The following is a 114984-nucleotide window of genomic DNA, read 5'->3' on the forward strand; positions in this document are numbered from 1 at the left end:
GTCGTGTAGGGGTAGGGCGGTGAGAAAGACAATCTGGTTCTTCCATGGGGGGAGTTCCAAGAAGAAGTATCGGCTGCAGTGCGCTTTGCTTGAATGTTCGATCTTCGCAGGCAGCCGCATCGTTCGCTGCGGCCAGAACCAAGCGCAGCTTGGATGTTGATTTGCACTGGCACTGATGTAACTGCGCCAATGCAAGCTACAGGCGTGGCAATGATGACTTCCTGGAACTGATGCGAGTCAGTCAGGGCAGTTCTGCCCTTGGAGTTGCGGCCAGCGGCCGGCACCACCGTTCAATCCGCCATCACGCGTCCAATTGCATCGGCCAGCAGGGCGCGTACCCGTTCCGGTGGCAGGTCGGGATCGCGCACGGCGCGCATGGCCAGGCCTTCTACCAGCAACCGCAGCAGCAGGGTGCGGCCGGCAATCTGCTCTTCGTCCAGAACCCGGCCAAGGCTCGCATCGCGCTGGCGCAGCCAGGCCTGGATGGCGGCGCTGGTCTGCTTGTCATGGGTACGCAGCACACCGGCCAGCTCCGGATCGCGATGGGCTTCGGCATTGATTTCCGCGTACAGCGCAACGCTTGCAATCGCATTGCCGTGAATAGGCAGCACTTCACCGCGCGCCCATTGCTGATAGCACGCGAGCAGGCCATCGACCAGGTCCGAGGCCGCCGGCATCTCGCTGATCGAGGCCTGGTCGTGACGCAGCTGGCGCTCGATCAGCGCCAGGATCAGGGCGCGCTTGTTGGCGAAATAGCGGTACATCAAGCCTTGGCTGATCTCGGCCTCGGCGGCGATATCGCCGATGGAACCGGCATGGAAACCGCGGGTGATGAAGCACTTCTGGGCGGCGTCGAGGATGCGCCGGCGCTGGGCCTCGGCATGGGCTGCAGCAGGATCTTCGGCGGTCGGGGCTACGGCGGATTTCGGCGTCATTGCGTGAGGTCAGGGCGTCCAGAGGGGGATAGTACGTCACAAAAGGTGTGAATGAACGGTCATTCATTTGTAATTCCCGCCTCCCAGACTGCGCCGGCCTTCTCCTTCCGCGAATGAGTCCGATGCGCCACGCTATGCTGCACCGCCCGCTGCTCACCCTCGCCATCGCCGCCGCTCTGCCGGCGCTGGCCCATGCCGAAGACAGCCCCAGCGCCGACGCCAGCGCGTCCGCCGATGCCGCACTTACTGTGGTCGCCCTCGACCAGGTAATGGTGACCGCCCAGAAGCGCGCCACCAACCTGCAGGAGACGCCGATCTCGGTGTCGGTGGTCGATGCCGAAGCGCTGAAGGATCGCAGCGCGATCTCGCTCGGCAGCCTGTCCGATGGCTCCATCCCGTCGTTGCGGGTCACGCCGTTCGCCACCCGCAGCTCCGCACTGAATATCGGCATCCGTGGCATCGGCGCCTCCGGCGACGCCAACCAGCCGGCGCGCGATGCCGGCGTCGGCATCTACGTCGATGGCGTGTTCATGGGCCGCGCGCAGGGCCTGGGCAGCATGCTCTACGACGTGGAGCGCATCGAAGTGCTGAAGGGCCCGCAGGGCACGCTGTTCGGCCGCAATACCGAAGGCGGCGCGGTGAGCATCGTGACCAAGGCGCCGACCGGCGAGTTTGGCGGCAGCGTCAGCGCCGGGGTGTCCAACTTCAGTGGGTACAACAGTGCGCTGCACCTGGACCTGCCCAAGGTGGGCGATGTCAGCTTCAAGATCGACGCCGTGCAGGCCAAGCGAGACGGCACCACCGACAACCCGATGCGCGGCGAGCGTGACTTCAACAGCTACGACAAGCGCGGCGCACGCCTGAGCGCGCTGTGGCAGCCGCGCGATGACTTCTCGCTGCTGTACGCCTTCGACCGCTCCTACGATGCCACCACGCCGTATCACACCCAGGTCCTGGTACCGGGCGCCTACCTCAGCCCGCTGCAGAAGGCAGGTGCCAGCCAGGACCGCCGCGACAGCGCCATCCTGGGCGGGCCGCAGGAAGACAACATCGGCCGAACCAGCGGCCATCTGTTGAATGTGTCGTGGGCATTGAATGACAACCTTGAGCTGAAGTCGATCAGTTCCTACCGCGAGCTGACCCAGGGCCAGTTCGACATGGGCCTGGTCGATGCGATCTCGGCCTATGGTGGCGCCGGCACGCCGTTCGGCCGCTACAGCCTGGCCCAGGTCTACCAGCACCAGTACAGCCAGGAATTCCAGCTGATCGGTAACACCTCGCAGGTGCAGTTCCTTGGCGGTGCGTTCTACTACCACGAGACCGCTGGCGACAATGCACAGACCCCGAACATGCTGGTGTGGGGGCCGGGTGGCAACAGCTACACGGTGAACCCCGCGACCAATCCGCTGGATCTTTCCCGGGTGCGTATCGACCGTGCCAGCAAGGCGTGGACCGACAGCCTGGGCGTGTTCGGCCAGGCCACGTGGACACCGGAAGCACTGCAGCGCCTGCACCTGACCGCCGGCGGTCGCTACACACGTGATGACAAGAAGGGCAACCTGTACATCGTCAACGGTGCCGCCACCAACCTTGCGTTCAAGGACCGCTGGAGCCGCTTCGACCCGATGGTCAACATTGCCTACGACCTTGGCGAGCACGCCATGGTCTATGCCAAGTACAGCACCGGCTTCAAGGCGGGTGGCGCCAACTCACGTTCGACCAATTACGCGGCCTTCGGTCCGGAGGAAGTGACGGCCTATGAGCTGGGCTTCAAATCGCAGTTCTGGGACAACCGTGCACGCCTGAACCTGGCCGTGTTCGATTCGACCATCGCGCACAAGCAGATGGACTTCTCGCTGCCGTTCGACCCGAACAGCGGTGAAACACGCACCACCATGGTCACCACCAACGCACTGAGCGATGGCAAGTCCCGGGGTGCGGAGCTGGAATTCAACGTGATGCCGGTAGACAACCTCACCCTCGGCCTCAACTACGCCTACACGAAGATCGATGCGCAGACAGCAACCGACCCGTTCGGCGCTGGCGTGCAGGTGACCGTGCAGCCGCTGCTGGCACCGAAGAATGCGGGCAGCCTGTCGGCCGACTATCTGGTGCCGTTCGCCAACTTCTCGGCACTGAAGTTCCATGTGGACGGCAACTGGTCCGACGGCTACTACACCAGCGAGTACGACCAGATGCTCACCGACAGCTCGTTCGTGGTGAATGCACGGGTGGCATTGGTGGATGTGCCAGTCAACGGCACCGGCACCACGATGTCGTTCTCGCTGTGGGCACGCAACCTGCTGGATGAGCAGCACCTGTTCTACAAGATCAACAGCGCGGCGCTGGGCCAGAGCGGCATCTTCAACGACCCGCGCACCTTCGGCCTGGATGTGGCCGTCAACTTCTGATTCGACCGGAGAACCCCATGAAGACCCGCCATACCGAACTCGCCCTGGCCCTGATGCTGAGCCTGCCGCTGGCCGCGACGGCTGTTGCCGCTGATGCGCCGCAGGCCGTCGCCGCGAAGGCGCCCGCCGCTGCCAACGTGAAGCCGGTCGCTGCCGATGCGCAGCGGGTGATTCCGCTGCAGGGCGCCTGGAACGTGCGTACGTTCGCCGGCCTGCAAGGTCGCCACGGCCCGATTCCAGCCGATGCGTTCGTGCGTACCGCTGATCTTGGGCGCCTGACCGAAGCCGACCGTGACGCTTTGGCTGCCGCTGGCGTGAAGCTGGACATCGATCTGCGCACCGCCGATGAGGAAGCACAGTCGCCGGACCTGCTGGCCAGGGACGACCGCTTCGACTACCAGCGCATCTCGCTGATGGGTACCGAGAAGATGGACCTGCAGAAGATGATGACCAGCTTCCCGGATTCGCTGGGCGAAGCCTACGTGCAGTGGCTGGGCCACAGTCAGCCGCAGTTCAAGCAGGTGTTCCAGCGCATTGCCGCGCAGCAGGACGGTGCGGTGCTGTTCCATTGCACGGCCGGCAAGGACCGCACCGGCATCATCGCCGGGCTTCTGCTGGACCTGGCCGGCGTGCCCAAGGCCGAGATCGTGCACAACTACGCGATCTCCGCGCATTACCTGGAAGGGCAGCCGAAGGACAGCGCGATGAACGCGCAGATCATGGCGCTGGTCAAGCAGAACCCGGAGATCGGTCGCAAGATGGCGGGCATGGCCGGTACCGCGCCGGACAACATGGAGCAGTTCCTGGCAGCGCTGCACAACCAGTACGGTGGTGCGGAGGGCTACCTGAAGTCGATCGGGGTCAGCGAACAGGAGATCCAGCAGCTGAAGGTGCGGCTGGGGCAGGCCGGCTGAGGCGGGCCGTGGCCAGAAGGGCTCCCACGCAGCGATCCGCAGGTGGGTCCACGGCTTCCACATCGGTCTCGACCGGTCGTGGACCGAGGCCCACACCAGCTACATCATTTCGAACGCCGCCAGTTTGCAGGTGGCCAAATAGCGGAACGCGATCGAGGCATTTCCCGGCGAGCTGGCTCCCTGGCCATCCTGGAAGGTCGCCTGCACCAGGCTGCCATTCAATTTTGCTGCAAGAACCGCCGCGTACATGGCTTTTCCACCTTCTGTAGCGGTATCAATCCAGATCATGGCGTGATCGCAGGAGCAGCCGGTCAGCGGCACTGTCATGCCGAAGCCGGCGACGCCCTGCGACGGAATCAGGCCCGCGATTTTTCCGATGACGTTGCACACCTTCTGGGCATGGGCGGGGCCCGTCGTGGAGGCTGCCGCCATGGCGACCAGAAGTCCCGCAACTGCTCTCCTAATGCGCTGCATGAACCTGCTTCCTTGTTGGGTTGTGCAACAGCGTAGCGCAGGGCGGAACCGCTGTCCGAGGTTTTTCAATCCCCGTCCGGCTTCACCCTCACCACCCGTTTCCGGTACTCATACACGTTGTCACCGCGGATGCGCTTTTCCTCGGTGCCGGTGACCCGGCCCACCTGCTGGTCCGAACCGGTCACGGGCTGCGCCTCGATTTCGGTCTCGTGCTCGAAGGAATGTGATTTGTCGGTGTTGCGGTAATAGCGGTACAGCGCCCAGTACAGCGCGGTTGCGCCGGCTGGACCTGCCGCCAACAGCCAGAGGCCACTGTCGTCGCTCATGTCGATGCCACCAGGAAGGCAATTGCGAGGGCTTCAATGACGGTGCCGGTGGCCAGTGCCGCCAGCAGCATCTTCCATTGCTGCACGGGCACGCTGCCCATGGTTTCGCCGGTACGGCCGTTCACCGCGATGTAGTGCAGCATGCCGCCGTTCTTTCCGGGCTGGTGGTACGAGTACAACCACACCGGCAGGTACATCGACACCCAGCGGGTGCCATGCACCTCCAGCTGTTCCTGCTCCCAGCGCACGCCACGGTTGTAGCGCTTCACCGAACCTTCCACCTGTGCGCGGGCAATCGACAGCAGCTGGTCTTCCAGCCGCGGCCGCAGCTTTTCCACATCCAGGTTACGCTTCTCCGAAGTAAAGCCGGCCAGGTACGAGGCGTTCCACTTCACCGCGTTCTTGGTATCGAACGGCAGGATGGTGTTGATGATGTTGTTGGTGTTGGCGCGGATATCAAGATTCCCGCGCTCGGCCGAGGATTCCAGCGGCAGGTCATCAACGGTGAAATCCACCTGGCGCTCCACCTGGTAGACATCTGCATCGTAGAGGGTGCGCTTGTTCTTCTCGCTGCCCACCGTGTACTCGCGCGTCTTGATCTCGCCCTTGCCGGCCACGGCCGCGCTGACATTGCTGTCGACGATCATGTAGGGGAGGAACACGCCCACCACGTTTTCCGGGGTGAACTGGTCCTTGAAGGCCTTCAGCGCGAACATGCGGCGCTTGTCGACGAACTGGCGGATGCGCGCGACCGCGTCGTCCTTCTTGATATGGAAGGGCAGCACCGCATCAGGCACCGCGCCATTGCTGATCTGTTCGTTGACGCCGAACACGTGGCGGCACCAGTGGCAGCGCGCCGTCATCGTGCTTTCGGTATTGACCGTGACTTCGGCGCCGCAGCCGGTGCACTTGAACGTCATCAACGCCGAGGTGTCGGCATCGATGTCGCGTGCGCCGGACGCGATGACGGTGCCGCGCAGCTGGTCGATGGCCTCGCCCAGCCCGAATTCCTCCTCGACCCGCGCGCCATGCCATTCGTGACGGCAGTACAGGCAGACGAGGATGTCGGTGCCGGCCTTGGGCCGGATGTCGGTGGCGCCGCACTTCGGGCAGCGGTTGAGGCCGTCCTTCAGCTCGCTGGCCGAGGTATCGATGGCCACGGGATCGGGCGCTTCCACTTCATCGCGGATGGCCTGCGGCAGCTTCGAGGTGTCCAGCGGGAAGCTGCCGGGCAGGGGAGGGACGTCCTGCGGCGAACCGGGCCCATCCAACGACGCCGCCGGCAAGGGCGGCGGCGTCGCGGGCGCGGATCCGGGCAGCGGCGGTGGGCCGTTTCGGGGATCGGACATGTCGGTTGTGCGTCCTGCTGTTACAGGCCCAGTGCCTTGGCCTTGAGCGCGTCGTAATCGCTCTGGGTGATCAAGCCCAGGTCCAGCATTTCCTTGGCCTTCTTCAGCTTGGCGACCGGATCGTCGGCAGCCGGGGTGGCCGGCTGCTGCATGCCGCCGACACCGAACATGCCCGAGGCCATGCCGACACCGACCAGGCCCGCCGCACCGCCGTTCTCGCCGGCCGACTGGATGCCCTGGGCGACGCTGGCCTGCAGGTTGGAATTGCCGCGCGAACCGGACAGCGCATCGGCGCGCTGCACGGTCTTCAGCAGTTCGCGGGTGTTGGCGTCGTACTCGATCGAGACGATGGCGGTCTTGACGATGGCCAGGCCGCGGTCGGACTTCCACTGGTAACCCTGCTCGACGGCGGCCGACAGGCTCTGCGCGAAGCCCAGCGAGTCCTGCTGCAGCTTGGTGATGCGGTTGCCCTTGCCCGGATCGTTGGTATACAGGCTGAAGGCCGGAGCCAGCGAACCGACCACTTCATTGAACAGCTGGCTGGCAGCGGCGTTGTCCAGATCGGTGAAGTCGAACACCTGGCCCGGCCGCAGGTAGCTGGCCGGTACGAAGTTCTTCACGAACAGGATCGGGTCGACGATCTTCAGCGTGTACGAGCCGCGGGTGATCGCACCGACCTGGGTATTGAGGAAACCGTCGTCCCAGTAGATTTCCGACTGGGTGCCGAAGCGGTTGTCCGGCAGTTCCTTCAGCGAGACGAAGTAGGCCGCCTGCTGCGAACCCGGCTGGCCGCCGAACTTGAAGCGCTCCCAGCTCTGCTTGATGAAGGTGCTGACCAGACCGTCGCCGGCGAAGATCGACTGCGAGTTCAGATCGTCGGAGCGCCACTCGTAGCCACCCGGTTCGGCGACGAATGCGGTGATCGCGCCGTCCTGGAACAGCAGCAGGCCGTAGCCCTCCGGCACGATGATCTTCGAGCCGTTGGTGATGATGTTGGACGAGCCGCTGGTGTTGGAGCCGCGGCCGGCATTGGTGCCCTGCGGCACCGCCGCGAACAGGGCGGCCGTGGACGGCAGGCCCGCCGGCACGGTGTAGAAGTCCTTCCACTGGTCGGCCAGCACACCGCCAACCGCACCCTTCACCGCCTGTACCAGACCCATGTCCAACTCCCTGTGATTCGAGGGCAGGCACCATGCCTGCCGAGCTGGACTGAATATAGCAGCGGGCAGGGACCGCTGTGGTGCCGGAAGATGAATCCGGGCCATGCCGATGCACGGCGCAGCGCCGTGCCTGGCGCTGTTGCTACAACATGTACGGAATCTTGAACGCCAGCGTGAAGTCCGGCGCATCCGGGGTCAGCCCGATGCCCAGCAGCGTCACCAGCGTGGTGTGCTGGTTCAACGCATATGTCACGCCCAGGTTCAGGGATGCCGCATTGGCATCACTGCCGATCACCTTCATCCACTTGCCGCCCTGGAAGCGGGTGGAGGCGCGGGCGCTGATGCGGTCACTGAAGGACAGGCTCAGGCTGGTCCGCTCGTTGAACGCAAAGGCCACGCCTGCGCCGAAGTACACCGAGCCACCCAGCTTCACGTCGCCCGGATTGACCGTGTCCGGATTGCTGTCGATGTCGTTGAATCCGCGCGGGATGGAGTGCACATAGCCGATATTGGCGAACAGGATGGCCGGGTCGGCGGTCTTCACCATCGACAGGCCGAGGTTGGCCTGCCATACGCCGTTGCCGGTGGGCTGCTCGCGCGGCACGGCGAAGCGGATGTAGTCATCGTCATCGCGCTCGATCACCTTCCAGTCCAGGCCGTAGGGTGCGCGCCCGGTGGGGGCGGTGACGCCGGCCGTGAGCACGGTCTCCGGGCGCCAGCCGCGTTCGCCGAACAGCCGGTAGTTCGCGCTCAGGCCAATGTCGCCCAGGCCGTTGCCGTTGGTCTGCTCCTGCGCGATGGCGGCTGCTGCACCGCCGGCGCCGCCTTTCTGGTACACGGTGCGCCGCGCCAGGTAGGGCACATCCAGGTTGAGCGTCAGGTTCGGGCTGACGCCCCAGCGGGCCGCCACGTTGTAGGTCAGCGAGTCGGACTCCACGTTCTCGATGGCGATATTGCCGAGGAAGATGGCGTCCAACGCGAGGAAGCCGTTGAGGGTGAGCTGCTTGCGGTCGTAGCGTGCGTAGGTGAGGCTGTTCTCGATGGTGAAGCGGCGCGAGAACAGGGCCGATTGCTGCTGCTTCACATCGTCCACGCTGCGGCGCGACTCCTGCCTGGCCTGTTGTGCTTCTGCGGCGGTACTGGCGTAACCCTCGCTGCTCGGTGGAGCCGCGGCGGCCGCTGCCTGCGACAATGGCGCGGCCGGTGGGGTCGAGGCTGGGCCAACCCGCCCGCCCAGGCGCGCCTGCATGGCCTGCACCTGCATGTCCAGTTCGCGCAACCGCCGCACTTCCTGTGCGTAGTTGGCCTTCAGCTGTTCCAGCTGGTTGGCCAGGGCCTGCACGTCAGCGCCATCGTCCGGCGTCGTCGGTGCGGCAAGGGCGGTGCCCGCCAGCGCCGCCAGCGCCAACGGGGTGATCCTCATCAGGGTGTGCATGTCCGTGTCCTGCGTTGTGGAGCGTTTCCCCCAATGCCAGGCCCTGCTACTGGCCCGGCCCCATGCCGCGGTTCAACGCAATCGCCTGGGCCACGTTCTGGCTCAACGGCAGATTGCCGCCCACGGCGTTGCGCACCAGCTCCAGCCGCAACTGGTTGCTGGCGATCTGGCCGTCACCGGCGAGGGCGATGCCCTGGCCGACGCTGCCATTGCGGATCCACTGCTGTACCAATCCCTGGCCGTCCACCTGCAGCAGCAGGCGTGCCTGGTTGCCTTCCAGCACCGCCGTCGCGCTGGCGCCGCCCTGCTGCGCGCTGACATTACCTGCGCCATCAGAAAGAGCTGCCGGCACGCCACCCTCGCGAACCGTCAGCGTGGTGACGTTGCGCGCGAGATTGCCATCGCCGGCCACCTGCACGCTCTGCACCAGACCGCTGGCGTTGGCCAGGCCGCTGCTGTCGATCCTGCGTCCGTGGGTATCGGGCAGCGGCGCATCGGCTGCCGTGACATGCACGCTGGGCTGGAAGCTGAGTTTCGGCGCGCCACCGCCACGGAAGTCCATGCCCAGGGTCAGGCTGCCCTGCAGGGTCGTGCCGTTGCTGGCCTGCCACTGCGACACCATGGTGACCCCGAACCAGGCGACGTTGTTACCGCCCACGGTGTAGCGCCCCCGCATCAGGCTCAGCTCCGGATCGGGGATTTCCGTGAGGCCACGCCCGGTCCTGCCGTCGGCGGCCTGCAGGGGCAGGACAGGGGCCATCAGCAGCAGAGCCATCCATACGTGTCGGCGGAACATGGTCGTACCTCCTCAGAACAGGTCGGCGTGGCTGAAGCCGAAGTCGACCAGTTCGGCATCGGTGATCGGCCCTTGCCGCGCGAAGAGCGCGCGGGCACTGGGCCGTTCGCTGGGTTGCAGAAGAGCGGTGTTGCGATCGAAGTCGCTGCCGATCACCACGAAGACCGCGCGCGATGGCCAGGCGGCCAGGAACTCCGGCAGCGCCAGGCTGCGGTTGCCGAGGATCGGGTCAGCCACTTCCACGATGCCGTTGCGCACCTGCTTGAGCACGACGAAATGGCGGAAACCACGCACGTCCATCAGCACCAGTCCCGGCACGCGAAGGGTGCGCAGTCGTGTTTCGTCGATGCGGTAACCCCGGCCACGCATGCCCAGCGACTCCACGTAGCGCTTGATGTCGAGCAGGGAGAAGCCGCGTTCGGCTACCAGCGCTGGATCGGACACCCCCATCATCCCTTCAATCACCGTCGCCTCGTCGGTCTGCAGGTGGTAGGCGTGGCGCAGGATGGTCGCCAGCGCCGCAGCCCCGCAGCTGTAGTCGGTGTGCTGGCGTACCACGTTGCGGTAGCGCCGCTCCTGCATGCTCTCCACCTTCTGCTGCAGCAGCGCTCCATTGGGCAGTACGCCACTGAAGCGCACGTCGCCCGCCCACGCAGGAACAGTGGCCAGCAGCAACAGGCAGGCCAGCAGGCACATCGAAAGACGGCAACGGATCATCACAGTCTCCGGCAGCAGGGGGGAGCCCCTGCCCCAAGGGGGAGGAGGGACAGGGGCTCCCGGGAACCCGGCCATTGGCGGACGGCCGGGGTGGTGCGCTTACTCGCCGTTGCCACCGCCGCCGCCGGTGCTGGGCTGGGCGACTGCCAGGGCCAGGCTGTTGGCCTGCAGGTTGCCGGTGCCTGCAGCCACGTTCACGCCGATGTTGCCGGAGGCGCCGGAGAAGGCGCTGCCGGACAATGCCGAGGTGTTGGTGGCGTTGACGTTCACCCAGCGCGTGGTGCTGACCGTGCCGCTGAGGCTGGCATACAGGTCGGCCACGCCCAGTTCGACGAACTGGCTGGTGCCACTCTCACGCGTATCGAAGCCCAGGCCGCCCACCCCCGGCCGGTTGGGGTTCATCGTGGCGTTCTGGATCTGGTTGTCCAGGTCGATGTGGCCGGTGCTGTTGCCACCCGGGTGTGGCAGCTCGCCACTCCACGTATCCAGGTAGTAGTTGGCCATCTGGTAGGCGTTGCCGGTACCGCGGTAGGTGCCCGCGCCATAGGCCAGGGTCAGGCCACTGACGCCGCCACGCATGCCGACCTGCACGGTATCGGTGTAGGACTGCACGAAGCCGGCGTTGCTGACCGTGTTGCCGGTGGAGACCTGGTTGGAGCTGATGCTCGACTGGGCCACCGCGGTGGTCGCGACCGAGGCCGCGAGCGCGTTCTTCTGCTCGTTGTTGTTGCCCGAGGCGATGTTCACGCCGATGTTGCCGGACGCGCCGCCGAAAGCGTTGCCACCAAGACCTGCGGCGTTGGTGACGCCGGAGTTCATGGTCGCGTTGCCGAAGCCGGCCTGGTTGACGAACACCTCGGCGTCAGCCATGCCGAAGCTGAAGGACGCATCGGCAGCGGACAACGACGCGGCATTGTCCTGGGCATTGTTGTCGCCGGAGACCACGTTGAAGCCGAGATTGCCCGATGCGCCGGCACCCACGCTGTCACCGATGGACGCACTGTTGGTGACCAGGCTGTTGCTGGTGGCGTTGTTGCTGATCGACTGGCGGTTGTCGATCACGGCAATGGCCGCCGAGTCGAGGTCGATGTCGCCGGTGATGTTCGGATCGCCGGAGAAATTGATGTCGGTGCTCAGCCGCAGGTCCTTCTCCAGGTTCACGTCGACGCCGTGGTTGTTCTTCTCCTTGCGTTCGTCGGCCTGGATGTTGCTGTGCTTCTGCACATTGACGTTGACGGTGCGGTTGCGCACGTCGTTGTCGGTGTGGTTGTGCGTATCGTTGCGGGTTTCGCTGACGGTGTGGTTGTGGTTGATGTTCGCGTTGGCGTTCTGGTTGTCCCAGCCATTGGCCGCAGCGGCGGTCGAGGCAGTGGCAATCGCCATGGCGAGCATGGTCTGTTTGACGGTCGCTTTCATGGTGCCCTCTCTCTCATCAGGTGGTGCATCGGTTGGGTGGTTGTCACGGGCGGTCCTGCACGACCAGGCCCAGCACGTTGGCCGTATCGTTGCCGTTGCCCGCGATCTGATTGAGTTGCAGGACCCCGTCGAATCCCCGCAGCGCGGTGCTGGCTACACCGGCGCTGCGGGTGCCCGTCGCGACGCCGCGACCGGTGTCGTCCCGCCCCCCTGCCAACGCGGAACCCTCGGCGGCCAAGGCCGTATCGTCGGTTTCGCGTATGCCCTGTCGGGCCAGCGTCGCCCTGACGACGTTGAGCGTCGTGTTGGCGATGCCGCTGGCCTGGTTGATGGATGCGATGCCACTGGCACCGGCCAGTGCGTCACCGCCAATGAATGCAGTGGCCTGCAGCGACCCGGACAGCACGCGGCTGCCCTGCTGCAGTTGCCGCGTATTGATCGCTACGTCGGCGCGATCGCCCTTGGCGATACCCCGCAGGTTGGCCTGCACATTGAGGTCGCCGGCGGCCTGGTTCACGGCGATGGCGCCATTCGCCCCGGCCAGCGCGCGGCCGTCGATCCGGGCCACGTCGAGATAGGCGAGCATGCCGCTGTAGTCATCGGCCCGCGTCGCCCAGGGTGCAGCAGCGAGCAGCAGAAGTACGCCGTGCAGAGGCTTCATTTTCCACCTGCCGGGGCCGTGCCCTGCAGCGGGAACTGGGCCAGTGCGCCGCGCACGGTATCGGCGATACCGCGGGTGCTGCTGCCGACCGCACCGAGCGGCCCACTCATGGCGCCCCCCAGGCTGCTGCCGACCATGCCGTCGCCACTGCGGCCCAGCGTGCCGCCCAAGGCCTGCTGAGTGACCCGTTCAACGGTGGTTCCGCCCGGCGCCGCGATGGACGCGGCCTGGCCGGCGCCCATGCCGGCATAGTCCTCATCGCTCAACTCGTCCATGCCGGTCGTCGTGCCGCCGCCCCCCAATGCGGCGGCGATCTCGCGCTGCGGCTTCGGGTCGGCTATCAGCGCCATGCCCGGTGGTGCCATGCGATAGGCCGGCCGCGCGGAGACGTCCCGCAACAAGACGATTTCGCCCGGTTGTGCCTTCAAGCCCTGGCGGGCGCCCGACGCGGACGCGTCGGCGCCAACCGACAGCAGAGCTATTGCCAGCGCTGCGGCCAAGCCGCGAATCAGGGTGGTGCCGTCCATGCCGATCTCCCGCGATGGGTGCGGCGGAACCACGCATCAACCGTGCCAACTTCGAAGTGCCCACGCGCCAACAGGGTGACCGTGCAGCACCTGACCGGGCTGCTGCCATGCTGTTACACGCACGTCGCGGAATTGTTGGGGTTTCGAAGCCCCAGGCACCGCAGGGCAAGGGCGGCGGGCGACTGTCGCATCGGTGTTACAGGTGGCGTCGCCGTCTGCAACGGTGCCGCTTCAGCCTCGAATTTCTTGACGCACTGCTCATTGCGCCGCCGTTTAGGGAAGCGCTAGGATCCGCCCAACAAAGGCCACCCCGGTGGCCGTAGAGGTCCCGGCGGGGGGCGGCACGCCGGTGATTGCCTGACAGTCCGCCGACGGTGTCCGGATGCTGGGGGAAGCATGGCAGCGGTCCCGGAGGCTTCTACGTCACGTTGCGTGCTCTGGTTTGGCGAGCCGCTGGCAAACGAGCGCAGTGCGCTGGCGGCAGCGGGCTGGTATGTGCGCAGCATCCATCCCGATCCCGCCATGGCGATTGGCCTGCGCGGGCGCGATCGTTTGCTCGCCGTGCTCGATCTGCGCCATCTCGATGCGGTCGCGCTGCAGCTGCTTGCGCCGTGGATCGAGCAGCACCAGCATCTACCCTGGCTCGCGGTACTGCCACCGGGTGCCGGACCCACATCACCGGCTTGGCTGCCGTTGCTGCAGCGATGCTGCGCGCGCTTCACGCTGCCGTTCGGCCTGCAGGACCTGGTGTGCGCAATGCGCCAGCAGTTCGACGCGGATGATCCGCCTGTCGACGCAACCTGCGGTGGGCACGGACCGCACGCGCTGATTGGCGAAAGTGCCGCGTTGCATGCGGTGCGCACGGTGCTGCACAAGTTTGCGCCGGTGGAGCTGCCGGTGCTGGTCACAGGTGAAACCGGTACCGGCAAGGAACTGGCCGCACACGCGCTGCATGCGCTGTCGGGGCGTGCCGGCAAGCCTTTCATTGCAGTGAACTGCGGTGCGATTCCGGCCAACCTGGTGCAGTCGGAGCTGTTCGGCCACGAGCGTGGCTCGTTCACCGGTGCCGACAAGCGGCAGATCGGCGTTTTCGAATCGGCCCATGGCGGAACGGTGTTTCTTGATGAGGTGGGCGATCTGCCGGCAGAGGCACAGACCAGTCTGCTGCGTGTGTTGCAGGAGGGAACCTTCGAGCGCGTGGGCAGCAGCCAGCCGCTGCGCGCAGACGTGCGTGTGCTTGCCGCGACCCACGTCGAACTGGAACACGCGGTAGCGCAGGGGCGGTTCCGCAGCGATCTCTACTACCGCCTGAATGTGCTGCGCCTGTTGATGCCACCGCTGCGCGAGCGCGGCGCCGACGTGCAGCTGCTGGCCGAGCACTTCCTGCGCTGCTTCCGGTTGCGCCACAGCGTGCGTGCACGCGGCTTCGCACCGGCCGCAGTACAGGCCATGCGGCGCTTCGACTGGCCCGGAAACGTGCGCGAACTTCTCAACCGTGTGCAGCGTGCAGCGATCATGGCCGAAGGCGAGCTGATCAGTGAGCGTGACCTGGAGCTGGGCGCATCGGCGGCGGTCCTGCCGGCGGCGATGCTGCACGATGCACGGGGGCAGGCCGAGCGCGATGTGCTGCTGCAGACCCTGCGCCAGACCGGCTACAACGTATCCGAGTGTGCGCGGCAGATGCAGATATCGCGGGTGACGGTGTATCGCCTGTGCCGCAAGCACCGGCTGGAGCTGCCTGCGCAGCGCTGATCAGCCGGCCGCGAGGTGCTTGAACAGGCGCAACGGCTTGCCCGCGACACGCTCGATCACGCCCTTGGCTTCCAGGTCCAGCTGCACGGCCTTCAACCACCAGCCAGCGGTGGCACCTGCCGGGAACAGGGTGGCGGGCAGATGTGGCAGCAGTGCCTGTTTTGCCTGCGCAACGGTCAGGCCGGGCGGTTGCGCAGGCAGGACCCACAGCAAGGCGTGGCGCATGGCGAGATACTTGGCCCGATCCACGCGCTGGATGTGCCCGGGCGTGGTGATGCTCTCGATCTCGATCCGCTCGGGCTCAGACATGGGTATCTCCCGCGACTTCGATGCGCGGGCTGCGGAAGCCCATGGCGATCCACGCCTTCATCAGGCGGGCGTAGAACCGCAGCGAGTGGGTCTTCAGGTTCGGCACATCGTCTGGAAGGACAGACGGGTCAGGAAGATCACGGACCATGGTCCGCATCTCCACGGCGGGTCTTGCCGACGCCGGCCACAACAGGCCATACAGGCTCAGCCAATGGCCACCGCTGAACTCCAGGAACAGCGGTGTATTGCAGCAGCCCGCCACGACGCGGCGGCTGCCGCCCCTGCTGGACAACCGCAACACGCGCAGCATGGAATGTCCGGCATCGATGCTGACGCGATCCTTGCGGTGCATTAGGAAGAGCGTCTGGCCGTGCGGGCCCAGTACGTCCGGTGCTCGGGGCATCGACTGCAGCATGGCGCCGGCCTTGCGGCAGCTGTCGCAGCAGCATTCGACGGTGGCGATGGGTTGGCCCGTGGCGGTCAGGCGCACCTGGCCGCAGGCGCAGGCAAGGGACTGGTGTGAGGCCATCTGCGTTTTCTCCTGGGGTAGTCATCCTCTCGACGAACCGGGGCGCCGAAAATCTACAACATCTGCCTTCAAGGGCGCATCATCCGATAGCGGATGCGGTACAGATCCAACCCTGCGCCGTCCGCGCGCCGCGCCGAATAGGTCAAGGTGTCGGGTTGCGAGCCATCCAGCATCGCGCCGTAGCTGTCGCCGGAGGCCTCGTTCAAGGGGGAGGGCAATGCAAGGCCCGCGTCATAACGGTCTCCACGCGCGTAGGCAATGAACTGGCGTACCGGTGCACTGCCGAAGTCCAGGGCGCGGGCAAACACCAGCGTCCGGCCGTCGCCCAGGAAGGTGGCATCGAACTCCTGCGCTGCGGTATTGAGGTCTCCCGGCAGCGGCCGTGCCGGCTGCGCCATGCCACGGACCATCGCTGCGACGTAGAGGTCATGGCCACCCGCACCGCCTGCGCGATCGCTGGAGAACAGCAGCGTGGCTGCGTCGGGCGAGAGCATCGGCGCGAATTCATCGGCCGCGCTGTTCACTGATGGGCCAAGATTGACCGGCTCCCCGAATCGACCGTCGCTCCCCATGCTGACCCGGTACAGATCGTCGCCGCCCTGGCCGCCTGCGCGATCCGAACAGAAATACACCACGCGGCCATCGGCGGAAAAGGCGGGATCGAAGTCGCGCCCCGGCGTGTTGAACGGCACCGGCGTCGCCCGCCGCCAGCGCTGCCCATCGTTGCGGGAGACCCAGATGTCATACCCGCCCGGACCGCCGGGCCGGTTGCGGCTGAACCACAGTGCGGTTTTTCCGTCCGGGCTCAAGGTCAGTCGAATCTCGTCGTACTGCGTGGATGCAACGCCCGGGGCAAAGCGCTCGGCCGGGCCGACGATCTGCAGCACCCTGGATGGAGGCGCGGGAGCCGACGCAGCAACCAGCAGCATCACGGCCAGCAGCGCCTTCATGCTTGTCGCTCGAAGTCGCTGACCCAGTTGGTTTCCCAACTGCGTCCACCATCGGTCGAGGCCGCCTGTTCCCAGCGCGCCGAACGCGGGGTGACGCGTGACCAGATCACCCGTGTCTGGATTGTTCGACCGTCGTGCTGGTCTTCGCCGAAGAAGCGGCCGACACCGGCCTGGAAACCTCCGCGCAGTGGCGCGCCGATCCGGGTTGGCTCCCGGCCATCCAGCCACCAGCTCAGCCAGTGCCGCTCCGCCGCATTCCAGGCGCGGATGCCCATGCCGCGCAGCGGCGCTCCAGGCATGTGCATCAGGTTGTCACCCACGTTGCCGAATCCCCCCAGGACCGGCCAGTTGTGCAGGGTGCCGTTGAACGCGTCCCATGCATCGCTGCCTGCCAGCCGAGCGCGCAGGCGGCGATGGCGCACGTTCCAATGGCCCACCAGGAAATCAAAATCGCCCGGTGCATCCGGCAGCTTCGGAAGCGGAGAGGGGACCGCAGCAGTGCGGCGGAACCAGTTGCGCCAGTTCACTTCCCAGTGCGCACCGGCATCGTCGGAGAACGCCTGTTCCCACCACGGCTCCTCGCCGTGGATGTCGTGCCAACGGAACCAGACCTCGATGGGGCGCCCGTCGATCCGGTCGGTGCCGCGGAAGCTGCCGGCATCGCCCTTGAAAGCGCCGCGCACAGGGGCTTCGATATGGGCAGGGTTGCGGCCATCGATCCACCAGATCGACCACGTGGAAGACACCGGATCGAATGCACGCACGCCCAGGCCCCTGTAGGGGCCCGAAGGCAGCGCCATGACGTTGTCATCGATGGTGCCGAGTCCGCCCAGGGTGAGCCAGACCGCGCTGGAACCGGTGAAGGACTCCCAACGGGTATCGCCGACCAGGCGGTCCTTCAGGCGTCGGTGCCGGACCTGCCAGTTGCCCTGCAACCATTGCCAGTCTTCGCTGTGGCTGGGCAGGGCCCACCCGGGGGGCAGCGCCGTAGATGCCGCCGTGGCGGCCAGGGTGGCCAGGAACTGCCGTCGATCCATGTGCGTGATCCCCTGTCGAAGGTGCCTCCATCGTTGCGCGTACCAGGGGGATTGACCACGCAGATATCGGGGCTCAGGCTAAGTCACACTTATGGTCACCCAACGTCAGCTGCCATCGCTTGCCGCCATCCGTGCCTTCGAGGCGGCGGCGCGGCTGGGCAGCTTCGCGCGTGCCGCCGAGGAGCTCGACACCAGTGCGGCGTCGGTGAGCTACCACGTGCGGCGGCTGGAGGCCCAGACCGGGATCTGCCTGTTCCTGCGCCACGCACAGCACGTGGAACTGACGGTGGCGGGTGCCAGCGTCGCCCAGGAGGCGACCCGGGCATTCGATGCACTGCGCGCGAGCTTCATGCGCGCCGCTGACAGGGATGCGGCGCGACTGCGCCTGTCCGTGCTGCCGACCCTGGGCACCAGTTGGCTGACGCCGCGGCTGGGCACGTTCCGCGCCCGCCACCGGCAGTTCGTGCTGGAACTGGACCTGTCGGCAGCGCCGCAGGATCTGGCCGCCGGTCACTTCGATGCCGCCATCCGCAATGGCCAGGGCGAATGGCCGGGTCTTCAGGCAACTCCCTTGTTTCCCAGCGTGTTCACACCGTTGTGTGCGCCGGCGCTGCTGCACGAGGCGCGTGGGATGGGCAGCAGCGCGCTGGAGATTCCTCTGCTCGGGCGGCCGGACTGGTGGGCCCTGTGGTTTGCCGCGCACGGGCACATTCCACCGCCGGCACCGGAGAGTGTCGTCGCGCCCTTTGCTGTCGAACATCTGGATATCGGCGCCGCGATCGCCGGGCAAGGCATCGCCATTGGTTCGCCGATCCTGTTCCAGGCCGAGCTGGACAGCGGGCGGCTGGTGCAGGCGCATCCGGGTGTCGCCAGCGACGGTCGCAGCTTCTGGTTCGTGGCACCCACGGCGCGAAATGGCAGTGCCAAGGTCATTGCATTGCGTGACTGGCTGGTCGAGCAGGCCGCTGAGGCGCGGCACGCGGCACGCCACTACCTGGCCCAGGCGGTGGTGCCATGAACCAGAGCCCCGAACTGCTGCGGCGCCTGCTGCGTGCCAAGGACCGGATGGACCGCGCCAGCCATGAGGAATGGCCGGTCGCGCGCCTGGCCGTGGTCAGTGCGGTGTCGCCGGCGCACTTCGCCCGCTCGTTCAAGCAGGCCTTCGGGCTGCCACCGCACCGCTATCTCCTCAGCCGGCGCATCGAACGGGCCGTGGCGATGTTGCGTGACACCGAGTTGCCGGTCACCGAAATCGCCGCGCAGACCGGGTGGAGCAGCCTGGGTACCTTCGGCCGCATCTTCCGTGACATCACCGGTGACAGCCCGGGCAATGTGCGTGAGCGTGAGCGTGAGCGTGAGCGTGCGGGCCGGGCGGCGTCGGCCAGCGTGCCGGAATGCCATGCACGCGCCGCGCAGCGCCCGGACCTGAAGATCGCAGTTTTGGAGAAGCGCCGCCGCGAGGCGGTTGCTAACGTGGACCCTACCTGAGGGAGGTCCCATGACGAACACTGTGAACACGGTCGGCCTGTATGTGCGCGACCAGGATGAGGCGCTGGCGTTCTACGTCGGCAAGCTCGGCTTCGAAGTGCATACCGACGTACGCAATGGCAGCTACCGATGGCTGACGGTACGCAGTCCGGGCCAGGACGGTTTCCAGCTGGGCCTGTTCGTGCCAGGCCCGCCCACCCACGACGCCGCTACCGCGCTTTCGCTGCAGCAGCTGGTGGCCAAGGGCGCAATGCCGCCGCTGGTGCTGGCCGTGGATGACTGCCAGGCGCGCTACACGCAATGGCTGGCACAGGGCGTGGAGTTCACCCAGGAGCCGATCGAGCGCTATGGCGCCGTCGACGCCGGATTCCGTGACCCATCAGGCAATGGCTGGAAGATGATCGAAGCCCGTTCCGAAGCGAGGCGCCGGCAATGAGCCGCGGTGGCTGGGCACGGCCCGTGCATCGTTGGACCTCGATCGTGTTCACCCTGGCGGTGATCGCCAACTTCGCCGTTCGCGGGCTGGGGCAGGGCGAACCTGCAGCGTGGATCACCTATTCGCCGCTGCCGCCGCTGTTCCTGCAACTGTTCACCGGCCTGTACCTGTTCGCGCTGCACTACGCCGGAAAGCGCCGCAGCGCCGCACTGGGCACTGCGGGCTGAGGCCGCCTCAGGCGGCTGCGTCGGCGGCGTAGGCCGCAAGCAATGCAGGCAGCTGGTCCATGCGCTGGAAGATCACCTTCGCACCCGCAGCACGCAGGGCTTCCGGCGTGCTGTGGTGCGGGCCGCCCTCGCTGAAACCAAACACGGTCGCACCCGCCGCGACGCCGGCGGTGGCGCCGGTGACGGTGTCCTCGATGACTGCACAGCGCGTCGGGTCCACGCCCAGTGCTGCGGCAGCAGCCAGATACACGTCCGGGTGCGGCTTGGTGCGTGGCATGTCCTGGCCGCTGAAGACGTGGTCGCCGAAGGCATCGAGGATGCCGACCTTGCCCAGCTGCAGCTTCACCTTGAACAGGTCCGCACCGGAAGCGCAGGCAATCCGCCCGCCGGTGGCCGCAGCGATCGCACGCACGGCCTCGGGTGCCCCCTGGATCGCTTCAAGGTCACGTTCCAGTGCCCGGTTGCGCTGCTGGCGGAACTCCTCCAGCCATTCCTCGGTGAACGGCTTGCCGGTGCGCTCCTCGATCAGGCCTGCCAGCTGGGCCACGGACTGGCCGAGGAAGACTTCACCCGCCTGCGCCGGGGTCAGCGGCCAGCCGCGTGCGGTCAGCATTTCCGAGAGAACGCGGGCGACCAGCGGCTCTGAATCGACGAGTACGCCGTCGCAGTCGAACAGCACGGCATCAAACGGGAAACGGGACATCTACAGCTCCAGGGGGCAATGCGGTGGTGCAATTGCCCGCCATTTTCCCACAGCCAACCTTGCGTGGCACCCGGAGCGGGTGCCACCCATTCCCGGCAGGCCGGTCAGCCCAGATCACAACCCGCCGGCTGCGGCCAGGTGCTGGCCGGCAGCATGTTCTTCAGCGAGGCCGGTGCGTTGATCGCCACGTAGCTGGCACCCAGCAGCTCTTCCAGATCGGCGATGGTCAACAGGTAGCTGTCGAGGCTGCCGAGATTGGCTTCGTTGGGAATGATCCAGCTGATCGCCTTGGCCGTGCCGGTGTTCGGGTCACGGGTGATGATGGTCTTCCAGAAGAACTCCGGCGTCGGGATGCCGTGACTGGAGAGGAAGTAGTCGTTGGAGGCGTCGCCGTAGACCACGCCACCATAGACATCCACCGGCGCGATGTCGCGGTAGCACTCGGCCACGTTCTCGGCCTTCACCCAGATGCCCTGGTTGAAGCTGGATACCTGCGGAACGATGTTGGTCATGTAGTTGGCGCGGCGGATGTAGGTCGCGTTGTAGTCCATGTGGTTGGAGGTCACCAGATGACCGCGGTCATAGCCGGATCTGATGCTGGCGTAGGAAGCGGTGCTGGTCTGGCCGAGGCAGCCGACCGGCAGGTCGGGGTCCTTGTAGAAGCTGGACGGCCGCGCGGCCGAACCGGTGTCTGCGGTCAGGGTGTACTCGTAGCGGGTGGCGCTGTGGATGCTGCAGTCGTAGGTGAGCACGAAGCCGCCCTTGTTGAGGGTGACGACCTGGGCCTGGGCAGCGCCGGCGACGGCACTGAGGACGAACGCGAGGAAGAAGCTTGCAAGGCGCATTGCGGTTCTCCAGCAGAAGTTCAGGGCGCAGTCGTCCGCCACGACCGTGCCGGGGCGGGGTCATGTGGAGACGTTGCGGAGTCGGGTGCTGCGGATTGCGGTAGGACGTGACCGCACGGGTGGGGCCATGCAGGCCCTGCGGTGTCGTAAGCGTCACAAGCTGTCGCCTTTCGGTCAATGACGAAAAGGCGAAGCTGTGACAGCGCGCAAGCACTGGTGATGTGTCAGATCACGCGGCGCGTGGGTGACACGCGCGCGTGCTAGGGCGTGGCGGTGCCTGTCGCCGCCAGGCTCAGGGCTGTGCCCGCAACACGTAGTCGCCGCGGCGCGCTCCTGGTACCAGCGACCATCCGGGGGCCAGGCTCAGCGCCCATCCGTGACCCTGCAGGGGCAGTTCGCCCGAGGCAGGCGCCTGCACGAACACGGCCTTCCAGTCGTTCTGCAGCAACGCTCCATCGGTGACCGTCAATGTTCCCCATACGTCGCTCAGCTGCATCGTGGGATACACCGTGCCGATGCCAGGTAGCGGCTGCATGTTGCTGGGGTCGAACTGGATGCGCATGCTGCGAAGATCCAGCCGCAGTACCGGCCCGGTCACGAAGCGGGCCTGGTTGCGTTCAAGCTGTGCAAGGCGCTGCTGTTCGCGCTGCACTTCCGTTTCGCGCAGCGCAGGCCCGTCATAGCGTGCTGCCGTGGTCAACAGTGCAGCTTCGCCGGTGAGTGGAGTGCTGTGCATGCGCTCTGCCAGAAGTGAACCGAGATCGCGGGCGGGATGGCCAAGATTGCGATGCCAACCGGGCGCAACCTGGTCCAGCAGCAGGCCATAGGCCGGGCCGGTCGCGTAGGCGAACGAACGGACGAAGCTGCGATCATCCACATGGGCGCGAAGGTCATGAAGTGCGGCCTCGATGCGCACAGAGGGCGTTGCGTTGCCGACGAGAACGCCGGTGTACTCGGCCAGGCCTTCGTTTAACTCCAACGCGGCTTCTTCCTGGGCGGCAGCAGGGAAGCGACGGTAGCGCTCAGCACGGAATGCGAGCGCATCGTTCATCGCGTTGCGCTGTGCGCCGGGGTCGGGTGCGGACAGTGCGGCGGCAAGTGCGCGCCATTCCAGCTGCAGCCAATAGCGTCCTTCAAGCGTGTCGAGGTGCTCATTGCCGCCCTCTGCCGGCGCTTCGATCGACAACGCGGGTTGCAGGCGGTGGAACATCTCGTGGGCCAGCAACGTGCGTCGCCGGCCTTCGTCCTGCGGCAGCGGCCAGAGCAGCTGCGTCCAGCGGGTGCCGGACCATTCGACAGCGGTGTTGGCGATGATCGCGTCCGGCGGAAGCTGGCCGATGAAAACCTCTCCACGTGCCTGCAGGTTGCCCTGTGCATCTGCACGGGAAGCCGTGACCCGGCGACTGGTCCTGTCCACCAGCATCATTGGCCCACACAGCGACGCTCCCCAAAGTCGGCCGTTGTCGGCCTGACACAGCGTTTGCGCCTCTTCGAAGACTGCGCCAGCGGTCACGTCGGACAGCGCAGGATCCTCCGCGGACACGGGGCCAACGGCAACCAGCAACAGGGCGACAAGTAAAAGCGGCCGGGGTCTCATTATCCATCCGTCCTTGGGAAGGTCCCGTCATAGCATCGATTCAAAGGTTGCGACAGTGCAGCAACGGTCATGCTGCGTCGCAAGGTGCCACCCACCATTCGCACTGGTACGGTCCGATCCGTTGCACCACCACCGACGGGGAGAGACCACGATGCGCAAGGTAGTGCTGCTGTTGATCCTGCTGACCGGGCTGGCGCCCACCGCCTGGGCGGCCACGGTCAAGACCACCCATCGCACCATTCCCAGCTGGGATGGAACGCCTCTCGGGGCCTTCGTCATCGAACCGCAGGACGCGGGCAGCGGACGGTATCCGCTGCTGGTGATGCCCAGCAGCTGGGCCGTGCCCAGCGTGGAGTACGTGGGCGTGGCGCAGTCGTTGGCCCGGCGCGGCTATGTGGTCATCAGCTACAGCTCGCGTGGCTTCTGGGAGTCCGGCGGCAGCATCGACATCGCCGGGCCGGCCACGGTGGAGGACGTCAGTGCACTGATTGACTGGGCGCTGGACAACACCCGCACCGACCCGTCACGAATCGGCGTATCGGGCATCTCCTATGGGGCCGGCACCAGCCTGCTGGCGGCCGCACGCGATCCGCGCATCAAGGCAGTGGCTGCACTGAGTGGATGGGCCGACCTGCAGGCCTCGCTGTACAGCAACGACACCCCCAGCGCACAGGGCATCGCGCTGTTGGTTGCCGCAGGCCTGGCCACCGGTCGCCCGGGACCGGAGCTGTCCACCATCAATCGCAATGTGCTGGTCGGCAACTACCAGGGCGCGGTGGACTCGCTGTTGCCGGTGGCGGCGCAGCGCAGCCCCGGGGCCAGCATCGATGAGATCAACGCCAACCAGCCAGCGGTGTTCCTGGCCAACGCCTTCAACGACAGCCTGTTCCCGCCGGGCCAGCTGGTCGATTTCTTCAACCGCCTGAAGGGCCCCAAGCAGCTGCAGTTGCGCCATGGCGATCACGCGCTCAACGAAGCCTTTGGCGCACTGGGTGTTCCCAACGAGGTCTACGATTCGGTGGGCGACTGGTTCGACCATTACCTGAAGGGGGTGGCCAATGGCATCGACCGGCAGCCTGCGGTGCAGCTGAAGTCACAGAAGGGCAGCTGGAGCACGTATGCGAACTGGCAGGCGACCAATGCCGGCGCCATCAGCTACGCGCTGACCGCACCCAAAGGGCTGCTGCTGCCCACCGGAGGCCTGGCCGAAAGTGGAAGCAGCACCGGCTGGAACTACCGTATCGGCAGCGGCCTGCTGACGGCCGCCAACTCGGGCGTGGTGATGGCGTCCGGCGCGCTGCAGATGATCAACCTGCCACCGGGCGCCTATGTGCCGTTCGTCGGGCGCAACGCCGCGGGCGTCTGGCAAGGGCCGATCTACTGGAGTGCACGCCGTCTGGATGGCGCGCCGGAAGTGCGGATGACGGTCACGCCCAGCCGCGCCAACACCACGCTGTATGCCTACCTGTATGCCGAGGACGTGCTGGGCAATGGCCAGCTGATCAGCCACAAGCCTTACACGCTGCGCGGTGTCACGCCGGGGCAGGCGAAGACCATCGACCTGCGGCTGGAAGCCAGCAGCTGGAACATTCCGGCTGGCAGCCGCCTGACCCTGGTGGTTGATACGGTGGATCTGCGCTACTCGGGTATCAGCCAGTTGGGAGGTACGGTGACCTTCAGTTCGCCTGCCAACGCGCCTTCGGTGCTGAAGGTGCCGCTGCATTGATGGAAGGCCGCGCCCGTTGCGGTGGGCGCGGTACGCCAGGCTGGAAAACTGCGAGACTGGCGTTTGGTCCGGGAAAGGGATGAATCCATGGTCATTTCAGGGCTGCTGCTCGGTGCAGTGCTTGCGGCGCCCACCGCACAGGGTGCGCCGATCGCCTGGTCGGACACGCTGTCGAAGGATCTGGACGCTGCCAACGCGGCCATGCGCGGTAGCCATCCGGGCGCCGTGGATTCGCGGAATCCCGGTTTCCTTCCGCAGCTGGAGGCTGCCTCGGCGCTTGCGCGCTCGCGCGCGGCCAATGTCGACAGCTTCGCGGGCTACTGGTGGGCCATGAAGGGTTACGCGGCCTCCTTCAATGACGGCCACGTCAGCCTCAACGCGCTTGCCGACGCTCCCGATCTTCCAACGCAGTGGCCGGGGTTCCTGACCGGTTTCGACGGCGATGCGCAGGTGGTCATGACCGTGGACGGTGGTCCGGGCCATCCGCCGCTGGGGGCTCGATTGCTGTCCTGTGATGGCATCGATGCGCAGACGCTGGCTGCACGCCGGGTGGGTGACTTCAGCGGGCGCTGGAACCTGCAGGCCAGCCGCATCCAGGGTGGCGGCGAAGTGCTACTGGAGCAGGGCAATCCGTTCGTGCCCACGCTGCGCAGCTGCGTTTTTCAGTTGGATGGACGCGAGAAGCCCTACGCGCTGCAGTGGCAGCCACTGCAGGCGGCACAGCGCAAGGATCGCCTGGCCGATACTCGGCGCAGCTTCCGCCCGGCCAATGGTTGGCACACGGTGCCAGGCGGTGGCTACTGGATCACCACCAGCAGCTTCAATGCCGACCCTACGGAGCAGAACTTCAAGGAACTGACCGCGCTGCTCGAGCAGCTTGCTCCAAAAGCCGAAGCACTGCAGCAGGCACGGTCGGTCGTGCTGGATGTGCGTGGCAACAGTGGCGGTGCTTCGCAGTGGAGCATCGAACTGGCGCGATTGATCTGGGGCCGTGCCGCCGTGGACGCGCTGTCCGATCCCAGCTGGGTGGAGTGGCGGACCTCCGAGGCCAACATCGCCCAGTTGCGCGGCTTCCTGCAGAAGCTGGTGCAGGCGCCCGACGCGTCGCCAGAGCTGCGTCGCATGCTGGAATCGGTGACGGCGGGCATGGCACAGGCGCGCGACCGGGGTGAGGCAGTGTGGCGCGAGCCATCCGAGGCCAGGGCAGATACAGCTGCAACCGCAGGCCCGGCCGCTCCGCTGCGCAGGGGCAGGGTGGTGATCGTGGCCGATGCCTCCTGCGGCTCGGCCTGCCTCGATGCACTGGATCTGTGGAAACGGCTGGGCGCGGTGCAGGTGGGCGTCGAGACTTCGGCCGACAGCCTCTACATGGATGTCAGGCCGGAGCGGCTGCCAAGCGGGCTGGCCAGGATTTCGGTGCCGATGAAGGTTTTCCGGGGGCGGGTGCGTGGTTCGAATGAACCGCATGTGCCGGATCGTCGCTATGACGGCGACATGCGGGACACACGCGCACTGGAAGCGTGGCTGCTGGCGCTGTGAGGACGCACCTGCCCATGACGCGGGATTCCCACGTGCCGTTGCCGGACGCAACGCTGGGTCAGCGCAGGTCCGGTGGATTCATCGAAGCGTCGCGGACACAGGGATCACCGGCGTCCGGTGTCAGGCGCGCCTCGATGTCCGGTGGAAACTGCGGAATCCTGCTGGTCTGCATCACCACCCAGCGCATGATCGTGTGCAGGTAGTTGAGTGGCAGCATCGTGAGCCACATGAAACCCGGGAGCTGCGCGTCTTCGGCGAAGATGCGCTCCTTGCCGGACGCGAAGCTCTCGCGCTTGCCGTCCAGCGGCATGCAGCAGTGCACCGCGTCCACGACGGCTGCCGGTCCTTCTTCCATGTAGCGCCGCAGGAACTCCCAGTGGGCATGTGCGTTCTTGATGCGAGAGGTCGCGATGCAGAACGCGAACGTCTCCCGTACTGTGACGCCATCCGCGTCCAGGATCAGTCCGCGGACATCCCAGTTGTACCATCCGAAGGTTCCCGTTCCGCGGCCAAGCGTGAAATAGACCTGGTCCCAGGGCACGCTGAGGATGGTGCCATCCAGCCGGAACACGTGTATCTGCCGGTGCTTGCGATCGAGCGCGATCGGATAGTAGGTCCAGCGGAACAGCTCGAGGCAAGCCACCCAGATGCTCGCTGCAGTGAAGGCGGCCAGCATCGCCATGCCGATGAATATCGCCTCCCACAGGCCGTTTTCGTTGGGTAGCCTGTTCACGATCAGCAACCAGAGCAGCATCAGCACGCCGCCCAGCCCGAAGGCAATGCCGATCGCGCCCAGCAGGGCTGCAAAGCCACGCGCGGCGAACCAGCGATCCACCGAAACCAGGCCGTTCGAATTCATCTTCACCACGCACAGCTGTGCCAGCGGCACGACATCCAGCCGCTTCTTCTGCAGCAGGCGGTGCTCGCGATCAAACGCATTCAGTGGGCGGTTGTTGGAAAACTTGCGCGTGTATCCGGTGTAATCCATGGGCGATCCCTGCGCGATTCCTGCGCCCGTTGGATTCTAGCGGGATTCTCCCGGGGGGAGATCAGCGACGAACGTCGAACGGATGGCTCTCCATCAGTGCCCGGACTTCAGCTTCGCGGGCAGGGCTGAAGTCGCCGGGAATGGCGTGCTTCAACGCGCCCGCGGCCAGTCCGAAGCGCACGGTGTGTTCTGCGTCGAGCCCGGACAGCAATCCGTGCAGGATGCCGGCGGCAAAGGCATCGCCACCGCCGATGCGATCAACGATGCCGGGCAGCGGCCTCGGAGCAGCCTGCGCGCGGGTTCCATCGCGTCCCAGCAGCAGCGCACCGAGCACGTGATGGTCGGCGCTGATCACCTCGCGCTGGGTGCAGGCCAGCCACCGCAGGTGCGGGAACGCGGCAAAGGCAGTGGCCGCAGCGGCCTCGGTTCGGGCGATCGCATCGTCCTGCGCGAAGTGCAGCCCCAGCACCAGTTCGATGTCCCGATGATCGGCAAAGACAATGTCGGCCTCGGCGAACAGCTCACGCAGGATCGCCGCTGCGTCGCCATCCCAGCGTCGCCACAGTGAGGGACGGTAATTGCCGTCGAAAGACACCTGCACACCGGCCGCGCGAGCCGCACGCACGGCACCCAGCACCGACTCGGCCACGTTGGCGCCCAGCGCCGGGCTGACGCCCGAGACATGCAGCAGGTACGCGCCGGACAGCACGGCGGGCCACGCATGATCCTCGGCGCTGCTGTTTGCGAATGCAGAACCGGCCCGGTCATACACCACTTCACTGGCGCGCTGCACCGCACCGGTCGCCAGGAAGTACAGGCCCATGCGGTCACCCTCCACTTCACGCACGGCGGCCACGCCCACGCCATGCCGCCGCAGCTCGGCCACGGCATGCCGGCCCAGCGCGTTACCGGGTACCGTGCTGACCATCTGCACATCGTGGCCCAGGCTGGCCAGCGAGACCGCCACATTGGCCTCGGCACCTCCCACATGGACCTGCAGCTGCGGCGTCTGCAGCAGCAGTTCACGACCGGGCGCGCCCAGGCGCAGCAGCAACTCACCGAAACAAACGACGCGGCTCATCGGTTCTCTCTCACTCGGGGGTAGTGCAGCCCAGCATGCGCAGATCGATGGCATCGGCCATGCGCCGGTAGCCTTCGTCGTTGGGATGCAGATGGTCGCGGGTGATCTCGTTGGGCAGCGATTCGGCTGCCTTCGGGTCACGCAGCGCGGCATCGAAATCGATGATGCCGTCGAAGCCGCTGTTGCCGCCACGTGCCCACTGGTTGATCGTGGTGCGGGTGGCGGCGGACACGGGCTCGTAGCGCTCGGAACCGCCGAACGGGGTCAGCGTACCCAGCCAGGCGCGGATGCCGTGCGCATGCAGCCGCGCCGCAACCTGTTGATAGCCCAGCAGCATGTCCGCCGCATTGCGTCCAGGCAGCGGCTGCGCGCCACCGCCGTGGCGGATGTCATTGATGCCTTCGAACAGGATCACCTGATCGGCGTCGGCCACTGCGATCACGTCGCGATCCAATCGTGACAGCGCACTGTGGCTGCGGCCATGATCAAGCAGCTTGTTGCCGCTGATGCCCTGGTTGAGTACCACGAACCGGTTCGGGCAGGCCTGCTGCAGGCGCTGCGCCAACCGCTCCGGCCACTGGTTGAAGGTGCCGCGGCGTGCGGTGGCGCCTTCCGTGATGGAATCGCCCAGCGCCACGATTACCTGGGGACGATCATCACGCTGCACCATCACTGCCGAGAACACGTTCTGCTGGTAGCTCAGCCGCACGCTGTCGGCGACGGCTGTCTGCCTGCCATCTGCGACCCGCAGCTCGGTGCGGCGCACGGCGGGGCGGGTGGGCTGCGGGAAATAGGCACTCACGCTGATCTCCTGCAGCGCCGCCACCGGCATCCGCACCGGGTCGCTCAGCAGCGCGGCTCCGACCGGCACCTCGATGACCGCGCGGCCATCCACCGTTACCGGCTGCGGTGCGGCCTTGCCGTTCTTCACTCCCACACGCAGGTCCTCGACCCGCAAGGGCGCCGTGCCGAGCTCGTTGCTGATGCGCAGCCGCAGCGCATCGCCACGGCTGCCGATACGCATGTCCTGGCGCACGGTCTGTGCGGCGAACTGTACCGGCGCATCGGACGTTCCGTCCTTGCGGTCGGGCGCGGGCGCGGCCGTCCAGGCAGTGACCCACACGGGTGCGGCCCACACGGCGGGCGCCGTCATGGCGGAGCAGAGCGTCAATGAAAACAGAAGTGTCCAGCGCTGCATGGGCAGGAGTCCGGTCAGGTGTCAGGAGAAGTAGGTGCCGCCGTTGACGTCCAGATTCGCGCCGGTGATGAACGCCGCCGCATCCGAGGCCAGGAACACCGCAGCGTCGGCGGCTTCGTCCGGCGCGCCCTGGCGGCGCAACGGGGTGGCGCCGGCAACGGCTGTGCGTACTTCCGGCTTGGTGAATTCGTCGTGGAAGCGGGTGGCGATCATGCCGCAGCACAGCGCGTTCACGCGGATTCCCTTCGGTCCCAGCTCCTTGGCCATGGCACGGGTGAAGGTCATCACTGCCGCCTTGGCGGTGGCGTAGATCGATGCGCCCGGGCCGCCGCCATCACGGCCTGCCTGCGAGGCGAAGTTGACGATGGCCGCGCCTTCGCGCATGTGCGGCACCACCGCGTGGGTGGTGAGGTAGGTCGAGGTCAGGTTCAGGTCCATCACGGTGTGGAAGAACACCGGGTCGATGTCGGCCAGCGGCCGGCGCTGCACCATGCCACCGGCCACGTTCACCAGCAGGTCGATGCGCTCGCCGAACGCGGCCTGTGCCGCAGCGACCAGGCCGGCGACGGCCGTGGCATCGGTGACGTCGGCGCGATGCACGATGGCCTGGCCACCGGCCGCCTGGATCCGTGCCAGCGTTTCCTGGGCACTGGCCTCATCATTGGCGTAGTTGATGCAGACGCGTGCACCGGCGGCAGCCAGCTTGATCGAAACGGCGCGGCCGATATCGCGGCCACCGCCGGTGACAATGGCCACCTTGTCCTGGAACGACATGCGGAAAACTCCTTGATTTGCGGGGGAATGAAAAGCGTGGGCTCAACCGCCGCGGCGGTCGAGCTTGTGGATAGGTCCGGTCCACCACCACAGCGCGGCCAGCGACAGCGGCACCAGGGCGGCAACGAGGATGAAGATCGGGGCATAGGAGTGGCGGGTCAGCACCGGCACCAGCCAGGTGGTGATCAAGGTGCCGGCCACGGCGGCCAGGCCACCCAGGCCCGCCAGCGTGCCCACCGAGCGGCCGTCGAACAGATCGCCGGGAAGGGTCTGGATGTTGCCGATGGCCACCTGGAAGCCGAACAGCACCGCAGCGATCGCCAGCACCGCCAGCAGCGGATGGTTGGCCAGCACGGCACCCAGCAGGGCAGGAGCCATGACCACGCAGCCCAGCGTTATGGACAGCTTGCGGGCGCGGTCCACGCTGTGCCCGGCGCGGATCAGGCGCCCGGAGAGCCAGCCGCCGCTGAGGCTGCCCAGCATCGCGCCGACAAACGGCACCCAGGCGAACAGGCCGATCTGCTTGATGTCGAAGCCGAAGGTTTCAGCCAGGTAGATCGGCAGCCAGGACACGAACAGCCACCAGATCGGGTCCAGCAGGAAGCGGCAGGCGAGCATGCCCCAGCTCTGCCGGTGGGCCAGCAGCTCACGAACGCTGGCCTTCGGCGCCACCACCGCCTGTTGCCCGGCCTGGTCTTCCTGAATCAGCCGGCGCTCGGCATCGCTCACCCACGGATGCTTGTCCGGCCCGGCGCGGTAGACAAACAGCCACGGCAGCAGCCACAGGAAACCTATGGCACCGACCAGCACGAAGGTACCGCGCCAGCCCAGCCACAGGTACAGGCCGGCGATGGCCGGCGCGGAAACGATCGCGCCGATCGACGCGCCGGCGTTGAACACGCCTTGCGCCAGTGCGCGCTCGCGCGCCGGGAACCACTCGGCATTGGCCTTCACCGCGCCCGGCCACGCGCCTGCTTCGCTGATGCCCAGCATCGCCCGCACCAGGCTGAAGGACAGCATCGAATGGGTGATCGAGTGCAGGGCGATGGAGATCGACCACACGCTGATCGACAGGGCGAAACCCAGGCGCGTGCCGATCATGTCGAACAGGCGGCCGAACAGGAACTGGCCGGCGGCGTAGAACAGCATGAACACCGTCACCAGCAGGGCGTAGTCATCCTTGGTCGCGCCCACTTCCCTGGCGATTTCCGGCCACATCACCGCCAGTGCGTTGCGGTCGATGTAGTTGATGACCGTGGCCACGGCAATCAGGCCCACGATCAGCCAGCGCACGGCTGAACGCACCGGCACCTTGCTCAGCTTGGCCACCACCGCAGGGCCGTTCATTTGCCGTCACCCTTGCTGCGGTCCAGGCGCGCATGGCTGCCGTTCCAGCGGTAGACGTGGCCGTCGACGGTCACGCTGTGCTCGCCCTTGGCGCTGCTGTCGTCGGCCACGCCCAGGGCGATGCGTGCACCGCTGGCCAGGCGCAGCTCGATCACCTCGGCATCGCTGCCGCGGGTACGCACGATCTCCCTGATGCGGCTGTCGGCGCCGTGCACGTACTCGGCGGTGCCGTTGTACTCGCCATGCGGCTCCAGCACGCTGAAGAAGGTGACGTCCTTGTGGCCGTCCACGCGCTGCAGCAGGGCAGGCTCACGGCGCAGGTTGAATTCCGGATCGTTCGCGCCGCTTTCCACCAGCAGCGCCTGCGCCGGCGCACTGCTGCCGAAGCGGTAGGTGTAGAAGCGCCCGTCCAGCAGCCACGCCAGCGACCGCGGCTCGCTGCCGGGTTTGCTGCGTGCATCCAGCCACAGGTGCTGGTAGCCGTTGTCCTTGCCCAGCACCGGGCGCTGGCTGGGGAAGTGCTCGGCCTCGAAGCCGGTGGTGACGATGTGGCCGTTGAAGTGCAGCGGCAGGTCGTAGCGCGCGGCCTTGTCGCCGTGCACCTGCAGCAGGTCCAGCACCACCGGCAGGCCCAGGTCGGGGTGGCGCAGCAGCGCCTGGGTGCGGGTGAACGCCACGCCGGGATAGGCATCGCGCATCGTTGCCGAGGCAATCTGGGTATCGGCATCGGCCTGGAAGAAGCGCACCTGCGGGGCATGCGCCTCGCCACGCTTCCAGTCGCCGTTGAAGTGGCTCTGCTCGTCCACCACCAGGGTGTTGTGGGCCACGGTCTGCTTGGCCCAACTGCGGTTCTCGGCCAGGTAGATGCCACCGCGCTTGGCTTCCACGTTGAGGAAGCGGGCGGCGCCGTAATCGGTCACCACCGGGTTGCCGTTGTCGTAGAACAGCCAGTTGAGCTTGTCGAAGTGGCCGTGGCCCATGCCCTGCATCGTGTCCTTCTGCACCAGTGCCTGGCCGCGTTCGCCGTTCATGCGCAGAATCGCCAGGCCGCCGCGGTCGCCGTCGGGGCCATCGCGCAGCAGCATCGGGCGGTAGTCGAAGGGCTTGGCCTTGTTGGCGGCCAGTGCCTGCGCCACCTGCAGGCCTTCGGGTGACAACAGCAGGCGCTTCTGCTGCTGGGCCACCGACAACAGGCGGTCATCACCGGTGCGCGCATAGGCGATGCCGATGCCGGCCACCAGCTCTTCGGTGTCGATGCCCTTGTCCAGAATCGCATCGTTGATCGGGAAGAACAGGCCGCCATAGCTGGACTGCACCAGCACATCCACCGCCTTCAGCAACACGCCATCGCGACGCGCGAAGATCTTCCGCTGCGGCTCATTGCGTTCGATGGCGCTGGCGAACAGCAGGAACGGCGCCAGTGCATAGCGCTGGTAGTAGGGGCCTTCCTCGTAGTAGCCATCGGGCGAGAACAGCAGGTCGATCTGCCGCAGGAAGCCGAACTTGTCGTCCTTCTGGCTGCCGCGCAGGGACTTCTCCACCAGTTCCTGGTCGCGCAGCACGTAGCCGGTCATGCCGGTGGCGGCCACCGCCCACGTGGCGTGGTTATGGATCTGGTCGTAGTTCTTCGGTTCGCTGACGAGGAACTCGGCCATCGGCCGGAACACCTTCGATTCGATGGTGTCGCGGTCCTCGGCGGACAGCGCGTCACGGATCGCGTCATAGCCCTGAATGGCGTTGACCAGCCATACCGAATCGTTGAGCACCTGCCAGAACACGCGGCCGGGAATCTGGCCCCTGCCTTCCGGGTGCGGGCCGAGCGTCGGGTACAGCTCGGCATACTGCAGCAGCATGTCGCGCGCGTAATCCACGTAGGTCCTGTCGCCGGTCAACCGGTACAGCGTGCCCGCCGCCAACAGTGCCTGGTAGTTGCGCTTGTGCTGTTCATGGGTGCGCCCGCCGCCCTTGTCCCTGGGCACCGGCACGTCGATGCCGGCCTTCATCATCTTCTTCAGTGTTGCCTCGGTGCGCGCCTGCTCCTTGGCGAACCACGGGTAGCGGCGGCCTTCGCTGGCCATCTGCTGCCAGTGCGCAGCGGTGACCAGCACCGGCGCGGTGTCGGCCTGCCGCGCAGCGGCAGCGGGCGCTGCGAGCAGCGACGCGGTCGGCAGCAGGGCGAAGGGGGCGGCCAGGGCCAGGGAAACGAACAGCGGCTGCAACCTCATCGATCAACTCCATTGCGGGTGCGTGACAGGGCAACTTCGCCCACCTTGGGATACCAGGCGACGCCGGTCGCCTCGCGCGCGGTCATCGCTAGGGCAGGATCGGCGCCCACGGCGGGCAGGGCAGGCGTGGCCACCCACAATCCGCTGGCAGCCTGCTGCAGGCTGACGCCACGGCCTTCTACGCCACCCGGGAACACGGTGCTGGCTGCCGGCGACTGCACGTTGCCGCTGAAGTCGATGCCGGTCAGCGAACTGGCGGCAGTTGGCGGGTTGCTGCTGTTGCGGTTGACGATCAGGTTGCCGGTGAAGCGGCTGCTGCTGGCGGCGACCACGATGCCTTTGGCTTCATCGTGGCCGACGCCGAAACTGATCTTCGCCACGTCCACGAAGGTGTTGCGATTGATCGTGGCATTCACCACCGGCGCATAGCCGGACAGCGGAGGACTGGCCTGCGCATCCATCACCGCCAACGCCGAACGGTTGCTGGACCCGGCCAGCCGCTCGAAGTAGTTGTTGCTGACGGTCTGGTCGGCGTTGATGATGCGTACGCCGCCGGTGCCGGCCTTGTCATCGCCGAGGAAGACGTTGTCGATCACCCGGTTGCCGTTGCCATGGCGCAGGGTCAACGCGCCGGCCGAACGGTAGAACACGTTGCCGCGGTAGGTGTTGCCGCCGGACTTGTTGCTGATGATCTCGGTCTCGCCGTCGCAGCCTTCGAACCAGTTGTTCTCCACCGTGCTGTTGGAATCGCTCAGTGAGCTGTCGCTGGTGCCGACGCGGATCGTTTCGCCCCCGTTGACGCCCAGCGCCGGGCGCGGCCCGAACCAGTTGTGGTCGATACGGTGCTGGTTGTCCAGGCCCTGGGTGGCATCGCGCACCACCACCACGGTCGGCCCGGCGTTGGTCTTGCCGCGCAGCTGGCTGTGATCCAACCGGTTGTTGCTGCCATACAGCGATACCCAGTAGTCCTGGTCGCTGGCATCCGGGTTGGCGTAGTCATCGATCACCAGGCCGGTGACGCGGCTGTTGCTGGCGACGGCCTTGCTCGACTCGCGGAACGCCACCACCGCATCACCCGGCGCATAGCCGTTGCGGAACACCAGGTTGGACACCTGCAGGTAGCTCCCGGCCAGGCGCAGGTCCGAGCGCCCGCTGAGGACGACCTTGCCGGCGGTCTGCGCGCGCAGCACGATCGGTGCGGCTGCCGTGCCCTGACCCTTAAGCAGCAGCCGGGCATCGGTCCAGGTGCCGTCAGCCAGCACGATCTCATCGCCAGGCTGCAGCGCCGAGGCGGCGGTAGTGAACTCCGCGACATCGTGGACGAGCCAGCTGGCTGCACTCGCTGCTGAAGTGGTCAGGCACATTGCCAGGCCAGTGGTCAGGCAAAACAGCCATGAATCATTGGATCGGTGACGCGCCAGCGAGTGAATGCGCATGAAATCCTTCCAGGGACGGCCGGGCCGTCGTTTCAGGGTGGGCCTGCATACCACTTTCGGGTCTGTTGTAAGCCAGCTTTCGCGCAAAGTCATGCTGCATGAGCACATTAAATTGCGATCAAGTGGTATGGATCAAAGGCATTTGAACAATCGCATACCAATTGGTTGACATTTTCATGTCGCCGTGCCGAAGCTGCGTCCCACGCCTGGCATGCAGGCGATCCTTTGGGAGGAGGAAACCATGCGGCGACCCGCCGGAGCAGTGCACAGCATCTCGTTGTCCCCCACACCCCTGATCGTGGCGCTGCTCGCCGTGCTGGCGGGGCTGCCCACGGCCCAGGCGCAATCCGGCAAGGACGCGGCAGGGCAGGATCCCACCACGCTGGACCAGGTGCAGGTCACCGGCATCCGCGAATCGATGCAGAGTTCGATCAACAGGAAGCGCGATGACACGGTCATTGCCGACGTGCTCTCGGCCGATGACATCGGCGACCTGCCGGCGCCCTCGCTGGCCGATGCGATCGAGACCCTGACCGGCGCCGCTTCGACCCGCGACAAGACCGGCGCCTCGGAAATCTCCATCCGTGGCCTGGGCGCCTTCCTCAGCAGCACCAACTTCAATGGCCGCGAGATCACCAACGGCAGCGGCGACCGCTCGGTGAACTTCAACATGTTCCCCGCCGAGCTGATCAATACGGTGGCCATCTACAAGACCCAGCGCGCCGACATCATCGAAGGCGGCGTGGCTGGCACTATCGGCCTGGAAACAGTGCGCCCACTGGAGTACGGCAAGCGTGCGGCGCAGCTGGACCTGCGCGGCAGCTGGGCCGAGTATGACAAGAAGTACCGCGACGACGACGGCATCGGCCATCGCGGCACCGCCAGCTACATCGACCAGTTCGAGTTCGGCAACGGGCAGAAGCTGGGCATCTCGCTGGGCTTCCAGCGCCTGGACGGCACCGACCCGGAAGAGAGCATCACCAGCGGTTCCACCTGGTATGCCTGCGATGGCACGCAGAACGTGGGCAATGCCAACTGCAATGAAGTGTCCGCGAAGGCCATCGCCAACGGCGCGCCGTACTACCTTGTGCCAAGCAGCCGCATCTACCGGCTCAAGCAGGAGCGTAACGACCGGCAGAGCGAGTTCGCCGCATTGCAGTGGCGGCCCAATGACGTGGTTGAAGTGAACCTCGACTTCGAACACACCGAGCGCAACTGGTACGAGAACCGCAGCGACCTGAGCCTGTCCAACGCCCGCCGTGGCATCACCCGGCGCGAGGTGGACGAGGACGGCATCGTGCGCCACCTGCATGGCAGCACCTCGATTGATTCCACCTCAAACCGCTACTGGCGTGGCGAGGAGTACACCGGGGGTGGCCTGAACCTGATCCTGCGACCGACCCCGGCCTGGGAACTGTCCACCGATCTTTCGTACTCGCACACCAATCGCCTCGACAGCGAGCGCATGACCCGCCTTCGTGCCAACCAGCGCGACGTCAACAATGCCATCGTGCCGGGCATCAGCAGTGGTGCCACCGGCTACGTGGACTATGACTGGGACTGGCACGGCGAAGTGCCCAGTGTCGCGCTGGCGCCGAACTTCGACCCCAACAACTGGGACGCCTACACCGGCGCGGCGCGCGTCACCTCCAGCGCAACGGAGAACGACCACAGGATCAAGGCCGGCCGCTTCGACGCCAGCTTCATGCCCGAGTCCGGTTTCTTCACCCGTATCAAGGGTGGCGTGCGTGCCAGCCAGGCGGACTACCGCCTGCGCGACAACACCCTGGTAAGCGATTACGACCAGCGCGTGGCGGCCGACAAGGCGAAGATCATCGCCGCCAACCAGGCCTGCCGCGCGCCGTTCCCACAGGATGACTTCATGGATGCCGCCAGCGGCAACACGATCTCCTCGTGGGCGTACTTCGATCCGAACTGCCTGTACCAGTCGTTCCGTGGCAGCCTCGACAGTGGGTTGGATCCGGGTTTCCAGGATCCGAACAATGTCGATATCACCGAGAAGACACGCGCGCTCTATCTGATGGGGGAGTTCAGCAGCAGCCTGTTCGGCTTGCCGGTGACCGGCAACCTCGGCCTGCGCTGGGTCAAGACCGATGTTCGCTCCGAAGGCGTGCGTACCGGGCTGCGTATCGAGGACAATGGTGACGGCACGATCCGCCTGCAACCCACCGGTGCGTACAGCACGCAGGTGTTCAAGGCGGGCAACGACAAGCTGCTGCCTAGCCTCAACGCGGTCTTCGCACTGCGCCCGGACGTGTTGCTGCGGGTCGGTGCATACCGCGCGATGTCGCGACCGGACATCGCCGCGCTGGGTGCCGGGCGCACCATCAACGTGAGCAGTGATGCCACCTACGGCAATCTGGCCGACGCGCTGGATGACATCAGCGCCAGCGGCAACCCCGCCGCGCAGCCGCTGATGTCCTGGAACGGCGACCTGTCACTGGAGTGGTACCCGAACCCGGACACGATGCTGGCCGGCGCGGTGTACTGGAAGCAGTTCAACGGCGGCACCGCCACTGCGCTGGTGCCGGAGACCTACACCATCGACGGCCAGAGCGTGACCGTGCCGGTACGCCAGCAGGTAACCACCGACGAGGACAGCACGCTGACCGGCTTCGAGCTGACCGCCACCCATCGACTGTCGTACCTGCCCAAGCCGTTCGACGGACTGGGCTTCAAGGTCAGTTACAACTACGCCGATGCCGACTACCGGACCCAGGACTCGCGACTGGGCGAGCAGCTGGCCAGTGACGGCACGATCCTTCCGGCGATCGTGCCGCCGGCGGGTCTCAGTGGCTTCTCGCGGCACGTCCTGTCAGGTTCGATCTACTGGGACGTCGGACGTTTCAACATCCAGGCCATCGGCAAGTTCCGCTCGCACTACTACCAGGACTTCACCGGCAATACCGCGCAGCAGAACCGCTACTACGATGACAACACCAGCGTGGACCTGCGCCTGCGCTACCGGGTGAACAAGCAGTTGTCGCTGTCGCTGGAGATGATGAACCTGACCAACGAGCCGCGCGTGGCCTACCAGCCGCTTTATGGGAACTTCCGCGAAGTGGTGACCTACGGGCGGCGTGCGTATTTCGGTGTACGATACAAGTTCTGAACAGGGCGGCGTGGCCAGCGGTCGCGCCGTCGCTCCAACCGGACCCTTGCCGGCCGCGGTGGCAGGGCAGGGACCGGGAAGGAATCGCCAAGGGTCAGCCGCATGTCCGCCAACCGCCTTTACCAGACCATCGCTGCCAAGCTCCGCAAGCTGATCGAGGACGGCGAATTTCCGCCAGGCTCGCGGCTGCCGGGCGAGCGTGAACTGGCCGAACGGTTCGGTGTCAGCCGGGTCACCATCCGCGAAGCCGAGATTGCACTGGAAGCACAGGGCTGGATTGCGATCCGCATCGGATCGGGCGTGCATGTGAAGCCGCGCCCGACGCAGGCGTCCGGCGGGCTGCCGGATGTCAGCGCCTTCGACCTCACCGCTGCCCGCGCGGTATTCGAGGCCGAGGCCGCCGCTCTGGCGGCAAGCAATCTGGACGATGCCGGCATCGCCGAACTGCGGGTGCTGGCCGAAGCGCTGTGCCGTCGCGACCTGAGCGACGCGGAAGCCGGCGAGTACGATCGCCGTTTCCATCTGACCATTGCCCGCCTCTCAGGCAATCCGGTGGTGGAGTACTTCGTGCAGCAGATCTGGCGCATGCGCAGCGAACTGCCGCGGGTGACCGAGGTCTATTCGCGGGTCTGCCATGATGATGGCGCCAGCCGTGCCGACGAACACATGGCCATCTTCGAAGCACTGCGCGCACGCGATCCGGTGGCCGCGCGCAATGCCATGCGCCATCATTTCCAGCGTCTGTTCGAAGCCATGCTGCAGGCGACCGAAAGCCAGGCGCTGGAGGAGATCCGCCGCCGCACGCAGCAGGACCGCGAACGGTTCATGGCCACGACGCGTATCTGAGTAACGGCGTTTCCAGGGCCGCCGGGGCGGGTCAGGACGCTGTGACGTGCGGGGAATCATCCTTGCCGGTGCCGACGAGCGCGAAGTAAGCTCTGCTTCGTCGACGAGGGGGACACCATGTACGCAAGGATCGCGGCAGCTGCGCTGCTGTGTATGACGGCCCTGCCTGCGTCGAGCGCCAACCGCGGCTCGACGGTGATGGAGGATTACGCGGCGGCGCTGAATGCCCGCGGGCAGATTCTGCAGTTGGATACCGGTGACATGTTCGGGGAAAGGATCGGGCTGTTTACCGGCTCGGTGGAATTCCTGCAGACCGACGTCGACCTGCCGGGCAACAGTGCGCTGGAGGTGGGCATCAAGCGGCGCTTGGTGGCAGGTGCGCAGGGCCGGCAGGGATTGGGCATGTTCGGGGTGTGGGACCTGGCCCTGCCCAGGGTGCATGGGACGTTCAGCACCCAGGGTGGATGGAAGAATTACGTGGTGGCCGAGCCGCTCAACCGCTGTTCGAAGTTCACCCCGCCTCCAACCGAGATCGTCACGGTGAAGGCACAGACGCCGACCGGGCCAGGGACATTCACCGAGTACTTCAACTCCGACGAGTTCTGGCATGGAACGCAGCTCTACCTGCCAGAGACCGGTGACGAGGATCTGCTCGCGCAAAGCAACGAATGGCCGGTGCCGAGTACAGGGCATGCGTACCCGATGCGAACCAAGAGCGGCAATGTCATCCGCTGCGTCGCCATGGACGATGGGGCAGGTGAGGGCTTCGAAGTCACGACGCCTGCCGGCATCACCTACACGCTCAATCATATGGCCAGCCTTGGCAGCGGACCGCCATTGATCAAGAAGGGATACTCGCGGGGAAACTTCGGCTCGGTTACGGAGTTCGAGTTCGTTCTTTTCCGGCAGGAGTTCCATATTCTTCCGACCAGTGCCCGAGACCGGTTTGGAAATTCGGTGACCTACACGTGGGATCCGGCAAATCCACGGCAGTTGCTGCGCATCGCAGCCAACGATGGCCGCACCGTCGATCTCGAGTGGACGGCTGGATCGCCCAGCACGCTGCCAAGCGAAGTGAGCGCGGTCCGTGCGGGTGGGAGGACGTGGACCTACGGTACGGTGGTGGGTGGCTACAAGGTCACCTTCCCGGACCAGTCCTACTGGCAGACTACGGGGTTCAACGTAGGCACCATGGGTGCCGGTGCCGTTCCCGCAGAGCGGGGTTTCTGCCGGAATCCGGGTGTGGTGACCTACGGCCATTCCGGTTCGATCCGCCATCCCAGTGGTGCAGTGGCGAAGTATCGCTTCGAGCCGACGCTGCATGGCCGCTCGTGGGCGCGTTATGGCTGCAATATGGCCGACAGCACCGGTAGCGGGTTCCTCGACTCGATCGAATACACGCCCGCCAGGTACTACACGTGGTCGCTGGTTTCCAGGACAGTCACCGGGCCGGGCATCGACCAGCCTTATACGTGGGCCTACAGTTACGGCCCGGCCAACGGGTGCTATGCCGACGGCAGCAAGGAACTGTGCCAGGCCAATTCGCCGGCCACGAAGTGGGTGGACGTCAAGGATGCAGAGGGCGTCACCACCCGGCACACCTTTGGCAATCGATTCAATGTGGACGAAGGCTATCTGCTTTCCTCGGTCCAGCCGGGCCGCGCCACCACCCTCAGCTATCAGCTTGACGCTTCCGGCAGCTATCCGGCATTGGCCGGGCGACCGGCATATCAGCGTGCCAGCGGAATCATCGCAGCCAAGCAGATACCGTTGCTGCAGAAGGTCATCGAGCAGGATGGCGTACGCTACATCTGGAAGGTCAATACGTTCGACAGCATGGCACGACCTGTGTCCATCACTGAAGCCAGCCAGCCCGTGCAGTAGGCGTACGATGTGGCAGGACAGGGGCCGCAACGCGGGCAGTGGCACGTGCTGGATTGCCCCGCCGCGCCCTGTTCGCCCTGGAAAAGGGAGCAGCAAGGACGAAGGCACTACACCGCCGGAACCGTGATCCTCTGCAGATCCAGTCTGGCCCTGGCCCACCCGTGCTGTCGGTGTCTGTCCCGTGACCCCGCACCGACGCATCCGAGGAATCCCGCATGTCCGACACCCCTCCACCGCTGAACATCCTGGCGTTTGCCGGCAGCCTGCGCAGCAACAGTTACAACCGGCGCCTGGTCAGGGCAGCAGCAGGCGCCGCGCCTGCGGGCCTGCTGCTGACCGTGCATGACACCATCGCCGATATTCCGCTGTTCGACGAAGACCTGGAAGCCGCCGACCCGGCCGGCCCTGCCGGGGTCAAGCGCCTGCGCGCGGCGATTGCGGCCGCTGACGGCGTGCTGATCGCCACGCCGGAGTACAGCCAGTCACTGCCCGGCGTACTCAAGAACACGCTCGATTGGCTGTCCCGCGACGATGCCGAGTACCGCACGGTACTTTCGGCCAAGCCGGTGGCGATCATCGGCGCTACGCCGGGCCGCTGGGGCACCAAACTGGCACAGTCGCAGCTGCGCCATACACTGACCGCCATGGGCGCATTGACCATGGCCTCGCCACAGCTCTATGTGGCCGAAGCAGCGGCCGCCTACGACGATGACGCGGAAGATTTCGACGCGGCGACGCGCAAGCGCCTGCAGCGCTTCCTGGAGGGATTCCAGAGCTGGGTCCAGCTGCTGCAGGGTGGGTCGTCGCGCGGTTGAGCGGTGCCGGCAGAGGCCGTCATCGCCCGCCGGTGCCAAGGACCGGATCATGCAGCCCGCGCAGCTTCTTCTTGTTGATCTTGCCCACGCTGGTCCGCTCGATTGCATCCACGAAGCTCACGCGCTCCGGGATCGCATAGCGTGAGATGTCTCCGGAACGGCTGCGCGCCGCGACCAGTTCGATGATCTCCGCTTCGGCCACATGGCTTCCCGGCTTCCTGACCACCAGTGGCAATGGCCGCTCGCCCCATTTCGTGTCGGCGATACCGATCACCGCGACCTCGCTGACCGCCGGGTGCAGTGCGATGATGTCTTCCAGCGCGAGCGAGGAGATCCATTCGCCCCCGGTCTTGATCACGTCCTTGATGCGGTCGGTGACACGCAGGTAGCCAGCTTCGTCGATGTTGCCGATGTCGCCGGTGTGCAGGTAGCCGCCCGCCCACAGCGTTGCCGAAGCCTCGGGATCGTGCAGGTAGCCCTGGGTCAGCCAGGGGGCGCGCGCCACCACCTCACCGGTGGCGACGCCATCGTGGACGACATCGCCCATGTCCGGGTCGACGATGCGCAGGTCCACCAGCGGCACCGGAATGCCGGCCTTGGTGCGCAGTGACAGCACCTCGTCGGCATCGGTCACGCTGTCCACGTCGATCTGGGCGATGGTGAGCAGAGGGCAGGTCTCGGACATGCCATAGCCGCCGAAGATGTCGATGCCCCGCGCCAGTGCGCGCTGCGCCAGGGCACGGGGCAGCGCGGCACCGCCGATGATCACCTTCCAGCCCTCCAGGTCGGTCTGCGCGGCGTCCGGGTGCTCCAGCAGCATGTGCAGGATGGTTGGCACGCAGTGCGAGAAGGTCACCTTTTCGCGGGCGATCAACGCCAGCAGTTTCGCAGGCAGGTAGCGCCCCGGATAGACCTGCCTGATGCCCATCGCGGTAGCCACGTAGGGCAGGCCCCACGCGTGCACATGGAACATCGGGGTGATGGGCATGTAGACATCGTCACGATGCAGGCGGCCCTGGCGAGGTGCGCCGCCGAGCGCGGCCATCGCCGCCAGCGAATGCAGCACCAGCTGCCGGTGGCTGAAATAGACCCCCTTGGGCAATCCGGTGGTTCCGGTGGTGTAGAACACCGTGGCACGGGCATTCTCGTCGAAGTCCGGGAAGCGGCCGACCGGCGTGGCACCGCGCAACCCCGCTTCGTACTCGGTGGCGAAGCCTGGCGGCAGCGGGCCACCGGCATCGTCCAGCAGGATGCGCGTGCGCAGGTCCGGCAGCTGCTCGTCGATGGCGTCCAGCAGCGGCAGGAACTCGCGGTTGGCCAGGATCACCCGCGCGCCGCTGTGGTTCAGCGTGTACGCGATCTGCTCGGGGGCCAGGCGCACATTCACCATCATCAGCACCGCACCGATCATCGGAACCGCGAAGTAGGCCTCCAGGTAGCGGTTGCTGTCCCAGTCCATCACCGCCACCGTGTCGCCGTGGCCGACGCCCAACGAGGTCAACAGGCCGGCCAGCTGGCCGATGCGCGCCTGCAGGGTGCGGTAATCGAATCGGACCCTATCGCCATAGACGACTTCCTGTTCAGGACTCACCGCCAGCGGCATCAGCAGCAGCTGCTTGATCAGCAGTGGATAGGCATGGGCATCGGGAGTGGGGGCGGATGACATGGCATTTCCTCGTGGGCGGCGTTGCGGTCGCCGGCCTTCTCCGCACCACACTATCAAGCCCTTCCTGCTGTACCAGCGTACCTAGGTACCTGTTCCCGCGCGCAGCCGATTTGATAATCTCGCCAGGACATGCCAACCCTGCTCATCGCCGACGATCACCCCTTGTTCCGTGCGGCACTGCATCGCGCGGCGGAAGAGGCGGTCGCCGATCTGCAGATCAGCGAGGCGGATTCACTGGACAGCGTGCTGGAGGCGATCGAGAACCAGTCGATCGACCTGATGCTGCTGGACCTGCACATGCCGGGCAACCATGGGCTGGCCGGGCTGGCGACCATTCGTGCGCTGCAGCCGGGCCTGGCGATCATCATCGTCTCCGCCAACGAGGAGCCGCAGGTGATCCGGCGCGCCATCGACCTCGGCGCCGCGGGCTACCTGCCCAAGAGCTCGGGTTTGAACGAGCTGCAGTCCGCGCTGCAGTCCGTGCTGGAGGGCGAACGCTGGATCCCGGCGCTGCTGCGCGAGCCGGTGGCGCGGGTAGCGCCGTTCAGCAGGGATGCCGACCTGGCCGCACGCCTGGCCAGCCTGTCCGCACATCAATACAAAGTGCTGGGGCTGGTGGCCGAGGGCCTGCTCAACAAGCAGATTGCCGACCGGCTGGGCGTACAGCTGCGCACGGTCAAGGCGCACATGACACGCATCATGGAGCGGCTGGGCGTGCGCAACCGTGCGCAGGCCATCCGCGTGCTGCACGAAATGGGGTTGGCCGATCCGTCGCGGCAGATCGAAGAGCTGCCCGAGCCCTGAACGGTCAGCGCGTGGCAGTGGCCGCCAGCAGGTGGTTGATCGCCCAGCGCAGCGCCAACGGCTTGAACGGCTTGTTGAGCAGGGACAGCCCAGCGCCGCGCACCGCCTCGCGTGTATCGCTGCCGGTATCCGCACTGAGGATCACCGTCGGTCGCGGTCCATGCATGTCCGCCAGCCGCTGCCACAGCGCAACACCGGTATCGCCGTCATCCAGGTGATAGTCGAACAGCCACAGCGCCGCCTCGTGCGCTGAGGGCCCGATGGCATCGGCGCTGCCTGCCGCGATGACGTCGCAGCCCCAGGAACGCAGCAGTTGCCGCATCGCCTCCAGCGCGTCCGGGTCATTGTCCACTGCCAGTACGCGGAAACCCTTGAGGGCGTTGCTGCCACCCGTCGGTGCCGAACTGCGCGGGGCCACAGGCGGTGCTGCGCGTTGCACGCTGATCGAGAAGGCCGAGCCGTGCCCGGGCACGCTGCGCAGGTGCAAGGGTGCATGCAGCAGATCGGCGATGCGGTGGGCGATGGTCAAGCCCAGTCCCAGCCCCTGGCCGTTGCTGCGATCGACCCGGTGGAACTCCTCGAACACCACCGCCTGCTGCTCCGGAGCAATGCCGGGGCCTGTGTCATGCACGACGATCATCAGTGCCTGCCCCTGGCGGCGCACACCCAGCAACACACCGCCGTGGCGGGTGTAGCGAATGGCATTGGCCAGGAAGTTCTGCAGCACCCGGCGCAGCAGCAGGGGATCGCTATGCACCCAGGCCTGGCTCCGCACGTGGCGGAACTGCAGCCCGCGCGCCGCCGCCAGCACCGCGAACTCCTGCGCAAGCGGATCCAAGACCGTCGACAGCGCGAACGGGCGCGGATCGGCCACCAGCCCACCGGCTTCCAGTCGCGATATATCGAGCAGGCCGGACAACAGGTCATCGGTGGAATCCAGTGCGCCGCGGATCTGCCGCAGGAAACTGTCGAGGAACTCGGATTCGATGTGCTGCGACATCGCCTCGGTCAGCAGCTGCGCCGCATGCAGTGGCTGGATCAGATCGTGGCCGACGGCGGTCAGGAAGCGGGTCTTGGCCACGTTCGCACGCTCGGCTTCGTGCACTGCTTGTTCCAGACGGGCAGTGCGGTCCTGCACTCGGCGTTCCAGGGTTTCATTGCTGCGCTTGAGCGCATCTTCCGTGCGGCGGAATGCAGTGACATCGGTGAAGGTGGCGACATAGCCACCGCCCGGCATCGGGTTGCCGCGTATCTCAACGATGGTGTCATCGGGGAAGATCCGTTCGGAAAGGTGGGGCGTGCCACGGCGCATATGCGCGACGCGGCGCTGCAATGCCTTGGTGGGCGTGTCGCCGGGGGCGTCGCCGATCTTCAGTTCCCCCAGGGCCCAAGCGGTGAGATTGACCACCGGCTGCCCCACCTGCAGCAGCTCCGGCGGAAACTTGAACAGCGCGGCGTAGCGACTGTTCCAGGCCACCAGCTGCAGCTGCGCGTCGACCACGCTGATGCCCTGGCTCATGTTCTCCAGCGCCGCCTCCAGCAGGCGCTGATTGAAGCGCAGCACCTGGGTCGCTTCGCCGACCGCGCGGGTCACTGCATCCAATGGCGCAGTGCCGCCCTCACGGGCGGCCTCCACCAGCAGCCGTGCCATGCCTGCGCCGACCACGGCCGTCAGCTCGCGCTCGACGGCGGTGACCCGGTCGTCATCCAGCATCTGCCCGGCGTGGCCTTCCAGCAGCTGGCGCGCACGCTCTTGGCCAAGGAAGCGTCCGGCGGTCCTGCGCAGGGACGCCGCAGCCACCGCATCCCGCCGCCGTGGCAATGACGGACGCACGGCCCGCGACACCAGGGCCACGGTCAGCAGGTTGACTGCCAGGCTGGCCCCCATGCTGATGGCGATATGGCCCGGCTGCACGCGCAGCGAGACCACCGACAACCAATGCAGCCCGTCGGCGCCGACCGACGGCGTCGCGGCCGGGATCACCATCGGCAGCAGTACCAGCCACAGCCAGGCCAATGAGCCCAGCACGATGCCGGCGATGATGGCCGGGGAGGGCGTACGTGGGCGATACACCGCCAGCAGCACCGCCGGTGCCAGCTGCGAGAGGGCGGTGAAGGACATCAGGCCGAAATCACTGAGTGCCTCGGTGTCGCTCATCGCCCTGCTGTACAGCCACGCCATCAGGAACACGGCGAGGATGCCGGCACGGCGGAACGCCAGCACGCGCGGTCGCAGGTCAGCGTTGGCCACGCCGCCCTCGATGCCGCCGAGCAGGCGCGAACCGAAGCCATGGTTGCCCAGCATGATCGACAGCGTCAGCCCGGACAGGATCATCATGCCGGTGGCCGCACTCAGGCTGCCCAGATAGGCCAGCAGCGCCAGCAGATGATGGCCAGCGGCCTGCGGCAGCGCCAGCACGTACAGGTCGGGCGATACCGAGGCCGGCAGCTGCGCAGCGCCGGCCAATGCCATCGGCACCGACGGCAGGCCGATCAGCAGCAGGTAGACCGGGAACATCCAGCGTGCCGTCTTCAGGTCCGATGTCTGGCGAAGCTCGACCACGCCGACATGGAACTGGTGCGGCAGGGTGAACGCGGAGATCGCCCCCAGCGCGACCATGGTGAGATAGTCCGGCACGATGGCCGGTGGTGGCAGCTGCGCCATCTTCTCCAGCAGCGGTGTGCCGGCTTTGTGCACGGACAACGCCGCATACAGGCCAATGGCCAGCAGCGCCACCAGCTTCAGTACGGACTCCAGGCCCAGCGCGACCACGATGCCTCGGTTGGGCTCGGTGGCCGAGGCCTTGCGTGCACCGAACAGCAGGGTGAACGCGGCCATCGTCAGCGCGAACCAGAACGACATGTCCAGCTTCGCACCGGCAGGCGCGAACCCATCACCCAGCAGGGTGCCCAGCCCCTGGCTGACGGCTTTCAGCTGCAGTGCGATGTACGGGATGATGCCGAACAGCGCCACCAGGGTGATGGTGAAGCCGAGGCCGCGATCGGCACGCAGTCGTGCAACGACCAGATCGGCGATGGTGGCACTGTTGTGCTGCTTGGCCAGCCGCCCGAGACGGAGCAGGAACGGCAGGCCGAACGCGAAGATCAGCGCCATGCCGGCCAGGGTTGGTGGAATGGGGAAACCCCATTGCCGCCCCTGCGAGGCCGCACCGTAGTAGGTCCACGCGGTGCAGTGCACGGCCAGCGACAGTGCATAGATGAGCGGCCATGCCTTCGAAAGCCGGTGCCCCCGGCGCTCGCCCCACAGCGCCACGCCAAACAGCAGTGCGGTCCATGCAATGCAGGCGAAGAGGACGATGGAGGGCGTCAACATCGCTCCAGTGTAGGGAGAGAATCGGGCGGGGTGGTGCTAGGGCGTGATCACGATCAGTGACAGCTGCTCAGCGACCAGTGCCAGCTCGCCATCGGCGACCCGCTCGACGGCCTTGCGCTGGATCAGCAGCCACTGGCCGGGCTGGCGCGCATCCAGTGACACCAGCTGCGAGCGTACCCGCACCTCGGACCCGCTCGGCACCGGCGCCAGGAAGCGGACCTTGTTCAAGCCGTAGTTGAGCACATGGGCGATGCCGGGGAAGCCGGCCAGGGCGGCCACATCGTCCTCCACCGTCAGCGAGAGCAGCAGGAAGCCGTGTGCGATGGTACGCCCGCCCGGCATCTGCGCCTGCGCCCGCGCTGGATCGACATGGATCCAGTTGTGGTCGCCGGTGGCGTCGGCAAAGGCATCGATGCGCGCCTGGTCCAGGCAGGTCAGGCCACTCAGCCGCTCACTGGCGGCCCACTGCTGCACCGCCTGCAGGGCGGGAGGCAGGTCGCTGTCCGCACTCACACCACACGCTCCAGCAAGGCAAGGATCGCGTCACGTGCCTCTGGCTCGGACAGCATCGGCGCGTGGCCGACATCGGGCACTTCCACCAGACGGGCACTTTCCGAGGTGGCCGCCATCTGCCGCGCCACATCGGCCGGCAGAATATCGGACAGCGCGCCGCGCACCACCAGCACCGGCACCCGTGCGGTCAGCCCACGAACCGCACGCCACAGCAGCGGACGCAACAGCCACAGCAGCCATGGCCGGGTGGTGCGGATCACTGCTGGGTCGTAGTCCAGTTCCAGCAGGCCATCGCTGCGCGGGCGGAAGGTGCGCACGGCCATCTGCCGCCAGTCGTCGGTGCTGAAGCGCGGGAACGCGGCCTTGCCGATGGATTCCACGTAGGCCGTGGCCTGCACCAGGTCCATCGGCGGTACCGGCTTGCCGGCGTACTTGCCGATCCGTGCCAGCGCCTCACGCGGCACCCTGGGGCCGGCATCGTTGAGCACCGCGCCCGCGACCCGCTCGGGCGCGCGCGAAGCGAGGGTGATGGTCACCAGCACGCCCAGTGAGGTGCCGACGAACACCGCCTTGTCGATGTTCTGCGCGCGCAGCAGCGCGACCATGTCATCTGCGTAGGTGCGCGGGTTGTAGCTGGACGGATCATGCGCACGTTCTGAACCGGCGCGGCCACGCAGGTCGACGGCGATCACGCGCCATCCCTCGGCGGTGAGTGTTTCGGCCAGTGCGTCGAAATCGGCACCATTGCGGGTCAGGCCGGGAATGCAGACCACGGTGCCGCGGGGCGCCTGCCGGGCATCCGCTGCATGGTCGCGCGCGTGCAGGCGCAGGCCATCGTCGCTGTTCCAGTACAGGTCGTCGTAAGACTGCGTCATGCAGAAGCTTCCTGAAGATCGTAACGGATGCGCTAGAAATCGTAACGGACGCTGAGGGCATATTGGCGCGGCGGGCCATAGAAGCCAATCAGCGTGCCGACTGCAGGAATGTTGTAGCCAGTAGTGCGGTATTCCTTGTCGGCCAGGTTGGTGCCCTGCAACGAGAAGGTCCACGCATCATCCAGGCGCCAGATGACGCCGGCATTGACCAGCCCGTAATCCTGCTGGCGGATCACCGGGCTGAGGTCGGTGGTCGGCCACACTTCGCTCTGGTAGCTGTAGCTCACCCGTGCCGACAGGTTGCTGCCGTTGGCCAGGTCGGTGCGGTATTCCACGTTGAACGCACCGGAGAATTCCGGCGCATTGGTGAACTTCATCTGCCTGGCCACGTTGATGCCGCGGTCGATGTACTCGTCGTATCTGGTATCCAGCCACGCCAGGTTGCCGGAAATCAGCCAGTGCTGGCTGGGCAGGTACTGATACTCGACCTCCAGGCCTTTGACGGTACCGGCGCCGGCATTGGTGAAATCGCCGAAGAAGGAATCATCGATGCCATCGCCATTGGTATCCAGGCCGGTGAACACCGACAGCTGGATGTCCTTGTACTTGTTGTAGAACGCTGACAGGTTCAGGAACAGGCGCTGGTCGAGAAAGGCCATCTTGCTGCCGACCTCATAGCTGTCCACGGTCTCGTCATCGAACGGCTCCGCCGAGCGCGGTACCGCCACCGCGTTGGCGCGGATGTTGTAGCCGCCGGACTTGAAGCCACGCGTCGCCAGGCCATAGACCATGATGTCCGGAGTGATCTGGTAGTCCAGCGAGACCTTGGGCGAGACGTTCCTGAAATTGGTCTTCTTGTCGAAATCGGCGGTCACCGCCACCGGCCGGCTGAAGCCCGGGTCGGCGTAGAGGCGGTTGAGCACGATCGCGCGCTTGTCCTCGTCGGTGTAGCGGGCGCCGACATCGAGCTTCAGTCTGCGGGTCAGGTCGAAGGTCCAGTCCGCATACAGCGCGATGCTGTCGGTCAGCACCTTGCCCTGGTTGTCGGCGAACTGGGCACTGAAGTAGTTGTTCTGGATCTGCCCGCCAGCCTCGCCACTGAACTGGTACAGGCCGACCACACCGCGCACCCGGCCGCCGGCATCGTAGTTCAACTGCACTTCGTTGCTGACCTGGTCGTCGTGGTAGGTGCCACCCACGTCGGCGAGCTTGACCGGGGCGGTATCGAAGTCGATGTTGGCCTCGCTGTCCGATTCACGCTTGGCGACCACGTATTTCAGCGCGATGTCTTCGTTCGGCCGCCAGTTCACCGTGGCCGAGGCGCCCTTGCTCTCCACGTTGTTGAGGTTGCGCATGCCCGAGCGGATGTCATAGCGGCTGTCCATCGGCGGGTAGGCGCGCAGGAACGGATTGGGTGCCAGCATCTTCGAGCCGCGCATGCCGGACTGATCGTCGATCCAGTCCAGTGCGAACTGCACGTCGAAGTCGTCGCCCGCATACGCGCCCAGGTTCAGGCGTGCCGCGTTGATCTGCTTGTCACTGACCGGCTGGCCGTTGAAAGTGTTCTCGCCAAACCCGTCGTGGTTCATGCTGGCCACCGCCACGCGGGCGCGCAGGCCGCTGTCAGCACCGCCGATCGGACCGCCGATGGCTGCCTTGGCATCCAACTGGCTGTAGTTGCCCACGGTGACCTGGGCGAAGCCCTCGGTCTGGGTCGGCAGGCCGCGCGAGATGTACTTGATCGCGCCGCCGATGGTGTTCTTGCCGTAGAGCGTGCCCTGCGGGCCGCGCAGCACCTCGATGCGCGAGACATCGAACACATCCAGCAGCGCACCCTGCGGGCGCGCGATGTAGACGTCATCCAGGTAGATGCCCACGCCCGGATCGGCGCCCCAGGTGGGGTCGGACTGGCCGATGCCACGGATGTAGGCGGTGACCGTGCTGCTGGCACCGCGGGCGGCGTAGATGGTCAGGTTGGGCACCTGCGCATCCAGGTCGCTGATGTCCTGGACATTCATCTTGCCCAGCGCTTCGGAGGTAAATGCGGTAACCGCTACCGGGACCTCCTGCAGGGTTTCCTCGCGCTTGCGCGCGGTGACCTTGATGCTGTCCAGGTTGGTGGGTGATGCAGTCCTGGCCGCCGTCGGCGTGGCCTGGGGCGTTTCCTGTGCCAGTACCGGCCCGGAGGCCAGCAATGCGCCGATCATGAGACTCAGGCAATTCCGTTTCATTCGGTCCTCCCCCAGGCAGCTGCTTGCAGATGGCCCATTGCCATCCTGCAGCCAAGGCTAGCGGTGTCATCACGCAGCGGCGAGTGGACCTAGGTCCAGTCGGCAGCGGCCGCTGGATGCGGATACTGGGCGCGCCCCCAGCCGGAAGCGCGTCCCGGTACCCCTTCATCCACGACTCACGCATGAGGATCTGGCCATGAAATCCGGAATCGATTCGATCAAGGTTGTACTGCTGGTGCTGTGCAGTTGGCTGGCGATGGCGGGCAGTGCCCTTGCCGCAGGCCCGGCCGGGCATTGGGACATTGGCCTGTACGGCAATCTGTTCGGCGCCCGCGAGTACCAGGTGTGGGTGCCGGCGGGCTACGACGACCAGCAGCCGCTACCGTTGCTGCTGGTGCTGCACGGCTGCGTCAACGGGCCCAACCTGATGGGGGAGGCGTCAGGCTTCAATGATGTGGCCGACACCGAAGGGTTCATCGTGGTCTACCCCCGGCAGAACGTCACCTCCAATCCGGCCCGCTGCTGGAACTGGCAGCTGCCGATCAACCAGGCCCGCGACAGCGGCGAAGCCTCGATCCTGGCCGGCATCGTGGACAAGGTGAAAGCGGACTACAGCGTGGATCCGCGCCGAGTCTATGTCACCGGCATTTCGGCAGGTGGTGCGATGACCTCGATCATGCTGGCCTGCTATTCGGATGTGTTCGCTGCCGGCGCCATCCACTCCGGTGGCATGTTCAAGGGCGCGACCACGATTTCCGGCAGCGCCTACGCACTGCTGGCCGGCAGCATCTATTCGCCGGACAGCAATGGCCGCCTGGCGTGGCAGTGCTCGGTTCGCCGTCGCCGCGACCGCTGCCGGTGCTGGTGTTCCATGGCAGCGCCGATCTCACCGTCAATCCGGTGAACGGCCAGCAGGCCGTGCGCCAGTTCCTGCAGACCAATGACCTGGCCGACGACGGCCTGGACAACGACTCGGTGAAGTACGTGCCGACCAGCACCTATCACGGACAGGTGCCGGGCGGCCGCGGGTATACCGTCGACACCTACGCCTACGGTGGCAGGACGCTGGTCCAGCACTACGTGGTGCAGGGCATGGGGCATGCCTGGAGCGGCAGCCAGTCGGGCCTGCCATTCACCGACCCGAAGGGGCCGGACGCCACGCTGATCACCTGGTTGTTCCTGAAGGACTACCAGTGCTGACGGGGGGCAGGGGGCCTTCCAGGGAGGGGCGCGACTGGAGGTGCCGGATGGCACCTTCAGCCGCTCATGGCAATCGATTATCGTGAGCGCCCGTTCCCACGACCTTCAAGCGCCGGCGCATGGAATCCATGTCAACGACTGCCCGAAACCGGCAATGGCTCAATGCCGTCGTGCTATCCGCAGTGCTCCTTGCCGTCGGCTGCGAGGGCAGGAAGGCACCGCCGAACGATGTGGGGGCGGCGGTCGACGAGGCGGCCCATGCCCTGATTGAACAGCCTTTGCTGCACTCGGCCTCCATCGGCGTGGTGTACCGGGGCAAGACCTTCATCCGTCACCGCGGCGAGATGGTAGCCGGCAAGCCCGATGTTCCGACCGACGCAACGCTGTATGAGATCGGCTCGCTGAGCAAGACCCTGGCGGGCACGTTGATGGCCCGTGCGGTGCTTGAGGGCAGGGTGGGCCTGGAGGATGACGTTCGCAGCTACCTGCAGGGCGACTATCCGAACCTGCAGTACCAGGGCCAGCCCATACGGGTCCGTCACCTGCTGTCACACACCAGTGGCCTGCCGAACATGCTGCCGGAGCGGGCGAACACCGTGTTGGAGGACTTCACCGATCACCGCGTGCCCGGTGAACTCAGTGCCCTCTATGCGCATTACGGCAAGCCGGATTTCCTGCGGGATCTGCACGCCGTGCGGATCCCACGGATGCCCGGGAAAGAGTACGCCTACTCCAGTGCTGGGACGGAGCTGACGGCCCACATTCTGGAAGGCGTCTACAAGACCGACTACACGTCATTGCTGCGTGGCTTCTTCAGCGACGCCGCAGCAATGACCAGCATCGGGATCAAGCTGGGGAATGCGGAAAAAGACCGTCTTGCCATCGGCTACCACAGCGACAATCCGGTGCCGACCTCGCCGATGCCACAGTTGCCATGGGGCGCTTCCGGCAACGTCAAGGCAACAGTGCCCGACATGGTGAAATACCTTCAGTTCCAGCTGGCCAACGGCCCGGTGGTGCAGGAATCGCATCGCACTCTGGCCAGATTCGACGACGAGTTCAGCATCGGCTATTTCTGGAACATCGTCGCTGGCGATCGCCAGAAGGGTGTCTATTACGCCCACCACGGTGGCGTTCCACGCTCGCAGTGCTACATCTACATCATGCCTGAGCACGATCTGGGCATCTTCGTGATCACCAACCAGAGCGGCGACCGGACCGCGCGTGCCATGGAGGCGGCGATCGATACCCTGGTCGGGAGAATCGCGGCGCGTTGAACCGCCCGCTGAGGCTCGGGCCCACGCGGCCCGGTCCGTGCACCAATGTGGCTTCGCAGGACGACGTGTCGGACAAGCCTGGAACCGATCTGGACAGACTGCTCGGCCCCGGCGGCTGTCGGCCGCAGGGCTTTGCGCTCGCATTCCTGGCGTTCGTCGCTGGATATCATCGTTGGTCGCATGGTCTGCGCCGCGGCAATGCCCTCGGCTAGGCTATAGCGATCGACCGCAGGGATGACGACCCCATGAACCGCTGGCTTTTCCTGGCGCTTGCTGCGCTCCCGTTCACTGCCGGTGCCGTGGTCATCCGTGATGACGTTGACGACGCCCGGTATCAGATCGATGCCTCTGTCTTCCCGGCGCTGGCTGACATGCCGGGTGAAGGACATGGCGTTCTCATCGCCCCGCGCTGGGTACTGACCGCAGCGCATGCGGCACCCATGGAAGGGATGGAAGAATCCATCTCCATCAATGGACGCGCCTATGCGGTCGAGCGCGTCTTCGTGCATCCCGGTTTCAGAAGAATGCCGGAGGCCCTGGGCAAGGAGGCGCTGGCGACAGGAAATCCCTCCAGGATCCACGCGTTCCTGGCAGCATCGGATGACATCGCACTGATCAGGCTTGCGACTGCTGTAAAGGATGTACAGCCCGTAGCGCTCTATCGCGGTGCTGCCGAAGTCGCGCAGATCGCGGCCCTGATAGGAAAGGGGGCTACCGGCAATGGCGTCGTAGGGCTGGTGCCGGGCGGCCCGCATCGCACGACCCTGCGGCGGGCATTCAACGCGATTACCGGCGGCAACGAACGGTATCTCTGGTACCGGTTCGATCCGCCACCGCAGGCCCTGCCGCTGGAGGGGGTTCTCGGCAACGGTGACAGCGGCGGTCCGCTGGTGATTGATGATCACGGAACGCCGCAGCTGGTGGGGCTTGGTTCGTGGATCACTGCGGTTCCAGAGCATGCGTTCGAGGCGGGGTTCTATGGCCAGGTGGTCTACAACGTTCGCGTATCGCGCTACATCGACTGGATCGAAAGCATCAGCCGTGACGCGTCACATTGATTGCTTTTCGTGGAGGCGTAGCAGTGCAGGGGGGGCGTTGCCCTGATCTCAGCCGGTGCGACGGGCGTTCGTATGCTTCCCATCATGGGCTCATCATTTCACCGTCCAGATTTCATGATCGTCACCCGGCCGTCCGGCTGGGTGCAGAGCGGTGAGCGCTGGGATCTGTGGTGGAACGGCCGTTCGGTGGCCAGTATCGTGCCGCATGCCGTGCTCGGGTTCCGCCTGAAACTGGACGCACGCAGGATGTCACAGAGCAAGGTCGTGTCCGTCGCCAGCGCCCGCCAGGCGAAGCGCTACGCCGAGCGCTGGTGCGCGGCGCGGCTCTGCCCACAACTGCCACTGCGTGACGCCGTCGCCCGACTGGTGCAGAGCGCGCCCGAATCGGGCGCCGTGTCCGCGCCGCCACTGACGCGGAAGCAGCGGCAGCAGGCCCGGCGCCTGGCCGAGGCCGGCGCAAGCGAGATGGGGCGGATCAAGGAAGCGCTGGCGCCACGGCCGCGCGTGATGGCCGCCAGACCCGAGGTGCAGGGACGAGGTGGAACCTGGTCTGTACCCGGCCAGAATCCATCCTGGCCGCACCGAAACGGGAACACCTCCCCAGCCAGGATTACGCCGAAAGCTCCTCACGCACGATCCTGGCCCCTTCGCTGAGCGCGCGCAGCTTGCCGCGTGCCACTTCCCGCGCAAGCGGCGCCATGCCGCAGTTGGTGCTCGGGTAGAGCTTGTCGGCATCCACGAACTGCAGCGCCCTGCGCAGGGTGTTGGCCACGTCTTCCGGCGTTTCCACCGTATTGGAGGCTACGTCGATGGCGCCCACCATCACCGTCTTGCCGCGCACCAGTTCGATCAGGTCGATCGGTACGTGCGAGTTCTGGCATTCCAGCGAGATGATGTCGATGCTTGAGGTCTGCAGCTTGGGGAACGATTCTTCATACTGCCGCCATTCCGAGCCCAGTGTCTGCTTCCAGTCGGTGTTGGCCTTGATGCCATAGCCGTAGCAGATGTGCACCGCCGTCTGGCACTTCAGGCCCTCAACCGCACGCTCCAGCGCGGCCACGCCCCAGTCGTTCACTTCGTCGAAGAACACGTTGAAGGCCGGCTCATCGAACTGGATGATGTCGACGCCAGCGGCTTCCAGCTCCTTCGCTTCCTCGTTGAGGATCTTCGCGAACTCCCAGGCCAGCTTTTCGCGGCTCTTGTAGTGCGCGTCGTACAGCGTATCGATCATGGTCATCGGGCCGGGCAGGGCCCACTTGATCGGCTGCGTGGTCTGGCGGCGCAGGAACTTCGCATCCTCGACGAACACCGGCTTCGGACGGCTCACGGCGCCGACCACGGTCGGCACGCTGGCATCGTAGCGGTTGCGGATGCGGACCGTTTCGCGCTTCTCGAAATCGACACCGCTGAGGTGCTCGATGAAAGTGGTGACGAAGTGCTGCCGGGTCTGTTCGCCGTCGCTGACGATGTCGATGCCGGCGTGCTGCTGCTCCTGCAGGGACAGGCGCAGTGCATCCTGCTTGCCTTCAGTCAGGCCGTCGTCCTGCAGCTTCCAGGGTGACCAGAGCTTCTCGGGCTCGGCCAGCCAGGAGGGCTTGGGCAGGCTGCCTGCGGTGGAGGTGGGAAGCAGTTTCTTCGTCGACATTGCGTCTGGTTTCCTGGGGGCGAATGGGGAATCAATGGATCAGCGGGCAGCCCACTGCTCAAGCACGGCGCGGTACGGCTTGATGAAGTGTTCTTCGGTGAACCGGCCCTGCTTGACCGCCAGCTGGCTGCGCTCTTCGCGGTCGTAGACGATGCGGGTGGAGGAGTAATCCTGGTGCTTCAGGCTGGGCTGGTAGACCTTGCCGGCCACGGAATTGGCGTTGTAGATCTCCGGGCGGTAGATCTTCTGGAAGGCCTCCATCGTGCTGATGGTGCCGATCAGCTCCAGGTTCGAGTAGTCGCCCAGCAGGTCGCCCTGGAAGTAGAACGCCAGCGGTGCGACGCTGCCCGGCGGCATGAAGTAGCGCACCTGCAGGCCCATCTTGTCGAAGTACTGGTCAGTGGGAGAGAACTCGCCCTGGCGATACTCCACACCCAGGATCGGATGGTGGTTCTCGGTGCGGTGGTAGGTCTTGCTGCTGGATACGCTGATGCAGATTACCGGCCCCTTGCTGAAGTTGGCGCGGTAGGCCTCGGACTCCAGGAAATGCTTGAACAGCTTGCCATGCAGGTCGCCAAAGCCCTCCGGAATGCCAAAGGTGGCCTTCCCTTCGTTGCTGGCCGGCAGCACCACGCTGAAGTCGTAGTCGCGCACGTAGGACGAGAAATTGTTGCCGACGATGCCTTCGGTACGCGCGCCGGTGCGGGTGTCGACGATGGTCGGGCGCAGCACTTCGATCAGCGGGAACGGATCGCCGCCATCGCTGTTGCCGATGTGCATCTCCACCGAGATGATGTCCAGCTCGACCGCGTAGCGATCCGCGCTGGGGTTGTCCCAGTGCGCCAGATCGTTGAAGCGGTTGTTGATCATGCTGATCGTGTTGCGCAGGTTTTCCTGGCGGGACGCGCCGCGGGCCAGGTTGGCGAAATTGGTGGTGATGCGCGTCCCGTCGGCAGGCTGGTAATCCTCGTTGAAGGGGATCTGCGTGATGCTGAAGGTGAAGGTGTCGGTCGTCATGGGTGGCGTTCCGTAGTGCGGGGTGACATCCGGATGCGGGCGAGGGCATCCGGCATTCAAAGTGCTGCGGCCGCTTCCAGGTCGGCGGCGCGCTGGCGAGGCAGGTCCAGCAGCGGCATGGCCCGCCGCACCGCCAGCCGTGCGCGCTCGACCAGGGCGTCGTTGTGCACGCGACCGTCGGCGAAATCGCGGTCGGTGGCGTAGACGCCCAGCGGCAGGGTGCGCGCCTGGAAGAAGCTGAAGAGCGGGCGCAGCTGATGGTCGATCACCAGCGAATGGCGCTCGCTGCCGCCGGTCGCGGCCAGCAGGATGGGGGTGTCGACCAGTGCGTCCTGGTGGACGAAGTCGAAGAAATGCTTGAACAGCCCTGTGTACGAGCCGCGATAGACCGGCGTGCTCACCACCAGCACATCGGCCTGCTCGACGGTGGTCAACTGGCGTTCCACGGTGTCGGGCAACTGCGAACGCCAGAGCGCACCGGCCAGCTGCGGGGCCAGTGCGCCCAGTTCGACCAGGTGCTGCTCGCTGTGGATGTCCTCGCCGATCAGGCCCATCAGATGCTCGGCCAGGGTGGCGGCCTTGGAGGGGCGCTGCAATCCGCCGGACACGGCGACGATTCGAAGGGGGCGGGCAGGTGAAAGCATGACCCGATGCTAGCCATGCCCTTCCATGACGTAAAATGGTATTACTTCACCTATCCATGAGCAGGATTCATCGTCATGCTGGAGCGGATCCACCTCAGCATCGTGCAGCAGGTCGAGCAGCAGGGCTCGCTTACCGCGGCCGCCGGCGTACTCAACCTGACCCAGTCGGCCCTGAGCCACAGCATGAAGAAGCTGGAGCAGCAGCTGGGCACTGATGTATGGCTGCGCGAAGGCCGCAGCCTGCGCCTGACCCAGGCCGGGCAATACCTGCTGGCCGTCGCCAACCGCGTGCTGCCGCAGCTGGATCTGGCCGAGGAGCGGTTGGGCCAGTTCGCACAGGGCGAGCGCGGCGCGCTGCGCATCGGCATGGAATGCCATCCCTGCTACCAGTGGCTGCTGAAGATCGTCTCGCCGTACCTGGCCGCGTGGCCGGATGTGGATGTGGACGTCAAGCAGAAATTCCAGTTCGGCGGCATCGGCGCGCTGTTCGGCTACGAGATCGACCTGCTGGTTACCCCCGATCCACTGCTGAAGCCAGGCCTCAAGTTCATTCCCGTGTTCGACTACGAGCAGGTGCTGGTGGTGGCCAGGAACCACGCCCTTGCCAAGGTGGATTACGTGAAGCCGCGCCAGCTCGGCCAGGAAGTGCTGATCAGCTATCCGGTGCCGTTCGAGCGCCTGGACATCTACAACCAGTTCCTGCTGCCGGCCGGCATCACGCCGCGACGGCACAAGGCCATTGAAACCACCGACATCATGATGCAGATGGTGGCCAGCGGTCGTGGCGTGGCCGCCATGCCGCGCTGGCTGGTGGAAGAGTACGCCACCCGCATGGACGTGGTGCCGGTGCGCCTCGGTGCGAAAGGCATTCCCAAGCAGATCTATCTGGGTGCGCGCGAAGCCGATACCAGCATCGACTATCTGCAGGCCTTCATCGAACTGGCGCGGAACAGTTCGCCCCTGGCCAGCAATGCAGGCGTGGGCGCGTGATGTCCGCGCCTACGTCGCCGCGGGTGCAGGCCTTCCTTGATGCTTTTTCGCTGGAGGTGAGCGCCAGGGCCATGCCGGCGCTGGGTGCCGAAGCCACCCGCATTCCGCGTGGCACCACGATCTCCATTCCCTGGCTGGCCAGCGAGGACGACGACGCACGCCTGGCAGCGGCGCGCAGGGTGCGTGAACTGGGCTTCGAGCCGATGCCGCATCTCTCGGCGCGGCGCATCGGGTCGCGTGCGGTGCTTGAGCGCTTCCTGCAGCGTGCCGCCAACGAGGCAGGTGTCGCCCAGTGCTTGGTGATCGCCGGCGACCTGGCCACGCCCGCCGGACCGTTTGCTGACAGCGCTTCGATCATCGAGAGCGGCCTTCTGGAGAGGGCCGGTATCAAGGTCGTCGCCATCGGCGGTCACCCCGATGGCCATTCGGTCCTGGGCAGTGGCGCGTGCTGGCAGGTACTGGAACACAAGTGCCAGTCCATCGAAGCGCGCGGCATGGCGCCAATGATCATCACGCAGTTCGCCTTCGATGCCGACATCGTCCTGGCCTGGTTGCACGCGCTGCGCGCCCGTGGCATCCACGTTCCGGTGCTGGTCGGCGTGCCGGGCCCGGCAAGCATCGCGCGGCTGGTACGTTACGCCGCAATGTGTGGGGTGGGGGCCAGTGCATTGATGCTGTCCCGGTATGGCATCTCGATCGGCCGGTTGCTGGGCAGCGCGGGCCCGGAGGTGTTCGTGGACCGTCTGGCGGGCGGTTTGACTGATGCCCACGGGTTGGTCAGCCCGCACTTCTTTCCGTTCGGTGGAATTGCCCAGTCGTTGGACTGGATCAAACAGCATCGGGCGCTGCCATCGGTTGCCCGCCGCTGACAGGCCATCAATCGTGCCTGCCGGGCAGCGCATGGCCCGGTGCCGCCCCGCTCAGCCCCGGCGGTGGCGTATCCCTGACGGGGTACTGATCAGGCCCGCATTGCTGATGGCCTGGCGCGTACCGCACGTCCGGCACGCAAGCACGGTTCCTCCTCGCACATGCTCCATTTCCTGCTCGGCCCAGACGCTGGTTGCGCCGCAGGCCGTGCAGGTGGCTTCGATCTGCAGGGCACGGGCCAGGTCGCCCTCCGCGCCTGGCGTGTAGGTGAGGTCCCTGATCTTGAATAGGCCGGTATGACTCATTGGAACGCCGTTGTGGGTGCACTACGGGAAGATGCGAGGCGAAGGTGTCGACAGGGTTGGCACAGTGTCGAGAAACGGCGCGCTTCAGCTCATGGATCACTACGCAGCACGAACTCCTCCAGCCGCGCCCGGCTGACGGACTGGTGGTTGCCACAGCCTGGGCAACTGAGCGAAGCAGCGCCGTTGAGGTCGACGAGGCCATGATCAGGAATGGCGCGGAACTGCCTTGAACACTTCAGGCAGGAACAATCGATCCGGGTGACCTGCAGCAGGGTGCCATCCTCACGCGCCACTCCTTCGACGCTGTTTACATAGAACTGTCCGATGTCGCGCATGAAGATGAATAAAGCCCTGAACGTACGGGGGCGTTCATCATGCCGCCTGTCGCGCTGCTAGGCGCGAACCGTATTCTGAAGAATTAAGAATACGCATCACGGCCCGGACTTGCGCCGGGTGCTAGAGTGTGAATAGGTGCCGACGTGGCCCTGCATTCAAGGCGAAGTCCATGCCCATCCGGGCCGTTGTATACGCAAGCCAGGCCGTTGAAGGCCTTTCGATTGACCGCCTGGAAGCACTCGTCACCGATGCTGCGAGGTTCAACAAGCTTGCAGGGGTGACAGGCGTGCTGCTGCATGACGGCACGCGATTCGTGCAGTACTTCGAAGGGCCGGAAGATGGGGTGGCCAGCGTCTACGAGCGGGTGCTGCAATCGACCAGCCACACGGATGTGGTGGAGCTGGCCCGGGGGCGTGTCTCTACCCGGCAGTTCCCCTATTGGTCGATGCACCAGCTTCCTGCCGACCAGCTTCTGGTCGGCCGACTTGCCAGGGCCGACTGGTCACGCTTCAAGAGAAGCCAGCCCGAGGAGATTGCGGGTTCCGCGTGGGGTATTGATGTGCTGGCCGCTGCGGTTGAGCCCCACGTGCACGCCGCTTAGTTTGCGGTTCGGCGGCCGCTCCTTTTAGATGTGCAGCGACATGAAGGCTTTCATTACGCTCATCGCCCCATTTGCTGCGGGCCCGGCGCTTGCCGATTCCCCGCTGCCGCCGCCAGAAAGGTTCACGGCATGCTCCTCCACGCGAAATCTCTGTACCGATTCGGATCCAGCCGTCAATTCAACGCGGGTAACGCCACAGGCATCGGGTCAGGATGCCTGGCTGATATGCGGATGGCATCGCGGGTTGTTCCCGTCGGACGATGGGGAGCCGGTCGTGGTCGGCTACGAAGGCATGAACCTGGTTCCGGCTGACGTGACGTTGAGTGAGCCGGTGCTGCATTTCTACAATCGCGGCCGCCTGGTTCGCACCGTTACGCTCGATCAGTCGTATCGGCGCACCATGGTGTGACCGCGCCATCACTCGCATTCACCCCGCAGCAGCGAAAATGCACCATCGGGCGCGCCCCTACGCGCGCCGCTCACTGCCCGCAGGATCGCGAAGATGTCCAATCCCCCCTTTGGTGAATCGTCATGTGCCGCCGCTGCCAGCGGTTGCGTCGAGGTGCGCGGCGCGCGCGAGCACAACCTCAGGAATGTCGACGTCTCCATCCCGCGCAACGCATTGGTGGTGTTTTCCGGTGTTTCGGGCTCCGGCAAGTCATCGCTGGCGTTCGGCACGATCTTCGCGGAGGCGCAGCGGCGCTACTTTGAGTCAGTTGCGCCGTATGCACGGCGTCTGATCGACCAGGCCGGCGTGCCCGATGTGGACGCCATCGACGGGTTGCCGCCCGCAGTGGCCCTGCAGCAGCAGCGCGGCGCCAGCAACGCGCGCTCATCGGTGGGCAGCGTCACTACGCTGTCCAGCCTGGTGCGCATGATGTATTCGCGTGCAGGTGCATACCCGGCCAACCAGCCGATGCTTTACGCCGAGGACTTTTCGCCCAATACCCCGCAGGGCGCCTGCAGCACCTGTCACGGGCTGGGGCACGTCTACGAGGTGACGGAAGCCTTGATGGTGCCGGATCCGTCGCTGAGCATCCGCGAGCGCGCCATCGCCTCCTGGCCGCCGGCCTGGCATGGCCAGAACCTGCGCGACATCCTGGTCACGCTCGGCTACGACATCGACGTACCGTGGAAGAAGCTGCCGAAGAAGGATCGGGAGTGGATCCTGTTCACGGAGGAAACGCCCACCGTGCCGGTCTATGCAGGCTTCACGCCTGCCGAGACCCGGGCTGCGCTCAAGCGAAAGCTCGAGCCGAGCTACATGGGTACATACACCGGCGCGCGTCGCTATGTGCTGCATACCTTCGCCAACACTCAGAGCGCGCTGATGCGCAAACGGGTTTCCCGCTACATGGAAGGCAAGCTGTGCCCGGTCTGCCACGGAAAGCGCCTGAAGCCGGAAGCGCTCTCGGTCACCTTCGCGGGCGTGGATATCGGTGAGTTCATGCGGTTGCCCCTGGATCAACTGGCGGATCTGCTGGAGCCCATCGCGGAAGGTGATTTCGGCGCACACAGCAAGGGTGCACCTATCAGCAGGCATGCGACACCCCGCGATCGTGCCCGGCGCGCCGCGAGTGGCCGCGCGACGCACGAGGGCGCCCCCGACGTGCGCCTGACCTCGGCCCTGTCCGAAGAGAAGCGGCTGGCCGCACAGCGGCTGGCGGGCGGAGTCATGGGGCGGGTACGGCAACTGCGCGAGCTTGGCCTGGGCTATCTCTCGCTGGACCGCGCCACGCCCACGCTATCCGCCGGCGAACTGCAGCGCCTGCGGCTGGCCACGCAGCTCAGCTCGTTGCTGTTTGGTGTGCTGTACGTGCTCGACGAGCCTTCGGCCGGACTGCATCCCGCCGACAGCCAGGCGCTGTACGACGCATTGGACCGGCTGCGTGATGGCGGAAATTCGGTGTTCGTGGTCGAGCACGATCTGGAGCTGATGCGCCGCGCGCAGTGGCTGGTGGACGTGGGCCCGGAGGCCGGCGAGCGGGGAGGGCGCGTGCTCTACAGCGGCGAGCCCGATGGCCTGCGCCAGGTGCAGGATTCGCGCACGGCCCGGTATCTGTTCGACCAGGTGCCTGCGCCTGCCAGCCGCCAGCGAAGCGCCGCGAACTGGCTGGAACTGAAGGGCATCCATCGCCACAACCTGCACGGTGTGGACGCGCAGGTGCCGCTGGGATTGCTGACGGCGGTGACCGGCATTTCGGGGTCGGGCAAGTCCAGCCTGATGGCACAGGCCTTGCCCGAGCTGATGCTGCTGCACCTGGGGCATGAACCCGCGGACGATGGCGCCGAGGCGTCGCCGGACGACGGGCCGACGGTGATGGAAACCACCCGTGGCCAGTTGGCCGGTGATGTGGACGCCATCCAGCGGGTCGTGCAGGTCGACCAGAAGCCGATCGGCCGCACGCCACGCTCCAACCTGGCCACCTATACCGGGCTGTTCGATCACGTGCGCAAACTGTTCGCGGCGACGCCCGCCGCACGTCGTCGTCGCTTCGATGCGGGTCGTTTCTCGTTCAACGTAGCCAAGGGCCGATGCGAAACCTGCGAAGGCGAGGGTTTCGTGAGTGTCGAACTGCTGTTCATGCCCAGCGTCTATGCCCCATGCCCCACCTGCCACGGCGCCCGCTACAACGAGGCCACGCTGAAGGTGCTATGGAATGACCGCAACATCGCCGAGGTCCTGCAGATGACCGTGGACCAGGCGCATGCATTCTTCATGGCGGAAGAGGTCATTGCCCGGCCGTTGCAGCTGCTGCAGGACATCGGCCTGGGTTACCTGAGGCTGGGCCAGCCGGCCACGGAGCTTTCAGGCGGCGAGGCCCAGCGCATCAAGCTGGCCACTGAGCTGCAGCGCAGCCAGCGCGGGCGCACGCTTTACGTGCTGGACGAACCCACCACCGGCCTGCACGCGTCGGATGCGGACAGGCTGCTGGTTCAGCTGCAGCGGCTGGTCGACGCAGGAAATACGGTGGTGATGATCGAGCATGACATGCGGGCGGTCGCCCAGGCGGACTGGGTGATTGACGTCGGGCCGGGCGCAGGCAGCGCGGGTGGCACCATCGTGGCGAAGGGAACGCCGCAACAGGTGGCCCGCGCACGGGGAAGCAGGACAGCGCCTTTCCTTGCGCGCGAGCTGGCTCCTCTGTAGGGCCGAGCCATGCCCGGCCATCACCCTCGGCCAGATCCGGGGGCGGCCTGTCCAGCAAACGATGCTCAGGTCTCCCCGCGCCACTGGCTCATCAACATCTGCAGAAAGCGTTCCGCAGTAGGCGAGAGCAGGGCGCCCCGGCGACGGACGATCCCGATCGTGCGCGACACCACGGGGTTGCCAATCGTGCGCGTCACCAAGGTCGGATGATCTCCGTCCGGCGTGGCCATCTTCGGCAGGACCGACACGCCGATGCCGGCCTCGACCATGCCCAGTGACGTCGACAGGTGGGTCACTTCGTAGTGCCAGCTCAACTTGAGGTTCTCGCGCGCCAGGGCACCATCCAGCAGCGTGCGGTTGCCGCTGGTGCGATGCACGGTGATCAGCTGGTGCTCGGCCAGATCGGCCCATTCCACCTTGCGCTTGCGGGCCAGCGGATGACCGCGTCGGCAGGCCAGCACGAAGGGATCTTCGGCCAGCACGTCGAAATCGAGATTCGGATCGTTGGCGCCCATGAAGTTGATGCCGAACTCGACTTCGCCACGCTCTACCGCCTGCAGGCCTTCGGTGGCCGGGATATCCAGGATCCGGAAGCGCACGTTGGGATGCGCTTCGTGGAAACGCGCCATCACGCTGGGCAGGAAGTAGAACGCCGCCGTGGGCAGGCAGGCGATGGTGACGGTAGCGCCCCGCGTATCGTCCCGGCCCCGCAGTGAGAACAGTGACCCATCGAATTCCTCCAGCATGCGACGCACCAACGGCAGCAGGTTCTCGCCGACGGCGGTGGTGCTGACGCTGCGCGTGGTGCGCTCCAGCAGTGGCGAACCCACAGCCTGCTCAAGCTTCTGTATCCGTCGGCTGAGTGCCGGCTGGGAGACGTGCAGGATCTCCGCGGCGCGGTGGAAGCTGCGCGTCTCCGACACCAGCAGGAATGCGCGTAGATCCAGGATTTCGCAATTGATGCTCATTGGGTATCAATCATCAAAAAAACAGCAATTCACAGATCAATTGGAGTCATGCCAGTATCGAATCACAGAGGGGTCATTCATCCCCTATACGCATCAATCTAGCACACGTATGTCCAACGATTTGCTCAGCATTCCCTGCGTACTCATGCGCGGTGGTACATCCAAGGGCCCGTTCTTCCTGGCCAGCGATCTTCCGGTGGACATTGCTGAACGCGATCGCCTGCTGGTGGAAGTAATGGGGTCGGGCCATCCGCTGCAGATCGATGGCATCGGTGGCGGCAACGCGCTGACCAGCAAGGTGGCCATCATCGACCGATCCAGCCGGGCAGACGCCGACGTGGACTATCTGTTCGCCCAGGTACGGGTGGAGCAGCAGGTGGTGGACACGTCCCCCAACTGCGGCAACATGCTGGCGGCGGTGGGCCCGTACGCCATCGAGCGGGGGCTGGTGCAGGCTCAGGATCCGCAGACCAAGGTGCGCATCCACAACGTCAACACCGGCAAGCTGATCATCGCCACGGTGGAAACGCCGGGCGGCCATGTGGTCTACCGCGGTGATACGCGCATTGCCGGCGCACCGGGCTCGGCCGCGCCGGTCAGGCTTTCCTTCCTCGATGCCGCAGGCGCCCGCACCGGCAAGCTGCTGCCCAGCGGCCACGCCCGGGAAACCATCGATGGCGTGCCGGTCAGCCTGGTGGACTGCGCCATGCCGATGATGCTGGTGCGTGCCGAAGACCTGGGCGTGCGCGGTGATGCATCGCCCGCCGAACTGAACGCGGATGCCGCGTTCATGCGCCGGCTGGAAGCGCTGCGCATCGAGGCGGGCGCCCGCATGGGCATCGCCGACGCCGGCAACAAGGTCATTCCCAAGCCGGTGCTGCTGTCGGCGCCGCAACACGGCGGCGATCTGCAGGTGCGTTACTTCATGCCGCACCAATGCCACACCGCACTGGCGATCACCGGTGCGGTCGGCCTGGCCACCGCCGCCGTCACGCCGGGCACGCTGGCCCACACTTTGGTCGGATGCCTGTCCGTTCCCGGCAGCATTACCCTCGAACATCCGAGCGGGGACCTGCAGGTGGGCCTCAGTCGCAGCTCGGATTACGCACCGGTGATTGCCAGCGTGGTCCGCACTGCACGCCGCCTGTTCGAGGGGCGCGTGTACGCGACTTCGCCCGCGCCCGCCGCGGCCAGTGCCACCCAAGCCCGCCAATGGACGTCAGCGGCATGATCTGAACCCGGCAGGGCCGGCGCAGACGCGCATGCCTGCCATTACAACGTAGATGCTTCACTCCTGGGAGGGATGATGTACAAGCAGTTCTTCATGGCCGCGCTGTGCGCGGCCGGTCTGGCCGCGGCCGGTTGCAGCAACAGCGGGCGCGCGGAAGGCGCATCCACCGGCACCGGTGACGATGCACCCGTGCGCATCAGCGTCGGCTCCTACAACCTCAACAATCTTCCGTTCTTCATTGCCGATGCCAAGGGCTACTTCAAGGACGTCGGCCTGGACGTAAAAACCGAGAACTTCGCCCAGGGTGGCTCGAAGGTGCTGCAGGCCCTGGTGGCGAATTCCACCGACGTGGCGGTCGGTTTCTACGACCACACCATCCAGATGCAGGCCAAGGGCAAGGATGTGGTGGCCTTTGTTCTGCTCTCGCGCAATTCCGGCCTGGTGATGGCGGGGCGCGAAGATGCCACGTTTGATCCTGCGCGACCGGAGTCCATCAAGGGCCAGAAGGTCGGCATCACCGCACCGGGCTCCTCGTCCGACTTCTTCGTCCGCCACTTCCTCGCCCAGCACGATATTCCGGCTGACAGCATCTCGCTGATCGGCGTCGGCTCGGGCGCCGCAGCGGTCGCCGCGCTGGAGCAGGGCAAGATCGACCTGCTGGTCAACTATGATCCCGCCGCCACCCTGATTTCCGAACGCAAGGTCGGCAAGATCATCCTCGACGCGCGCAGCGACGAAGGCGCCCGCCAGGTCTATGGCGGGCTGTACCCGACCTCGGTGATGTATGCCAACCAGAGCTTCCTGGACAAGCGCCCCGAAGCGGCCGAGAAGATCGCCCGTGCCGAACAGATGGCGCTGAAGTTCATCGCCGACAACAGTGCCGAGGAGATCGTTGCCGCGCTGCCGGACAGCTATGTCTCCGGCGACCGCGCTACCTATGCCCGCGCGGTGGAGAACGCGCGCGCGATCTTCACCCGCGATGGACGCTTCACGCCGGCCGACCTGGAGACGCCGTTGAAGGTGCTGCGTGAGTTCAATACCGATGTGGCCAAGGCCAACATCGATCTGTCCAGGACCTACACCAATGCCTTCGTCGAGCGTGCCAACGCTGCGGCGCCGGCTGCCCAACCGTAAGCGGAGGTAACCCCATGGCCCTCAATGCCACCGTGCGCCAACTCAACGGCGCGCCGCAGCTGGAGCCTGCACAGACCATGGTCGCCATCAACAAGGTGACCATGTCCTTCGGCGAGTTCACCGCCGTTCGCGATGTCGACATCCAGGTGGGTGACGGCGAGTTCCTCGCCATCGTCGGGCCCACCGGCTGCGGCAAGAGCACCATCCTCAATTCCGTGGCGGGCCTGCTGAAGCCATCCTCGGGCGACGTGGCCATCGATGGCCGCACGGTCAGCGGCGTGCAGGAGTCGGTCGGCTACCTGTTCCAGCAGGACGCCCTGCTGCCGTGGAAGACAGCTTTCCAGAACGTCGAGCTGGGCCTGCGCTTCCGCGGCGTGCCCGAAGCCGAACGCAAGGCCAAGGCCAACGCGTGGCTGGCCAAGGTCGGCCTGGCCGGTTTCGAGCATCGCTATCCGCACCAGTTGTCCGGTGGCCAGCGCAAGCGTGTGCAGATGGCGCAGGCGCTGATCGTCGAGCCGAAGGTGATCCTGATGGACGAGCCGTTCTCGGCGCTGGACATCCACACCCGCCACCTGATGCAGAACGAGCTGCTGCGTCTTTGGCAGGAGGACCGGCGCTCGGTGATCCTGATCACCCATGACCTGGAAGAAGCGATCGCGCTGGGAGATCGCGTGGTGGTGCTGTCCTCCGGCCCGGCCAGCCGCGTGGTGCGTAGCTTCGACGTGGATCTGGAACGTCCGCGCAACGTGGCCGAGATCAAGCTGGATGACCGTTTCACCGACCTGTACCGCGACATCTGGGCCTGCCTGCGCGGCGAAGTGGAGAAGAGCTATGCACGCCAAGACTGACAAATTCATCCAGCTCGCCTTGGTAGTCGCCGTTTTCGGCGGCTGGGAAGGCGGTATCGCGCTGGGCGTGATCGATCCGTTCTTCTTCCCTTCGCCAACGGCCATCGTGCAGCAGGCCTGGACCTGGTTGTCCGATACCTCGTTCTACCAGCATGTCTACATCACCCTTACTGAAACCGCGCTGGGCTACATCATCGGCACCGGCCTGGGCGTGGCCGGCGGTGTCTGGCTGGGCCTGAGCCGCCGTTCGGCGCGCATCCTCGATCCCTTCATCAAAGGCTTCAACGCGATTCCGCGCGTAGTGCTGGCGCCGATTTTCGTGTTGTGGCTGGGGCTGGGCCTGTGGTCGAAGGTGGCGCTGGCGGTCACGCTGGTGTTCTTCACCACGTTCTTCAACGCCATGCAGGGCGTGCGCGAGGTGAATCCGGTGGTGCTGGCCAATGCCCGCATCCTGGGCGCAAGCCGCAGCGATCTGCTGCGCCATGTCTACTTCCCGGCAGCGGCCAGCTGGATCCTGTCCTCGCTGCGCACCTCGGTCGGCTTCGCCGTGGTCGGCGCGATCATCGGTGAGTACCTCGGCGCTTCGGCGGGCCTGGGTTACCTGATCGCGCAGGCCGAGGGCAACTTCAATGCCGTGGGTGTGTTCGCCGGCATCATCATCCTGGCCGCCTTCGTGCTGGTCATCGACGCCCTGCTGGACGTGGTCGAGAACAAGCTGATCACCTGGCGTCCCAACGCCCAGGCACAGGCCACCAGCTGACCGGGCCGGGCTGAGCCCGCCTGCCGCGCCGCCGGTCCGATCCGGCGGCGCGAGCTTCCTCCCCCGATCTTCCCCCGCACCACCGCAACAGGCCAGCGCCGGGCCAGGGGGCCGGCTGGCCGGAGAGAGAGAGTCCATGAACCCTTCCACCGTGCTGCCGCTGGCAGCGCTGCCGGTCGCGCTCGGCCTGCTGTTGGCCACTGGCCACGCCGACGCCCAGTCTGTTTCATCCCCGCCCGCGCCATTGAGCCAGGCCGAGCTGTCACGCCTGGTGCAGCAGCAGGCGCTGCAGATCCAGCAGTTGGAAGCGCGCCTACGCGCCGTCGAGGGTGGGCAGGGCACCGCGGCCGCACCATCCGCGCCGCCCGCGCCCGCGCTGGAAACGCGGGTGGCCGCACTGGAATCCGGCCAGTCCAGGCAGCCCAAGGTCTCCTGGGCCAAGGGCGCACCGGAGTTCAGCAGCGCCGACGGCACGACGGTGTTCCGTCCCCGCGGCCGCCTGTTCGTCGATGCCTCCAGTACGGACGGTTCGGCGGTCGGTGATCGCAACGTTTCGGGCACCGAGGTCCGTTCGGTGCGCCTGGGGGCCGAGGGACGCTACGGCACACTGGGCTGGGTGGTGGAGGGTGACTTCGCCGACAACGCGGTGGCCTGGAAGTCGGTCTACGCCACGCTGGACCACACCCTGTTCGGCCTGCCGGCCGATCTCACGATGGGCAACCGCTTGAACGATCGCGGTATCGATGGCTCCAGCAGCACCTCCAACACGCCGTTCCAGGAACGCAACGTGGTCGGCACGTTGATGCTGCCGCAGCGCGGCCTGTTCGGTGTCGGGCTGACCGAGCGGGTGTACGGAAAGGGCTGGCACGCCAGCCTGTCGGTGGCCGGCAACGATCTCAACAACGCCGGCACCGACAACGACAGCCAGACCTGGGCCACGCGCGTGCACTGGAATCCGCTGGACACCGCTGGCGCCACGTTGCATCTGGGCGCATGGGCGTTCCACGAGAAGATTCCCGCCGGGGCCAGCGGCGTGGTGCGCAGTTCGGCCATCGCGGGGCATTTCAACGATCTGGTCAGGATCACGCCGGGCACACTGCTGGGCGCCGAGCGCAGCACCGCCTACGGTGCCGAACTGGCCGGCTTCTTCGGCCCGGCGTGGGCAACGGGCGAGTGGGGTACGCGAAGCCTGCGCGGGGCCGATGCCGGCGGTCGCTACGATCGCGACCACGCGGCGTGGGCGATTTCTGCCGGCTGGTTCCTGGCGGGCGCGCTGCCGTCGTACTCGGGCAAGGCCGGTACCTGGGGGAAGGTGAAGGTCGCCGATCCGGTGACGCGCGGCGGCGGCGGTGCCTGGGAGCTGAAGGGCCGCTATGAAGACGTGGACTATGCCGAGCTGCCCAGTGGCGGTACCGGTAAGAGGGTCGGCAGGGATTCGTGTAAAAACGGGCCGAAAGTGAGCTAACTGCCTGTCGCAGCTGGCTTTATTGGCCGCTCCAGAAAATCGAGGGTTGGGCAGCACTCTCCCGCCGGCACTTGGGCGCACCGCGCTATTTTCTGTTCGAGATCCCTCTCCAGCTGTCGCAGCTCGCGGATTCGTAGACGGACATCGACGAGCTTTCGCTCGGTCAGCTGACGGGTCTGCTCGCAAGAACCTTCGCCTGTGATCTCTAGCAGGCCAGCGATCTCGTCGAGGCTGAATCCCATCATCTGAGCGCGCCGGATGAACTGAAGCCGATTGACATCGTTTTCGTCGTAACGACGCACGCCTCCTATGGGTCGCTCGGGTTGACGCAGCAGCCTACGCCGCTGGTAGTAGCGCACGGTTTCGACGTGCACATCGGCCGCCGCCGCCAGCCGGCTGATCGTAAACGTGTTCGGACGCACGGCTTGACTCCGTACCTAGGTACAGAGGCTAGTATGCTCTGATGCAAACAACCCCGGCCAAATCGTCTGTTCCAGCCATCGTTGGCGCGAGCATCGCCGCCATTGGCGCATCGGTCTGCTGCGTCGTGCCGCTGGTGCTGGTCCTGCTGGGCATCAGTGGCGCCTGGATCGGCACCCTGACAGCTCTCGATCCCTTGAGGCCCTGGTTCAGCGCCGCCGCCGTACTGTCCTTGGCCGTGGCGTTTTGGATGCTGTATCGACCGGCGGCACGGTGCGGTGTGGATGGCAGTTGCATCGCCCCGGACGCTCTGCGACGCAGGCGACGTTGGCTCTGGTTGGCGACAGCCCTCATCGTCCTGTTGCTGCTGTTTCCCTATTACATCGTCTGGATTCTGTAGGAGGCGCGATGCACAAGTGGATACTGGCCCTGGTGGCTGCTCTGTCGGTCGGTGCCGCTCTTGCGACGCCCGCAACCGTAGTGATGCTCGATGCTGAGAACATGACCTGTCCCGCCTGCGGCATCACCATCAGGAAGGCGCTGGAGAAGGTGCCGGGCGTGGCCGATGTGAAGGTGGACACCCGGGCTGAAACAGTCACGGTGACGTTCGAATCGAGCCAGACGGATGCAGCCGGAATCGCGCGTGCAGTCACGGAAGCAGGCTTCCCGGCCAAGGTGCGGACTGGCGGTGAGTGACGTCAAGCTGGAAAGCATCTTGACCTGCCCGGAGTGCGGCCATCGGGCGACCGAGACAATGCCCATCACAGCGTGTCAATTCTTCTATGAGTGCACGGGCTGTGGAGCGGTTTTGCGTCCGCATCAAGGCGACTGCTGTGTGTTCTGCTCGTTCGGAACAGTGCCATGTCCACCGATCCAACAGAACAATCCCTGTTGTGGTTGAACCGCGGACTCCGATAATAGTTGGACAGACAGGCTGCGAGATCGACTGTGCCACCCTGGAAAGCGCGCCGCTCAACCAGCGGTGTGCATGCGAAGTGGTCGACATCCTCCGTCTGCACGAGTCGATCCGGGGTGCCTTTCCGGAGTTCACGACTGATCCCGCCGTACACGCGCACTTATTTTCACCCTATGCCTTGTTCGTTGATCGGCCCGCGTTGGAGGCCATGGGACGAGTCGCGGCGGCGGTCTTCGACGTCGCAGGAAACCCGGGATATAGCCAACGGGTCCTGCAATGGGCCCCTGACATTGCAACCCATGATCCGGGTTCGGCGGGGGGCGTCCTGGGTCTGGACTTTCACCTGACGGTCGATGGCCCGCGGCTGATCGAGGTCAACACCAATCCAGGCGGTCTGCTCCTCAATGCCTTGTTGCTCGATGCCGTGCGGTCTTGCGCGCCGCCAGCATGGGCCACCTGGACCAACGCGGCCCAAGCGCGTGATGCGGCCGTCACGGCCTGGATGGAGGATGCTCGGCAGCAATCCGGGCGCACGCCGTCGCGCCTGGCCATCGTGGACAGCACTCCGCGAGCGCAGTTCCTTTACCCCGAGTTTGTGCTGTACGCGAACGCGTTTCGGGACCATGGCGTGGACTGCGTGATCAGCGCTCCCGAGGATTTGTCGTTTGGTTCGGACGGGCTTGAGGATGCCCACGGTCGAATCGACACTGTCTACAACCGGTTGACCGATTTCGCGCTCGAGGATGCCTCGCATGCAGACATTCGTGAGGCTTACCTGGCAGGGGACGTCGCGCTGATGCCGCATCCCCGAGCACACGCGCTGTTTGCCGACAAGCGCAACCTTGCGGTGCTCGGGGACCCGGCTCTGCTCGGCGGGTTCGGGGTCGATGCGGGTTCGACGGCACTGCTGGGCCAGGTGATCCCGCCCACGGTCGAACTCGTGCCCGCGAACCGGGATGCGTTGTGGGCAGTGCGCAACGGATATTTCTTCAAGCCTGCAGCAGGGTTTGGCAGCCGTGGGAGTTATCGGGGCGACAAGTTGACCCGGCGGACTTGGGCGTCTATGGCGTCGGCGACCTACATCGCACAGGCCTTCGCGCCACCGAGCATGCGGATCGTGCATGGGGGCCAGTCCCTCAAGGCGGATGTGCGCTGCTTCGCGTCCGAGGCGGGTGTCCTGTTGTTCGCGGCCAGGCTGTACCAGGGCCAGACCACGAACATGCGCACCCCCGGTGGTGGATTCGCAGCGGTGCTCACGTCGTCACGGATCGAGGAGTGATTCCCCACCGGAGCCGACCCTTGGGGCGTGTCGTGGCTACAGCCAGGCGAGTGCCGATTCAGCCAGTTCGCGCTCCTCATCGATCGCGACGTTCCATATGCTCGGCCCGCCCCCGCGGTCGATCCGCGTGGCTCCAGCATCGTTGACGTCAGGTGCCAGCGCCAGGCCGAGCCAGGCCAGTCGCGCGACGATGCGAGCCCGCAAAACCGGCGCGCGATGGCCGATGCCGCCGGAAAAGACGACATGGTCGAGACCGCCAATTGCCGTGGCCATGGCCGCGATGGACTGCGCAATCCGGACTGCAAAGAGCTCCACGGCAAGCTGGGCCTGCGGGCCGGGATCCGTCAGCAACACGCGCATGTCGCCATGGCCGGCGATTCCGGCAAGGCCTGCACTGCGGTACAGGCCGTTTTCAAGCGCCTGCGCATCCAGGCGTTCATGCCTCAGCAGATACAGCAACGCGCCGGGATCGAGATCTCCGGAGCGGGTAGGGCTCGGGATTCCACCCAGCGGAGTGAGCGCCATGGTGGTGTCGCGGCTGCGGCCGCCCTCGACGGCGCAGACGCTGCAGCCCCCCCCCAGATGCGCGAAGACAGCGCGGCCCTTCAGGATTCCAGCGTCGTGGCTGGCCACTATGCGGAGCGCGGAGGCAAAGGCGAGTCCATGGAAACCGTAGCGGCGGATGCCCAGCGCATCCCATGCTTCAGGGACAGGCAAGCGCCGGCTCCAGGGCGCGAGCGACGCGTGGAAGTCGGTGTCGAAGGCCACGCCTTGGCGCGCGTGCGGCCAACGCATGCGCGCGGCACGCGCGAAAGCGAGGGCTACCGGCTGGTGCAAGGGTGCGAACGGCACCAATGCATCCAGTTTCGCGAGCACGGTTTCGTCGAGCTCGCGGGCGTCGTGCAGGTCACCGCCATGTACGATTCGGTGCACCACCACGTCGGGGCTGGGCCACGGCTCCGACAATGCCTCGAGCAGGGTGGCAAGGCGCTCCTGCGCATCCACGCCGACTGGAATTTCGGCCCGGGAGCGCTCGAGCAGACGAGACTGCGCGCCGTGTCCCTCAGTGTTGAACAGATAGGACGCGCCCTTGAGGGTGGACGAGCCAACGTTGAGTGCAAGAAGCCGGCGCGTGGTCACAGGTGTCCCCGAATCATGTTCATGGGGACCGCACCGCCCGGCGCAACAACTGCGCATTGATTGCCACAACGACGGTGCTCAGCGACATGAGCACTGCCCCAAGCGCAGGTTGCAGCAGGATCCCCCATGCGGCGAGAACGCCAGCGGCGAGAGGGATGGCGACGATGTTGTAGCCGGCGGCCCACCACAGGTTCTGGATCATCTTGCGATAGGTGGCCTTGCTCAATTCGATGATCGCTGGCACGTCGCGCGGGTCGCTGCGCACGAGTACGACGTCGCCGGCCTCGACCGCGACGTCCGTCCCTGTGCCGATGGCGATGCCGACGTCGGACGTGAGCAGCGCCGGAGCGTCATTGACACCGTCACCCACCATCGCGACGCGCTTGCCCTGGGCCTGCAGCTCCTCGATCTTTGCCACCTTGTCCTCGGGCAATACCTCGGCGAAGACGGTGTCGATGTTGAGTTCCTTCGCGACCGCGTTTGCGACCGCCGTGGAATCACCCGTCAGCAGGACAACCTCCAGTCCTTCGTCGTGCAGCCGCTTGACCGCGTCGAACGATTCGGGACGGATGGCATCCGCGATCGCAAATACGGCGAGCACCCGGTCGCCTTCCACCAGGTAGGTTGCAGATTGACCATCGGCTGCCGCTGATTCGGCAGCCCGCCGAAGCGTCTCCGGCGGTTCGACCGCGAGCATTCTCAACAGACCCGGCCCGCCAACGTGAAGCGAGCGCTCCTCGACGACTGCGCGCACGCCGCGTCCCGGCATGGACTCGAAGTCCTGCGACATCGGAACGTCGATGCCATGTTCCTTGGCGCTGGTCATCAGCGCCTGCGCGATCGGATGTTCAGCGTCGCGCTGGACCGACGCGGCCACGCGAAGCACCTCGTCGTCGGTGAGTCCATCGGCGGCAGTGGTCTTCACGACGCGGTGCGAACCGAGCGTGAGCGTGCCTGTCTTGTCGAACACGACCGTGTTCAGCAAACGGGCCTCTTCCAGGCCGCGTCGATCGCGCACGAGCAGGCCGTTCCGTGCGCCAATCGTGGTCGAGATGGCGGTCACCAGCGGGATGGCCAAACCCAGCGCATGGGGACAGGCGATCACGAGCACGGTCACTACGCGCTCGATCGTGAAGCTCCACGGTCGACCGAGGAGTGGCCAGACAATGGCGGTAACCGCGGCGGAGACGATGGCGATGATCGTGAGGTAGAACGCCGCCCGGTCCGCCAGGGCCTGGGCGCGCGAGCGCGACGTCTGGGCCTGCTCGACGAGCCGCATGATACCCGCGAGCGCGGTCTCGTCGCCGGTTCCCGTCACCTCGACACGCAACGAGCCCTGTCCGTTGACGGTGCCGGCGATCACCCGGTCGCCCGTCGACTTGTCCATCGGCTTGGACTCGCCGGTGATCATCGCTTCGTTGACGGCGCTGGTCCCTTCCTTCACGACGCCGTCGGCGGGAATGCTCGCGCCGGGCCTGATGAGCAGCAGGTCGCCGCGCTTCAGTTCCGCGACAGGGACTTCCTTCGCGGTACCGGCCTCATCCAACCGCACCGCCATATCAGGCAGCAGCTTCGCGAGTTCCTTGAGAGCGCCCTGTGCCTGGTTGATCGAACGCATCTCGATCCAGTGGCCGAGCAACATGATCGCCACCAGCGTCGCCAGCTCCCACCACAGGTCCAAGCCCTCGACAACGCCGAGCGTGACCAACGCGCTGTAAAGGAAGGCGACGGTGATCGCAAGCGAGATCAGCGTCATCATGCCCGGCAGGCGATTTCTCAGCTCGTGGTATCCGCCGCGGAGGAACGGCGAGCCGCCGTAGAAGTACACGATCGTGCCGAACACCGCCGGGATGTACGCCGACCCCGGGAACTGTGGTGCGGTGTAGTCGAACCAATGCTGGATCATCCCGCTCCAGATCAGAGTGGGGATGGTCAGCAGCAGCGTGAGCCAGAACTTGTCGCGGAAGCTCGCCACGCTGTGGCCGGCATGCTTGTCGTGCCCGGCATGGACGTCACCTTCAGCACCCGTGCGGGGATGCGGCGGTTGCTCGCCGTGCGCCTGATGATCTTGATGATGATGATTGTGTTGCGTCATGGGTCTGCCTTCCTGGATGCACTGATGCGCCGGGCACCAGCGGGGAGATAGATCAGTGTTCTGTTACAAGTGTCCCGATCTGGCGATGGCCATCACCAGCCGCAGTGAGAGCAATCCCGCAGCAGCGAAAGCCACCATAGCCAGGAAAGGCATGTGACCGAACACTTGCGGGCCGTCGGAATGCAGGCTCAACAGCGCACCGCTTACGTACAGGCCCAAGGTGACCAGGGCCAACGCCAGCCGGTTGCCCGTGCGCGCGATTGCCTCCTGCGTGGAACTCAGGCCATGGTGGTGTACGGAGAAGGCGGGTCGTCCGTCGCTCAGTTGCGCCTGCCGCAACAGGTCGGTGGCGATCTGTGGCAGTTGGCGCGCAGTGCGGGCCAGCCGCATGGCAAGCGGCCTGTTGCCGCTGGGGCGGCTGGCTTCGGCAATGTCGGCGATCGCGGCCGCCTGCGCGGACAGCGTCCCCAGCAGGTCCAGATTCGGATCCAGCGCCCGCAGCGTGTTCTCGACCAGGAACAGCGTCCGGATCAGGGACAGCAGGTGGGCCGGAAGCCGGAAGCCAGCGCCCTGCCCAATGCGTGCCACGCGCCAGATTGCCTCGGCAATGGACCACTGCGCCAGCGGACGGCTGGCCATCTCGGCCAGGATCAGGTGGATCTCGCGCACATGCGAGCGGCGGTCGACCTGCGACGGGAAGAAGCCCATGGCGATCGCTGCATCCAGCACGCCCTCGGCGTCGTCGGCCGCAATGGCCTCGACCATGCCGCCGAGCGCGAGCCGGGATGCAGGGTCGAGCACGCCGATCGATCCAAAGTCATGCAGGCACAGGCGACCGTCGTCAAAGAAGAACAGATTCCCCGGGTGCGGGTCGGCATGGAAGACGCCGGCGCCGAAGAGCTGATGCACGTAGGCACCGAGCAGCGCCCTTGCCAGTGCGGGAGCGGCCGCTGTGCCGTACGCGGCCTCCAGACGGGTCCCGTGGCTTCGATCCTGCACAAGCACGTTGCGGGTGGCATACGGCTCGACGACGTGCGGCTGGGTGATGCCGGGCAGGGCATCCAGCACCTTGGCCATGCGCCGCATGTTCTGCGCCTCGTGACGCATGTCGATCTCGTCACGCAGGAATGCGCCTAGTTCGTCCACCAGTTCGAGCGGCCGGTGGCGTTTCAGTGGCGGCCAGATCCACTGGGCGACGCGCATCGTGCGCCGCAGGAGCAGCAGATCCGCCTGCACCTGGGCATGGATCCCGGGGCGGGTGATCTTGACGACCACATCGCGACCATCATGCATGCGCGCTGGATGGATCTGGGCCACTGAAGCCGCGGCCAGGGGCTTGTCATCGAAGCTGGCGAAAAGTTCGCCGACCGGCGCGCCAAACGCCTGTTCGACGATACGCATGGCCTCCTCCGCCGGGAAGGGGGGCACATCGCTGTGCAATCGCGACAGCGCCTCGCGATAGGGCGCCGGCAGCAGGTCCCAGCGCAGGCTCAAGCCCTGGCCCAGCTTGACGAAGGTGGTGCCCAACCCCACCAGTGTGGTGCTGACGTATGCCGGAAGCAGGTCGGGTGCACGTCGGCGCAGGCGCAGCACGGCGACGCCGAGCTTGAGTCCCGCCCAGGCAATCTGGCCTCCGCGCCGCACCGTGCCCGCCATCAACGCGCGCTCCCGGTTGGACAACTCATGGCGTCGACCCACTTGCAGGACGCAGGATCGTGGCCGGATCGCCCCGACCATCCACTGCCGCCAGCTCCGCTTCCGACAACAGGCCGCCCCGGGACTGGCCGAGGACGCCCGCGGCCGCATCGACCACGTGCGCCCAGGTGCTGCGGTTGGCGAACAGCAGTCCCGGCACGTCCAGCGTGCCGCCGCGGTTGACGAAGCCGAGCGCCGCGGTCGTGGCCGGGCCAGTGTCGAGCCGGCGCAGCGCGCCCAGGAAGGGCTCGGGCCGCGTATGCGTGACGAATATGCGCGGCCGTTCCGCCGGGAACAGTGCATGGACCTCGCTGTCGGAGTGCACGTACCGCGCCTCGTCCGGATCGCGCGGCGTGCGGAACCGGCCGGGCTCGCCGAGATAGACGATCGCGGCCGACACGCCACGTTCAACGAGGCGCACCTGCGCGTGGCGCACTTCCTGCAATTGGTAAGCACCGGTGGCGACCAGCAGGATCGCCGCTGTCGCCGGGTTGCCGGCCAGGCATAGCGCACCTTGGGTGGCCAGCGCCTGCGCCTGCGTCGGTGTCAGCTCGTGCGGCACCGGTCGCTTGGGGACGACCAGGGTGGTGACCGTGCCGCGTTGCGCGTAGGCGTGGGCGAGGGCCGCGGCGGCGCCGTTGGCGTCCGGGGGAAACACCACGCGCGATATGTCGGCCATTTCGCCCAGGAGCGCCTCGGCCATGGTCGGATCCTGATGGGACTGCTCGTTCTTCGCGTTCTCCCACGTGTGCGAGGTCAGCACGAGAGGCACGCCCAGCCAGCCGGGCGGTCGCCCCGCCTGTGCCTGGTGACGCGCGAAGATCAATTCCTGGCGCACGGCGCCAAGCATCTTCGGTGCGAACGCCTCGTAGGTGACCACCAGGTTCAGCCCGCCCTTGTTGCCGAGCGCGGCGCATACCACGGCTTCCTCATTAAGCGCGGTGATGACCGCGCCAGTGGTCGATTCCGCGACACCGGGCTCGGGCTCGTGCACCCGGTGCTTCATTGCGTCCAGGGTGCGATCGAGCTTGTTGCTGCGCAGCTCGTCAGGATTGCCCACGCGCACGCGCAGCCCCGGGTTCGCTTCGGCGATGGCGACGAACTGCTCGTCGAGCGCGGTCATCGGCGAGCTCTCGCCGCCGGCGCCGCGGTCGGCGATCGCCGGGACGCGGGGCGGTTCCACCTGGCGATCGGCCAGCGCATGGTCGCGCTCGCGCACGCGCTGCTGGAGGTCGTGGCTGTTGAGTGCGGCAACAGCCTCCTCGAGCTCGGACGCGGCCACGAACAGCGCCGCGGCGCCTTGATTGAAGAGCGCGCGTGCCTCGGCCTCCTTCGACGGATTCCCGGGCAGGGGCAGGTTGTGCGAGGCGTTGGTCCCGGCGCCGGGGAATCCGAAGCCCTTCACGGTTTCGGCAATGCCATAGGGCAGCCGCACGTCGGCATCGGGAACGGCGGCGCCCGCTTGCAGGCGCGACTCCATCACATGGATACCCCACGCGATGCTGGCCGGATCGCGCCCGTCCAGCGCGATCGGATCAAAGCCGTTCAATCGCAGGTGCCGGTCCAGCCACCGCTCGCCGCCCTGCTGGGCGATCTGGCTGCGCTGTTCGATGCGCCGCCCGTTGAGGATGATGATCGGGCTGACCAGCCCGCTGTCCTCGGCACGCCACCAGCGCGGCGCCCAGTCGCTGCCGCGCTGTTCCTCGAACGCACCGTCGCTGAGGAACGCCACCAGGCGTTCGTCCTTGAGCGGTGCATGCACGTACTGCAGTTCGGCAAAGCCGAGATAGCCGCCTTCCATCACGCCCCCGGCGGTGTGCGCATTGACGTGGGAGCCCAGGGGCGACGCCGGTGTTCCGTCCGGATTGAGGGTGTAGGCATAGAAGTCGCCGACGAACCGGCTCAGCCCCGCGTCGGAGCGGTCGTAACGTTCGGCGTGCCGGGCGGTCATGTTGCCAACCAGCACGTTCAGCGCGTCGATGGCGGCCACGCAGTGCCCCTGGCCCATCATCCATGCGCGGGTGACGCCATCCAGGGCGTCCATCAGCAGGTAGCCGGCGTAGGCCGGCACCATGTTGAGGGACCCGCCAGTGTGGCCTTCGGGCGTGGCCTTGAAGTCATCGGCCTCGAGGGTCGCGCCGTCGGTGCGGACCCGCTGGCTGTAGGTCATGTGGGCCACCAGCCACATGCCGGCGCTGGTGACGCGATCGGCCGCGGCGAGCCGCTGCCAGGCGGTGCCGGCATCGGGCGTGCGGCCCAGGGCCACCAGCTCGTGCACCATCTGGCGGACCCGGAGCTGGGTGAGCGGGTCATGTCGGATCACGCCGTAGCCGGCCGCCCAATGGTCAAACGCGGGATCGGCCCGCCGGTGGGCGTCGGCGAGTTCAAGGGTCCGCTGGCGCTCGGCGGCCGACAGCTGGTCGGCGGTGCAGCAGTTGAGATGCAGGTTCATGGGTCCTCCGGGGAGTCGGCCGAAGCGGACATCAGGGTCGATGCCGCGTCAGCGAGGTCCGCGCCGAGCGCGATCGCGTTCGACGGGTGGGCAATGGTGTCGGTACTGACGATGCGGGCCAGACCTGCTTCCTGCAGGCGGGCATAGGCATCGCCGGCGAACACCGGATGGATGGCGACCAGCAGTGGCGGCGGCAACGACAACCGGCGCAGGTGTGCGAGGGTCTCCAGGATGGTGTGGCCGGACGACACGATGTCGTCGATCAGGACCGGGGTCCGGCCCGCCACGGCCTGCGGGTCGGGCAGGCTGACGCGCACGTCGTAGTCGCCGTGCCGCTCCTTGGCCAGCACCTGGTAGGGCATGCCGGACAGGGCGGCGATGTCCGCTACCCACTGCTCGCTCTCGCTGTCAGGGCCGATCAGCACAGCGTCGGGGACGGTCTCAGCGATCCAGCGGGCCACGGCCGGCGTCGCCGATACGTGGACCGTCGGAATGCGGTAGAGCGACTGCAGGCGCTCGACGCGGTGCAGGTGCGGGTCCACGGTCACCAGCCAGTCGAAAGCCTCTTCGAGGAATTGCGCAAACAGCGGTGTACTGACCGCCTCGCCGCGATGGAAGCGGGTGTCCTGGCGCATATACCCCAGGTAGGGTGCGATGAGGCCGACCGAACGAGCCCCGAACTCGCGCGCGGTCCGGGCGGCGAAGCGCAGCGGGAGGGCCAGGGCATCGGCGTTGCGCAGGCTGGCCAGGATCGCCACATCGGCGCCGTCCAGTGCGTCGTCCAGGGTGACCAGCGACTCGCCATCGGGGAAGTGCCGCCAGGCCACGGGTGCAATGCGCGCCTGCAGGGGCTGGTTGATGGTGCCGGCCAACACTGCATCGGCCGGGAAGGGCATCAGCACACGGGTCATGGAACCTCTCCAAGCACAAAGGGTTGCAGCGTCGCGGCGTGCTCCAGGGCGTAGGCCAGTTCTCCCGGCGACTCCGCATGCAGGGTCATCATGGGCTGTCCGCGCTCGACCGTATCGCCGATCCGCAGACCGGTTTCGAGGCCGGCGGTGGGGGATGTCGGGGCGCCGGCCAGCTTGGCCAGTTTGGCCAGCCTGCGGTTGTCGATCGCCGCGATGCGGCCCGATGCAGGCGCCGGGACGTCGGCGGTGAACGCCGCCCGTGGCGGTTCGCGGAAGCCTCCCTGGGCCTCGCAGATCGCCAGGAACTTGGCCAGCGCCGCCCCGGAATCCAGCACGCCGCGCGCGCGCTCCAGTCCGGTGCCGGCGTTGCTGCCCGCTGCCATGTCCAGCAGCGCCGCGGACAGCGCAAGTGCGCGTTCGCGAAGGTCGGCGGGTGCATCGGCCGCGTTGCGCAGCACCTTGAGCACGTCGTGCGCCTCGAGCGCCGGGCCGATTCCCCGACCCACCGGCTGGGTGCCGTCGGAGCGATGGATGCCCAACTGCAATCCCAGCGCGCCCGCGGTGTGGGCAAGCCGCGTGCCGAGGCTGTGGGCCGCGGCCTCACCTCGCACCTTGGCCGTCGGACCCACCGGCATGTCGATCAGGACGTGGGTGGAGCCCGCGGCTATCTTCTTCGACAGCACGCTGGCGACCAGTTGGCCGTCGCTGTCGAAATCCAGCGGGCGCTGGACCCGGATCAGGATGTCGTCGGCCGGGCTCAGGCGCACGTTGCCACCCCACACGATGCAGCCGCCCTCGCGCTCCACCACCCGGCGCATCGCCGCCAGGTCGAGCGCCACCGGCGCCATCACTTCCATGGTGTCGGCGGTGCCCGCGGGCGACGTGATCGCGCGCGACGAGGTCTTCGGGATGCGGTAGCCCAGCGCAGCCACGATGGCCACCACGATCGGGGTGGTGCGATTGCCCGGCAGGCCACCTACGCAGTGTTTGTCCAGCACCGGCCCTTCGCCCCAGTCCAGGCGCTGGCCCACGGAGATCATGGCTCGCGTCAGCGCGGTCGTCTCCGCATGGTCCAGGCGGTCACCCGCGCTGGCAGTGACGAAAGCTGCAAGCTCCAGGTCCGACAACCTGCTTTCCATCACGTCCTGCACCAGGGCGAAGTACTGCGCGTCGTCCAACCGGGCGCCGAACACCTTGGCACGGAGCGCGCCCGCCGACGCCGCGGGTTCCGCGTGCCTGACGCCGGCGAGGGCGTCGGGCGCGGGATCGAGGAGCGTCCACGCGGCCTCCGACAACGCCACCTCGTCCAGGCCGAGCCGATCGTCGATGACCACGTTCAGCGTCGCCACCAGCGTGCGGGCGTCCACGTCCAGCCTGACGCGCGTCATCGCGGCAAAGCCTTCCGAGCGACAGACCTCGCAGTCGCGGTGCATATAGACCACCGGCTGCTGGTAGGTGTCGATGCCGGCACGGGTGACGCGCAGGCGGGTGTGGCCCGGGGCCTGCGTGGTCATCTCGCATCCTCCAATCCGACTTGCTCCAGGTGCCCCGGCACGCGCGCACGCCAGCCCAGTTCACGCTGCACGCGCCCGCGCAGCATGTCTGCAGCGTCGGGCTCGCCGTGGGTGAGGTAGACCATGCGCGGCGCGGACGGCGCGGTGCGCATCCAGTCCAGCAGCTCCCCGGCGTCGGCGTGGCCGGAGAAGCCCTCCAGCTGCACCACCTCGGCGCGGATGGGGACCTCGCGGCCGAACATGCGCAACGTGCGCTTGCCTGCCGCCAGCGCGGCACCGCGTGTTCCTCCGGCCTGGTAGCCCGCGAGCAGGATCGCGTTGCGGTCATCGGGGCCGAACGCCTCGATGTGGTGCAGCACGCGCCCGCCGGTGATCATGCCGCTGGCCGAGATGATGATCATCGGCCCGCGCTGGCGGTTGAGTGCCTTCGACTCTTCTACAGTGTTGACGAAGGTGGCCACGTCGAACATCCGCTGGCAGTCCTCGTCGGACACGTGGTGCTCGGAGTGGTGGTCGTGGTAGTGCCGGGTCGCGTTGATCGCCATCGGGCTGTTGAGGTAGACCGGCACGTGAGGGATGTCCTTGCGCTCACGCAGCCGGGCGATATGCAGCATGAGCGCCTGGGCGCGGCCGATGGCAAAGGCGGGAATGACGATCACGCCCCCGCGGGCGGCAACGCGGCGGATGATCGGTGCCAGCTCGGCTTCTTGGTCGATCGGAATGTGTTCCCGATTGCCATATGTGGATTCGCAGACCAGGACGTCACAGGCGGGCAGGGGCGTCGGCGGATTCATCAGCGACTCCTGCTGCCGTCCCAGGTCGCCACTGAAGTGCAGGCGCTGGCCCTGGACGTCAAGGCTGACATGGGCAGCGCCCAGGATGTGGCCGGCAGGATGGAAGCGGATCGTGACGCCTGATGCGACCTCGATGTCGCGACCATAGTCATGCCCCTTGAGCTGCTTCAGGCTGCGGCGGGCGTCATCCTCGGTATAAAGCGGCCGTGGTTCCTTGTGCTTGGAGTACCCCTTGCGGGCCGCGTACTTGGCCTCCTCTTCGAGCAGGTGTCCGCTGTCGGGAAGCAGCAGGCCGCACAGGGCCACGCTGCCATGGGTGCAGTGGATCCGGCCGCGGAACCCTTGTTTGACCAGTGCGGGCAAGTAGCCCGAATGGTCCAGGTGGGCGTGGGTCAGGACCACCGCGTCGATTGATGACGCCTCGACGGGAAACGGAGCCCAGTTGCGCTCGCGCAATTGCTTGTAGCCCTGGAACAGGCCGCAGTCCACGAGCACGCGCTGACCGTTGGCCTCGACCAGGTAGCGCGAGCCGGTCACGGTGCCCGCGGCACCGAGGAATTGCAGGGTGGGGTTGGAAGACGCTGTCATGGTGTGGCTCCTGTCCTGGAAGGGAAGTGATTGCGGAGGGCATGGCGAGGGCCGAGGCGCATCTGCATCGCCCGCGCGCCTGTCAGGGGCGGATCAGCTCCACTGTGTCGTTGACCTTGGGGCTCCCGGAGATCACTTCAGCCTCCGCGTAGTGGCTGTCGAACAGTTCGACGATGCGCACTTGGCCAACGTTCTCGCGGCGGTAGCGTGGACCGCAGGCCCGCGAATGCCGGATACGGCGCTTGTGCCGGATCACGTCCAGCACCTGCCCGACCTGGGCACCGTCGGCCTGCCCGACACAGACCACAAGCGTTCCGTCCTGCTTTTCCAGCACCTGGCCGCGCATCAACACGTTGTGGCGGAACCCACCCTCGTTCGCGGAGACGACCCCCGGCAATGCGAACGCGAGCGCGAGGGCCAGTGCGGCGACCCAATGGCTGCGATTGGTACCTCGGGGTCTGGAATGGGCGACGTGTGTGACCGTATTCATGGTGTGGACTCCTTAGATGGGCTGCGAGGGGTGGCGGCATCCGCCAGTGGAAGGCGTTTGAGCAGCAACGCGTTGAGGGCGACGATCACCGAACTGCCCGACATCGACAGCGCGGCGATTTCTGGCGACAGCACGAACGGATAGAGCACACCGGCCGCCAGCGGAAAGGCCAGCACGTTGTAGCCCACGGCCCAGCCCAGATTCTGATGCATCTTGCGCAGAGTGGCGTGGGCGATGGTGGTCGCGCGAACGACGTCATAAGGGTCGCTGTGCATGAGCACGATGTCGGCACTCTCGATGGCGACGTCGGTGCCGGCGCCGATCGCGAACCCAACGTCGGCTTGGGTGAGCGCCGGTGCGTCGTTGATGCCGTCGCCCACCATGCCGACCTTGAGGCCCTGCGACTGCAGCTTGATGACCTCATCGGCCTTGCCGCCCGGCAGCACGTCGGCCAGCACGATGTCGATTCCCAGGTCCTGTGCCACGCGCTCGGCCGTGGGGCGGTTGTCGCCGGTGATCATCGCCACCTTGATGTTGCGCCGGTGCAATTCGTCGATGGCCGCGCGCGAGGTCTCCCGGATCGCGTCGGCAATCGCGAAGAAGCCTGCGAGCCGGTCACCCACCCCGGCATAGATCACCGTGCGACCGGCACCGGTGAGGCGCGCAGCCTCCGCTTCCAATACCGAGAGGTCGATGCCGTGCTCGACCATCAGGATCCGGTTGCCCAGCACCACCTGCACCCCGTCAACCACGCCGGTAGCGCCCTGGCCATCGATGTTGGTGAACGCGGTAGCGCGCTCGGCTACCGGACCGGCACGCTTCAGGATGGCCTGCGCCAGCGGGTGCTCGGAGTGCGCCTCGACCGCGGCGGCCGCGGCCAGCAACCGCTCCTGCGTCCAGCCCGGCGCGACCGCCATGTCGACCACCTCGGGGGCGCCGACCGTCAGGGTGCCGGTCTTGTCGAAGATCACCACGTCCAGGCGTGCGCTCTTCTCAATCGATTCGGCATGCTTGAAGAGGATGCCGTGTCGTGCCCCCAGGCCAGTGCCGATCATGATCGCCATCGGCGTGGCCAAACCGAGTGCATCGGGGCAGGCGATGACGAAGACGGTGATCGTCAGCGTGAGCGCGAACAGCAGCGGCTGTCCCAGCCACCAGAACCAGACCGCGAAGGTCAGCAGCCCGATCACGATCGCAGCCAGCACCAGCCATTGCGAGGCGCGGTCGGCGAGCAGCTGCGCGGGCGCCTTGGAGTTCTGCGCGGTCTGGACCAGCTTGATGATCTGCGCCAGTGCCGTGTCGCTGCCGATCTTGGTGGCGGTGTAGGCGAATGCGCCGCTCTTGTTGATCGATCCGCCGACGACGGACTCTCCGGGATCCTTGCGCACCGGCATCGACTCGCCGGTCAGCATGGATTCGTCGACCTGAGAGCTGCCTTCCGTCACGATGCCATCGACCGGGATCTTCGCCCCGGGCCGCACGATCACGGTCTCGCCGACCAGCACTTCAGCGGTGGGAATGTCGAGCTCCTGCCCCTCGCGCCGGACGACCGCGCGGGGTGGGGACAGCTTCAGCAGCGCTTTCATGGCGTCCGAGGCGCCGGCGCGAGCCCGCATCTCGAGCCAGTGGCCAAGCAGGACGAAGGTCAGCAGGACGGCCGAGGCCTCGTAGAAGTTCGGCCCGTCGAAGAAGAACGTCGACGCGATGCTGAAACCGTAACCTGTGCCCACGCTCAGGAGCACCAGGACCGCCATGTCCAGCACACCCCGTCGCAGGGACCGGATCGCGGCGCTGAAGAATGGCCAGCCCGGATACAGCACGGCGCCGGTCGCCAGCAGGAACAACCAGACGTTCTCGCGCAGTCCGAACGGCACCGGCGGCGGCTCTATCAGCCCGCCCATGGGCGACCACACGAATACCGGGATCGCGAAGGCGAGGGCGACCAGGAAGCGGCGGCCCATGTCGCGCGCCGCGGCGTGCAGATCGCTGCCGTGGTTCATGCCCGCATGGGCGTCGTGGCCCCCGGCATCCGTGGCGTCATCGCCGTGGCCGGCGTGGGCGTCAGCGGGGCGCTCTGCGGCCAATTCCTGTCCGTGCCCGGCATGCGCAGCATGGGCGTGCGCGCCTGCGGCGGGGTCGGCATCGGGCATCGGCGCGTTGCATTGGAAGCCGCAGTCGCGGATCGCGGTGGCGACCGCGCCCGCCGACAGGCGGGCCGGGTCGTAGGACACCTGCAGGGTCGCGGTAGCGAAATTCGCGCTGGTGGCGTTGACTCCAGGCAGCGCGGCCACGGCCTTCTCCAGCGTGCGCGCGCAGCCGGCACTCACCATGTCGCCGATGGGCCAGGTGCGCGTGCGCACAGTGGGTTTGTGGACGTGCGTCATCGGGTTTCTCCTTGGGATGGAGCGGGGCCGCGCCGGCGTCGCGGGATGAAGGCCGGCACTTCCTGCATGTAGCGGACGTAGTCGTCGCCGAAGCGGCTCAAGCAGTCTTTTTCCTCACGACGCGCCAGGCGGGCATAGGCCCACACGAGCACTGGATAGCTGGCGAGCGTGAGCAGCGTGGGCCACTGCAGCAGGAAACCGGTCAGCACGAGCAGGAAGGCGACGTACTGCGGGTGACGCATGCGCGCATACACGCCCTCGCGGGCGAGCCGGCCTTCACGCTGTGCCCGATACAGCACCGGCCAGGCGGCCGACAGCAGCCAGAAGCCGCCGCCGATCAGGACGAAGCTTGCGATGTGGAATGGGCCGAAATGCGGGTTGGCGCGCCAGCCGAACCACATCTCGAGCAGATGGCCCGCGTCATGGCTCAGCCAGTCCACCTGCGGATAGTTGGCGCTGAGCCAGCCGCCCAGGACGTACAGCGTCAGCGGGAAGCCATACATTTCCGCGAACAGGGCCACGACGAAGGCGGAGAACATACCGAACCCACGCCAGTCCCAACGGGTCAGCGGTTTGTAGAAGCTCCAGGCGAAGAAGATGAAGAACGCGGCGTTGATGGCGGCGAGGAGCCAAAGACCGTAGCCGGAGTCGGGTGCCTGCATGTCAGTGCCCTCCGTTCGAGGTGTCGGACGTTTCGTCGTTCAGTGCCCGCTTGCTACGGCTCTCATGCTGGCCATGGGGTGTGTCGTCGGCATTGCCGTCGCGCCCATGACTTCCGGAACCTCCATGACCGCCATGCCCCTTGTGCATGAACACATGCATCAAGGGACATAGCAGCAGGATGGCCAGGGGCAACCAGCGAAGCGTCCCCCCAAGGTGGGCGCGGTGCTCGACGGCGAGATAGAACACGGCCAGCGCCAGGAAGATCCAGAAGACCCAGCGTCGGGAGCCTGAGGGGGCAGGACTGGAGGCTGTCATGGCAAATTCTCCTCTGTGGGGCGGCGTCCAAGAAGTCGCCGGGGGGTGGACTTGACGAACCCGCCGCCTTCAGCAGCGGCAACAGATTCGATCAATGCGCAGACGTCATCGCCAGTCGGAATGGAGTCCGGAAGCTCCGCCCAGGCGTGGATGGCACGCTCCATTCGTCCGTGCATGGCGAGCAGCCTGTCCAGTTGTTGGCGGGTGTCGTCGAGCCTGCGCCGAATGATGTCCCGCACAAGCGGACAGGGACTATGTCGCAGCAGGCTGTGGTGGATGATTTCCTCGATTTCCCCCAGCGTGAAGCCAAGGTGTTGCGCCGTGCGAATGAAGTGCAGGCGAAGGAGCTCCGAGGTGGAGAACAACTGGTAGCCGCCCTCGGTATGCGTGGCCGCTTGCAACAGACCGCGCCGCAGGTAGTTGCGCACCACATGCACCGTGACATCGCCCTGCCGTGCCAGCTGGCGGACCGTCATCAGCGGCAGCGTCACTTCTTCCTTGGTCGTCATCGGCTTGCTCCCGGCGAGGTGTTGATCAGGCTAGACCTGTGTCTCGCACACAGGTCAACCGGCCTTGCGGTGGGCGAAGCCAGTAACGCGCGAATTGGCCGTGGACGGACGGATGTTCGCGGCCACAGTTGCATGAGCCGTCGGTCCCTGCCTGCGTTGAACGGCCCCATCACTACTTCTCCTTGGGTAGTGCGGAGGAGGGGTGCGGCTTCCTGGCCAGCTGCCGCTGCTTGATCAGCGAGTACAGCGCCGGGATCACGACCAGGGTGAGGATGGTCGAAGACACCATGCCACCTACCATCGGCGCAGCGATTCGGCGCATGACTTCCGAGCCAGTACCGCTGCTCCACATGATGGGCAGCAGGCCCGCCATGATCGCGACCACGGTCATCATCTTCGGGCGCACGCGGTCGACCGCGCCTTCGATGATGGCCTCGCGCAGGTCCCGTGAATCCAGTGCCCGGCCTTCGGCCTGCCTCTGCGCGGCACGCGCTTCAAGTGCGTGGTCGAGGTAGATCAGCATCACCACGCCAGTTTCCGCGGCGACGCCGGCCAGCGCGATGAAGCCCACGATCACCGCGACGCTGGTGTTGTAGTCGAGCATCCACATCAGCCAGATGCCACCGACCAGTGCGAAGGGCACCGACAGCATCACGATCAGCGACTCGGTGACACGGCGGAAGTTGAGGTACAGCAGCAGGAAAATCAGCGCCAGCGTCACCGGAACGACGACACGCATCTTCTCCGCGGCACGTTGCATGTATTCGTACTGTCCACTCCAGGTCACGTAGTAGCCAGGCGGGAACTGCACCTGCTCGGTGACCGCTTCCTGCGCAGCCTTCACGTAGCGGCCGAGATCGCTCTCTCGGGTGTCGACGTAGATGTACGCCGCCAGCATCGCGTTCTCGGTGCGGATGCTCGGCGCACCCTTCCTGACCTCAATCCGCGCCAGTTCGCCCAGCGGCACCTGGGCGCCGCCGGGCACCGGCACAAGGACTTGGCTGCCTATCCGGTGCGGATCGTCGCGGAGTTCGCGGGGATAGCGCACGATCGCGCTGAAGCGTTCGCGGCCCTGGAGGATGGTGGTGACGATCTCGCCGCCCAGCGCGGCGGCCACCACGTTCTGCACCTCGCCCAGGGTGACGCCGTACTGGGCCAGGCTGCCAAGGTCGGGGGTGATGTCGAGGTAGTAGGCGCCGGTCAGGCGTTCGGCGAACGCGCTGGTCGTGCCCGGCACTTCGCGCACCACGGCTTCGATCTCGGTGGCCAGCGCGTCGAGTTGCTCAAGGTCCGTGCCGAAGAGTTTGATGCCCACGGGCGTGCGGATGCCGGTGGCCAGCATGTCGGTGCGCGCCTTGATCGGCATCGTCCAGGAGTTGGCGACGCCCGGGAACTTCAGCGCCGCGTCCATCTCGGCGATGAGCTTGTCGGTGGTCATGCCGTCCCGCCATTCGTCCTCGGGCTTGAGGTTGATGACGGTCTCGAACATCTCCAGCGGTGCGGGATCGGTGGCCGTCAGGGCACGGCCCGCCTTGCCGAACACCGACTCCACTTCCGGGAAGCCCTTGATGATCCGGTCCTGCTGCTGCAGCAGCTCCGAGGCCTTGGTCACCGACATGCCCGGAAGCGACGCGGGCATGTACAGCAGCGTGCCTTCGTTGAGGGTTGGCATGAACTCGCTGCCCAGCCGCGATGCAGGCCACAGGCTTGCAAACAGGGCGGCCAACGCAAACATGATTGTGGCCATGCGATGCCGCAGAACGACGTTGATCACCGGCCGATAGGCCGCAACCAGGAACCGGTTCACCGGATTCTTGTGCTCGGGCACGATCTTGCCGCGCACGAACAGCAGCATGAGTACCGGTACCAGCGTGATCGACAACAGCGCGCCACCGGCCATCGCGAAGGTCTTGGTGAAGGCCAGCGGCTTGAACAGGCGACCTTCCTGAGCCTCCAGGGCGAACACGGGCAGGAACGAGACGGTGATGATCATCAGGCTGAAGAACAGCGCCGGCCCGACCTCGCGACAGGCATCGATGATCAGCTGGGTCCGGCTGCGGGAGCCGTCGGAGCGCTCGATGTGCTTGTGCGCGTTCTCGATCATCACGATCGCCGCGTCGACCATCACGCCAATCGAGATCGCGATGCCGCCCAGGCTCATGATGTTGGAGTTCATGCCCAGCATGCGCATCGCGATCACCGCGATCAGCACGCCGACGGGCAGCATGACGATCGCGACCAGCGCGCTGCGCGCATGGAACAGGAATACCAGGCACACCAGTGCGACGATCAGGCTCTCCTCGAGCAGCGTCGTGCGTAGCGTCTTGATCGCGCGCACGATGAGATCGGAGCGGTCGTAGACCGCCTGGACGCTGACGCCCTCGGGGAGTCCACTCGCAAGCTGGGCGATCTTGTCCTTCACCCCCCCGATCACGGCCAGGGCGTTTTCGCCGAAGCGCGCAATGACGATCCCGCCCACAACGTCGCCTTCGCCGTCCAGGTCGACGATGCCACGGCGCTCATCGGGTACCAGTTCGACCCGGGCGACGTCGCCGATCAGCACCGGTGCGCCCCCTTCGGCGCGCAGAACCAGGCTCTCGATATCCTCGATACCGCGCAGGTAGCCGCGGCCCCGCACCATGTACTCGGTCTCGGCCATCTCGATCACGCGGCCGCCGACGTCGCGGTTGCTCTCGGCGATCACCTCGGACACGCGTGAAATCGGGATGTCGAACTCGCGCAGCCGGACCGGATCGACGGTGATCGAGTACTGGCGCACGAAGCCGCCGACGCTGGCGACCTCGGCCACGCCGGGCGCGGTGGTGAGCTGGTAACGCAGGTACCAGTCCTGCATCGCGCGCAGCTCGTCCAGCGAGTGGCGGTCGCTCTGCAGCACGTACTGGTAGACCCAGCCCACGCCGGACGCGTCGGGTCCCAGTGCCGGTGCCACGCCAGCCGGCAGGTTTTTCGACGCGACGTTGAGGTTCTCGAGCACGCGCGAGCGCGCCCAGTACAGGTCCGTGCCTTCTTCGAAGATGACGTAGATGAAGGAGGCGCCGAAGAACGAGAAGCCGCGGACGTCCTTCGACTTCGGCGTCGCGAGCAGGGCGCTGGTCAGCGGATAGGTGACCTGGTCCTCGACCACCTGGGGCGCCTGCCCCGGGTACTCCGTGAACACGATCACCTGCACGTCCGACAGATCCGGTTGTGCGTCCAGCGGCGTGTTCATCAGTGCGTAGATGCCACCGGCGACAATCGCCAGCGCCATCAGCAGCACCAGGAAGACGTTGCGCACCGACCATTCAACGAGACGGCCAAGCATGTCAGTGCCCCTCGTGGCCGGTGGGGGCGGGCGGAGTCTCTTCCGGGCTAGCCGGCATGGAATGACCGGCGTGCGGATCAGAGGCCTCGTCACCATGACCTGCGTGCGGGTCGGCGGCGTCCTCGCCGTGCCCGGCGTGTGGATCCTCAGCGGTGCCCGAAGGCGCGCCGTGTCCTGTGTGACCCTCAAGACCCTGGAGTGCCGACTGCAGGTTGCTTTCGGCGTCGATCAGGAAGTTGGCGGAGACCACGACCTGCTCGCCCTCGGTCAGGCCGTCGAGGATCTCGATGCGATCGCCGCCGCGCCGCCCCAGGCTGACATCGCGCGGTGCGAAGCGGCCAGGGCCGGTCTCGACCAGCACCACCTGGCGCGTGCCGCTGTCGAGCACGGCCGAGCGCGGAACGGTCAGGACCGGTCCAGCCCCCGGCTCCTCCAGCACCACCGTCCCATACAGCCCGGGCCGCAGGTCGCCAGCGGGGTTGGGCAGGGCGATGCGCACATCCACGGTGCGCGTCATCGCATCGATGACGGGCTGCACGAAGGTGACCTCGCCCTCGGCCACCTGGCCCGGCAGGGCCACGGTTTCAAAGCGGGCCGTTTGGCCGGGCTGGATACCCGCGGCCTGCGCCGCCGGCACCTTGGCGATCACCCACACCTTCGACAGGTCCGCCAGGCGCAGGATGGTTTCGCCGGGCTCGAAACGCGCGCCCTGGACCACCGGCTTCTCGATCACGACCGCGTCCGCGGGCGCGGTGAGCACCAGGCCCGTCTTGCCCATCTGCGCGTCACTGATTTCCCAGTTGCGCAGGCGGGTGCGGGCGGCATCGCGCAGGCGGACCATCGACGCCGCGCTCGCGGGATCGGACCCGGCCAGCCTGCGGGCGGTCTCGTCGGCCAGCCGGTATTCCTGCTGCGCCGCGGCCAGCTGCGGGCTGTAGACGGAGAGCAGCGGCTGCCCGGCGCTGACCCGCATGCCGGTCTGGTTCGCGTACAGCCGCTCCACCCAGCCTTCGAAGCGCGGGGCGATCGCGTACTGCCGGGTCTCGTCGACCTCGACCGTGCCGCTGGTGCGCACGGTAGCGGACAGGGCTCCGCGCTTGACCGCTTCGGTGCGCACGCCCAGCGCCTGCACCTTGTCCGGCGGCAGCACCACCGTGCCCGGTGCCGCCGGCGGTGCGTCGTCGGCATAGACCGGGACGTAGTCCATACCCATCGAATCCTTCTTCGGCACCGGCGACGTGTCCGCCAAGCCCATGGGATTGCGGTAATAGAGCACCTTGCGTTCTGCGGCCGGGCCGTCGATCGACGTGCCCGCGGTCGGGGAGTCGTTCGTGGCGCGGCCGGCAATCCAGCCGACGGCGAGGGCGGCGAGTGCAACGCCGATGGCGAGCGACAGGGTCTGGACACGGGTCATCGGATCTCTCCTTCGATGGCGCGCACGGCGGCGGCGCCCAACAGTTCGTCACGCAGTGCATCGACCCGTGCGAGGTCGGCGCCCTGCCATTCATTGAGTGCTTCCAGCAGCGTCCCGAAGTCGACTTCACCGACCTGGTAGCTGGCCAGGGCGGACTGCCAGGTGGCGTCGGCCTGCGGCAGCAGCGTGTTCTCGATCAGTCCGCGACGCTCGCGCGCGTTGGTCCACTGCGACCAGGCGGAAGCGCCGCGTTCCTCGACGGCCCGCAGCGTGGCGTCCCTGCGGGCAAGCGCTGCGTCTTCGAGCAGGCGCGATTCGCGCTCGCGCTCGCGGCGGGCACGCTGCTGGAACGGGATCTCGACCTCGAACATCAGCTCGGTGCTCTCGATGCCGTTGCCGAACTGCATCGCACCCACGCCCAGGGTGATGTCGGGAAAGCGGTTGCGACGCTGCAGTACCACGTTCGTGCGCGCCGCCTCGGCGCGAGCCTGCTGCGAGCGCACCGCGGGATGCGCATCGGCGTCATCCAGTGCCTCGGCAAGCGAGGCGCTGTGGACGGCGAGGCGCGGCGCCTCGTCGGGAGTCGCCAGCGGTGCATCGGACCGGCGCCCCAGCACCGCGTTCAAGGTGGCGGCCGCCTCCTGCTTGGTCGCGAGGCGTTCGATCCGCTCGCGCTGGAGGCTGGTCTGCTCGACCTGGGCGCGGATGGCATCCTGCTGCGCCGCGCGACCCAGGGCGTAGCGCACGCCGGCCATCTCTTCCACCTGGCGGAGCAGGGCGATGCGGCGATCAAGCACGGCCACGGCCTGGTCGGCATGCCAGTAGCGTGCGTAGGCCGCCTCGGCGTCGGCCAGCAAGTCGCGCGCAGTGGTGAGGCGATCGAGTCCGACCGCGACCGCGTCCTGGCTGGCCGCGGTCCGCGCCAGGGCGCGCTTGCCCCAAAGCGGGAGGCGCTGGCGCAGCGCGTAGTTGACCTCGCGCTCGGCACCGGCGGAGCGCCAGGGCTTGTCCGGATCGAGGCCGCGGAATCCAAGGGAAGCCGTCGGGTCGGGTAGGGCGCCCGCTGGCTGGATCCGTGCTTCGGCGGCCTGGGCCTCGAAGTCCATGGCCCGCAATTCCGGGTTGTGTTCCAGAACCCAGGCGCGGATCGACTCGAGGCTGTGCCCCGGGACGGGTTCGGTGGCGGTCACCGGCAGCGCCAGGGCCCACAAGGCGCCGGCAAGCACGCCGGCAAGAAGGTGCCGGAGCGGTGGCAGACGGCGGGACAGAGGGCGAGGGTGCAGGCGCCTGGCCGGCAGTCGGTCGAACGGGGATGCCATATCAGTGTCCTTGGGCCGACGCGACGCAGGTCGCTCGGACGAGGGCAGGAACACATGCCGTGACGCAGCCACGGCGCGAACGCACAGGACTGCGCCGCACAGACGTGCGGAGCAGTCAGCGTCCAGGCATCAGATCAGCAGGAGTGCCGCTGGATGGGCGGTAGGTCGGTGCCAGGCGGGTCTGGGCGGCGAATCCACCCATGTAGCCGTGACACCTGGCGCAGCATCCGCAATCGCGGCGATCGCAAGCCAGGAGAACCAGGCTTCGGCCAGCAGCGGCGGAATCGAAGGGATGCGCCCACTGTCCGCCGAGATGTCACCCTCGGTGCAGTGCGCGTCGCACACTGCCTTGCTCGCTGAGGGGAGCTCGGCATCGCAGCCGTGGCCATGGTCGTGTCGGGTGTCGGTGGCGGCAGCGACAAACGCCGCCGGCGTGACTGGGAGATCCAGGCAATCGCCATGGCCTGCGAGCGCGAACTGGGACCAGAGCAGGGCCACCATCGCGAGGAGGGCGGTGCGCTGGAACAAGTTCCGATGGCGGATGCGGACCATGGCGTGAGCTTACCTCTTACTGGAACCGATGCAATTGATCCAAGTCAATCCTTGGCCAGGCCCAGGGGCTGGCGCGGCACAGATGTGGTCGGCGAGGACGGTACGGCGGCCGACTTGGCAAGGCGAAGGGCGTTGGCCACCACCGACACCGAGCTCAAGCTCATCGCAAGCGCCGCGACCATCGGGCTCAGCAAGATCCCGAATGCGGGGTAGAGCACCCCGGCCGCGACCGGCACCCCCAGCGCGTTGTAGAGGAACGCGAAGGTGAGGTTCTGCTTCATGTTGGCCACGGTGGCCTGGGAGATCTTCCGGGCGCGCAGGATGCCCCGCAGGTCGCCCTTGACCAGGGTGATCTGGGCACTGGACATCGCGACGTCGGTGCCCGTGCCCATGGCGATGCCGACGTCGGCCGCGGCGAGCGCCGGGGCGTCGTTGATGCCGTCGCCCGCCATCGCCACCCGCCGGCCTTCGCGCTTGAGGCGCTGCACCAGCTCGGCCTTGTCCTCGGGGCGGACTTCGCCATGCACCTCGTCCAGGCCCAGCTCGGTGGCCACGGCCCGTGCGGTGGTGAGCCCGTCGCCGGTGGCCATGATGATGCGCAGCCCGGCGGCGTGGAGCTCGTTGATGGCCGCCGCGGCCGACGCCTTGATCGGGTCGGCAACCGCGACCAGCCCCGCCAGGCGCCCGTCCACGGCCAGGAACATGGCGCTCGCGCCCTCGCGGCGCATCCGCTCGGCCACGTCGACGTGCGCAGCGGGATTGGCGCCCAGGTCGTCCATGAGCGCGGTATTGCCCAGCGCAAGCGCATGGCCGGCCACGGACCCGCGCACACCCATGCCGGTCACCGAGTCGAAGTCCTCCACGCGGTCGAACTCGAAGTTCCGGCGTCGAGCCTCGGCGACGATGGCGTCGGCCAGCGGGTGCTCGCTGCCCTGGTCCAGGCTGGCGGCCAGGTGCAAGACCCGGTCGGCGTCGAAGCCCTCGAAGGCCACGACTTCCTTGAAGGCGGGGCGCCCCTCGGTGAGGGTGCCGGTCTTGTCGACGATCAGGGTGTCGATGCGGCGCATGTGCTCGATGGCCTCGGCGTCGCGGAACAGCACGCCCACCTGCGCCGCCTTGCCCGTGGCGACCATGATCGACATCGGCGTCGCCAGGCCCAGCGCGCAGGGGCAGGCGATGATCAGTACCGAGACCGCGTTGAGCACCGCAAAGGTCCAGGCCGGCTCCGGACCGAAGGAGCCCCAGATAAAGAAGGTGGCCACCGCGATCGCCAGCACCGCGAGCACGAACCAGTAGGCCGCGATATCGGCCATCCGCTGCATCGGCGCGCGGGAGCGCTGCGCCTGCGCGACCAGCTGCACGATCTGCGACAGCACGGTGTCGGAGCCCACCTTGGCGGCGCGGATCACCAGCGCGCCGGTGCCGTTCTGGGTCGCGCCGATGACCTGGTCGCCTGCGGTCTTCTCGACCGGAATCGGTTCACCCGTGAGCATCGACTCGTCGACGCTGGAGCGGCCTTCCACCACTTCGCCATCCACCGGCACCTTCTCGCCGGGACGCACGCGCAGGTGGTCGCCGACGTGGACGTGGGTCAGCGGGATGTCTTCCTCGGTGCCGTCGGCGTTGACCCGCCGGGCTTCCTTCGGCGCCAGGCCAAGCAGGCCCTTGATCGCCGCGGACGTTTTCGAGCGCGCCCGCAGTTCCAGCATCTGGCCGAGCAGGGTCAGCGAAACGATCACCGCCGCCGCCTCGTAGTACACCCCGACGCGCCCATGTTCGGTAAACGACGGTGGGAACAAGCCGGGTGCCAGCGTGGCGACCAGGCTGTAGCCAAAGGCGGCCGCAACGCCAATCCCGATGAGGGTGAACATGTTCGGGCTGCGGTTGCGGATCGACTGCACGCAGCGCTCGAAGAACGGCCAGCCGGCCCACAGCACGACTGGTGTGGTCAAGACCAGCTCGACCCAGGTCTGCACGTCGATCGACAACGGCAGGATCTGCACGTCGCCCAGCACGACACGCGGGAGGTACTGGCCGAACATGGCCAGCACGAGCGTCACCACAGTCAGCGGAAGCGTCCACCAGAACCGGCGCGAGAAGTCGCGAAGTTCCGGATTGTCATCGTCCTCCAGGCTCGGCATTTCCGGCTCCAGCGCCATGCCGCAGAAGGGACAGTTGCCTGGACCTTGTTGCCGGACTTCCGGGTGCATCGGGCAGGTGTAGATGGCGCCGGGCTGTGCCACCTCGGGTTCGTCCTGGGGCGTCAGATAGCGCTCCGGATCGGCCACGAACTTCGCGCGGCATCGCTCCGAGCAGAAGTGGAAAGGTGTGTCGGCGTGGGTCGCATGATGCTGCGTCGTGGCGGGATCGACCTGCATGCCACAGACCGGATCGGTGACCCGTCCATCCGCAGCCTCGACAGGGGCTGCGCCTGCAGAATGGTGATGGTCATGGGACGACGGTGAGTTCATGCCGATGCTCGCTTTAGTGGGGATGGACTGCCAAGGCAGTGTGCCATTGCGGGTTACACAGCTATTCGGGGCTGAGCGTCCCGAGCACTGAAACAACAATCAGGATCAAGATGGCCAGCGCGGCCTCAGCCGTAACACTCTGCCGCAAAGCCCGCACCTCCTGCGCGGGATCTCCGCTGGTCAGCGCTCGTTCCAAGCGCGGCACCAGCGTCCATCGGTGCAGCGCTCCCAAACCCAGCATTCCAGCGAACAGGGCCAGTTTGAACAGCAGCAACTTCCCGTAGGTGCTCTGGAACAGGGCCGAAAACGACCACGCGGTGAGATCCCCGTAGTGCGCGATGCCGGACACGATGAGCGCACCAACGAAGATCGTTCCCAGCGTCGAAAAACCATGCAGAAAGTCATGCGTTGATCGCAGACGCCCGCTGCCGTTCGTCTCTTTGCCGCGCAGCAGCATGGCAAGGAACATCAGGACCGCTGCGATCCAGCCGCCTGCCGCGAGAAGATGGACGATGCCTGCAGCAAGCCGGACCGCGCCTGCCAAGCCCTCGCCAGCGGCGGCGTGGCCGTTCCATGCCAGCGAAGCGAGTGCGCCGCCCGCCAGCATCGCCCCCAGCGGGAAGGCGGTCTCCACCTTCCCGCGGCGACGATGCCATCCGAGCACGAACATCAGGGCGACCAGCAGCGCGCCTCTCGCCATGGCTGCCCGGCCCGCGGACGTCTCGAGCAGATACCAGCCAAGCGATGCGCGATCAACCTCGGCAAGCGGCATTCCCATGATGCCCGCGGTCTTGAAGACGACATCGAGCCCGGTGAGCACGAGACCGGCTACGGCACCCGCCAATAGAACGCCCATGAGTGACCACCCGGCCAAGGCGTCGGCGAGTGCCGATCGACGCGACCCGTACCAACCGAAGAGTGGAACCCCGAAAAGAACCATGATGACAAGGTATTCCAGGAATCTCAGTGCATAAGCCGACAGGTCGAACATTCGCGACTCCTCAGCGCACCGTGAAGCTGAAGCTGCCCGGCATGGGGTGGTTGTCACCACCGACGGCGCGGTATTCCACGGTATAGACGCCCGGAGTCAGCGGCTGGGGCAACTTGGCACGCAGGGTCTTACCGTTGTTGACGATCTCGGTCGTGAAATTCTCGATCGGCATGGTGGAACTGCCGTGCTTCATGAGCAACTTGAGACGCGACGCCCGCGGAATCAATGTTTCGTTGAACACGAGATCGATCTGGCCCGGCGAAGCCACCACCGCATTTGCCGCCGGTGTGGACTGCTGCAGCGCGGCGTGGGCGTGCGCGATCTGCAGGGAGAACTGCCCAGCCGCAATCGCGAGGACGAGCGCGAAGGAGCGAAGGACGTTTGATGATTTCATAGGGATAAATCCTCATTGCGAATGTGATGCAAAGCCCCGTTCGGCGCCGTGCTGTGTTGGATCCGACAAGCGTTAGGTGTCGGGCTGTCACCGAAACCACGGTTGGTCGGCTTTTGATATTTGAGATGAGGATCCCGCCGCTCAGGCGGGATCCTCGACGCGTCAAGCCGCCATGGCGCTGCAGCTTTCCGCGCAACGGCGACAAACTTCGGCGCAGCGCGCCATCTCCGGGCCGTTCATGGCGTCGCATGCTTCGGCGCACTGGCGGCAGATCTCCGCGCAGGCACTGCAAACCACCGAGTGAGCGCTGGCGCCACGCAACATGGCGTCGGCGCTGGTGGCGCAGATATCGGCACACGTCGCCAGCAGGGCGATGTGCTCCGGGGCTGCGTGGGCACCTCCTTTGCTCAGGCAATAGTTGATGGTCTCAAGGCAAATCGCGTGGCATTGCGTGCAGTTGTCGATGCACTCGTTCATGGCCTGAGACCGGTGGTCTTCGGAATGGTGAGTCATGTGGATCTCCTGCTTCATCGCGGACGAGAATCGGCGCGCCCGCAACACCGCCCCCTGTTGCTCTTGCGGATCAATGCTGTGCGAAGGGTTCGGTGGTTCCGTCGTGATGGACCAGCTCGACCGTATACGGCTGCTGGCGTCCTTCCGGGACCTCCATGCCCGGCGAACCGAGCGGCATTCCGGGCAGGACCAGGCCGCGTGCGTCCGGCTTTTCTTCGAGGAGGCGCTTGATGTCCTCGGCCGGGACATGGCCTTCGATGACGTATCCGTCGACCTCGGCCGTGTGGCAGGAGCCCTTTGCATAGGGGACACCCAGGCGCTCCTTGACCGGACCCAGGTCATCCATGTCATGCACATCCACGGTGAACCCCGCCTTCTTCACGTGGTCGATCCAGCTACCGCAGCACCCGCAGGTCGGGGTCTTGTGGACGGTCATGCGTGGCAGGGCGGCTGGAGTCGCGTCGGCTGTTTCCGGGACGACCTGTGCAGTGGGCGCGATGGTGGATTGCGCGGGTGTAGCCGCTTGGGTGCAGGCACCCAGGCCGGCGACCGCAAAAGCCGCCCACGCCAGTCGGTTCAATCTGCAGGTTTTCATTTCTGGTTCTCCGCTTAGCGCTTGGTCCGCGAAGACCAGTGGATGTGGGCGATCCGCCAACCGTCGGTGGTCTGCTTCAGCACCATGGTCTCGGTGCTCTGGACGGTCAGTGGCTTACCGTCTTTCTGGGCGTGCAGCTCGCTTTCGGTTCCGACCCATGCGAACTCACCAGCGGTGCGTGCACGCTGACGGAGCAGCTGGCGATGGGCGCCCTTGAGGAATGCCGCATCGCTGACTGCGTGATGACCCAGATATTCCTCGCGGCTGCGCTCGGCACCCCCGGACTCGAGGATGAGGACGTCGGCAGCGAGCAGGGCTTCGACCGTGGCCAGATCGCCGCTAGACAGGGCCCTGTTGAAACGCTCCGCTACGGCGACCGCGGCCTCTGCAGTGACTGGGACGTCGACGTCCGCAGATGCCGCGGCAGCGGGGTGATGTGCGTGCGGCTGTGTCGCCTGCGCCATTGCGGGGGACACGACGGCCAGTGCCAGTGCGAGGGTGAACGAGATTGCTGTTGCGTTCATTGCGTGGGCTCCAAGGAGATCAATGGGTGTGCGCATGGCCGTCATCGGCCACGGGCGTGTGTGGTGCAGGGTGCGACTCCACCTTGCCGTCGGGATGGCCGTGGCTCACCAACCCGACTTCCGTGTCGCTGGGTGTCGGGCCGTGGTGATCGTCGTCCACGCCCGGCGGGTGCGCATGCGGCATGGAGTTGTTGCCCGGCTCGAATAGGGCAGGGTGATCCTCGGCCTTTTCGTCGTCATGGTGGCCTTGCGTCTCGCCGCCGCCATGCGAATGACCATCACTGCTGGCCACCAACGCCTGGTAACCGGCCTTGTCCAGCGTGGGCAGCTTCTGCAGGAAGGCCGACATGTTCCAGATGAACTCATCGTCCATGCTGCCGCCCCACGCGGGCATGCCGCTGGCCTTGATGCCGTGCTTGATCACCCAGAACGCCTCAGCTGGAGCGACCGACTGTTTGCTTAGGTTCGGTGGCGCGGGGTACAGGCCCTTGCTCATCTCGGTGGCCGCCGCCTCTGGCGAAAGATGGCAGGTCACGCACATGGCGTTGTAGTTGCCCGCACCCTGGCGGATACGCTCAGGATCATCCAGGTTCGTGGGCACCTGAAGCTTGGCGGCGCGCACCTCAATGGAACGCTCGCGCGCCGTTTCAAGTAGCGCATACACCGGGCGACTATGCGGATCGTCGGCGGCCACGTTGTACACGCCCAGAGAGACCGTGGCAGTTGCCGCGACCGCAACCAATCCCACGCCGGCACCGAGCCATACCCACATCCTTTTGTTGGATTTCATTGTCAGTTCCCCTTAGAACCAGGTACGAAGGCCGATGACCAAGCGCGTGTCTTCAAAGGACTCGCCATGCTCGCGTCGCATGTCTGCGGTATTGCCAAACGCGCGCTCGTACACCACGCCGATGTAGGGAGCGAACTTTCGGGTGAACTCATAACGAAGTCGTAGCCCCGCCTCAGCGGTACTCAGACCCGAACCTATCCCGCGCAATGGATCGTTCTTGCCATAGGCGGTGACTTCCACCAGCGGCTGCAAGATCAGCCGGTTGGTTAGCAGCAATTCGTACTCGGCCTCGACATTGGCGGCAGTCTGGCCCCCTTCGCCGAGATAGGCTGTGGCGGACACTTCGAACTTCATCGGCGCCAAGCCCTGTACACCGATAGCGGCGAAGTTTTGAGATGCCCCAGGCTTGAAGTCATGACGCACACCGGCCACCACATCCCACCACGTGGAGATACTGCGGCCGTAGAGCACTTCCAGATCAGCCGACTCGGTCTGACCATCCGTGCGTTCGCCTTCACTGCGGAGCCAGACGCGATTGAGGTCCGTACCGATCCAAGCCTGGCCCTCCCAGCCCAGCCCGGTGCCCGGATCGGCATCCCAGGCTTCCAGGCGATTGAGCAGCACGTAGCTCTTGATCGAGTTGTCATGCACCGGATGCGCGTGTTCCGGCGCGATGGCCGCCTTGCGATCCGCGTCCGTCACCGCGGGTATCGGGGTGCGCGGCTGCGTTGGCACTGCAGGCCCGTGTCCCATCTGACTGTGGTCCATGCCCTGCATCGACTGTGTCTGCGCTTTGGGCGTTGCGGGCGTGCTCGGAGGCGCGCCGTGCCCCATCTTGGAATGGTCCATCCCCTGCATCGCAGGCGTGGCCGTACTAGAGGTGTCGGCTGCAGCGGGCTGTGCCATCTGACTGTGATCCATGCCCTGCATCGACTGCGCCTGTGCTGTGGGCGCCGCAGGTGTGCTCGCGGGCGAGACGTGCCCCATTTGCGAATGGTCCATGCCCTGCATGGCAGGCTCGGCTGCTTTAGCCTGCGGCGCGGCGTGGCCCATCGTCGCATGATCGATCGTCGCTTCGCTCGGCTTGGCCGGTGTTGCAGGCTTTTGGGCTGGCGCAGGTTTTGATGTCGGCGCCTGTTGTGCAGAGTGATCCTGAGTCTGGGTCTGCGCGCCCTGCTCCATCGGCATGGAGCCGTGCTGCATGGATTGGGCGCTGGCCGCATTGGCCAGGGCCAGCGAGATAGCCAGCGTCAGCGCAGTCAGGGTGGTATCGCGTCTATTGATGTTCATTCGTCGACCCTCACCGTGCGCATCATTCCGGCTTCCATGTGATAAAGCAGGTGGCAATGGAACGCCCAGCTGCCCAACGCATCGGCACGCACGCGATACGTGCGTCGGCTACCCGGCGGCATATCCACCGTGTGCTTGCGCACCATGAAGTTGCCGTTGTCGTCCTCCACGTCACTCCACATGCCGTGCAAATGGATGGGATGGGTCATCATCGTGTCGTTAACCAATACGATGCGCATACGCTCGCCGTAGTTCAGCCGCAGCGGCTTGACATCGGAGAACTTCTGACCGTTGAAGCCCCAGGAGAATTTCTCCATATGTCCGGTCAGATGCAGCTCGATCTCGCGACCGGGGTCGCGTCCGTCAGGGTCTTCAAAGGTGCTCTTGAGCATGGAATACGTCAGTACATGACGGCCGTTATCGCGCAGGCCATTACCCGGATCATCCAAGCGCGAACTCACGCTCATGGCCTGGTTGTCCAACAGGGGATTGTTGGTCTCGCTGGCAGGGTGTGATTGCATGCCCCCGTGCTGCATGCCTGCCATGGCACCATCGCCGGCGGCGGGCATCGCATGGCCTGCATGGGCCGAGGTCGCGTTACCGCTGGCAGGTGGGGTCATGCCAGGCATGCCCATGGCCGCACCACAGCCGCCTTCCATGCCCTTGCTGCCGCCAGACATATCCATCGATCCATGATCCATGCCCATGTCTGCCATCGTCAGCAGCGGCCGGGGATCCACAGACGGAACGGGCGCGCGTAATCCTTCGCGCACGGCGAGCGTGCCGCTGACGTAGCCGGTGCGACCGGAGTCTTGGGCAAAGATGGTGAATGCGTCCTGCCCGGAGGGCTCCACGATCACATCGAAGGTTTCTGCTACCGCGATGCGGAACTCGTCGACGGAAACCGGATGGACATACAAGCCATCTGCTGCCACCACGGTCATCTTTAGCCCCGGAATACGCACATCGAAGTACGTCATGGCAGAGCCATTGATGAAACGCAGGCGCACCTTCTCGCCACTGCGGAACAAACCGGTCCAGTTGCCCAGCGAGGTCGTGCCGTTCATCAGGTAGGTGTAGGTGTTGGCGTTGACGTCGGACAGATCCGTGGGCGTCATCCGCATCACGCCCCACATCTTGCGATCTTCCAACGTGGCCGACAGGCCGTTGCGCTTCACATCGCGCGCAAAATCGCCGACCGTGCGCTTGTAGTAATTGTCATGGCCCGGCATCTTCTTCAAACGATCGAACAGGGCCGTCGGGTCCAGGTCTGTCCAATCGCTCAGCATCACGACGTAGTCGCGATCGAAGCTGAAGGGCTCCGGCTCCAATGGGTCGATGATGATCGGGCCATAGAGCCCGGCTTGTTCCTGGAACCCCGAGTGGCTGTGGTACCAGTAGGTGCCGCCCTGATGCAGGGTGAACCGGTAGTGGTAGGTCTCACCACGTCCGATACCGTCAAAGCTCAGGCCCGGCACGCCGTCCATGTTGGCCGGCAAAATGATGCCGTGCCAATGGATGGAGGTGTCCGCGCCATGGAGGGAGTTAGCGGGCAATGCATTGGAGACACGCAGGTTGACCGTGGTGCCTTCCCGCCAACGCAGCAACGGCGCCGGAACGGACCCATTGACGGTGATCGCGGTGCGGGTCTTGCCGGTGAAGTTCATCGGCGTCTCGCCGATGGTTAGGTCAAACTCGGTGCCCGATAGTACGTTGGGTTGTCCCGGGCCCTTGAGCGCCCAACTGGCTTTGGGCCAGAAACCTAATCCTGCGACTGCGCCTCCCAAGGCCAAGCCCTGGACAAATCGCCGCCGCGAAGGTAGCAGCGGCGGTCCACCGTGTGGACCACGAAAATCATCATGCGACATGAAAATGCTCCAAGCGTCGTGTTGCCACCGGCGGGCGGTGGTACAGAGCGGGCGGCTGGCCTATAAATAGGCATGCAAGCCACACCAACGGCGCCATTGCGGCGCTTAGGGACGCTTAGCCGATCGGTGGTCGGATCAGATGAGGCAAGGCAGGTGCCGCATGCCCTAGGGGCAGCGGCATGACATCCAGGCCCAAGGCCAGTTGCACCGAAACATGCAGGCGCGCCGGAAGTGCGCTCGCGCACGCGTGTACGCAGGCGCACCGGCACGCAGAAGACTTGCAACAGTCGGGACCGGCATGGTCGCCATGCCCAGTGCCAGCCCTTTCAATCGAGGTGGCATCGGGATGATTCTCAGCACTGTGATGGGCGACGCAGTCTTCGTCGCCTTGCACCGCGGCAGCCACTTCGCTGGCCTGCGCTTCCATGGCCGGGTTCATACTGATCGACGCAAATGCCGACCACGCGCCGTTAAGCACGAGCATGACGATCAGGAGCAGTCGCAGTAGAAGTGAGGAGGCTGACACGGGCGACATTGTAAATCACTTTAGACAAGGCGCGTGTGTATCGGTCGTGAACAAAATCTCAAGTAGGCCTGAGATGCCGCCACTTGTCAGTCGCGCTAGTCACGGCCACTGCAGCTCCCTCCAGGAGCGCCCAATGGGCGGGTTGAGGCGAAGGGTTGCCCATAGGGCTAGCGCTTGTTCGGTTTACTTCTCGGGTGTGGCCTCGATCAGCTTCACCAACTCCCGCTTCTGCTGCTTGCTTAGCGAGCCCCAGCGCAGGAGCAACTTGGCCAGCAGATCATCGTCGGTGTAAAGGAAGGCGGCGGGGATCCCCAACGCTTGGGCCAACCGCTCAGCAGTCTCCAGCTTGGGCTCGTGCTTGCCACGTTCGTACTGGTTGACTCGGGGGCTGGCCACGTAAGGATCCAGACCGGCCCGGATGCCCAACTCCTTCTGCGACAAACCCGTGTGCAGGCGGGCTTGTTGGAGGCGTCGAGCGAAGGTCGGTGTTGAGTCGACGGACAAAGTCACGCGCACCCCCCATGGAAACCCCATAAGGATGGCGGATGTGGGGTTAAGCCGAGATACGTGCAAAAATGCCCCCCAGAATTTTTTTTTCTTCCGTGAAATCATTTGGTTGCCGGATTTTTGTTGGTACCTGAACTGTCGGCGCGATCGGGCCGCAACTGCGCCAGCAACTGCTCCAAGGTGTCCTGGCGCACACCGGCACGCAACGCTTCGGCCTCGGCTTGTTCACGCCGTTCTCGCTCCTTGGCCAAGTCGGCGTGAGCATTGGCCAGCTTGACCCGTGCGCTCTCCAACGCTTGGGCGTCCTGGGTCCAGCGTGCCAGCAAGGCCTGGTACTCCGCAGCCGTAAGCCGCAGCGCGTCCAGCTCCTTCCGCTGGTCGTCCGCAGCTTGCCGCACCTGCGCCAGTTCCCTCTCTAGGCGGCTGTGGCGTTCCAGCCACTGCCCGTTGTCGCGGTTGAGCTGAACCAGTTCGTGGTTCTTGGCGGTCAGCGCCTCGTTGGCCTGGCGCAGCGCGACCTGCAGTTCCTGCACCTGGTGCTCGTGGCGGCGCTGTTCCTGTTCGCGTTGGTCCTTGACCGAGGTGCGGTAGTGCTCCAACGCCTCGCGAGCATGCTGGTGCTTCTGCTCCAGCGACTGGGCATGCGCCTCGTGCTCCGCCAGCCGCGCGGTCAGTCCCGCGATCCGTTCGCCGAGCTGCGCGACCTCGGTGACCCGTTCGGCCAAGGCCTGCTGGGCTGCGGCGTGGGTCGTCTTTTCTTCGCGTAAGGCAGTTTCAATGCGCTGAAGCTGCGCGCTCAGCGTGGACGCCTCCTGCTGGGTGCGTTCCAGCGCCTCGCTACGCTCCTGCAAGTGCGCTTCGAAGCGCTGCCGGGCCTCGGCGATTACAGCCTCGGCCTCCTCGTGTAGGCGACCGGCAAGCCGACCGACCAGGTCCTGTAGCGCGTCGCTGACCGCGACCTTGGCGCCAAGGCCTTGCCCTTCATCTTCTTCCAGCTCCTTCAGGTAGCGGTGAATGGTTGTCTTGGAGCCGGTGTTGCCCAGCGCCACCCGCACCGCGTCCACCGACGGGTGTTTGCCCTGTGCCCGCAGCGCATCGCGGGCCTTCTGGATGTCGCTCTTGTACAAGCCGCCGCGTGCCATCGCACTCTCCGACTATTTCGTAATGTATTACATACCACGTAATTACATACCAATCAAGTTACACTACTCGCCGAGTACGGGTCGTATCTAAAGGCGGGATAATATTGAATTATCCCGCGTAAGGCGGATTCTGACCCTTCCCGGCGTCCCAAGCAGTACGAAACCGCCCAGGGCCGGCGATCGCTGGGTAGTATGGCCCAGAGCGGAAAGGAGGCCAGCCAGGGTGCAGGCAGGCTCCGCCACCGAGCCCGTTGGCCATCAAAGGACTGTGCATGCCGATCGAACGTATCGTCATCGACAACTTCAAGTCGTTTCGCCATCTGGACCTGCCCCTCAATGCCCACATGAACCTGGTCGTGGGCGACAACGAGGTCGGTAAATCCACCCTGCTGGAGGCCATCCACGCGGTGGTCACCGGCCAGCTGCATGGGCGCAATCTTGCCTACGAGCTCACGCCCTACCTGTTCCACCAGCCCACGGTGCAGGAGTACTTGGGAGCGCTTGCCACGGGCACGCCGGCCTCGCCGCCACGGATCTCCATCGAAGCCTATCTGGGCGCCGACGCCGCGCTGGCGTCGTTACGCGGCACCAACAACTCCCTGCGTCTGGATACCGCCGGCATCCGGCTGCTGGTCGAGCTCAACGACGACTACCGCGAGGAGTTCAACGCCTACCTGCAGCAGCACCAGGGCGCGGTCAGCCTGCCGGTGGAGTACTACACGGTGCGCTGGTACTCCTTTGCCAACAATGGCGTTACCGCCCGCAGTATTCCGTTCGACTCGACCATCATCGACACGCACGGCATCAAGACCTTGTCCGGTGCCGATCGCTATATCGCCGGCATCATCGAGCAGGCACTGACGCCTGCGCAACGCGTCTCGCTGTCGCTGAGCTTCCGCCGCATGCGGCAGAGTTTTTCCGAAGAAGCCGATGTGGCGGCCATCAATGCCTATCTCACCGAGCATACCGGGGACATCAGCCACCGGGCGCTCACGGTGGGGGTGGACACATCGCCGCGCTCAACGTGGGAAACCAGCTTGTCACCGTACCTGGATGAGCTCCCCTTCACCCAGGCCGGCAAAGGTGAACAGAGCGCGGTGAAGATGAAGCTGGCCATGCACGCGGCCGGGGCCGCCCACGTGCTGCTGATTGAGGAGCCAGAGAACCATCTGTCCTTCTCCAGCATGACCCAGCTGATCGACAGGATTGCGGCCCTCTCAACCGCCCAGCAGGTAATCATCGCCACCCATAGCAGCTTCGTGTTGAACAAGCTGGGCGTGGACAACGTGATCCTGTTCAGTGCGCAGGGCCAGATGAAGCTGGACCAGCTGCCATCCGATACGCACGACTATTTCATGAAGCTGCCTGGCCACGACACGCTGCGGCTGATCCTGGCCAAACAGGCGATCCTGGTGGAAGGGCCGTCCGATGAGCTGATCGTGCAGCGTGCTTACAGCGACCACCACGGCGTGGCGCCGATGGCCCATGGCGTGGACATCATCTCGGTCAAATCGCTGGCATTCAAACGCTTCTTGCAGATTGCAGATCGGCTGAAAATTCAGGCCAAGGTGATCACCGACAACGATGGCGACATCGCCGTTGTGCAGGCTCGCTACGCCGAGCACCTTACCGCGATCTACTACGATTCCGACGAAAGTGCCCCATCGCTGGAAGAGCAGCTGATCAAAGCCAACTCGCTGGCTGAGCTCAACACCGTGCTGGGCAAGACCTTCGCCGATGAGGTGGCGTTGCTCAAGTACATGAAAGGTCACAAGACCGACACGGCCCTGGCAATCTTCAACAGCCCGCACTCGATCAGGTTCCCGGACTATGTCCAGCGTGCCATCACCTAACCGGGTCCTGCTCTCAGCGGCCGGATCGGGCAAGACCACGTTGCTGGTCCGGCAGGCCTTGGAGCGGCCCGAGCGTCGCATCGCGATTGTCACCTACACGCTGGAGAATCTAGAAGAGATCCGGCGCTCGTTTGAGGTCCACGCCGGTGCGGTCCCCGCGCATGTCACCTTGCACAGCTGGTATGGCTTCCTGCTGCGCCAGTGCATCCGCCCGTACCAGGCGGCACTGTGCCCTGAGCCTCGTATCGAGACCATCCTGTTCGTAGAAGGTGTCACCAACAACCGGGCTCCACGCACCCAGGTGGCGCGCCACTACCTGGCAGGCAACCGGATGTATTCGGACCGGGCCGCCGACTTTGCTGTGCGCTGCGATGAGCTGACCCAAGGTCAGGTCATGGCACGCCTGGCGGCCATGTACGACGAGCTCTACATCGACGAAGTTCAGGACCTGGCCGGCTTTGATCTGGATCTGGTCGAGCGGCTGTTGAAGAGCGATATCGCCATCACGTTGGTGGGTGATACGCGCCAGGCGACGTATGCCACCAACTATGCGCAAAGGCATAGTCAATATCGCGGACCGAACTTGGCGGCGTTGTTCCAGATCTGGGAGTCGGACGGCTTATGCCAGCTCGACCACCGTCTCATCAGTCTGCGCTGCGTCCAGGCCCTGTGCGATATGGCTGACACGCTCTATCCGCAGATGCCCCGCACCGAATCAGGCAATGGCGAGGTCACCGGGCACGATGGCATCTTCCTCGTCGCTCCAGGGGATGTGGCCGCGTACATGCAGGAGTTTGCCCCTACCGTGCTCCGGCATGACCGGCGGCAAACCTGCGACGGAATGCCTGCGGTGAACTTCGGGCAGAGCAAGGGCCGCACCTACAGTCGGGTCCTTATCTTCCCCAATGGGCCGTTGACGCAGTACCTGCGCACGGCCGATGCGGCGCGCATCACCGCGCCACCGAAGTACTACGTAGCCTTCACCCGGGCGCGGCAAAGCGTGGCCTTTGTGTATGCCGGCGCGTGCGCTTTGCCGGGTCATCAGCTCTATGCGCCTGCCAGTGCAGACGCATAGAGCCGCCGGCAGTGATCACATCTTCTTCAAGGGTGCCGCGGTGGGTGGCGGCGGCACCGGTCCCGGGTCGTTGAAGCAAAGCATGACCTGATCGATGCCGAATTGATCGGCCAGGACCTGGGCAATCACAGCATGCACCAGGTCCAGGTCGACCGAGGGCGCAGCGACGGTGATGGTGGCCGCGATCGCACGGCCATGCTCACCGGCGACCAGGCGCAGGTCGTCCACCGCTTTCACGCCCGGGTCGGTAAACATCGCCGCACGGACCTGTTCCAGGTTGAGCTCGTTCATGGGGACTCCAAAGCAGTGCTACCGGCGCGGGGAGCTCGGTCGCGATGCAGCCAACGATAGAGCACCGGCAGCACCAACAAGGTCAATGCGGTGGATGAGACGATGCCGCCGATGACGACAGTGGCCAGCGGCCGCTGCACTTCCGAGCCAGCACCGACATTCAAGGCCATGGGTAGGAAGCCCAGCGAGGCTACCAGGGCGGTCATCAACACCGGTCGCAGGCGTCCAAGGGCGCCGTCCCGGACAGCGTCGTCTAGCGGATCGCCCTGTTCGCGCAGACGGCGGATGAAGGCGATCATGACCAGCCCGTTGAGTACGGCCACGCCCGACAGCGCGATGAAGCCCACGCCGGCAGAGATCGACAACGGAATCCCGCGCAGAGCCAGTGCCAGCACACCGCCGGTCAGCGCCAGCGGCACGCCACTGAACACAATGGCCGCATCCTTGGCCGAGCCGAAGGCCATGAATAGCAGAGCGAAGATCAACGCCAGTGTCACCGGAACCACCACCCCCAGGCGTTGGCTGGCCGAGATCAGCTGCTCGAAGGTGCCGCCGTAGTCGATCCAGTAGCCCTCCGGAAGCCTCACATCCTGGCCGATGCGCGTGCGCAACTCGCCGACGAACCCGCCCAGATCGCGCTCGCGCACGTTGGCGGTGATCACCACCCGCCGCTTGCCATTCTCGCGGTTGATCTGATTGGGCCCGCGCTCCACCTGGATCTTCGCCACTTCCCGCAGCGGCACCGTACGAGGCCCACCATTGGCGCCGGTGGCCAGGCGGCTGGACTCGTCCACGCTGGCGCTTTCCGGCAGTGGAATGGGCAGATCTGCCAGCACAGCCGGGTCTTGGCGCTGCGATTCGGGCAGGCGCACGACCAGGTCGAAGCGGCGGTCGCCCTCGATCAACTGGCCGGCGACACTGCCCCCAATGGCGGTGGCCACCGTTTCTTGCACGTCGCCCGGGTTCAGGCCATACCGAGCCAATGCCGCCGGATCTGGTGTGATGGTCAGCAGCGGCAGGCCGGTGACCTGCTCGGCCTTGACGTCTTCGGCGCCGGGGACGCTGCGCATGACCCGCTCGACCCGGCTGGCCAGGCGCGTCAGTTGGTCCAGGTTGTCGCCGTAGACCTTGACTGCCACGTCCGAACGGACGCCGGAGATCAACTCGTTGGTGCGCATCTGGATGGGCTGGGTGAACTCGTAGTTGCTGCCCGGAATTTCCTTAGCCGCCGTCTCCAGCTCTTCCACCAGCTCGGCCTTGGGCTTGCGCGGATCGGGCCACTGGTCGCGGGGCTTGAGCATCAGGAAGGTGTCGGCCATCGACGGCGGCATAGGATCGGTGGCCACCTCGGCGGTGCCGATCTTGGAGAAGATGTTGGCCACCTCCGGGAACTGGGCCAGGCGCTTCTCCAGCGTTTCCTGCATGGCCACCGACTGCTCCAAGCTGGTGCCGGGAATACGCATGGGCTGCAAGGTGATGTCGCCCTCATCCAGGCTCGGCACGAACTCCGAACCCAAGCGGGTGGCCAGCACGCCACAGCCCACCACCAGCACGGCCGCGCCGGCCAGCACCACCACGCGCCGACGCAGGGCCCAATCCAGCAGCGGCGTATAACGGGCGCGCGACCAGCGCATCAGGCGGTTGTCGTGCTCAGCCACACGGCCGCGCAGGAAGCTGGCGATCGCTGCCGGCACAAAGGTCAGCGACAACACCATGGCACCGGTCAGGGCCAGCACCACCGTGATCGCCATCGGGTGGAACATTTTTCCTTCCACCCCGGACAGCGCGAAGATCGGCAGGTAGACCGCGGCGATGATGCCCAGGCCAAACAGGCTGGGACGGATCACCTCGGCGGTGGCCGAGGCGGTCAGGTCATAGCGCTCTTCATCATTGAGCTGGCGGCCCAGCGCGTGCTGCGCCTCCCCGAACCGGCGTAGGCAGTTCTCGATGATGATCACCGCACCGTCCACGATCAGGCCGAAGTCCAGCGCGCCCAGGCTCATCAGGTTGCCCGACACGCCGCCACGCACCATGCCAATGATGGTGAACAGCATCGCCAGCGGAATCACCGCCGCAGTGATCAACGAGGCGCACACATTGCCCAGCAGCAGGAACAGCACCACCACCACCAGCAGCGCGCCCTCGATCAGGTTCTTGGACACCGTGCCGATGGTGCGGTCCACCAGCGCCGTGCGGTCATAGACGGCCTTGGCATGGACGCCGGCAGGCAAGCTGGCGTTGGCAGCGTCCAGCTTGGCCGCGGCCGCCTGGGAGACTTCCCGGCTGTTGGCGCCAAACAGCATGAAGGCGGTACCGACCACGACCTCGTGGCCATTCTGGGTGGCCGCGCCCGTGCGCAGCTCCTTGCCTTCGCCCACGCTAGCGACGTCGCGCACCCGGATGGGCACACCATCGCGGCGATCCAGCACGATGTTGCCGATCGCATCCAGATTCGCCAGCTGGCCAGGCACGCGCACCAGGAACTGCTGTCCATTGCGCTCGATGTAGCCGGCACCGATGTTCTGGTTGTTGCGCATGACCGCGGCGACCACGTCGTTCAACGTAAAGCCCAGCGCCACCAACTGGGCCGGATCCGGGGTGATGTGGATCTGCCGCTCGAAGCCGCCGATGGTGTTGACCTCGGTGACGCCGGGCGTGGTGCGCAGCTGCGGCCGGATCACCCAGTCCTGCAGGGTGCGCAGGTCCGTGGCGGTGTACGGGGTGCCGTCGGGCTTGCGAGCGTTGGGCTCGGCCTCCACGGTGTACATGAAGATCTCGCCCAACCCGGTGGAGATCGGCCCCATTTCCGGGTCCAATCCGTCGGGCAGCTGGGAAGCGATCTGCTGCAGGCGCTCGGCGACCTGCTGGCGGGCAAAGTACAGGTCGGTGCCGTCCTTGAACACCACGGTGACCTGTGAGAGCCCATACCGCGACAGCGAGCGGCTGTAGTCCAGCTTGGGCAGGCCGGCCATGGCCGTTTCAATGGCAAAGGTCACTCGTTGCTCAGCCTCCAGCGGCGAGTAACCCGGGGCCTGGGTGTTGATCTGGACCTGGACGTTGGTGATGTCCGGTGTGGCGTCGATGGAGAGGTGACGGTAGCTCCACACACCCAGCGCAATCAGCGCAGCGGTGAGCACCAGCGTCAGCCAGCGGTGGCGGATGGACAGCCCAATGAGGCGTTCGAGCATGGCGGGCCTCATTCTTCTTCCACGGTGGACTTTTCGATGTCGGCCTTGATCAGGAAGCTCTGGGCCACCACCACCTGTTCACCGGCCTTGAGCCCTTCCAGCACTTCGGCGCGCTCAGCGTCGCGGCGCCCCAGCTTGACTGGCCGGGTGTGGTAGGTCTCTCCCTGCTGCACGTAGACCACGTCCTGGTCTTCTGCGGTCTGCAGCGCGGTGATCGGCACCACCAGCGCCGCCGATTGGCGATCCACGGTGACCCGCGCCTTGACCGCCGACCCCGGCCGCCACAGGCCATCGGTGTTGGCCACGGTGGCGCGCGCAATGGTGCTTTGGCTGGCGGTGGCGGTGCCGGGCAGGACGCGCTCCAAGGTGGTCTGCGCGGTGACGCCATCGCTCAAGCGGGTGACCGTCACCGGCACGCCCGCACCGATGTGCTGGACGTCGGCGCCGAAGATGTGCAGGTCCACCCACAGCGTGGACAGGTCGGCGACCTCGAACAGTGGCGCGCCCTCAGCCGCCGCCATGCCCACGGCGGCCGTACGCGCCATGACCACGCCACTGATCGGCGCGGTGACGGTATAGGTGGTCAGGCTTAGATTGCTCTCTACCGTGGCCAGTGCCTGGCCGGCCCGTACCTGATCACCAACGCCGGCTCGCACAGAGCGGACCGGTCCGGGGAAGCGTGCAGTGACCTGGGCGATGCGCCCATCGATGGGGGTGAGCAGCCCTTGCACCTCATGCTCGTCAGCAATCTCACCGGGGCCTGCCGGCGCGACCTGGATTCCCGCCGCCTCCGCCGCCTTGGCGGCAATCTTGGTTTCCAGCGGCGCTTCCTCGTGCTCGCCGTGTTCTTCGCCCTCAGCCGCGGCGCCGCCCTCGGAGCCTTCGCTGGGGTCGGACGCATTGCAGGCGGTCAGCAACAGGGCCATGCCCAGTGCGGTCCAGGAAAAACGGCTCATGGGCTATCTCCAAGTGAAGCGGCCGCCGGCGGCGTTACAAGCGCCTGGCCGGTCAGTCGTTGAATTTCGATCAGGGCGCGCTGCGCATCCAAGGCCACGTCCAGCTGCTGCTGGGCCATGGCCGTACGTTCGGACTGCAACTGTGCCCATTCCAGGTAGCTGATGGCGCCGGCGCGATAGGCGCGCTCGGCAGCCTGCTCAGCCCGGGCCAGCTTCGGCAGTACGTCGCTATGCAGGCGCGCCACCTCGGCCTGCGCCACGGTGTAGCGGCCATGGGCCTCGACCAGCGTGGAATACAGCGACAGGCCCTTGGCCTCGCGCTCGATCGTCAG

101 protein-coding genes and 1 pseudogene (1 of these 102 only partly in view) are annotated in these 114984 nt (G+C 66.0%); 34 read left to right on the forward strand and 68 right to left on the reverse strand.

All coding sequences use genetic code 11. The features are described 5' to 3' along the window. Positions 1-290: 290 nt before the first annotated feature. Positions 291-935 (reverse strand): TetR/AcrR family transcriptional regulator, encoded by a 645-nt coding sequence (locus O0K41_RS00005; RefSeq protein WP_164221240.1) that lies wholly within the window; start codon positions 933-935, stop codon positions 291-293. Between the two features lie 122 nt (positions 936-1057). On the opposite strand from O0K41_RS00005, the gene O0K41_RS00010 reads away from it, so the two are divergent. Both O0K41_RS00010 and O0K41_RS00015 read left to right on the forward strand, forming a co-directional pair. Next, positions 1058-3346 carry a TonB-dependent receptor gene (locus O0K41_RS00010; protein WP_197592027.1) on the forward strand — a complete coding sequence of 763 codons (2289 nt, stop codon included), beginning with the start codon at positions 1058-1060 and terminating at the stop codon, positions 3344-3346. A 17-nt stretch (positions 3347-3363) separates the two neighbouring features. Continuing rightward, entirely contained in the window at positions 3364-4260 is an 897-nt protein-coding gene (locus O0K41_RS00015; RefSeq protein ID WP_164221244.1) for a tyrosine-protein phosphatase, read from the forward strand. Between the two features lie 99 nt (positions 4261-4359). On the opposite strand, the gene O0K41_RS00020 is transcribed toward O0K41_RS00015, so the two are convergent. From O0K41_RS00020 to O0K41_RS00065, 10 genes are all read right to left on the reverse strand, one after another. Next, positions 4360-4734: a hypothetical protein gene (locus O0K41_RS00020; protein WP_164221246.1), complete on the reverse strand. Its 375-nt coding sequence runs from the start codon at positions 4732-4734 to the stop codon at positions 4360-4362. Positions 4735-4799: 65 nt separating this feature from the next. Further along, the gene (locus tag O0K41_RS00025) at positions 4800-5060 is read right to left on the reverse strand and encodes a hypothetical protein (protein WP_033834266.1); all 261 of its coding nucleotides are present in this window, start codon (positions 5058-5060) and stop codon (positions 4800-4802) included. Then, positions 5057-6409 carry a membrane protein gene (locus O0K41_RS00030; protein WP_012480360.1) on the reverse strand — a complete coding sequence of 451 codons (1353 nt, stop codon included), beginning with the start codon at positions 6407-6409 and terminating at the stop codon, positions 5057-5059. The genes O0K41_RS00025 and O0K41_RS00030 overlap by 4 nt, the downstream gene beginning before the upstream one ends. Positions 6410-6429: 20 nt before the next feature. Next, complete coding sequence (locus O0K41_RS00035; RefSeq protein WP_099527455.1) at positions 6430-7569, reverse strand: SPFH domain-containing protein; 1140 nt, start codon at positions 7567-7569, stop codon at positions 6430-6432. 142 nt (positions 7570-7711) lie between these two features. Further along, positions 7712-9004, reverse strand: coding sequence for a transporter (locus O0K41_RS00040; RefSeq protein ID WP_108269824.1), 1293 nt, complete (start codon positions 9002-9004; stop codon positions 7712-7714). 46 nt (positions 9005-9050) lie between these two features. After that, positions 9051-9800, reverse strand: a complete 750-nt coding sequence (locus O0K41_RS00045; protein WP_149501129.1) for a hypothetical protein — start codon at positions 9798-9800, stop codon at positions 9051-9053. Between the two features lie 12 nt (positions 9801-9812). After that, positions 9813-10517, reverse strand: coding sequence for a C39 family peptidase (locus O0K41_RS00050; protein WP_012480358.1), 705 nt, complete (start codon positions 10515-10517; stop codon positions 9813-9815). Between the two features lie 99 nt (positions 10518-10616). Continuing rightward, positions 10617-11933 carry a hypothetical protein gene (locus tag O0K41_RS00055; protein WP_024957186.1) on the reverse strand — a complete coding sequence of 439 codons (1317 nt, stop codon included), beginning with the start codon at positions 11931-11933 and terminating at the stop codon, positions 10617-10619. 43 nt (positions 11934-11976) lie between these two features. Continuing rightward, a complete protein-coding gene (locus O0K41_RS00060) occupies positions 11977-12594 on the reverse strand; it encodes a hypothetical protein (RefSeq protein WP_049450774.1) in 618 nt (205 codons plus the stop codon). Continuing rightward, positions 12591-13121 (reverse strand): hypothetical protein, encoded by a 531-nt coding sequence (locus O0K41_RS00065; protein ID WP_308304405.1) that lies wholly within the window; start codon positions 13119-13121, stop codon positions 12591-12593. The genes O0K41_RS00060 and O0K41_RS00065 overlap by 4 nt, the downstream gene beginning before the upstream one ends. A 396-nt stretch (positions 13122-13517) precedes the next feature. On the opposite strand from O0K41_RS00065, the gene O0K41_RS00070 reads away from it, so the two are divergent. Continuing rightward, the gene (locus O0K41_RS00070; protein ID WP_059034510.1) at positions 13518-14873 is read left to right on the forward strand and encodes a sigma-54 dependent transcriptional regulator; all 1356 of its coding nucleotides are present in this window, start codon (positions 13518-13520) and stop codon (positions 14871-14873) included. Here the strand turns inward: O0K41_RS00070 and O0K41_RS00075 are convergent, their stop codons facing one another. The 4 genes from O0K41_RS00075 to O0K41_RS00090 form a co-directional block, all read right to left on the reverse strand. After that, entirely contained in the window at positions 14874-15182 is a 309-nt protein-coding gene (locus O0K41_RS00075; protein ID WP_024957190.1) for a hypothetical protein, read from the reverse strand. Next, a complete protein-coding gene (locus O0K41_RS00080; RefSeq protein ID WP_164221250.1) occupies positions 15175-15711 on the reverse strand; it encodes a hypothetical protein in 537 nt (178 codons plus the stop codon). The genes O0K41_RS00075 and O0K41_RS00080 overlap by 8 nt, the downstream gene beginning before the upstream one ends. A gap of 68 nt (positions 15712-15779) precedes the next feature. After that, positions 15780-16661: a hypothetical protein gene (locus tag O0K41_RS00085; protein ID WP_308304406.1), complete on the reverse strand. Its 882-nt coding sequence runs from the start codon at positions 16659-16661 to the stop codon at positions 15780-15782. Next, positions 16658-17698 (reverse strand): twin-arginine translocation signal domain-containing protein, encoded by a 1041-nt coding sequence (locus O0K41_RS00090; RefSeq protein ID WP_149501126.1) that lies wholly within the window; start codon positions 17696-17698, stop codon positions 16658-16660. The genes O0K41_RS00085 and O0K41_RS00090 overlap by 4 nt, the downstream gene beginning before the upstream one ends. Before the next feature lie 91 nt (positions 17699-17789). Between O0K41_RS00090 and O0K41_RS00095 the strand changes: the two genes are divergently transcribed. The 4 genes from O0K41_RS00095 to O0K41_RS00110 are packed head-to-tail and all read left to right on the forward strand — an operon-like array spanning position 17790 to position 19849. Further along, entirely contained in the window at positions 17790-18716 is a 927-nt protein-coding gene (locus O0K41_RS00095) for a LysR substrate-binding domain-containing protein (protein WP_049450765.1), read from the forward strand. Next, positions 18713-19186: a helix-turn-helix transcriptional regulator gene (locus O0K41_RS00100; protein ID WP_308304407.1), complete on the forward strand. Its 474-nt coding sequence runs from the start codon at positions 18713-18715 to the stop codon at positions 19184-19186. Before O0K41_RS00095 ends, O0K41_RS00100 begins: the two co-directional genes overlap by 4 nt. 10 nt (positions 19187-19196) lie before the next feature. Continuing rightward, positions 19197-19622 carry a VOC family protein gene (locus tag O0K41_RS00105; protein ID WP_049450762.1) on the forward strand — a complete coding sequence of 142 codons (426 nt, stop codon included), beginning with the start codon at positions 19197-19199 and terminating at the stop codon, positions 19620-19622. After that, the gene (locus tag O0K41_RS00110) at positions 19619-19849 is read left to right on the forward strand and encodes a hypothetical protein (RefSeq protein WP_033834252.1); all 231 of its coding nucleotides are present in this window, start codon (positions 19619-19621) and stop codon (positions 19847-19849) included. Before O0K41_RS00105 ends, O0K41_RS00110 begins: the two co-directional genes overlap by 4 nt. Before the next feature lie 7 nt (positions 19850-19856). Here the strand turns inward: O0K41_RS00110 and O0K41_RS00115 are convergent, their stop codons facing one another. From O0K41_RS00115 to O0K41_RS00125, 3 genes are all read right to left on the reverse strand, one after another. Then, on the reverse strand, positions 19857-20552 hold the full coding sequence (locus tag O0K41_RS00115; RefSeq protein ID WP_149501125.1) for an HAD family phosphatase: 696 nt from the start codon (positions 20550-20552) through the stop codon (positions 19857-19859). A gap of 104 nt (positions 20553-20656) precedes the next feature. Further along, a complete protein-coding gene (locus O0K41_RS00120; protein ID WP_308304408.1) occupies positions 20657-21397 on the reverse strand; it encodes a DNA/RNA non-specific endonuclease in 741 nt (246 codons plus the stop codon). A gap of 292 nt (positions 21398-21689) precedes the next feature. Beyond that, positions 21690-22820, reverse strand: a complete 1131-nt coding sequence (locus O0K41_RS00125; RefSeq protein ID WP_234411819.1) for a hypothetical protein — start codon at positions 22818-22820, stop codon at positions 21690-21692. Positions 22821-23145: 325 nt separating this feature from the next. On the opposite strand from O0K41_RS00125, the gene O0K41_RS00130 reads away from it, so the two are divergent. Together O0K41_RS00130 and O0K41_RS00135 are read left to right on the forward strand one after the other, a co-directional pair. Beyond that, positions 23146-24720, forward strand: coding sequence for an alpha/beta fold hydrolase (locus O0K41_RS00130; protein WP_099605214.1), 1575 nt, complete (start codon positions 23146-23148; stop codon positions 24718-24720). 87 nt (positions 24721-24807) lie between these two features. After that, complete coding sequence (locus tag O0K41_RS00135; protein ID WP_099605213.1) at positions 24808-26259, forward strand: S41 family peptidase; 1452 nt, start codon at positions 24808-24810, stop codon at positions 26257-26259. A gap of 58 nt (positions 26260-26317) precedes the next feature. Here O0K41_RS00135 and O0K41_RS00140 read toward each other — a convergent pair whose 3' ends face one another. The 7 genes from O0K41_RS00140 to O0K41_RS00170 all read right to left on the reverse strand — a co-directional run bounded on the left by O0K41_RS00140 (position 26318) and on the right by O0K41_RS00170 (position 35308). Further along, positions 26318-27247: a DUF6708 domain-containing protein gene (locus O0K41_RS00140; protein WP_099605212.1), complete on the reverse strand. Its 930-nt coding sequence runs from the start codon at positions 27245-27247 to the stop codon at positions 26318-26320. Between the two features lie 61 nt (positions 27248-27308). After that, a complete protein-coding gene (locus O0K41_RS00145) occupies positions 27309-28328 on the reverse strand; it encodes a sugar kinase (protein ID WP_099605211.1) in 1020 nt (339 codons plus the stop codon). 10 nt (positions 28329-28338) lie between these two features. After that, a complete protein-coding gene (locus O0K41_RS00150) occupies positions 28339-29526 on the reverse strand; it encodes a GDSL-type esterase/lipase family protein (protein WP_099605210.1) in 1188 nt (395 codons plus the stop codon). Between the two features lie 21 nt (positions 29527-29547). After that, on the reverse strand, positions 29548-30300 hold the full coding sequence (locus tag O0K41_RS00155) for a glucose 1-dehydrogenase (RefSeq protein WP_005409758.1): 753 nt from the start codon (positions 30298-30300) through the stop codon (positions 29548-29550). A gap of 42 nt (positions 30301-30342) precedes the next feature. Further along, positions 30343-31647 (reverse strand): MFS transporter, encoded by a 1305-nt coding sequence (locus O0K41_RS00160; protein WP_049450748.1) that lies wholly within the window; start codon positions 31645-31647, stop codon positions 30343-30345. Then, positions 31644-33872, reverse strand: a complete 2229-nt coding sequence (locus tag O0K41_RS00165; protein ID WP_088436511.1) for an oligoalginate lyase — start codon at positions 33870-33872, stop codon at positions 31644-31646. The genes O0K41_RS00160 and O0K41_RS00165 overlap by 4 nt, the downstream gene beginning before the upstream one ends. Then, positions 33869-35308 carry a polysaccharide lyase 6 family protein gene (locus O0K41_RS00170; RefSeq protein ID WP_099605209.1) on the reverse strand — a complete coding sequence of 480 codons (1440 nt, stop codon included), beginning with the start codon at positions 35306-35308 and terminating at the stop codon, positions 33869-33871. The genes O0K41_RS00165 and O0K41_RS00170 overlap by 4 nt, the downstream gene beginning before the upstream one ends. Before the next feature lie 241 nt (positions 35309-35549). Here O0K41_RS00170 and O0K41_RS00175 point away from each other — a divergent pair, with 241 nt between their 5' ends. The 4 genes from O0K41_RS00175 (at position 35550) to O0K41_RS00190 (ending at position 41986) form a co-directional block, all read left to right on the forward strand. Next, complete coding sequence (locus O0K41_RS00175; RefSeq protein WP_108269834.1) at positions 35550-38441, forward strand: TonB-dependent receptor; 2892 nt, start codon at positions 35550-35552, stop codon at positions 38439-38441. A gap of 102 nt (positions 38442-38543) precedes the next feature. Further along, positions 38544-39287, forward strand: a complete 744-nt coding sequence (locus O0K41_RS00180; RefSeq protein WP_057501701.1) for a FadR/GntR family transcriptional regulator — start codon at positions 38544-38546, stop codon at positions 39285-39287. 117 nt (positions 39288-39404) lie between these two features. Continuing rightward, positions 39405-41171 (forward strand): wall associated protein, encoded by a 1767-nt coding sequence (locus tag O0K41_RS00185; protein WP_108269835.1) that lies wholly within the window; start codon positions 39405-39407, stop codon positions 41169-41171. A gap of 215 nt (positions 41172-41386) precedes the next feature. Beyond that, a complete protein-coding gene (locus O0K41_RS00190; protein WP_099531332.1) occupies positions 41387-41986 on the forward strand; it encodes an NADPH-dependent FMN reductase in 600 nt (199 codons plus the stop codon). A gap of 19 nt (positions 41987-42005) precedes the next feature. On the opposite strand, the gene O0K41_RS00195 is transcribed toward O0K41_RS00190, so the two are convergent. After that, entirely contained in the window at positions 42006-43652 is a 1647-nt protein-coding gene (locus tag O0K41_RS00195; RefSeq protein WP_164221254.1) for a fatty acid--CoA ligase, read from the reverse strand. A gap of 129 nt (positions 43653-43781) precedes the next feature. Here O0K41_RS00195 and O0K41_RS00200 point away from each other — a divergent pair, with 129 nt between their 5' ends. After that, positions 43782-44456 (forward strand): response regulator transcription factor, encoded by a 675-nt coding sequence (locus tag O0K41_RS00200; protein WP_049452421.1) that lies wholly within the window; start codon positions 43782-43784, stop codon positions 44454-44456. 4 nt (positions 44457-44460) lie between these two features. Here the strand turns inward: O0K41_RS00200 and O0K41_RS00205 are convergent, their stop codons facing one another. Genes O0K41_RS00205 through O0K41_RS00220 form a run of 4 tightly spaced genes read right to left on the reverse strand, consistent with a single transcriptional unit; the run spans position 44461 to position 51409 of the window. Then, the gene (locus O0K41_RS00205) at positions 44461-47790 is read right to left on the reverse strand and encodes a PAS-domain containing protein (protein ID WP_164221256.1); all 3330 of its coding nucleotides are present in this window, start codon (positions 47788-47790) and stop codon (positions 44461-44463) included. 36 nt (positions 47791-47826) lie between these two features. Next, positions 47827-48303, reverse strand: coding sequence for a MaoC family dehydratase (locus O0K41_RS00210; RefSeq protein WP_149501119.1), 477 nt, complete (start codon positions 48301-48303; stop codon positions 47827-47829). After that, positions 48300-49178, reverse strand: coding sequence for an alpha/beta hydrolase (locus tag O0K41_RS00215; protein WP_060380442.1), 879 nt, complete (start codon positions 49176-49178; stop codon positions 48300-48302). Before O0K41_RS00215 ends, O0K41_RS00210 begins: the two co-directional genes overlap by 4 nt. Positions 49179-49210: 32 nt before the next feature. Then, positions 49211-51409 (reverse strand): TonB-dependent receptor, encoded by a 2199-nt coding sequence (locus O0K41_RS00220; protein WP_308304409.1) that lies wholly within the window; start codon positions 51407-51409, stop codon positions 49211-49213. Between the two features lie 196 nt (positions 51410-51605). On the opposite strand from O0K41_RS00220, the pseudogene O0K41_RS00225 reads away from it, so the two are divergent. From O0K41_RS00225 to O0K41_RS00240, 4 genes and pseudogenes are all read left to right on the forward strand, one after another. Continuing rightward, positions 51606-52609, forward strand: a pseudogene (locus tag O0K41_RS00225) (PHB depolymerase family esterase). A 128-nt stretch (positions 52610-52737) separates the two neighbouring features. Further along, on the forward strand, positions 52738-53886 hold the full coding sequence (locus O0K41_RS00230; RefSeq protein ID WP_043033420.1) for a serine hydrolase domain-containing protein: 1149 nt from the start codon (positions 52738-52740) through the stop codon (positions 53884-53886). A gap of 245 nt (positions 53887-54131) precedes the next feature. Continuing rightward, the gene (locus O0K41_RS00235) at positions 54132-54944 is read left to right on the forward strand and encodes a trypsin-like serine protease (RefSeq protein WP_164221258.1); all 813 of its coding nucleotides are present in this window, start codon (positions 54132-54134) and stop codon (positions 54942-54944) included. 84 nt (positions 54945-55028) lie between these two features. Further along, positions 55029-55598, forward strand: a complete 570-nt coding sequence (locus O0K41_RS00240) for a hypothetical protein (RefSeq protein ID WP_239503523.1) — start codon at positions 55029-55031, stop codon at positions 55596-55598. Here the strand turns inward: O0K41_RS00240 and O0K41_RS00245 are convergent. The 3 genes from O0K41_RS00245 to msuE are packed head-to-tail and all read right to left on the reverse strand — an operon-like array spanning position 55555 to position 58250. Next, on the reverse strand, positions 55555-56589 hold the full coding sequence (locus O0K41_RS00245; RefSeq protein ID WP_012480323.1) for a methionine synthase: 1035 nt from the start codon (positions 56587-56589) through the stop codon (positions 55555-55557). The genes O0K41_RS00240 and O0K41_RS00245 overlap by 44 nt on opposite strands. Before the next feature lie 39 nt (positions 56590-56628). Beyond that, complete coding sequence (locus O0K41_RS00250; protein ID WP_049450720.1) at positions 56629-57606, reverse strand: DUF1852 domain-containing protein; 978 nt, start codon at positions 57604-57606, stop codon at positions 56629-56631. Positions 57607-57662: 56 nt separating this feature from the next. Next, on the reverse strand, positions 57663-58250 hold the full coding sequence (msuE, locus tag O0K41_RS00255) for an FMN reductase (RefSeq protein ID WP_164221260.1): 588 nt from the start codon (positions 58248-58250) through the stop codon (positions 57663-57665). 75 nt (positions 58251-58325) lie between these two features. On the opposite strand from msuE, the gene O0K41_RS00260 reads away from it, so the two are divergent. Together O0K41_RS00260 and O0K41_RS00265 are read left to right on the forward strand one after the other, a co-directional pair. Continuing rightward, positions 58326-59240, forward strand: a complete 915-nt coding sequence (locus tag O0K41_RS00260; protein ID WP_024956807.1) for a LysR family transcriptional regulator — start codon at positions 58326-58328, stop codon at positions 59238-59240. After that, positions 59240-60109: a methylenetetrahydrofolate reductase gene (locus O0K41_RS00265; RefSeq protein ID WP_164221261.1), complete on the forward strand. Its 870-nt coding sequence runs from the start codon at positions 59240-59242 to the stop codon at positions 60107-60109. The genes O0K41_RS00260 and O0K41_RS00265 overlap by 1 nt, the downstream gene beginning before the upstream one ends. A gap of 392 nt (positions 60110-60501) precedes the next feature. On the opposite strand, the gene O0K41_RS00270 is transcribed toward O0K41_RS00265, so the two are convergent. Then, positions 60502-60747: a hypothetical protein gene (locus O0K41_RS00270; protein ID WP_005409734.1), complete on the reverse strand. Its 246-nt coding sequence runs from the start codon at positions 60745-60747 to the stop codon at positions 60502-60504. Positions 60748-60917: 170 nt separating this feature from the next. On the opposite strand from O0K41_RS00270, the gene O0K41_RS00275 reads away from it, so the two are divergent. From O0K41_RS00275 to O0K41_RS00285, 3 genes are all read left to right on the forward strand, one after another. Next, the gene (locus tag O0K41_RS00275) at positions 60918-61349 is read left to right on the forward strand and encodes a BLUF domain-containing protein (protein WP_005413499.1); all 432 of its coding nucleotides are present in this window, start codon (positions 60918-60920) and stop codon (positions 61347-61349) included. 40 nt (positions 61350-61389) lie between these two features. Continuing rightward, positions 61390-61758 (forward strand): hypothetical protein, encoded by a 369-nt coding sequence (locus tag O0K41_RS00280; RefSeq protein WP_164221263.1) that lies wholly within the window; start codon positions 61390-61392, stop codon positions 61756-61758. Positions 61759-61851: 93 nt separating this feature from the next. Beyond that, the gene (locus O0K41_RS00285) at positions 61852-64500 is read left to right on the forward strand and encodes an excinuclease ABC subunit UvrA (protein ID WP_164221265.1); all 2649 of its coding nucleotides are present in this window, start codon (positions 61852-61854) and stop codon (positions 64498-64500) included. Between the two features lie 65 nt (positions 64501-64565). On the opposite strand, the gene O0K41_RS00290 is transcribed toward O0K41_RS00285, so the two are convergent. Then, positions 64566-65468 (reverse strand): LysR family transcriptional regulator, encoded by a 903-nt coding sequence (locus O0K41_RS00290; RefSeq protein WP_049403731.1) that lies wholly within the window; start codon positions 65466-65468, stop codon positions 64566-64568. A 109-nt stretch (positions 65469-65577) separates the two neighbouring features. Here O0K41_RS00290 and O0K41_RS00295 point away from each other — a divergent pair, with 109 nt between their 5' ends. From O0K41_RS00295 to O0K41_RS00315, 5 genes are all read left to right on the forward strand, one after another. Continuing rightward, positions 65578-66699, forward strand: coding sequence for a 4-oxalomesaconate tautomerase (locus O0K41_RS00295; RefSeq protein WP_049450713.1), 1122 nt, complete (start codon positions 65578-65580; stop codon positions 66697-66699). A 75-nt stretch (positions 66700-66774) separates the two neighbouring features. Further along, entirely contained in the window at positions 66775-67833 is a 1059-nt protein-coding gene (locus O0K41_RS00300) for an ABC transporter substrate-binding protein (RefSeq protein WP_088436500.1), read from the forward strand. 14 nt (positions 67834-67847) lie between these two features. Continuing rightward, complete coding sequence (locus O0K41_RS00305) at positions 67848-68681, forward strand: ABC transporter ATP-binding protein (RefSeq protein ID WP_005413494.1); 834 nt, start codon at positions 67848-67850, stop codon at positions 68679-68681. After that, positions 68665-69441: an ABC transporter permease gene (locus tag O0K41_RS00310; RefSeq protein ID WP_005409726.1), complete on the forward strand. Its 777-nt coding sequence runs from the start codon at positions 68665-68667 to the stop codon at positions 69439-69441. The genes O0K41_RS00305 and O0K41_RS00310 overlap by 17 nt, the downstream gene beginning before the upstream one ends. A gap of 136 nt (positions 69442-69577) precedes the next feature. Further along, positions 69578-70906 carry a porin gene (locus O0K41_RS00315; protein WP_308304410.1) on the forward strand — a complete coding sequence of 443 codons (1329 nt, stop codon included), beginning with the start codon at positions 69578-69580 and terminating at the stop codon, positions 70904-70906. Here O0K41_RS00315 and O0K41_RS00320 read toward each other — a convergent pair. Next, positions 70903-71328, reverse strand: a complete 426-nt coding sequence (locus tag O0K41_RS00320) for a MerR family transcriptional regulator (protein ID WP_017355167.1) — start codon at positions 71326-71328, stop codon at positions 70903-70905. The two genes, O0K41_RS00315 and O0K41_RS00320, sit on opposite strands and share 4 nt — an antisense overlap. 41 nt (positions 71329-71369) lie before the next feature. On the opposite strand from O0K41_RS00320, the gene O0K41_RS00325 reads away from it, so the two are divergent. From O0K41_RS00325 to O0K41_RS00340, 4 genes are all read left to right on the forward strand, one after another. Beyond that, positions 71370-71726, forward strand: coding sequence for a mercuric transporter MerT family protein (locus tag O0K41_RS00325; RefSeq protein ID WP_017355168.1), 357 nt, complete (start codon positions 71370-71372; stop codon positions 71724-71726). Between the two features lie 8 nt (positions 71727-71734). After that, positions 71735-72022: a heavy-metal-associated domain-containing protein gene (locus tag O0K41_RS00330; protein ID WP_017355169.1), complete on the forward strand. Its 288-nt coding sequence runs from the start codon at positions 71735-71737 to the stop codon at positions 72020-72022. Next, the gene (locus O0K41_RS00335) at positions 72015-72227 is read left to right on the forward strand and encodes a GDCCVxC domain-containing (seleno)protein (protein ID WP_080354540.1); all 213 of its coding nucleotides are present in this window, start codon (positions 72015-72017) and stop codon (positions 72225-72227) included. The genes O0K41_RS00330 and O0K41_RS00335 overlap by 8 nt, the downstream gene beginning before the upstream one ends. A 94-nt stretch (positions 72228-72321) precedes the next feature. Beyond that, positions 72322-73521 (forward strand): hypothetical protein, encoded by a 1200-nt coding sequence (locus O0K41_RS00340; RefSeq protein WP_017355170.1) that lies wholly within the window; start codon positions 72322-72324, stop codon positions 73519-73521. Between the two features lie 36 nt (positions 73522-73557). Here O0K41_RS00340 and O0K41_RS00345 read toward each other — a convergent pair whose 3' ends face one another. From O0K41_RS00345 to O0K41_RS00480, 28 genes are all read right to left on the reverse strand, one after another. Continuing rightward, positions 73558-74661 (reverse strand): acetate/propionate family kinase, encoded by a 1104-nt coding sequence (locus tag O0K41_RS00345; protein WP_036196077.1) that lies wholly within the window; start codon positions 74659-74661, stop codon positions 73558-73560. Between the two features lie 19 nt (positions 74662-74680). Then, positions 74681-76756, reverse strand: a complete 2076-nt coding sequence (locus O0K41_RS00350) for a heavy metal translocating P-type ATPase (protein WP_082316348.1) — start codon at positions 76754-76756, stop codon at positions 74681-74683. A gap of 63 nt (positions 76757-76819) precedes the next feature. Further along, a complete protein-coding gene (locus tag O0K41_RS00355; protein WP_017355174.1) occupies positions 76820-78412 on the reverse strand; it encodes an AarF/UbiB family protein in 1593 nt (530 codons plus the stop codon). Positions 78413-78437: 25 nt separating this feature from the next. After that, a complete protein-coding gene (locus O0K41_RS00360) occupies positions 78438-80903 on the reverse strand; it encodes a xylulose 5-phosphate 3-epimerase (RefSeq protein WP_229296418.1) in 2466 nt (821 codons plus the stop codon). Beyond that, complete coding sequence (locus tag O0K41_RS00365) at positions 80900-81814, reverse strand: ribose-phosphate diphosphokinase (protein ID WP_017355176.1); 915 nt, start codon at positions 81812-81814, stop codon at positions 80900-80902. Before O0K41_RS00365 ends, O0K41_RS00360 begins: the two co-directional genes overlap by 4 nt. Continuing rightward, positions 81811-83328 carry a thymidine phosphorylase family protein gene (locus O0K41_RS00370; RefSeq protein WP_049404647.1) on the reverse strand — a complete coding sequence of 506 codons (1518 nt, stop codon included), beginning with the start codon at positions 83326-83328 and terminating at the stop codon, positions 81811-81813. Before O0K41_RS00370 ends, O0K41_RS00365 begins: the two co-directional genes overlap by 4 nt. Beyond that, positions 83325-84710, reverse strand: coding sequence for an MBL fold metallo-hydrolase (locus O0K41_RS00375; RefSeq protein WP_049404645.1), 1386 nt, complete (start codon positions 84708-84710; stop codon positions 83325-83327). Before O0K41_RS00375 ends, O0K41_RS00370 begins: the two co-directional genes overlap by 4 nt. 82 nt (positions 84711-84792) lie before the next feature. Beyond that, a complete protein-coding gene (locus O0K41_RS00380; protein ID WP_308304411.1) occupies positions 84793-85200 on the reverse strand; it encodes a hypothetical protein in 408 nt (135 codons plus the stop codon). Then, a complete protein-coding gene (locus tag O0K41_RS00385; protein WP_049404642.1) occupies positions 85197-87584 on the reverse strand; it encodes a heavy metal translocating P-type ATPase in 2388 nt (795 codons plus the stop codon). The genes O0K41_RS00380 and O0K41_RS00385 overlap by 4 nt, the downstream gene beginning before the upstream one ends. Further along, positions 87581-88246 (reverse strand): isoprenylcysteine carboxylmethyltransferase family protein, encoded by a 666-nt coding sequence (locus tag O0K41_RS00390; protein WP_017357195.1) that lies wholly within the window; start codon positions 88244-88246, stop codon positions 87581-87583. The genes O0K41_RS00385 and O0K41_RS00390 overlap by 4 nt, the downstream gene beginning before the upstream one ends. 1 nt (position 88247) lies before the next feature. Continuing rightward, positions 88248-88562, reverse strand: coding sequence for a DUF2933 domain-containing protein (locus O0K41_RS00395; RefSeq protein ID WP_065427866.1), 315 nt, complete (start codon positions 88560-88562; stop codon positions 88248-88250). After that, complete coding sequence (locus O0K41_RS00400) at positions 88559-89071, reverse strand: MerR family transcriptional regulator (protein WP_017357196.1); 513 nt, start codon at positions 89069-89071, stop codon at positions 88559-88561. Before O0K41_RS00400 ends, O0K41_RS00395 begins: the two co-directional genes overlap by 4 nt. Positions 89072-89243: 172 nt before the next feature. Continuing rightward, the gene (locus O0K41_RS00405; protein ID WP_049404640.1) at positions 89244-92393 is read right to left on the reverse strand and encodes a CusA/CzcA family heavy metal efflux RND transporter; all 3150 of its coding nucleotides are present in this window, start codon (positions 92391-92393) and stop codon (positions 89244-89246) included. A 1-nt stretch (position 92394) separates the two neighbouring features. Next, positions 92395-93807, reverse strand: coding sequence for an efflux RND transporter periplasmic adaptor subunit (locus tag O0K41_RS00410; protein WP_049404637.1), 1413 nt, complete (start codon positions 93805-93807; stop codon positions 92395-92397). Then, positions 93804-95126, reverse strand: coding sequence for a TolC family protein (locus O0K41_RS00415; RefSeq protein ID WP_239503521.1), 1323 nt, complete (start codon positions 95124-95126; stop codon positions 93804-93806). Before O0K41_RS00415 ends, O0K41_RS00410 begins: the two co-directional genes overlap by 4 nt. Positions 95127-95255: 129 nt before the next feature. Beyond that, complete coding sequence (locus O0K41_RS00420; RefSeq protein WP_049404632.1) at positions 95256-95678, reverse strand: hypothetical protein; 423 nt, start codon at positions 95676-95678, stop codon at positions 95256-95258. 44 nt (positions 95679-95722) lie between these two features. Next, positions 95723-98149 (reverse strand): heavy metal translocating P-type ATPase, encoded by a 2427-nt coding sequence (locus O0K41_RS00425; RefSeq protein ID WP_080354477.1) that lies wholly within the window; start codon positions 98147-98149, stop codon positions 95723-95725. 61 nt (positions 98150-98210) lie between these two features. Next, positions 98211-99140, reverse strand: a complete 930-nt coding sequence (copD, locus tag O0K41_RS00430) for a copper homeostasis membrane protein CopD (RefSeq protein ID WP_017354978.1) — start codon at positions 99138-99140, stop codon at positions 98211-98213. 10 nt (positions 99141-99150) lie between these two features. Next, entirely contained in the window at positions 99151-99534 is a 384-nt protein-coding gene (gene copC / locus O0K41_RS00435; protein WP_017354979.1) for a copper homeostasis periplasmic binding protein CopC, read from the reverse strand. Positions 99535-99696: 162 nt separating this feature from the next. Continuing rightward, positions 99697-100047: a four-helix bundle copper-binding protein gene (locus O0K41_RS00440; protein ID WP_049436432.1), complete on the reverse strand. Its 351-nt coding sequence runs from the start codon at positions 100045-100047 to the stop codon at positions 99697-99699. 70 nt (positions 100048-100117) lie between these two features. Continuing rightward, a complete protein-coding gene (locus O0K41_RS00445) occupies positions 100118-100483 on the reverse strand; it encodes a DUF411 domain-containing protein (protein WP_017354981.1) in 366 nt (121 codons plus the stop codon). A 173-nt stretch (positions 100484-100656) separates the two neighbouring features. Next, entirely contained in the window at positions 100657-101166 is a 510-nt protein-coding gene (locus tag O0K41_RS00450; RefSeq protein WP_026070602.1) for a DUF4440 domain-containing protein, read from the reverse strand. Positions 101167-101185: 19 nt separating this feature from the next. Continuing rightward, entirely contained in the window at positions 101186-101860 is a 675-nt protein-coding gene (locus O0K41_RS00455) for a cytochrome c (protein WP_239522785.1), read from the reverse strand. 108 nt (positions 101861-101968) lie between these two features. Beyond that, positions 101969-103246 carry a copper resistance protein B gene (locus tag O0K41_RS00460; protein WP_017354984.1) on the reverse strand — a complete coding sequence of 426 codons (1278 nt, stop codon included), beginning with the start codon at positions 103244-103246 and terminating at the stop codon, positions 101969-101971. Continuing rightward, positions 103243-105114, reverse strand: a complete 1872-nt coding sequence (locus O0K41_RS00465) for a copper resistance system multicopper oxidase (RefSeq protein ID WP_017354985.1) — start codon at positions 105112-105114, stop codon at positions 103243-103245. Before O0K41_RS00465 ends, O0K41_RS00460 begins: the two co-directional genes overlap by 4 nt. Before the next feature lie 115 nt (positions 105115-105229). Next, on the reverse strand, positions 105230-105649 hold the full coding sequence (locus O0K41_RS00470) for a CopL family metal-binding regulatory protein (RefSeq protein WP_080354476.1): 420 nt from the start codon (positions 105647-105649) through the stop codon (positions 105230-105232). Positions 105650-105823: 174 nt separating this feature from the next. Continuing rightward, the gene (locus tag O0K41_RS00475; protein ID WP_049404629.1) at positions 105824-106174 is read right to left on the reverse strand and encodes a helix-turn-helix transcriptional regulator; all 351 of its coding nucleotides are present in this window, start codon (positions 106172-106174) and stop codon (positions 105824-105826) included. Between the two features lie 74 nt (positions 106175-106248). Further along, the gene (locus tag O0K41_RS00480; RefSeq protein ID WP_017354988.1) at positions 106249-107289 is read right to left on the reverse strand and encodes a DNA-binding protein; all 1041 of its coding nucleotides are present in this window, start codon (positions 107287-107289) and stop codon (positions 106249-106251) included. A 272-nt stretch (positions 107290-107561) separates the two neighbouring features. On the opposite strand from O0K41_RS00480, the gene O0K41_RS00485 reads away from it, so the two are divergent. Then, positions 107562-109142, forward strand: a complete 1581-nt coding sequence (locus tag O0K41_RS00485; RefSeq protein WP_049436412.1) for an AAA family ATPase — start codon at positions 107562-107564, stop codon at positions 109140-109142. Next, complete coding sequence (locus O0K41_RS00490) at positions 109120-110217, forward strand: UvrD-helicase domain-containing protein (protein WP_032961126.1); 1098 nt, start codon at positions 109120-109122, stop codon at positions 110215-110217. The genes O0K41_RS00485 and O0K41_RS00490 overlap by 23 nt, the downstream gene beginning before the upstream one ends. A 15-nt stretch (positions 110218-110232) precedes the next feature. Here O0K41_RS00490 and O0K41_RS00495 read toward each other — a convergent pair whose 3' ends face one another. The 4 genes in view from O0K41_RS00495 to O0K41_RS00510 are tightly spaced (at most 8 nt apart) and all read right to left on the reverse strand, a layout consistent with a single transcriptional unit that may run on beyond the window. After that, a complete protein-coding gene (locus tag O0K41_RS00495) occupies positions 110233-110508 on the reverse strand; it encodes a hypothetical protein (RefSeq protein ID WP_049436413.1) in 276 nt (91 codons plus the stop codon). Continuing rightward, entirely contained in the window at positions 110505-113696 is a 3192-nt protein-coding gene (locus O0K41_RS00500; RefSeq protein ID WP_308304412.1) for a CusA/CzcA family heavy metal efflux RND transporter, read from the reverse strand. The genes O0K41_RS00495 and O0K41_RS00500 overlap by 4 nt, the downstream gene beginning before the upstream one ends. Before the next feature lie 8 nt (positions 113697-113704). After that, entirely contained in the window at positions 113705-114652 is a 948-nt protein-coding gene (locus O0K41_RS00505) for an efflux RND transporter periplasmic adaptor subunit (protein ID WP_074053035.1), read from the reverse strand. Then, on the reverse strand, positions 114649-114984 hold the end of the coding sequence (locus O0K41_RS00510; RefSeq protein ID WP_032961117.1) for a TolC family protein. The gene runs 942 nt beyond the window's last position; the window shows 336 of its 1278 coding nt (coding positions 943-1278); its start codon lies off the right edge, out of view — the gene reads right to left on this strand; it ends in the stop codon at positions 114649-114651. The genes O0K41_RS00505 and O0K41_RS00510 overlap by 4 nt, the downstream gene beginning before the upstream one ends.

The sequence above is a fragment of the Stenotrophomonas sp. Sm2128 genome (assembly GCF_030985535.1).
Classification (GTDB): Bacteria; Pseudomonadota; Gammaproteobacteria; order Xanthomonadales; family Xanthomonadaceae; genus Stenotrophomonas; species Stenotrophomonas maltophilia.

Bases quoted from the DNA above. Each gene is read 5' to 3' on its own strand.
- O0K41_RS00005 (WP_164221240.1), bottom strand. From the start codon at position 935: ATGACGCCGAAATCCGCCGTAGCCCCGACCGCCGAAGATCCTGCTGCA.
- O0K41_RS00010 (WP_197592027.1), top strand. From the start codon at position 1,058: ATGCGCCACGCTATGCTGCACCGCCCGCTGCTCACCCTCGCCATCGCC.
- O0K41_RS00015 (WP_164221244.1), top strand. From the start codon at position 3,364: ATGAAGACCCGCCATACCGAACTCGCCCTGGCCCTGATGCTGAGCCTG.
- O0K41_RS00020 (WP_164221246.1), bottom strand. From the start codon at position 4,734: ATGCAGCGCATTAGGAGAGCAGTTGCGGGACTTCTGGTCGCCATGGCG.
- O0K41_RS00025 (WP_033834266.1), bottom strand. From the start codon at position 5,060: ATGAGCGACGACAGTGGCCTCTGGCTGTTGGCGGCAGGTCCAGCCGGC.
- O0K41_RS00030 (WP_012480360.1), bottom strand. From the start codon at position 6,409: ATGTCCGATCCCCGAAACGGCCCACCGCCGCTGCCCGGATCCGCGCCC.
- O0K41_RS00035 (WP_099527455.1), bottom strand. From the start codon at position 7,569: ATGGGTCTGGTACAGGCGGTGAAGGGTGCGGTTGGCGGTGTGCTGGCC.
- O0K41_RS00040 (WP_108269824.1), bottom strand. From the start codon at position 9,004: ATGCACACCCTGATGAGGATCACCCCGTTGGCGCTGGCGGCGCTGGCG.
- O0K41_RS00045 (WP_149501129.1), bottom strand. From the start codon at position 9,800: ATGTTCCGCCGACACGTATGGATGGCTCTGCTGCTGATGGCCCCTGTC.
- O0K41_RS00050 (WP_012480358.1), bottom strand. From the start codon at position 10,517: ATGATCCGTTGCCGTCTTTCGATGTGCCTGCTGGCCTGCCTGTTGCTG.
- O0K41_RS00055 (WP_024957186.1), bottom strand. From the start codon at position 11,933: ATGAAAGCGACCGTCAAACAGACCATGCTCGCCATGGCGATTGCCACT.
- O0K41_RS00060 (WP_049450774.1), bottom strand. From the start codon at position 12,594: ATGAAGCCTCTGCACGGCGTACTTCTGCTGCTCGCTGCTGCACCCTGG.
- O0K41_RS00065 (WP_308304405.1), bottom strand. From the start codon at position 13,121: ATGGACGGCACCACCCTGATTCGCGGCTTGGCCGCAGCGCTGGCAATA.
- O0K41_RS00070 (WP_059034510.1), top strand. From the start codon at position 13,518: ATGGCAGCGGTCCCGGAGGCTTCTACGTCACGTTGCGTGCTCTGGTTT.
- O0K41_RS00075 (WP_024957190.1), bottom strand. From the start codon at position 15,182: ATGTCTGAGCCCGAGCGGATCGAGATCGAGAGCATCACCACGCCCGGG.
- O0K41_RS00080 (WP_164221250.1), bottom strand. From the start codon at position 15,711: ATGGCCTCACACCAGTCCCTTGCCTGCGCCTGCGGCCAGGTGCGCCTG.
- O0K41_RS00085 (WP_308304406.1), bottom strand. From the start codon at position 16,661: ATGAAGGCGCTGCTGGCCGTGATGCTGCTGGTTGCTGCGTCGGCTCCC.
- O0K41_RS00090 (WP_149501126.1), bottom strand. From the start codon at position 17,698: ATGGATCGACGGCAGTTCCTGGCCACCCTGGCCGCCACGGCGGCATCT.
- O0K41_RS00095 (WP_049450765.1), top strand. From the start codon at position 17,790: ATGGTCACCCAACGTCAGCTGCCATCGCTTGCCGCCATCCGTGCCTTC.
- O0K41_RS00100 (WP_308304407.1), top strand. From the start codon at position 18,713: ATGAACCAGAGCCCCGAACTGCTGCGGCGCCTGCTGCGTGCCAAGGAC.
- O0K41_RS00105 (WP_049450762.1), top strand. From the start codon at position 19,197: ATGACGAACACTGTGAACACGGTCGGCCTGTATGTGCGCGACCAGGAT.
- O0K41_RS00110 (WP_033834252.1), top strand. From the start codon at position 19,619: ATGAGCCGCGGTGGCTGGGCACGGCCCGTGCATCGTTGGACCTCGATC.
- O0K41_RS00115 (WP_149501125.1), bottom strand. From the start codon at position 20,552: ATGTCCCGTTTCCCGTTTGATGCCGTGCTGTTCGACTGCGACGGCGTA.
- O0K41_RS00120 (WP_308304408.1), bottom strand. From the start codon at position 21,397: ATGCGCCTTGCAAGCTTCTTCCTCGCGTTCGTCCTCAGTGCCGTCGCC.
- O0K41_RS00125 (WP_234411819.1), bottom strand. From the start codon at position 22,820: ATGCTGGTGGACAGGACCAGTCGCCGGGTCACGGCTTCCCGTGCAGAT.
- O0K41_RS00130 (WP_099605214.1), top strand. From the start codon at position 23,146: ATGCGCAAGGTAGTGCTGCTGTTGATCCTGCTGACCGGGCTGGCGCCC.
- O0K41_RS00135 (WP_099605213.1), top strand. From the start codon at position 24,808: ATGGTCATTTCAGGGCTGCTGCTCGGTGCAGTGCTTGCGGCGCCCACC.
- O0K41_RS00140 (WP_099605212.1), bottom strand. From the start codon at position 27,247: ATGGATTACACCGGATACACGCGCAAGTTTTCCAACAACCGCCCACTG.
- O0K41_RS00145 (WP_099605211.1), bottom strand. From the start codon at position 28,328: ATGAGCCGCGTCGTTTGTTTCGGTGAGTTGCTGCTGCGCCTGGGCGCG.
- O0K41_RS00150 (WP_099605210.1), bottom strand. From the start codon at position 29,526: ATGCAGCGCTGGACACTTCTGTTTTCATTGACGCTCTGCTCCGCCATG.
- O0K41_RS00155 (WP_005409758.1), bottom strand. From the start codon at position 30,300: ATGTCGTTCCAGGACAAGGTGGCCATTGTCACCGGCGGTGGCCGCGAT.
- O0K41_RS00160 (WP_049450748.1), bottom strand. From the start codon at position 31,647: ATGAACGGCCCTGCGGTGGTGGCCAAGCTGAGCAAGGTGCCGGTGCGT.
- O0K41_RS00165 (WP_088436511.1), bottom strand. From the start codon at position 33,872: ATGAGGTTGCAGCCGCTGTTCGTTTCCCTGGCCCTGGCCGCCCCCTTC.
- O0K41_RS00170 (WP_099605209.1), bottom strand. From the start codon at position 35,308: ATGCGCATTCACTCGCTGGCGCGTCACCGATCCAATGATTCATGGCTG.
- O0K41_RS00175 (WP_108269834.1), top strand. From the start codon at position 35,550: ATGCGGCGACCCGCCGGAGCAGTGCACAGCATCTCGTTGTCCCCCACA.
- O0K41_RS00180 (WP_057501701.1), top strand. From the start codon at position 38,544: ATGTCCGCCAACCGCCTTTACCAGACCATCGCTGCCAAGCTCCGCAAG.
- O0K41_RS00185 (WP_108269835.1), top strand. From the start codon at position 39,405: ATGTACGCAAGGATCGCGGCAGCTGCGCTGCTGTGTATGACGGCCCTG.
- O0K41_RS00190 (WP_099531332.1), top strand. From the start codon at position 41,387: ATGTCCGACACCCCTCCACCGCTGAACATCCTGGCGTTTGCCGGCAGC.
- O0K41_RS00195 (WP_164221254.1), bottom strand. From the start codon at position 43,652: ATGTCATCCGCCCCCACTCCCGATGCCCATGCCTATCCACTGCTGATC.
- O0K41_RS00200 (WP_049452421.1), top strand. From the start codon at position 43,782: ATGCCAACCCTGCTCATCGCCGACGATCACCCCTTGTTCCGTGCGGCA.
- O0K41_RS00205 (WP_164221256.1), bottom strand. From the start codon at position 47,790: ATGTTGACGCCCTCCATCGTCCTCTTCGCCTGCATTGCATGGACCGCA.
- O0K41_RS00215 (WP_060380442.1), bottom strand. From the start codon at position 49,178: ATGACGCAGTCTTACGACGACCTGTACTGGAACAGCGACGATGGCCTG.
- O0K41_RS00220 (WP_308304409.1), bottom strand. From the start codon at position 51,409: ATGAAACGGAATTGCCTGAGTCTCATGATCGGCGCATTGCTGGCCTCC.
- O0K41_RS00230 (WP_043033420.1), top strand. From the start codon at position 52,738: ATGTCAACGACTGCCCGAAACCGGCAATGGCTCAATGCCGTCGTGCTA.
- O0K41_RS00235 (WP_164221258.1), top strand. From the start codon at position 54,132: ATGAACCGCTGGCTTTTCCTGGCGCTTGCTGCGCTCCCGTTCACTGCC.
- O0K41_RS00240 (WP_239503523.1), top strand. From the start codon at position 55,029: ATGGGCTCATCATTTCACCGTCCAGATTTCATGATCGTCACCCGGCCG.
- O0K41_RS00245 (WP_012480323.1), bottom strand. From the start codon at position 56,589: ATGTCGACGAAGAAACTGCTTCCCACCTCCACCGCAGGCAGCCTGCCC.
- O0K41_RS00250 (WP_049450720.1), bottom strand. From the start codon at position 57,606: ATGACGACCGACACCTTCACCTTCAGCATCACGCAGATCCCCTTCAAC.
- msuE (WP_164221260.1), bottom strand. From the start codon at position 58,250: ATGCTTTCACCTGCCCGCCCCCTTCGAATCGTCGCCGTGTCCGGCGGA.
- O0K41_RS00260 (WP_024956807.1), top strand. From the start codon at position 58,326: ATGCTGGAGCGGATCCACCTCAGCATCGTGCAGCAGGTCGAGCAGCAG.
- O0K41_RS00265 (WP_164221261.1), top strand. From the start codon at position 59,240: ATGTCCGCGCCTACGTCGCCGCGGGTGCAGGCCTTCCTTGATGCTTTT.
- O0K41_RS00270 (WP_005409734.1), bottom strand. From the start codon at position 60,747: ATGCGCGACATCGGACAGTTCTATGTAAACAGCGTCGAAGGAGTGGCG.
- O0K41_RS00275 (WP_005413499.1), top strand. From the start codon at position 60,918: ATGCCCATCCGGGCCGTTGTATACGCAAGCCAGGCCGTTGAAGGCCTT.
- O0K41_RS00280 (WP_164221263.1), top strand. From the start codon at position 61,390: ATGAAGGCTTTCATTACGCTCATCGCCCCATTTGCTGCGGGCCCGGCG.
- O0K41_RS00285 (WP_164221265.1), top strand. From the start codon at position 61,852: ATGTCCAATCCCCCCTTTGGTGAATCGTCATGTGCCGCCGCTGCCAGC.
- O0K41_RS00290 (WP_049403731.1), bottom strand. From the start codon at position 65,468: ATGAGCATCAATTGCGAAATCCTGGATCTACGCGCATTCCTGCTGGTG.
- O0K41_RS00295 (WP_049450713.1), top strand. From the start codon at position 65,578: ATGTCCAACGATTTGCTCAGCATTCCCTGCGTACTCATGCGCGGTGGT.
- O0K41_RS00300 (WP_088436500.1), top strand. From the start codon at position 66,775: ATGTACAAGCAGTTCTTCATGGCCGCGCTGTGCGCGGCCGGTCTGGCC.
- O0K41_RS00305 (WP_005413494.1), top strand. From the start codon at position 67,848: ATGGCCCTCAATGCCACCGTGCGCCAACTCAACGGCGCGCCGCAGCTG.
- O0K41_RS00310 (WP_005409726.1), top strand. From the start codon at position 68,665: ATGCACGCCAAGACTGACAAATTCATCCAGCTCGCCTTGGTAGTCGCC.
- O0K41_RS00315 (WP_308304410.1), top strand. From the start codon at position 69,578: ATGAACCCTTCCACCGTGCTGCCGCTGGCAGCGCTGCCGGTCGCGCTC.
- O0K41_RS00325 (WP_017355168.1), top strand. From the start codon at position 71,370: ATGCAAACAACCCCGGCCAAATCGTCTGTTCCAGCCATCGTTGGCGCG.
- O0K41_RS00330 (WP_017355169.1), top strand. From the start codon at position 71,735: ATGCACAAGTGGATACTGGCCCTGGTGGCTGCTCTGTCGGTCGGTGCC.
- O0K41_RS00350 (WP_082316348.1), bottom strand. From the start codon at position 76,756: ATGACGCAACACAATCATCATCATCAAGATCATCAGGCGCACGGCGAG.
- O0K41_RS00355 (WP_017355174.1), bottom strand. From the start codon at position 78,412: ATGGCGGGCACGGTGCGGCGCGGAGGCCAGATTGCCTGGGCGGGACTC.
- O0K41_RS00360 (WP_229296418.1), bottom strand. From the start codon at position 80,903: ATGAACCTGCATCTCAACTGCTGCACCGCCGACCAGCTGTCGGCCGCC.
- O0K41_RS00365 (WP_017355176.1), bottom strand. From the start codon at position 81,814: ATGACCCGTGTGCTGATGCCCTTCCCGGCCGATGCAGTGTTGGCCGGC.
- O0K41_RS00370 (WP_049404647.1), bottom strand. From the start codon at position 83,328: ATGACCACGCAGGCCCCGGGCCACACCCGCCTGCGCGTCACCCGTGCC.
- O0K41_RS00375 (WP_049404645.1), bottom strand. From the start codon at position 84,710: ATGACAGCGTCTTCCAACCCCACCCTGCAATTCCTCGGTGCCGCGGGC.
- O0K41_RS00380 (WP_308304411.1), bottom strand. From the start codon at position 85,200: ATGAATACGGTCACACACGTCGCCCATTCCAGACCCCGAGGTACCAAT.
- O0K41_RS00385 (WP_049404642.1), bottom strand. From the start codon at position 87,584: ATGACGCACGTCCACAAACCCACTGTGCGCACGCGCACCTGGCCCATC.
- O0K41_RS00390 (WP_017357195.1), bottom strand. From the start codon at position 88,246: ATGCAGGCACCCGACTCCGGCTACGGTCTTTGGCTCCTCGCCGCCATC.
- O0K41_RS00395 (WP_065427866.1), bottom strand. From the start codon at position 88,562: ATGACAGCCTCCAGTCCTGCCCCCTCAGGCTCCCGACGCTGGGTCTTC.
- O0K41_RS00400 (WP_017357196.1), bottom strand. From the start codon at position 89,071: ATGACGACCAAGGAAGAAGTGACGCTGCCGCTGATGACGGTCCGCCAG.
- O0K41_RS00405 (WP_049404640.1), bottom strand. From the start codon at position 92,393: ATGCTTGGCCGTCTCGTTGAATGGTCGGTGCGCAACGTCTTCCTGGTG.
- O0K41_RS00410 (WP_049404637.1), bottom strand. From the start codon at position 93,807: ATGACCCGTGTCCAGACCCTGTCGCTCGCCATCGGCGTTGCACTCGCC.
- O0K41_RS00415 (WP_239503521.1), bottom strand. From the start codon at position 95,126: ATGGCATCCCCGTTCGACCGACTGCCGGCCAGGCGCCTGCACCCTCGC.
- O0K41_RS00420 (WP_049404632.1), bottom strand. From the start codon at position 95,678: ATGGTCCGCATCCGCCATCGGAACTTGTTCCAGCGCACCGCCCTCCTC.
- O0K41_RS00425 (WP_080354477.1), bottom strand. From the start codon at position 98,149: ATGAACTCACCGTCGTCCCATGACCATCACCATTCTGCAGGCGCAGCC.
- copD (WP_017354978.1), bottom strand. From the start codon at position 99,140: ATGTTCGACCTGTCGGCTTATGCACTGAGATTCCTGGAATACCTTGTC.
- copC (WP_017354979.1), bottom strand. From the start codon at position 99,534: ATGAAATCATCAAACGTCCTTCGCTCCTTCGCGCTCGTCCTCGCGATT.
- O0K41_RS00440 (WP_049436432.1), bottom strand. From the start codon at position 100,047: ATGACTCACCATTCCGAAGACCACCGGTCTCAGGCCATGAACGAGTGC.
- O0K41_RS00445 (WP_017354981.1), bottom strand. From the start codon at position 100,483: ATGACCGTCCACAAGACCCCGACCTGCGGGTGCTGCGGTAGCTGGATC.
- O0K41_RS00450 (WP_026070602.1), bottom strand. From the start codon at position 101,166: ATGAACGCAACAGCAATCTCGTTCACCCTCGCACTGGCACTGGCCGTC.
- O0K41_RS00460 (WP_017354984.1), bottom strand. From the start codon at position 103,246: ATGAACATCAATAGACGCGATACCACCCTGACTGCGCTGACGCTGGCT.
- O0K41_RS00465 (WP_017354985.1), bottom strand. From the start codon at position 105,114: ATGTCGCATGATGATTTTCGTGGTCCACACGGTGGACCGCCGCTGCTA.
- O0K41_RS00470 (WP_080354476.1), bottom strand. From the start codon at position 105,649: ATGTCGCCCGTGTCAGCCTCCTCACTTCTACTGCGACTGCTCCTGATC.
- O0K41_RS00475 (WP_049404629.1), bottom strand. From the start codon at position 106,174: ATGGGGTTTCCATGGGGGGTGCGCGTGACTTTGTCCGTCGACTCAACA.
- O0K41_RS00480 (WP_017354988.1), bottom strand. From the start codon at position 107,289: ATGGCACGCGGCGGCTTGTACAAGAGCGACATCCAGAAGGCCCGCGAT.
- O0K41_RS00485 (WP_049436412.1), top strand. From the start codon at position 107,562: ATGCCGATCGAACGTATCGTCATCGACAACTTCAAGTCGTTTCGCCAT.
- O0K41_RS00490 (WP_032961126.1), top strand. From the start codon at position 109,120: ATGTCCAGCGTGCCATCACCTAACCGGGTCCTGCTCTCAGCGGCCGGA.
- O0K41_RS00495 (WP_049436413.1), bottom strand. From the start codon at position 110,508: ATGAACGAGCTCAACCTGGAACAGGTCCGTGCGGCGATGTTTACCGAC.
- O0K41_RS00500 (WP_308304412.1), bottom strand. From the start codon at position 113,696: ATGCTCGAACGCCTCATTGGGCTGTCCATCCGCCACCGCTGGCTGACG.
- O0K41_RS00505 (WP_074053035.1), bottom strand. From the start codon at position 114,652: ATGAGCCGTTTTTCCTGGACCGCACTGGGCATGGCCCTGTTGCTGACC.